We start from the raw sequence: 112,624 nt of genomic DNA, 5'->3' as shown, positions 1-112,624 counted from the left end.
AGTATCACGGCCAACAGCAATGCACTGGCGAACGCGGTAGAGATGCCCCAGTTCATGGTCTCGCTGATGCCGAACTCGATGTACTGCGCCACCATCACGGTCTTGCCCCCGCCCAGCAGGGCTGGCGTGATGAAGAACCCCAGGCAGAAGATGAACACCAGCACCGCGGCCGCGAGGACGCCAGGCAGCGATAGCGGCAGGTACACCCGCAGGAAGGTCCGTACCGGGCCTGCCCCCAAGGCACGCGAGGCGGCCATCAACGAAGCGTCAATGCCCAGCATAGTGGTAAGCATGGGCAGCACGGCATAGGGCACCATGTAATGCACCATTCCGATCAACACGCCGGTCTCGTTGCGCAGCAAGGCCAGCGGCTGGTCGACCAGGCCCAGCGCCATCAGCGTGGCATTGACCACGCCTTCGCGCGATAGCAGCAGCACCCAGGCAAAGGCCCGTACCAGCACCGACAGCCAGAACGGAACCAGCAGCCCGATGACCATCCAGCTACGCACGTGCTGCGGCACGTTCGCCATGACGTAGGCCACCACATAGCCCAGCACCAGGGCAATGAGCGTCGTCCACACGCAAATGCGCAGCGTGGTCGCCATGATCTTGCGATACAGCGGCTCGGTGAACAACGCGGCGTAGTTCCCCAGCCCGACTGTGGGTTCGGTGAAGCTGATCGCCAGGATGCGCAGCACCGGCAGCAGGAACAGGCAGCCGACCAGCACGACCACCGGAACTACCAACACCGCAGGCAAGGATCGACGCATGTTCAGCCTCCTTCGGGCAGGTCGGCGGCCCAGGCCGCATCAGGTGAGCGATAGATCGTGCGGCCGCCCACCAGCGTGGCCTGCACGGCCGTGCCGCGAATTTGCTCGGCATCGATCGCGTAAAGATCGCGGTCGAGCACGATCAGGTCGGCCAACCGGCCAGGCGCCAGTGTGCCCTTGGTCGCCGCCTGGTTCTCGGCGACGGCGGGGTTGACGGTATAGCAACGCATGGCCGCGTCGATGGGAATCGCCTGGCTGGCGTTGATCGCCGCGCCCGAGGCCGTCTTGCGCGTCACCATGGCCGCCATGCCCAGGAAGGGGTTGCGCTCGCACACCGGCGCATCGGAATGCCCGCACACCAGCACGCCTTGCGCCAGCATGCTGCGATGCGGCCAGAACCAGGGTATGTCGGCATCGGGGCGATTGCGCAAATAGGCGTCGCCCAGGTTGTACAGAAAACCCGAGGCCGACGAATCGATCACGCCCAGCCGGGCCATGCGGTCCTGGATATCTGGCGGCGCGCAGCAACAATGCTCGATACGCGGGCGGACAGCCTTGGGATATTGGGTCAGCCCCCGCTCGAAAGCGTCGAGCGCGAAGTCGATGCCGCGGTCGCCGTTGCCTGTCGCGGCCACCTGCAGGCCGGCGCCCATTACCCGCGCGACCTTGGCGGCCAGCTCTTCGGCACTGAAATTCAAGTCGCCGCGATTGGCCGGCGCGCCATCTTCGCCCTCTTGCCCGGTGTACGGGGCATAGTAGGCCGCCGTCCGCCCGCTGGTGCTGCCATCCGAGCCGTATTCCACGCCCAGCAAGTGCAGCCCGGCATCGCCATGGCCGAAGCGCATACCGGCCTCGATGGTTTCGTCGATCAAGTCGAGATCGCGGCCGTTGAGCATCATGCCGACCCGCACCGGCAAGGCACGCTCGGCATGCAGGCGCCGATAGGCCTGGGCCGCCAGGCGGCTGGTCAGCGCATTGTGCACGCTGGTGATGCCCAGGCGCGCCATGTCGCGGAAGATCGCGGGATAACCTTGCAGATAGTCGTCGATACGGTCGCTGGCCGCGATCAGGGCCGTGAACGCAAAGACGCCGCGGCCGTGCGCCATGCCGGATGCGTCGTCCAGGCAATGGGCCGGGACCGCAGCGGTACTGGCGCGCAGGCGCGCCAGGGCCGCTGCATTGGCGATGCCAACCTGCGCATCGCGGCGCAACAGGAATACCGGACGATCTGGCGCCGCGGCATCAAGCGCCTGGCGTGCCGGATAGCCGCCGGTATCGCGCTCATCGAACCGGAAGCCCAGGTACCAGGCCTCGCGCGGCGCGCGGCGGTCGAACGCGGCGATGCGGCCCAGCAGGCTGCCAGGGCCCGCCAGGCCCTGAGAAAGATCATCCCACCGTCCTGCCTTGACCGCCTGGCCGTCCGGATGGCAATGGCTGTCGTTGATGCCCGGCATGGCGAAGGCGCCGCACAGATGCACCTTGGCGGTACCTGGCCCAGCCAGTGCCAGGCAATCGGCGTCGGTGCCTGCCGCCACGATACGCCCATCGCGTATCGCCACGGCCGGGACGATGCCCAGCACGGCATCCAGGGTTGCGATCCGCCCGCCATGCAGCACGATTTCAACGTATTCACTCATGCCGCTTCAACCCGTAATCACCTTGACGTACTCGTTGTAGATGCGGTCCTGGTTATCGCCGTGCCAGATGTAATCGGCCACCACCTGGCGCGCGAAATTCTCGTCGTCGGTAGGGTTGTCGCGGCGCAATTCGGCCGGCACCAGCGCATTGGCGGCGGGGTTGGCGGGCCCATTGCCCATGAGGCGCAGCAGTTCGAGCTGGCTTTCGGGCGACTGCGTCGACGCGATGAAATCGAACACCTTGCGTCCGGCCGGATTGCCCTTGGGCACCAGCCAGCCGGCGGGGATCAGGACGCCCTGATTCCAGGTGAAATCGATGCGCGAGCCCGGTTCGCGACGCATGACCACGGCGCGCGTATGCCATACCAGCCCCATGGTCGCCTCGCCCTGGCGCAGCAACTGCTGGCTTTCGGCACCCGTCTTCCAGAAGATGGCGTTGTCCTTGATCTCAGAGATTTTCGCCAGCGCGCGCTTTTCGTCAATGGGATAGAGCTTGGCGGCATCGGCCGGCACGCCGTCGGCCATCAGGGCGGCCTCGAGCGTGGCCAGGACACGGTCCGGCAAAATGCGCGTACCGGGGAAATCCTCGGTGTTCCAGAAATCGGCCCAGGTACTCGGCGTGCGGCCGCCAAACGCCTGCTTGTCGTAGGCCAGCACGAAGCTATAGATGAAATGCGAGATGCCGTATTCGCTACTGAATCCGGGCCGGACCTTGTTGCGGTCGACCACCTGATAGTCGATGGGTTCCAGATAGCCGCGCTTGCCCAGCGAATGGGCGGCCGCGAGATTGGCATCGCAAACGTCCCAGACGACGTTCTTCGATTCGACCATGGTGCGGATCTTGCCGAACGACGGGCCGGTGCCGTCGAACTCGACCCGCGTGCCGGTGGCGCGCTCGAACGGCTTGCCCCACACGGTGGGCTGGTGCTTGATGGCGTCTCCGCCCCAGTTGCACACCACGATGCGCGACGTATCGGCACGCGCACCGCCCATCGGGGCCAGCGCGGCCAGACCAGCCGCCCCCAGCAGTCCAAGCAGTTGGCGCCGGCGCGCTGACGACAACGAGGGATCGGCCAGCGCGCGCTGTGCCGCGTCAACCAGGCAAGGGTCCTGCACCAGCATCTTCATGGTTTGCTCCTGAGGGGACTCACAAGGAGCGGCCATGATGACGAGGCCATTTCTTTCATGCAATATATGACTTTTGCATCTATCCGTACTTCCCCTAGGGTCGGTACAACCTGATCGCCGGCCATCCCCGATGGCTCTTCACGACATGAGTATGCGCCCCCAACTCGGCCTGACCCATTCCACCGAATTATGCGAGCCAAGCTTCGCCCAGCTTGGCGTGTTCCATGCCGTGATGGTGACCGGTTCGGTATCGCGGGCCGCGAAACTGCTGGGCATGACACAATCCGGTGCCAGCCGCATGTTGCGCCAACTGGAAACCGACATCGGCCTGCGTTTGTTCGAACGCGCCCACCAGCGCCTGATACCGACCCCGCATGCGAGGCAACTGCAAGACAGCGTCGAGCGGCTGCACGGCGCCTACGGCATGGTGCAGCGCCTGATCGGCAGCCTGGTCGATCCGGACCGGGGCAAGGTCACTGTGGCGGCCATTCCCACGCAAGCCACGTCGTTCATGCCGTTGGCCATCAAGCGTTTGCGCGAACGCTACCCGGGCATCACGGTCACCATGGAAATTCTGGCCAACCAGCCCGTGGTCGATCGCGTGCAGGCCGGCCAGGCCGATTTCGGCCTGGTGCACGACCTGACGCCGTCTGCCGATACACAAAATGAAGACCTGGGTACGCAACACGTCATTTGCGTCGCACCGCGCGGGCATCGCTACGCCAGCCTGCCCCACGTGACGGCGCACGACCTGGCGGCCGAGACATTCCTGTCGTACGGCCCGCAGACCAACTTCGGGTGCCTGATCGAGAACGCCTTTTCCGAAGAGGGCGTGCGCATGCCGGTATCGGTCGAGGTCACCTCATCGTCGGCGCTGTTATCGCTGATAAGCGCCGGCGTGGGCGTCGGCCTGGTCGAACCGGCCGCGGTCATGCCGTTCGCGCTGGATCAGTTCGTCATCAAGCCGTTTCGCCCCACCGTGCCCATCCGGTCGCGCATCGTACGCTCGCGCATGCGGCCGCTGACGCTCCACGCCGAGCTGCTGTTGGAAGAATACCGGGCGGTGGTCGGCGCACAGCAACCCGGTTATTTCACGGCCTGAGGCCCGCGATCAAATAAGCGCCTCGATCAAGAACGGTCCCTTGCGCGCCAATCCCGCCTGCATTGCCTTGGTGAACGCCTCGACCGTATCGACGCGTACCGCCTCGACCCCCATGCCGGCGGCCAGGCTGACCCAGTCCAGGCTGGGCTCTTGCAGATCGAGCATGCGGCGGGCGTTGCGACCCGGTTCCAGCACGCCCACGTTCTTCATCTCGCCGTGCAGGGTCGCATAGGAACGGTTGGCCAGGATGATGGTCAGGCAATCGAGCTGTTCGCGCGCCTGGGTCCACAGGGCCTGCACGGTGTACATGCCGCTGCCGTCGGCTTGCAGGGTGATGACCTTGCGGTCGGGGCAGGCCACGGCCGCCCCGGTGGCCAGCGGCAGGCCGATGCCGATGGCGCCGCCCGTCAATTGCAGCCAGTCGTGCGGCGCCGAGGTAGCGCTGATGGCGGGAAACTCGCGCCCTTGCGTGACCGACTCATCGCAGACGATGGCGTTTTCCGGCAGCAGGCGGGCGGTGATGATGTTGACCGCCGTGCCCGTCAGCGCACCCGAGCGCGGCATCTCGGCCGACGACGCCACCGGCAGCAGGCCGGGCGCGTTGGCGGCGATGCCCAGTTCGTCGGCCAGCCATTGCAGGGCCTGCAGCAGGTCTTGCTCGGGCGTGGCCAGCACGATGGGCGCCTGCTCTTGCGGCGCCAGCAAGCTGGGCTTGCCCGGATAGGCAAAGAAGGCCACCGGTGCGCTGGCACCCACCAGAATCAGTTGGCTCACGTCTTTCAGCAGGGCCACGGCCTGGTCCACCGGATAGGGCACGCGCGTCACCGGGGTGCGATTGGCGCCGCGCTCGGTGCGGCGGTTCGAGGTGGGCGACAGCAGGCGCACGCCGGTAGCCCGCGCAATGCGCCCGGCCACGGACAGGGCCGGCTCGCGCAGCGCCATGCCGCCCAGCATCAGAGCCGCGCCCTGGCCGGCGCGGATGGCCTGCGCCGCGGCGCGCACGGCGTCGTGGGTGGTCTGCGGCGGCGCGGCCAGCGCTGCCACGGGCGGCGCCGGAGTATCGGCGGGCAATTCGCCCCAGGCCGCATCGGCCGGCAGGATCAGGGTGGCGATGTTGCCCGGGGCCTGGCGCGCCACGCGCACCGCTTCAGCCGCGTCGACCGCCAGGTCGCCGGCGGCCAGCGTGCGGCGCACCCAGTGCGACATGGGACGTGCCACGCCTTCCACGTCGCTGGTCAGCGGCGCATCGTATTGCACGTGGTAGGTGGCGTGATCGCCCACCACGTTCACCATGGGCGTGCGCGCGCGCTTGGCGTTGTGCAGGTTGGCCAGGCCATTGCCCAGCCCCGGCCCCAGGTGCAGCAGCGTGGCCGCGGGCTTGTCGGCCATGCGCGCATAGCCGTCGGCCGCGCCGGTGACCACGCCCTCGAACAGCCCCAGCACGCAGCGCATGCGCGGCTTGCGATCCAGAGCCGCCACGAAGTGCATTTCGGACGTGCCGGGGTTGGCAAAACAAACGTCCACATCGTTGGCAAGCAGGGTATCGCAAAGGCTATCGGCGCCGTTCATGGTGTTTCCGTAAAGCAGGGTTGCAAAAACGCGGCCGGCCGGCCGCGCGTCGGTAAGGCATCATAGGAAGGGAACCCGCCAGTGGGTAGGTCCATTCCGGGCCCCAAGGATAGAACCATTACCGGGCTGGCGCCAAGCCGGCGGGCAATTCGTTGCCAGCGGGTCGCGCGCATGAAGTTCGGTCACCGAACACAAAAACAGGCGCGGTTCTCGAAGGCGGCGGCCAACGCGCGCATACTTTTCCCGCGACACGGTTCGCTCACAAGACCAACCGGCAGATCCGGGGGCAAGCGCGGTCCAGCGCCGCCTGTTCCGGCTCATGCCCAACAGCCGGAGACAAACCCATGCCCGTTCCCTTTTCCCGCACGCGTGTCCGGCCCGCCCGGCGCGCTGCCCTGGCCGCCCTGCTAGCGGCCACGTTGGCCAGCGCCCTGCCCGGCGCAGCTGCCCACGCCGCCGACGCCTGGCCCGCCAAGCCCATCAAGGTCATCGTGCCCTACACCCCGGGCGGCGCCACCGACACCGTGACCCGCATCGTCATGGACAAGCTGTCGGCTCGGCTGGGCCAGAACATCATCATCGAGAACCGGCCGGGCGCCAACAGCACGCTGGGTTCGGCCATCGCAGCCAAGGCCGCGCCCGATGGCTACACATTCCTCAGCATACTGCCCGCTTATGTGATCAACACCCACCTGTACAAGCTGTCGTATTCGCCGTCGCAGCTGGAACCGGTCGTGCACATGGCCGACCTGCCGCTGTTCCTGTTCGTCAGCAAAGACCTGCCCGTCAACAGCGTGGCCGAACTGGTCGACTACGGACGCAAGCACCCCGACACGCTGACGTATGCATCCAGCGGCACGGGGTCCAGCGCCCACTTGACCGGCGCCGATTTCGCGCTGCAGGCCAAGCTGAAGATGACGCACGTGGCCTACAAGGGCAGCGCCCCCATCCTGACCGATCTGCTGGCCGGCCGGGTATCGATGGTGTTCGACCCGGTGCTGGTGCCCATGCAGTACGTCAAGCAAGACAAGCTGAAAGTGCTGGCATTTACCGGCAAGAAGCGCTGGCCCAGCGAGCCCGACGTGCCCACCATGGAAGAAGCCGGCTTCCCGGGCTTCGTGACCGGCTCGTGGGCCGGGTTGCTGGCTCCCACCGGTACGCCCAAGCCCGTCATCGAGCGCATGGCCCGCGAAATCAGCGCCATCGTGCACGAACCCGATGTCACGCAGAAATTCGTGGATGCCGGCTTCCTGCCCACCGGCAGCACGCCGGCCGAATTCGCCGAACTGATGCGCACCGATTCCGATCGCTACGCGCAGATCATCAAGGAAGCCCACATCACCGTGAACTGACTCCAGGCGCGCACCATGATCGATAAATTCGTCGCCTCGGCCACCGAGGCGGTCGCCGGCATCCACGACGGGGCCACGCTGCTGATCGGCGGATTCGGCGGGGCCGGCATGCCCACCGACCTGATCGGCGCCCTGATCGAGCAGGGTGCGCGCGAACTCACGGTCGTCAACAACAACGCCGGCAACCACGAAACCGGCCTGGCGGCGCTGATCAAGGCCGGACGCGTGCGCAAGATGATCTGCTCGTTTCCCAAGGCATCGCATTCCTGGGTATTCGACGACCTGTACCGGCGCGGCCAGATCGAACTCGAGTGCGTGCCGCAAGGCACCATCGCCGAACGCCTGCGCGCCGCGGGGGCCGGACTGGGCGGCTTCTACACGCCCACCGCCTACGGCACGGAACTGGCGGCCGGCAAGGAAACCCGCGAAATCAACGGGCGCCATTATGTATTCGAGCATCCCCTGCACGGCGACTTCGCCCTGGTGCAGGCCGACCGCGCCGACCGCTGGGGCAACCTGACCTACCGCATGAGCGCGCGCAATTTCGGGCCGGTGATGTGCATGGCGGCGGCCACCACCATCGTGCAGGTGCGCCAGCGCGCCGAGCTGGGCGAGCTGCCGCCCGAAGCCATCGTGACGCCAGGCATTTTCGTGCACCGGTTGGCCGTCGTGGCCAACCCCGGTTTTTCCAGTTGAACGGCCATGAGCACGCCCCCCAGCTTCCAGCCCCTGACCCGCGAGCAACTGGCGCGGCGTGTGGCGCATGACATTCCCGAGGGCAGCTACGTCAACCTGGGCATCGGCATGCCGGTGCTGATCGCCGCCCACCTGCCCCCAGGCCGCGACATCGTGCTGCATAGCGAGAATGGCATCCTGGGCATGGGCCCGCCGCCCGCGCCCGAAGCCGCCGACCGCGACCTGATCAACGCCGGCAAGCAGCCCGTGACGCTGCTGCCGGGCGGCGCATTCTTTCATCACGCCGATTCATTCGCCATGATGCGTGGCGGGCACCTGGACATCTGCGTGATGGGCGGCATGCAAGTGTCGGCTGCCGGCGACCTGGCCAACTGGTCGCTGGGCCGCGCCGGCGAACCGCCCGCCGTGGGCGGCGCCATGGACCTGGCAGTGGGCGCGCGGCGCGTGTACATCATGATGGAACACAACGCCAAGGACGGCACGCCCAAGATCGTGCAGCGCTGCACCTTGCCCCTGACCGGCGCGGGCGTGGTCAGCCGCGTCTATACCGACCTGGCGGTGATCGACGTCACGCCCGCCGGGCTGGTGGTTCGCGATATGATCAACGGCCTCACCCTGCAAACGCTGCAGTCGCGCACCGGAGCGCCGCTGCGCGCCGCCTGATGCGCAATCCGCCGCCCCCGCCCGATTACGCCGCGCCGCTGCCCGCCGACGAGCACCCCGACCGCTTTCGCGGCGACCCGGACTTCATGTTGACGCTGTCGCGCGGCCTGCGCGTGATCCGCGCCTTCGGCGAACGACGCTACCCGCAAACCGCCGCCGACCTGAGCCGGCGCGCGGGCCTGCCGCGCGCCGTCACCCAGCGCTGCCTGCATACCCTGATCCGCCTGGGCTTTGCCGAGCAGCAGGGCCGCCACTACGTGCTGACGCCGCTGATCCTGAGCCTGGGCCACGCGTATTTCTCGTCCACGCCGTTCGTCTCGCTGGCGCAGCCGGTGCTGCAAGAGCTGAGCGCCACCGTGAACGAAACCTGCGCGCTGGCCATCATGGAAAGCAACGAAGTCCTGTACCTGGCGCGCTCGGAAGTGCACCGCATCCTGGCCACCACGCTGGGCCTGGGCAGCCGCTTGCCGGCGTATTGCACCACCATCGGGCGCGTCATGCTCGCGCAACTGCCGCCCGCCGCGCTGGACCGCTATTTCGACTCCGTGGAACTGGCGCCCTACACCGAGTTCACCGAGACTTCGCCGGCACGCCTGCGCGAGATCATCGCTCGCGTGCGCGATCAAGGCTACGCAGTGGTGGACCAGGAAATCGAATTGAACGTGCGCGCCATTGCCGTTCCCGTGCGCGCCGCCAGCGGCCGGGCCTGCGGCGGCTTGAACGTCAGCGTGAAATCGCCGCGCGTGCCGCTGGCGCGGCTGACCAGCGAATTCCTGGCCCCCATGCAGGCCGCCGCCGACAGGCTCGGCCAGTTCCTGGTGCTGTAAAGCCACGGCGGGGGGCGGCCGTCGATAGCGGCACCATACGTGCTAAGTACCCGGCAACCCACCCGTATCCAGGCTGAATGCCGCCGCCGCCCGCCCGATGCGGTCATTGACCGCCCGCCAGGCATCCCCCCCCGGAGGCTCTTGCACCAAGATACGTGCATAGCCCCCGCCGTCGAGCGTACGCAACATCGCGTACAAGGCTTGCGCATAGCGGCCCGGGTCATCGGGCACCTGGTGCCAGCCCACTCGCGCATCCAGCGCGGCCGGCGCAGCGCCGAATGCCACCACCGCCACGCGGCCGGTGGGCAGGCCGTGGCCGCTGACGGCCTCGGCCAGGCGCTGCGGCGGCACCAACTCCAGCGGGGTATGCGGGGCGTAGTGGGCCTTCAGCGTACCCGAGGCGCGCGGCGCGGCGGCGTCGGGCATGCCCACCGCCACGCCCAGCACGGCCTCGACCTGGGCGGGCGTGACATGGCCGGGACGCAGCAGCACTGGCCCCACCCCCTGCCCCAGCCGCGACAGATCGATGATGGTGGACTCGATGCCCACCTGCGCCGGCCCGCCATCCAGCACCGGCATGCCTTGCGCGACTTCTTGCGGGAATTCGCCGCGCACGTGCTCGGCATGGGTGGGCGACACTTGCCCGAATTTGTTGGCCGATGGCGCGGCCAACCCGCCATGCCCGCCGGGCTTGCCGGCCGCGAAGGCGCGCAGCAGCGCCTGCGCCACGGGATGCGAGGGACAGCGCAGGCCGATGCTGTCTTGCCCGCCGCTGACCGCCGCCCCCACGTGCGGCGCGCGCGGCAGGATCAGCGTCAGCGGGCCGGGCCAGAATGCATCGATCAGGCGCTGCGCCTGTTCCGGGACATGGCTGGCCCAATAGCCCAGGTCGGCCTGCGGCGCCAGGTGCACGATGACAGGATGGTTCGAAGGCCGGCCCTTGGCCGCGTAGATGCGCGCCACGGCCTGCGGGTTCTCGGCATCGGCACCCAGGCCGTAGACGGTTTCAGTGGGAAACGCCACCAGTTCGCCGGCCAGCAACCGCTGGGCGGCACTGGCGATGGCGGCAGCATCGGGCAAAGCGTGCGACGGCGTGGACATCGGGTTCATTCGGGTGCGGCCATGCCCAGCGCCACCGCGACGCGCGCGGCATCGGCGCGCGCCTGCTGCAGCGTGGCAGCCACCACGGTAACGTGGCCCATCTTGCGGCCCCGCCGGGGATCGTGCTTGCCATACAAATGCAGCTTGGCCGACGGCACGGCCAGGGCCCCGGCCCAATCGGGTTCGCGCGGCGACGTGGCGCCCGGCTCGAACCAGATATCGCCCAGGATGTTGAGCATCACGGCCGGCGCCAGCAGCGCCGTGCTGCCCAGCGGCAAGCCGGCCATCGCACGCGCCTGTTGCTCAAACTGGCTGGTGACACAGGCATCCAGCGTGTAGTGGCCGCTGTTGTGCGGACGCGGCGCGATCTCGTTGACCACCACGCTGCCGTCGGTCAGCACGAAGAACTCCACGCACAGCACACCGTGATAGCCCAGCCCGCGCGCAATGGCGCGCGCCGCGTCGGTCGCCTGCGCCTGCCGCTGCGCATGGGCGGCATCGCCCTCGGTACCCGCCACGGTGGACACCGCCAGGATGCCGTCGCGATGCAAGTTGCGCGCCACCGGGAACACCACGTCGGCACCATCGAAGCCGCGCGCCAGCACGACCGAGATTTCGTAGTCCAGCGGCATCAGGGCTTCCAGCACGCAGGCCACGCCGCCGAATTCGGCATAGGCGGCCAGCGCGTCTTCGCGTGTGGCCACGCGTGCCTGGCCCTTGCCGTCGTAGCCCAGGCGCGCCACCTTCAGAATGCCGGGGAACAGGCCGGCCGGCGCGTCTTGCAGATCTTGCGCGGCGCGGATGGCAGCGTGCGGCGCCACCGGGATGCCCTGCCCGGCAATAAAGGCTTTTTCGGCAATGCGGTCCTGCACGATGGCCACCGCGTCGGCTGCCGGGCTGACCCGGCATTGCGCGGCCAGCGCACGCAGGCTGTCGGCCGGCACGTTCTCGAACTCGGTGGTCACGGCGCGGCACAGCTGCGCCAACTGGCTCAGGCCGGCCGCGTCATCGTAGGCCGCCTGGATGTGGCGGTCGGCCACCATGGCGGCCGGGCCGTCGGCGGCCGGGTCGAGCACGGCCACGCGATAGCCCAGGCTTTGCGCGGCATGGCAAAACATGCGGCCCAGTTGGCCGCCGCCCAGCAAGCCCAGCCAGCTGCCGGGCGCGATCGTGAAGGAATCAGTAGATGAAGTCATACGGATGGCGCGGCCGATGGCGGACGCGTGGCAAGGTCAGGGCTGCGGGGGAACGACCATGTTGCGGGCCGCTTCGGTCTGGCGGGCGCGAAACGCCACCAGTTGGCGATGCAGCGCATCGTCGGTAACGGCCAGCGTGGCGATGACATGCAGCGCCGCATTGGCCGCGCCTGCCTCGCCAATGGCGAAGGTGGCCACCGGCACGCCCTTGGGCATCTGCACGATGGACAGCAGCGAGTCTTCGCCGCGCAGGTATCTGGACGGCACGGGCACGCCGAACACCGGTACTTCGGTCAGGGCGGCCATCATGCCGGGCAAGTGGGCCGCGCCCCCCGCCCCGGCGATGATGCCGCGCAGGCCCCGCGAGCGCGCGGCGGCGCCGTAGTCGGCCATGTCCTGCGGCATGCGGTGGGCCGAAATGACGCGGGTTTCATGCGGCACGCCAAATTCTTCCAGCATGGCCACGGCGTGTTTCATGATGTCCCAGTCGCTGGAAGAACCCATGATCACGCCCACCACAGGAGTGGCTGGCGCGGATGCTGAGGAAGTAGTCGTCATGGCAGAGTCGGCAAGACAGAAGGCGGGGCGGGCAGCGCGCAATTGGCGCGGCTGGCGGAAAACCCGATATTTTACCCGCCTCGGCCACGAGCCGGCCCGGCGTGCCTACGAACCGCTGCCGGCAGGCGGCGCGGCGGGCACCGCGATGCTGCCCGGGCATTCGCCCAACCCGCATTCCAGCGACGTAGCCGCCACATTGGCCAGGATAGCCAGCAAGAACAGCCCCATGATGACCAGGGCTGGCAACGCAACGGGTTTTTTCAGGGCGTTATCGCCCCATTTGCGGTCTGCCGCCAGCATCAGCACGCAGAACACCAGCAGCGTGCAGAACGCCAGGAACGACCAGGAATACACATGCATGCCCAGCAGCGGCGGACCGCCGGGCAGCGCGCCCGGCCCGGCCTGCGCCAGCAACTGGTTGCCGGCCGCCACCAACCCGCCCAGCGATGCCGCGACCACCATGGCGTAATGCAGCGGCGAGGGCCCCAGCCGGATATTCAGCAGCAACCCGATGCCGGCCATCACGAACGCCGCCCGCTGCAACAGGCACAGCGGGCACGGCGCGGCATCGAACAGCAACTGCCAGGCAAGCGCTACATACAGCAGGATGCTGATGCCAAGCAATGCCAGCGTATTGATGATGCGCGAACCCCGGGCGGGGTTCAGCGAGAAGATCACGCTCATTCGGGCCGGCCCCTACAGGGCCAGTATGAAGGGCTCGGCCAGGTGCAGCCGCGCGCCGGCCACGAACATCAGCAACGTGGCCAGCCACAGCGTGAAGCACGGGCGACGCTTGCCAAGCATGCCGTACCACACCGCCAAGGCGCTGGTCAGAAAGGGCAACATCATGATCATGCGATCGATCCTCCGGAGGTCGATCGTTACGATACGAAATATTGCGTTGCGCTGGCGGGCAAACAAGGCGGCTAAACCGCCCTATTTCGTGCAATTGGCGGCGGCGGGCGCAGGCCCGGCCAGCCTCGGCCCTTCCTCAGGCCATCAGGCGGTCAAGCGCCTCGCGGTACTTGGCGGCGGTCTTCTGCAGCACGTCTTGCGGCAGGCGCGGGGCCGGCGGGGTCTTGTCCCAAGTCTGGGTTTCCAGCCAGTCGCGCACGAACTGCTTGTCGAACGACGGGGGGCTGATGCCCACGCGATAGCCGTCGGCCGGCCAGAAACGCGACGAATCCGGCGTCAGCACCTCGTCCATCAAGTACAGGGTGCCGTCGTCATCCAGGCCGAATTCGAACTTGGTATCGGCAATGATGATGCCCTTGGTGGCCGCGAACTGAGCGGCTTCGGCGTACAGGCGCAAGGTGACGTCGCGGATGCGCTCGGCCATGTCCTGGCCCACTTCGTTGACCACGTGGGCGAAATCGACGTTTTCGTCATGCATGCCGAATTCGGCCTTGGCCGCCGGCGTGAAAATGGGTTCGGGCAGCTTGCTGGCCTGCTGCAGTCCGGCGGGCAACTGGATGCCGCACAACGAACCGGTAGCCTGGTAGTCTTTCCAGCCCGAGCCGATCAGGTAGCCGCGCGCCACGGCCTCGACCAGGATGGGCTGCAGGCGCTTGACCACGACGGCACGGCCCCGCACCTGGTCGAGTTCGTCGGGCGCCACCACGTCTTCGGGCTGCACGCCGGTGGAATGGTTGGGCAGAATATGCGCCAGCTTGCTCAGCCAGAACTCGGTCAGTTCGGTCAGCACCTGGCCCTTGCCCGGGATCGGGTCGTCGAGAATGACGTCGAACGCGGAAATACGATCGGTGGCGACGATCAGCAGTTTGTCGTCGCCCACGGCGTACATGTCGCGCACTTTGCCGCGACCCAGTAGCGGCAGGGACTTGATGCTGGATTGATGCAGGGCGGAAGTCACGAATCGGCCTATGGCAAAAATGAGCATAGATTACTGCAAATGCCGCGGCCGCGTCGGTGCGGGGACTGCATCAGTGCAAATTCGAACCGTCGTTTCCAGAGGCAAAACCAGGCGATGTCCGGTCTCATTGTGAGACACTGGCCAGCCTTGCCGTCCAGGGCGTGGGGCCGGGCGAGTCGACCGGCGGGGCAGCCTGCGCAGCAGGCCGAGGGCGCCTGCATGCGCCCGAGCCCGACGGGCTTCGCCCGGCCCCACGCCCTGGACGGCAAGGCGATCCAAGAACGCAAACAAAGCCCCCCACAACAGCACCGAGTCGACCGCCAGCTATACCCTGCCAGCCCGCCCAGGAGCCACCGCATGCCCGCACCACCTGCTTTTTCTCCCTTGACCGGCGGCTGCCAATGCGGCGCCGTGCGCTACACGATCACGGCCGAACCCATGACGGCAGCCACCTGCCATTGCCGCGACTGCCAGTACGCCAGCGGCGGCGCCCCGGCCCATGCATTGCTGCTGGCGCCCGATGCCCTTCGGGTGCTGCGGGGCCAGGCGCGCGAACACGCCTACCAGGGCGACTCTGGCAACACGGTGGTACGCAGTTTTTGTGCCGATTGCGGCACGCCGCTGTTCGGGCGCACCGAAGGTGCGGGGTACGTCATCGTAAAAGCGGGGTCGCTGGACGACCCCGATGTGTTCCACCCGCGCTTGGCGCTATGGACCGATTCGGCGCCGGCATGGCACCGCAGCGATCCGGCCGTGCCCAGCTACGGACGCAACGCCCCGGGCTGACGCGCCGGCGGCCGGCGCGGCCCGCACGGGGCCGCGCCGCAAGCCTGCCGCAGGCTTATTGCACGACCTGGGCCAGCTTGCCCGTGGCGTACTGCTGCGCCATGTCGGTCAGCGGCAGCGGCTTGATCTTGCTGGCGTTGCCGGCGGTGCCGAACTGGGTGTAGCGCTGCACGCAAATCGCCTTGGCGGCGGCGCGGGCGGGCTTCAGGTATTCGCGCGGGTCGAACTTGCCGGGATTCTCGGCGAAGAAACGGCGGATGGCGCCGGTCATGGCCAGGCGGATATCGGTATCGATATTGACCTTGCGCACGCCGAACTTGATGGCTTCCTGGATTTCTTCCACGGGCACGCCATAGGTTTCTTTCATGTCGCCGCCAAATTCGCGGATCTCGGCCAGCAGTTCCTGCGGCACGCTGGAGCTGCCGTGCATCACCAGGTGGGTGTTGGGCAGGCGGGTGTGGATTTCCTTGATACGCGCGATCGACAGGATGTCGCCGGTGGGCTTGCGACTGAACTTGTAGGCGCCGTGGCTGGTGCCGATGGCGATGGCCAGGGCGTCGAGCTGGGTCTTGCGTACGAAGTCGGCGGCCTGCTCGGGGTCGGTCAGCAGTTGCTCGCGGGTCATGGTGCCTTCGGCGCCATGGCCGTCTTCCTTGTCGCCCATCATGGTTTCCAGCGAACCCAGGCAACCCAGTTCGCCTTCGACGGTAACGCCCACCTTGTGGGCCATGTCGACGACCTTCTTGGTGACTTCGACGTTGTAGTCGTATTCGGCGATGCTCTTGCCGTCTTCTTTCAGCGAGCCGTCCATCATGACGCTGGAGAAGCCCAGGTCGATGGCGCCCTGACAAACCTTGGGCGACTGGCCGTGATCTTGGTGCATGACCACCGGAATGTGGGGATAGGACTCCACCGCGGCCTGGATCAGGTACTTCAGGAAGCCTTCGCCCGCATATTTGCGCGCGCCGGCCGAGGCCTGCATGATCACCGGGCTGTCGGTTTCAGCAGCGGCTTCCATGATGGCCTGAACCTGCTCCAGGTTGTTGACGTTGAACGCGGGAATGCCGTAACCGTGCTCGGCGGCGTGGTCGAGCAACTGGCGCATGGAAACTAGGGCCATGGGGTGGTCCTCCTGAATGGCAATGGAACGATGGGTTGGAGCCTTGCTGAATAGCGGGATTTTAGCCGGGATTGGGATGGGCTCCCGGGTGGCCAATGTCACGGAAGGTGTCAGCGCGCACCCACGCACCGCAGCGCCGGCGGCCTGGGCCGGTGGTGCCACCCGCCGTGCGCAGGCGCCATCCGGCGCCTGCGCCGCCTTGCGCGGTTAGCCGAGGCCGCTATTCAAGCCATTGATTTGCATGAATAACTTTGTTTCGAGTCGCGGCCCCGGCCGGTGCTCAATCGTTGACCGAACAGCCTATCGGCTCGCCTGCGTCGAACTCGACGTCATAGGTGTGTTCGGCATCCCACGGCACGGTGAACCACATTTCGTAGCCCTCGCCGGTTTCGTCGAACAGCCACAGGGCGCGCAATACCGCGCAGCCGGCCATGGCCTTGGCGGTTTCCTCGGGCAACCACTGCGTCGGATCGATGCCCTGTTTCAGCCATTGCTCGGGCGAATAGTGGTCGAGCAGGGAATCGGCGGCAGCCAGGACTTGTTCGTCGAGCCTGGCCAACAAGTCGCGCACCACGCGCGATGCCGCCGGGCTGGGCTCTTCGCCGTCGGTTTGCACCATGACATGGATGGGCGAGCGGCCCGGGCCGGCCGGCACGTTCTCGGCCGCCCACAGATCAGGGGCTTCGAGATCTTGCGTGAAATTCAGATTTGCCATGATGCAGCCCTCCGGCCATGAAGCGCCGGCCCGTTGCACGGACTGGCAGATGCAGCCCATTTAACCAGAAGGCCGGCGACGGGCGCCAGCCCTGCCGGCCGCAGCCCCCCGCGCGTGCCTTCAGGCCGCCACGGCCTCGCGCGCCGGCTGGCGCGAAGCGGCGTGATAGTGGGCGGCGAACACCAGCCTCCCCCCCGACCAGGCGTGGCTGACCAGCGGCAACTGCCCCACCAGGGCCACCGCCACCAGGTCGGCGCGCCGGCCTGCCGCAATGCGGCCGCGATCGCCCAGGCCGCACGCATCGGCCGGGTTGGCCGTGACCAGCGCCACGGCCTGCGACAGCGTCAGATCGCTTTGCGCCGCCACCGCAAACGCTGCAGCGATCAGGGTGGACGGCTGGTAGTCCGAGCACAGGCAACTGGCCACGCCCGCGCGCACGGCGTCGATGGCGCGCATCGAACCGCTCTGGCTCTGGCCACGCAGCACGTTCGGCGCGCCCAGGATAGTGGGCAGGCCGCAAGACACCGCCGCCGTGGCCGTATCCAGGTTGATGGGAAACTCGCTCATCGACACGCCCAGGTTGCGCATGGTGGCGATGCGCTGCACCGAATCGTCGTCGTGGCTGGCGGTGGGCACGCCCAGGCGGCGCGCATGCTCCAGCAGGGTCTCGACCCGCAGCGCGGCGCCGTCGCGGGCCTGCAGCTTGGCGCGCGCGGCGTCCTCGGCCTCGTCGCGGCTCATAGCGTGGTTGCCCATCATGTACTGCAGATAGGCTTCCAGGGTCTTGAACTGGCCCTGCCCCGGCGAATGATCCATGACCGACAGCAAGTCCACCACGCCCTCGTCCAGCAAGGCCTGCAACACCGGCATGGCGCTCGCGTCGGTGATCTCGTAGCGGCAGTGCACGCGGTTGTCCACCAGGCTGTGGGCGCGGAAAGCGTGCAGCGTGCGCGCCACCTGCGAGGCGGTCTGGTTATTGCGCACGCCCCACTCATTGTTGGCGAACGACAGGGCGTGGAATGGCGTGGTGATGCCGGCCGCCGCATTGCGCCGGTCGACCTGGGCCACCGCGAAATCCAGCGGGAACAGCACGCGCGAACGCGGCTCGGCTTCTTTCTCGATGGCGTCGCAATGCAGGTCGATCAGGCCGGGCAGCAGCGTCTGGCCTTCCAGGTCGACCACCTGCGCGGCGCGTACGCCGTCAGGCTCGATGGCGGCGATGACGCCATCTTCGATCAGGATGGCGCTGTCGGACAGCACCATGTCGGGCAGCACGATGCGGGCATGGGTCAGGTACAGGGCAGACATGGCTACTCCAGGACGCCGGCCGCCACGGCCGGCTGGATGGGCAGGATGCGCGTGGCGACCTCGTCACGCACGGCTTCGTCGTGGAAGATGCCGACCAGGCAGCGGCCCGCGGCCACGGCTTCGCGGATCAGCGCCACCACCACGGCGCGGTTGTCGGCGTCCAGCGATGCGGTGGGTTCGTCCAGCAGCAGTACGGGATGGCCGCCGATGAAGCCGCGCGCGATATTCACGCGCTGCTGCTCGCCGCCCGAAAACGTGGCGGGCGGCAGGCTCCAGAGGCGCTGCGGCACATTCAGGCGCGCGAGCAGCTCGGCCGCCTGTTCGCGCGCGGCCGCGGCGTCCTGGCCGCGTTCGCGCAAGGGTTCGGCCACCACGTCCAGGGTGCTGACGCGCGGGATCACCCGCAAGAACTGGCTGACATAGCCGATGACATCGCGCCGCAAGCGCAGAATGTGCTGCTCGGGCGCGCCGGTCAGTTCCACCCAGGCATCGCCGTCGCGCACGCGGATGCTGCCCGCGGTGGCCAGGTAGTTGCCGTAAAGACAACGCAGCAAGGTACTCTTGCCGGTGCCCGACGGGCCGGCCAGCACCAGGCAGTCGCCGGGGCCGGCGTCGAAATCCACATCGCGCAACACCGGCAGGCGGATGCCGCGCTGGTTATGCAGGGTGAACATCTTGCCCAGGCCGCGCACCTGGATCAGGGAAGTAGAGGCATTCATGGGGATTCAACTCTGCAAGATGGAAGACACCAGCAACTGCGTATAAGGATGCTGCGGGTCGTCCAGGATCTGGTCGGTCAGGCCGCTTTCCACCACCCGCCCGTCGCGCATCACCAGCGTGCGATGCGCCAGCAGCCGCGCCACGGCCAGGTCGTGCGTGACCACGATGGCAGCCAGCTTCAAGTCGGCCACCAACTGGCGCAGCAGGTCCAGCAGGCGCGCCTGCACCGACACGTCCAGCGACGCGGTGGGCTCGTCCATGAACACCATGCGCGGATGCGTGACCAGGTTGCGGGCGATCTGCAGGCGCTGCTGCATGCCGCCCGAAAATGCCGCCGGCGCGTCATCCAGCCGGCCGACGTCGATTTCCATCTTCTGCAGCCAGTTGCCCGCCGCGTGGCGCAAGTCGCCATAGTGGCGCTGGCCCACCGCCATCAGGCGTTCGGCGATGTTGGCCCCGGCGCTGACCTGCATGCGCAGCCCATCGCGCGCGTTCTGGCGCACAAAGCCCCAGTCGGTGCGCGCCAGCAGCCGCAGGTGGGCGGCCGACAGCGATGCCAGGTCGACGAAGCCGCGGTCGCGCGTGTCGTACCAGACGCTGCCCGCCTCGGGCTGCGCCTGCCACGACACCGCCTGCAGCAGCGTGCTCTTGCCCGAACCGGATTCGCCCACCACGCACAGCACTTCGCCGGGATGCAGGTCGAAACTGATATCGCGGCAGCCGTGCACGCCGTCCCAGGTGCAGGTCATGTCGCGCACTGAAAGCAGGGCTGGGCTGCTCATGCTGCGGCCTCCACGGTGGCGGCCGCGCCGGTGTGGCCGGCGGCCTGGCGATCGGCGCAGTATTCGGTATCCGAGCACACGAAGCGGCGCGTGCCCTGGTCGTCCAGGATGATCTCGTCCAGGTAGCTGTGGCGCGACCCGCACAGATCGCAACACTGGTCCCACTGCTCGACGCGGAACGGATGGTCTTCGAAGTCCAGGCTTTTCACCTGCGTATAGGGCGGCACCGCATAGACACGCTTCTCGCGGCCGGCACCGAACAGCATCAGCGCCGGGTTGCCGTCCAGCTTGGGGTTGTCGAATTTCGGAATGGGCGACGGACGCATCATGTAGCGGCCGTTGACGATGACCGGATAGTCGTAGGTCGTGGCAATGTGTCCATGCTGCGCGATGTCTTCGTACAGCTTCACATGCATGCCGCCGTACTCGGCCAGCGCGTGCATGGTGCGGGTCTCGGTCTCGCTGGGTTCCAGCCAGCGCAGCGGCTCGGGTATCGGTACCTGGTAGACCATGATCTGCCCTTCGCGCAGCGGCGTCTCGGGAATGCGGTGGCGCGTCTGCACGATGGAGGCTTCACGCGTGGACTCGGTCGTGCGCACGCCGGTGACACGGCCAAAGAAACGACGGATATTGATGGCGTTGGTGGTGTCGTCCGAACCCTGGTCGATCACCTTCAGCACATCGGCCGTGCCAATGATGGCGGCGGTCACCTGGATGCCGCCCGTGCCCCAGCCATAGGGCAGCGGCATCTCGCGGCTGCCGAACGGCACCTGGTAGCCGGGTATGGCCACCGCCTTCAGCAAGGCGCGGCGCAGCATGCGCTTGGTGGACTCATCCAGGTACGCGAAGTTGTAGTGGTCGTCGCGCGCGACCGTGGCATAAGCGGAACTCATGACGACAGGGCCTCGTCGGCAATGGCGGCAGGCGCCGCGCTGGGGGCCGCGCTGGGCGCGGCGGAAGATGGGGCGGCGGCAACCTGCGGCCGGGCGGCGTCCTGCTCCTGGCGCAGCCGGCGCAGCAGTTCCAGGTTGGCCTGGAAGTCCACGTAGTGCGGCAGCTTCAAATGCTGCACGAAACCCGAGGCCTCGACGTTGTCGCTGTGATACAGCACGAACTCATGGTCGTTGGCCGGCGCATCGCCGGCCTCGCCCAGGTCGTGCGCCTTCAGGGCACGATCGACCAGCGCCATCGACATGGCCTTGCGTTCGCCATAGCCGAATGTCAGCCCGTAGCCACGCGTGAACTTGGGCGGCTCGTGCCCATTGCCGGCGAACTGGCTGACCATCTGGCATTCGGTCAACTCGATCTCGCCTACCACGGCGGCAAAGCCCAGTTCTTCGATGAACATCTCCACTTCCAGCGCCCCGTAGCGGATTTCGGCGGCGAACGGATGCGTATTGCCGTAGCCGCGTTGCGTCGAATACCCCATCGACAACAAGAAGCCTTCATCGGCGCGGGCCAGGTTCTGCAGGCGCGCATCGCGCCCGGCCGGAAAGGCCAGCGGCTGGCGCGTCAGGTCGAACGGCGCCGGGTCGTCCGGCGGCATGGCCTCGCGGTCGATCAGGTCGTCGTGTTGCAGCAGGTCGGTCACGCGCGGCATGGATGCGGGCAAGGGCTGCGTGGCCGGCGCCAGCGGCGCGGCGGGTTCGGCGGGATCTTCCAGCGAGAAGTCCAGCAGCCGCTGCGTGTAGTCGTACGTGGGGCCCAGTATCTGCCCGCCCGGCACGTCCTTGAATGTCGACGAAATGCGCCGCGACAGGCGCATGCGCGCCGTGTCCGCCGGCTGCGTATAGCCGAACCGCGGCAGCGTGCTGCGGTAGGCCCGCAGCAGGAACACCGCCTCGATCACATCGCCGGCGGCCTGCTTGATCGCCAGCGCGGCCAGTTGCGGGTCGTACAGCGCCCCTTCGGCCATGACGCGCGACACGGCCAGCGGCATCTGCTGCCGGATCTGCGCCAGCGTCAACTCGGGCACAGCCGTATCGCCGCGCCGATAGGCATCCAGCATGCGGTAAGAATTCAGGATGGCGCGTTCGCCACCTTTGACGGCCACGTACATGTCAGCCCTCCGCGATAGTCGTGCGGGGCAACCCGCACAGCCGGTGGCCCTGGATCAGGAACACGTCCACGCCCAGGGGAAATAGGTGGTGGTTGGCCCGCCATTGCGTCCAGAACCCGTCGGGCAAGCCGGCCGCGTGCAGCACGCGCTGCGTGGCGATGCCGGGCCCGGCCAGCGTCACTGCGGCGCCCCTGTCCAGGGACTCGACTTCCAGCAATAGCGTGGTGGACGTATCCGGATACGAGGGGTCGCCGGGATGGCAACGGCTGAGTTCGGGTGCCGCATGACCAGCCGGCACCGCGGCAAAGCGCGCCTGCGAGGGGTCGTCCACCAGCGGGCAGCCGCAATGAAAGCGCAGGAAGTGGCGCACGGCTTCGGGCACGCCGGCAGGCAGCCATACCGGCGCGTCGACGTCGGCCAGCGCCAGCAGCATGGCCGTCATGCCGGGCGACAGGCCTGGCGGCACACCGCAATCGGCGGCGAGATCCTGGATGCTGCCCGGATGCGCCAAGGCTTGCAGCGCGGCGCGGAAGGTCTGCTGCGACTGCATTACCGCATCGGCAAACCCGGCCGCCGGCGGCACGTCGAATGGAGTTATCTGCCCAGGAATCATGTCAGTGCCTCATCGCGCGTGGCGCGGCCAGAGCGGGGACGCCGCGGAGCCGGCTTTGCCGGTCCGCCAGCGTCGCCCCCTTGAGGGGGAAGCGCGCAGCGCTTCGGGGGTGGGTTTTCATCTCAGTCTTCTCCCCGCACCATCGTGAAAAATTCGACTTGTGTCTGCGCGGCCACGCGCGCCTGATGCCGTGCGCGTTCGGCCTGCGCCTGCGCCAGGGGCGCAATCACACCGGCCTGGATGCGGTCATGCCACTCGTCGCGCTGCAGCAGCGCATCGAGCACGGCGGCATGCTCGGCGTGGCGCCGCGCGCGTCCGGGCACATAGCCCACGCCCATCGTGCCGCTTTCCAGCGTGACGGCACAGCGGGTAATGCTCATTTCACCCAGGTTGAACTGCGCGCCGGTGCCGCCGCTACGCGCCCGCACCATCGCCATGCCGCTTTCCGGCGGGCGCAACGCGCTGTGGGCCGGCAATGGCCCCAGGGCCTGTATTGCCTGGTCCAGCACGGCCGGCTCGGCCAGCGCCAGTACCCGCATCCACGCTGCGCGCCGGGCGTACGCATCGGTGCGATCAGAAGCTATAGTCTGCATGTATTCCTCTAAACGTCTAGACGACTAGATTTAGTAAACACACGGCCAGTAAAACATCGCGGCATGAAGCTTTCGTGACAGCGTGGCATTACGTCCCGCCTGCGCCACATCGGCGCGCGACTGGTGCACAATCATGGCCGTCTAACATGAAGATGCCATTACGGAACGGATTACCACCATGGTCGAAAGAGGATCGGGCGTCGCGGTTTGGCGGCAAATAGGCGAATTGCTGGCCGACGACATCCGCAACAAGCTCTATGCAGCGGGCGAGCAGTTGCCGCCCGAACCCGAACTGGCCGCCAAGTTCTCGGTGAACCGGCACACCATACGCCGCGCCATGGGCGAACTGGAACAAAGCGGCCTGGTGCGCATCGAACAGGGCCGCGGCACCTTCGTGCAAGAGCACGCCATCGATTACGCCATCGGCAAGCGCACGCGTTTTTCCGAGAACCTGCGCAGCCAGGGCATGCTGGGCTATATCGACGTACTCGGCAGCCAAAGCGTGCGTGCGGCGGAAATCGCCCGCCAGCTCGGCCTGAGCCGCTCGGCCGGGCTGTTGCGGGTGCAATCGCTAGGCAAGACCGAAAACCGCTGTGTCGACGTATCCGAACACTACCTGGACGAAAAGCGCTTTCCCGATTTCGCCGACAACCTGCGCAAGCTGCGTTCGATCTCGCGCACTTACGTGCACTACGGCATTGCCGACTACACGCGCAAGTGGTCGCGCATCACGGCCGCGCTGCCCACGCCGGAAGTGGCCCGCCTGCTCGGCCAGCCCAAGACCCGGCCCATCCTGAACGTGGAATCCCTGAACGTCGACCGCGACGGCGCCCCCCTGCAGTACAGCGTGACCCGCTTCGTGGGCGACTGGGTCCAGTTGGTGGTGGCCGACGAAAGCGCCTGAGCAGGCGTCCGAACCCACTCGGGCGGGCGTACGAAATCGTCTAGACATCCAGTTGTCATAGAGCACCGGTAAGGTGCCGGCATGAACCCCGATCCTTCTTCTCTTGCCACGCTGGCCGGCATTGCCGGGCGCCGCGTGTTGACGCCCGCCGGGCTGGCCGCCGGCCAGCTGGCTTTTCGCGATGGCCGTATCGGCGACGCCGGTACCGCGCCCACGCCAGGCGCCGCCTGGCTGGACGCCGGCGACCTGCTTGTGCTGCCAGGCATCATAGACCTGCATGGCGACGCTTTCGAGCGTGCCGTCATGCCGCGCCCGGGCGTGACCTTCCCCTACGACGCGGCCTTGCACGATGTCGATCGCCAGCTATTGGCCAACGGCATCACCACCGAGTTCCATGGCGTCACCCTGTCATGGGAAGGCGGCCTGCGCGGCGAGCCGTATGCCCAGCGCATGTTCGATGCGCTGGCCCGCATGCGCCAGGCGCTGGGCGCGCGGCATCATGTGCACCTGCGCTTCGAAACCCACCACGTGGGCGGGGTCGACATCGCCCAGCAATGGATACGTGCTGGCCAGGTGCAGTTCCTGGCCCTGAACGACCACCTGCCCTCGATGGCACGCCGCCTGGGCGATGACCGCAAACTGCTGCAGTATGCCGATCGCGCCGAGTGCGACCTGGATACGTTCCAGGCCCGCATCCGCCAGGCCATGGCGGCCGCCGACGATGTGGGCGACGCCATGCGCGAACTGACGCGCAGCGCGCGCGATGCCGGGCTGGCCGTTGCCTCGCACGACGACCCCGACGCATCGACCCGCCGCTATTACCACCAGTTGGGTTGCGGCGTGGCCGAATTCCCGCTGACGCCCGATGCGGCCCGCGTCGCGCGCGACCTGGGCAACGCCATCGTGTTCGGCGCGCCAAACGTCGTGCGGGGCGGCAGCCATACCAACGCGCCCAATGCCACCGAGATGGTGCGCGCCGGGCTATGCGACGTGCTGACCTCCGACTACTACTACCCTGCCCCGCTGGCGGCCGCATTGCGGCTGGCCGACCAGGGCATCGTGCCCCTGGCGCAGGCCTGGCGCCTGGTGTCGGCCAATCCGGCGCGCGCCGCCGGCCTGGCCGACCGCGGCACCCTGGCCGCGGGGCAGGCGGCCGATGCCATCGTGGTCGACGACAGCCTGCCCGGCGTGCCGCGCGTGTGCGCCGCGATTGTCGGCGGCGTGCTGCGGCATGCCACCCGCAGCTTCGAAACCCACCAAGCTCAGCGCATCGCCGCGTAGTGTCCTCATGTCGCAAGCCTATCGCTATGCACTGTACCTGGCGCCCGTAGGCGCCTGGCGCGAACTGGGCCAACGCTGGCTGGGCCGCTGCGCGGACACAGGCGCCACCCTGTTTCGCCCGGCGGGCACCGACGCCCGGCAAGATGCGTGGACCCAGGCGCCGCGCCGCTACGGCCTGCACGCCACGTTGAAGCCGCCGTTCCGCTTGCGCCCGGGCACCCGGGCGGCGGACCTGGACCAGGCCGTGCGCGCCCTGGCAAAGGGTCGTGACGCGTTCGGCATACCCCTGCGCCGCGAACCGTTGCGCGGCTTCCTGGCCTGGTGCATCGACGATGCGCGCGCATCGCGCCGCATGAATGCGCTGGCCGACGCGGCTGTCGCCGAACTGGACACCTTCCGCGCCCCGCCCTCGGCCTCCGAGCTGGCGCGCCGCGCACCCCGGTCGCTCAGCCCGGCACAGCGCCAGATGCTGGAACGCTGGGGCTACCCCTACGTCTTCGATACCTACACTTTCCATATCACCCTGACGGGCCAGCTCGATGCCAGCGGCCTGGCCGCGGCCGACACCCGGCTCGAGGCGCTGGGCAGTCCGGCATTGCAGGCGCCCATGCCGGTGCATGCAATCAGCCTGTACGTAGAACCGGAGGCCGGCGCCGACTTCATCGTGGCGCGCCACTATGGTTTCGACGGCACCTGCCGCGACGGCGCCGGCGCGCGTTTCGTGGCTGGCGGGGCATCATGAACATGGATATCGCACCCTGTGCCCCCAATGGCGTGCGGCCCGGACACGGCGACAAGCTGATATACCTGATGGGTGCGTCGGGCAGCGGCAAAGACACTTTGCTGCGGCACGTGCGCGCAAACCTGAAGCCGGACGAACCTGTGCTGGTCGCCCACCGCTACATCACCCGCCCCAGCGGCACCGACGAGGCGTCGGTATGTCTATCGGTGGCCGAGTTTGAACACCGTGCGGCCATGGGCTGCTTCGCTCTGCATTGGGCAAGCCATGGGTTGCGCTATGGGATCGGGGTCGAGATCGATGCCTGGCTCGCGGGCGGCGCGGTCGTCATCATCAATGGGTCCCGTGCTCACCTGGCCGCCGCTTATACGCGCTATCCCGGCCTGGCGGCCGTGGAGATCCGGGTTGCGCCCGAGGTGCTGGCCCGGCGCCTGGCCCACCGCGGCCGCGAGACACCGACACAGATCAGCGCCCGGCTGCAGCGCGCTTCGTGGTCTTTCGACCTGCCCGCCCAGCATCCCGTCACGCGCCTGGCCAATGACGGCCCTCCCGAAGGCGCTGCCCGGCAACTGCTGGCGGTAGTGCGGGACAGGCTGGCCGCCTGATACGCGGCCGGCTGCGCGATTTCCCACTGCGGGGATAGTTGACCAAGGGCCGATTGCCCCTCTAAAATGAATTCAATTTGAATTCATTTATGCACACCACATGGCACAGCAGACCGACCAGGTCCTCGACGGACCCGCACGGGCCTATCAGTTCATACGCGAACAAATCCTTACCCGCGCCTACTTGCCAGGACAGCGCCTGCGAGGCCAGGAAATCGCCCAGGCCATTGGCATCAGCCGCACGCCCATCCGTGAAGCGCTTGGGCTGTTAGAGGAAAACGGCCTGGTGCACAAGACAGACTGGGGGTTCGTGGTGCGGGCCCTGACGCTTGCCGACGTGGAAGACCTGTTCAAAGTTCGGGAAGTCCTGGAACTCGAGGCCGCCCGGGAAGCCCGGTTGCGCGTGGACGACGAATGGATAGGCGCGCTGCGGGCCATTCTGGAACGCGCGCAAGCACAGCTTGAAAGCGGCCACGGAATTGAATCGATCCGCACTTCGCGAGCCATCCATATGAGCATCGCCCAGCGATGCGGCAACAAGTACCTGCTGAAGATGCTCAAGAGCATCGACGACCAGGTGCAGATGGTGGGCGCGGCCCTCGTCCAGAAGTATCCGCAGCGTAGTGCTGAAGTCCTGGCGGAAAACCGCGCGATCGTGCAGGCGTTTGAACGCGGCGATGGCGCCGCCATCACCTCTGCCATCCGCTCGCATATCCGCAAGAGCCTGCGCCTGCACCTGTCGAACCGGGAAGGCCTGCTGTCGGGCTGATCCTGTTCGCATACGCCGCCCAAGAGCCGGCGATGCCGTTCCCGCATTACCAACCAAAGGAGAGAAAGACATGAAGTTCTTGCGACTGCTTGCGCTGGGCGCATTCTGTTTGTGCAATGCCGCCATGGCGGCGGGCTTTCCGGACAAGCCGATAAAGCTGGTCGTGCCCTTGGCGCCCGGCGGCTCGACCGACATGGTGGCGCGCATGCTCGGGGAAAAAATGGGCCAGGCGCTGGGCCAGCCCGTCATCATCGAGAACCGGGCAGGCGCGGGCGGCTCGATCGGATCGGACTACGTTGCCAAATCCGCGCCCGACGGCTATTCGCTGTTGATGGGCACCATCGGCACGCTAGCCGTCACGCCCAGCCTGTACAAGTCCCTGCCCTACGATTCCGATGCGGCTTTCGCCCCGATCTCGCTCACCACCGGCGCCCAATTCGTCTTGGTAGCCAATCCGGCCGTGCAGGCCAGAACAGTGGGCGAACTGATGCAGCTGATCAAGGACAACCCCGGCAAGCTCAACTACGGCTCGGCGGGCAATGGCAGCACGCCACACCTGGGCATGGAACTGCTGCAGCAAATGACCGGCACCCAGATCACGCATGTGCCGTACCGGGGCAGCGGCCCGATGATCTCGGCGCTGCTTGGAGGAGAAGTGCAGATCGGCATGCCGGATCTGCCGTCGGCGCTGCCGCACATCAAGGCCGGCAAGCTGGTGGCGCTGGGGGTCACCAGCACCCAGCGCGCCGCCACCGCGCCGGACATCCCCACCATGGATGAAAGCGGAGTCAAGGGCTTCGACGTGGTCTCGTGGCTGGGGATCCTTGCCCCCGCCGGCACCCCGCAAGCCATCATCGACACGCTCAACAAGGCCGCGACCGATGCGCTGCGAAGCACGGAAATGCGGAACCGGCTGGCCGAAAGCGATATCTCGGTCTACGCAACTCCCCCTGGTGAGTTCGCTGCTTACATCAAGTCCGAACGCAGCAAATGGGACCACATCGTCACGCTTTCCGGCGCGACGATCAATTGAACAGACGGCAACACGCCGCCGAGGAGAACCGTTATGAACAAAGCGATCACCATCCCCAGTCCACTGGCCTCGCCAGCAGTCCGGCAAGCCGCGTTGCGCCCGCGGCGCCTGAGCCCGGTCGATGACGAAAGCGCCTGGACCGCCGACACTTTTCGCTCGGATGACTGGATCCGGCATTTATCCGATACGCACTTGCGCGAGATCGACGGCGCCATCGCCAAGCTGGTGCGCCGCGGACGCGCCCTGGAAACGGTGACCCGGCACGATTTCGAAGCGCCGGCGTTCGCGACGTTCTTGCAGGAATTCATCCACCGCGACATCGGCCGCCGCGGCTTCGGCATGCTGCGGGGCTTTCCGTCGGATAAGTATTCCTGCGAGGAAATCGAAATGTTCTTCTGGGGCATGGGCACCCTGATGGGCAAGTGCGTGTCCCAGAATGCCGATGGCGATCGCCTGGGCCATGTACGCGATCAAGGGCGGGACTACGACGCCCTGAACGTGCGGGGCTACCAGACGCAGGCGCACCTGCCCTTTCATTGCGACCCGTCGGATGTGGTCGGCCTGTTCTGCCTGAACAAGGCACGCGCGGGCGGCCTGAGTTCGGTCGTGAGCGGCATCTCCATGTACAACGTGCTGCTGCGGGAAAAGCCGCAATACCTGGACCTGCTGTATCGCGGCTTTCTCTATGACCGCAGAGGCGAAGAAACCGAATACCAGGCCCCCATCAGCGACTTCGTGCCGGCGTACAGCTACCTGGACGGCGACCTCAGCATCCGCTATGTGCGCAAGTCGATGGAAACGGCCCAGCAGAAGCTTCAAGTACCGTTCACCGATGAAGAACGCGAGGTGCTGGACTATATGGAAGACCTGTCGCGCCGCGAAGACCTGGTCTATTCGATGATGCTCGAGCCCGGCGACATGCAGTTCTGCAACAACTATCTGGTGCTGCATTCGCGCACGCAGTACGAAGACCACGAAAAACCGGAAGACAAACGCCACATGCTGCGCCTTTGGGTGCAGATTCCCGATATTCGAAAGCTGGCGCCCGAGTTCATCGAGCTTCACGCCGGCAGCGGCTGGAGCCGCCGCGAAGGCATTCCCGCCCGCAACGCCCCCATGCCGATCCTGGCTGAAGCAGCCCGATCCCTGGAAGGAGCCACGACGTGAAGGTTGTGAGATACGGCGACCCAGGTCGCGAAAAACCCGGCGTGCTGGATGCGCGGGGAACCATCCGGGACCTCAGCGCGCATATTCCCGATATCAATGGGACAGTGCTCGCCTCGCAGGCATGGCAGTCATTGGCAGCGCTCGACATCGATGCGTTGCCGACCGTGCCGCCCGGCGTTCGCTACGGCCCTCCGGTGGGCCAAGTGGGCAAGATCGTCTGCGTGGGCCTGAACTATTCGGACCATGCGCAGGAGTCCGGCGCCCCCGTGCCGACCGAGCCCGTCTTGTTCATGAAGCCCGCCTCGAGCATTTGCGGGCCTTATGACAATGTGGAAATCCCGCGCGGCTCGACCAAGACCGACTGGGAAGTCGAACTGGGCCTGGTGATAGGCCGGCGCGCGAAATACGTCGAATCCGCTGACGCCCTGCAGTACCTGGCCGGCTACTGCATCGTCAACGACGTGTCCGAACGGGAATTCCAGCTTGAACGGCAGGGCCAGTGGGACAAGGGAAAAGGCCACGACACCTTTGCCCCGATCGGCCCGTGGCTGGTTACCCCCGGCGAGATTGCCGATGCGGGCCGGCTGTCGCTCTGGCTGGAAGTCAATGGCAAACGGTTCCAGGACGGCAGCACCGAAAACCTGGTTTTCGGCGTTGCCCACTTGATCTCGTATATTTCGCGCTTCATGACACTCGAGCCTGGCGACATTGTGTCTACCGGCACGCCGGCTGGCGTGGGGCTGGGACAGAAGCCGCCGCTTTACCTGAAACCCGGCGACGAGATGGTGCTGGGGATTGAAGGCCTGGGCAGCCAGCGGCAGCGGTGCGTGCCAGCCAGCGCCTAGTATTCCGGCGGCCGAATCGGGCCTCATCGGTGTCGGGCACGCAAGCATCCCGGCACCGATGCAGGCCCTAGATCAACGCGCGCCGAATCCGCGCCGACAGCAGGTCGATCACCACGACGAAGGCCACGATGATGATCATCACGGCGCAGGTCTCGGCGTATTGGAAGCTGCGGATGATCTCCCACAGCACCGTGCCGATACCGCCCGCGCCCACGATGCCCACCACCGAGGCCGAACGCACATTCGATTCGAACCGGTACAGCGAGAACGAGATCCACAGCGGCAGCACCTGCGGGATCACCCCGTAGACCACTTCTTCCACGGCGTTGGCCCCCGTGGCCCGCACACCTTCGACGGGCCGCGGGTCGATTGCCTCGACAGCCTCGGAGAACAGCTTGGCCAGCACCCCGGTGGTGTGCACCCACAGTGCCAGCACCCCGGCGAACGGCCCCAATCCCACCGCCACGATAAACAGCATGGCGAAGACCATTTCGTTGATGGCCCGGCAGGCGTCCATCAAGCGGCGCATCGGCTGGTATACCCAGGCCGGCACGATATTGGCCGAGCACAGCAGGCCGAACGGCACGGCCAGCGCAATCGCCAGGAACGTGCCCCAGATGGCGATCTGCACCGTCACCAGCATTTCGTCCAGGTACATGCGCCAGTCGCGGAAGTTCGGCGGGAAGAAATCAGCCGCGTAGGTAGCCATGTTGCCGGATTCGGTCACCAGGTCCCACGGGCGCATGTCGGCGCCGCGCCACGACAACATCAGCAACGCCAACACCACGCCCCACACCAGCAAGACCGGCAGGGAAGATCGCGCCGCGGCGGGATGGCGGGCAGGCGGAAGAACAGCGCTCATGGGGGAAAATCCGTGATGGGGCAGGGAAATACGCGCCGGCCCCCGGGATGCGGGCCGGCGCAGCGGCTTACTGCGGCTTGGCGGCCAGCTTGTCCAGCTCGGCCAACTGGCGGTCCAGCTCGGCCAGCTTCTGCTTCTTGTCGGCCTCACTCAGGGTGGTGTTGGTTTCCACGCCGATCTTCTGCTTGGCCAGTTCCATCTGGCGAATCGGCACCAGCTGGGCATTGCTGGAAGCGCGGAAGCCCTTGTAGGTCAGGCCGGCCAGGATTTTCTGCTGGCGTTCGGCGTCGGGGCCCGTGCCGTAGTTCACGAAGAACTCCTGGATGCGCTTCTTCGTTTCGGCCGGCACGTCGCCGCGCACCACCATCGGGTCGGCCGGGATCAGCGGCGACTTCCACAGGATGCGCACCGACTCGGCGGCGTCCTTGCCGGTATTGACGCGATAGCGTTCCAGCATTTCGGTATTGTTGATGGCCACGTCCACCTGCTTGTTGATCACCGACAGCAGGTTGCTTTCATGGTTCGAGGCGCGCACCGTCTTGAAGAACGTCTTGGGCTCGATGCGATGCGCGCCCCACAGGAAGTAGCCCGGCACCAGCGTGCCCGAGGTCGAATTGGGATCGCCCGCGCCGTAGCTCAGTTGCTTGCCGTTCTTCAGCACGTCTTCCAGCGTCTGCAGGTTGCTGTCTTTGTTGACCAGCAGCACCGACCAATAGCCGGGGTTGCCGTCCTTGTCGATCACCGAGGCGAACACTTCGCCCTGGGCGCGGTCCACGGCTTCCATGGCCGACTTGTTGCCGAACCAGCCCAGTTGCACCTTGTTGAAGCGCATGCCTTCGATGATGCCGGCGTAGTCGGAAGCGAAGAAGGGCTTGACCGGCACGCCCACGGCCTTGCTCAGGTCGTCGATCAGCGGCTGCCAGGCCTGCTTCAGGTTGGTGGACGACTCCGTGGAAATGATGCCGAAGTTCAGCGGCTTGCCGTCTTGCGCCCAAGCGGCGGAAGACAGCGCGGTGGCAACGGCCAGGGCACAAAAGGTTCTGCGTAGCATAAGAGGAAACTCCGTCAGGGAATGAGGTTGAAGCTCAAGCCGCGGCGGCCAGCGGCCGCGGTGCGATCAGGGGCGGCTGTATGGTGCGCACGCCGTCTTGCGGCAGCAATTCGGCGATATCGGCGCCATACAGGTCGCGCAGCATGGTCTCGGTCAGTTCGGCGGCGGGGCCGTCGTACACCACCCGGCCGTGGCGCAGGGCGACCACGCGCGGGCAGTAGCGCAGCGCCACATCGACCTGGTGCAGCGACACCACCACCGCCACTTTGCGGCTGCGGTTGATGTGCGCCAGCGTGTCCATCACACGGCGCGACGATTCCGGGTCCAGCGAGGCAATCGGTTCGTCGGCCAGGATTACCCGGGCGTTCTGCACCAGCGTGCGGGCGATGGCCGCGCGCTGCTGTTGCCCGCCCGACAGCGTCGAGGCGCGCTGAAATGCATAGTCGTCTATACCAACCTGGGCCAAGGCATCCAGCCCGACCTGGACTTCGGCGCGCCGGAAATAGCGCAGCATGCTGCGCCACAGCGGCACGCGCGGCAGCATGCCGGTCAGCACATTGGTGATGACCGGCAGGCGGCCCACCAGGTTGAATTGCTGGAATACAAAGCCGATGCCGGCGCGCGCCGAACGTACGCCCGCGCTGATGCGGCCATCGCGCTGGATGGCGTGGCCGTTGACCGTGACGCTGCTGCTGCCCGGGTCGCCCGCGATAAAGCCGGCCAGATGGCGCAGCAACGTCGATTTGCCCGAACCCGATGCGCCCAGCAGCGCCACCATTTCGCCCGGCGCCACCGTCAGACTGACATCGTCCAGCGCCTTCGCACCGGCGCGAAACGTCTTGCTGAGGCCGCGGACCTCGATTGCGTTGGTCATGATGGATCCCCTTGTCGAACCATGAGCCGCATTCTGTGGACCAGGGGTGACAGGGTGATGACCGGCGGGTTCCGCCCCACGCGCGGCGACCGGCGACGCCCGGATGTCCTGCAACGAAACCGTCATGAACCGGACGGGCGGCGCGCCGGTATATATTGGGGTTTTCGCTGACCCCGGAGCAGACATGCTGAGAGGTTCCTGCCTGTGCAGCCGCGTGGCCTACGAGATCTCGGGCCCGCTGACCCAGGCGTTGAATTGCCATTGCGCGATGTGCCGCAAGGCCCATGGCGCCGCCTTCCGTACGCGCGCCACCGTCCAGTCGAAAGATTTCTCCTGGACGCGCGGCGAAAACCAGGTCACCTGGTACAGCTCGTCACCCGGCAACTACCGGGGTTTCTGCGGCGCCTGCGGCACCCCCCTGCTGTCGCGCTTCGACCACGCGCCCGAAACCTACGGCCTGCCCCTGGGAGCCCTGGACGACAACCCCGGCATCAAGGCCGCCTGCCACGTGCATGTGGCCAACAAGGCCCCCTGGTACGACATTACCGACGACCTGCCGCAGTACCCGCACGCGGGGCCAGACCACCGGTAAGCCCGCCGGCGTGGCAGCCTTGCCAAGGGGTCAGGCGAAGTCGGAGGCCTCGTACAGCGGCCGGATCTCGATTTCGCTGGGCCCGGGCATGGGATTGGGGCACCGCCTCACCCATTGCACGGCTTCGTCCATATCTTTCACCTGCCATAGCCAGAAGCCCGCCACCAACTCGCGGGTTTCGGCGAACGGCCCGTCGGTGACATGGCGCTGCGTCCCATCGAAAGCCACCCGCTTGCCCTGGGACGAGGGGCGCAGGCCGTCGGCGTTGAGCATCACACCGGCCTTGACCAGGGCTTCGTTGTACTGACCCATCGCCTGCAGCAGTTCGGCCGTGGGCATGTCGCCCACCTCGCTCTCCTGCGTCGCCTTCACTATTACCATTACACGCATGGCCGTTCTCCCTGGGGTTCATGAAGAGGCCCGATCGGCCCTTCCTGTAGCCACGACGGGCGAATCTGGGCGAAATCGACACAAGATCCGGGCAAAAACCCCGAAATTCGGGAAAACCCTGGTCAACTATGCGCGATTGGAGTAATATCTTCAGTTGTTCCGTGCATAAGTTTTGCTCTATAAGCGTTTTGCTCTATAAGCACGGCCCTGCCTGCTTCTTCCGGTGTTGCGCCTAGCGTAACGCTGCGACCAAGCTGCGCCCAGCGCGCATATCGCCCCAGCGGCGTGAGTACCCGCCCCAGGTTCCGTCAGGTTCCCCGGCCGAGTACCCATACACCAGCCGGGACGTTTTACGTTCCACCGCTGGCCCAAGCCCGCTTGGGTCCCGCGCATGCCGCCTGCGGGCGGCGCGTGCGCCGTGCCACGGCGCACGGGCGCATCGACCAAGGAGATTCATACATGGCAAAAGAAGAACTGATCGAACTCGATGGCATCGTTGACGAAGTACTGCCCGACAGCCGCTACCGCGTCACCCTGGACAACGGCATCGAAGTGGGCGCCTACGCCTCCGGCCGTATCCGCAAGCACCGTATCCGCATCCTGGCTGGCGATCGCGTCACCCTGGAAATGTCGCCCTACGACCTGACCAAGGGTCGCATCAATTTCCGTCACAAAGACGAACGCGCGCCCAGCATGTCGCGCCCCCCGCAACGCCGCCGCTAAACGCCGCATGGCCTGGCGTGGCCCGTATGTCGCTTGTCATGGATACGATCGAATCGCCCCAGGCCGCTGCCCAGCGCGTCGCCCACGCCCAGCGTACCGTTGAACAGGGCGAAGAGGGTCTGCGCCTGCTGCAGCAATCGCGTGCGGCTTTCATCCATAGCCTGCGCGCCACCGGCCTGGCCTACGCCCAGGCCTGCATCAAGTACGACAACTGCCTGGACGAGCAGCGCCGCCTGCACCAGGAAGCCATACACGAACTGCAATTCGCCGAACGGCGCTACCAGCTCTTGGCACTATCGGCCACCGGCGCCTGACGCGCTCTCGCGCCATGGCGCTCAAGGGCGCGTGACCGCGCCGATGAAAATGGCGGGGTCCACCCGCGCATCGTTCAAGCTGACGTTCCAGTGCAAGTGCGGCCCGGTCGCGCGGCCCGTGCTGCCCACTTTGCCCACCACGGCGCCGCGCGCCACCTCGTCGCCCACCTTCACGTCCACGGCCGACAAATGGCAGAACATGCTGATGAAGCCCTGGCCGTGGTCGACGAACACCGTGTTGCCATTGAAGAAGAAATTGCCTACCACCACCACGCGGCCCGCCGCGGGCGCCTTGATCGGCGTACCGGCCGGCACGGCGAAATCCAGGCCGGAATGGGGGTTGCGTTCTTGCCCATTGAAAAAGCGGCGCAGGCCGAACGGGCTGGACAGGCGGCCATCGACGGGACGGTCGAGCATGACGTTGCTGGGGGTGACGCCCTCGCGAAAAGCGCGATACGCGGCCAGTTGCTCATCGAGTTCGCGTTCGATGCGCTTGAGGTCATCGGGGTTGGGCGTCACCTGCCGGCGGTTCTTCAGCTTGATGTGCTGAGCGGCGTATTCCTTGGTGCCCACCTGGAACGAGACCGGCGCAGCGCCCTGCACCTGCAGCGTATGGCTGCCGGGCGACGTGCCCAGCGCAATCCCCACCACGGCAATCCATTGCCCATCGCTGTCGCGAATGACCATGACCCGGCGACCGTCGTAACTGGCCTGGGGCGCCTGGCTGGCAGCGCCCAGCGCCACCACCGCCACGCCGCCGGGCACCGGCACGTCGAGCTTGCGGCTGATATAGCCTTGCGCGTGGGCCACCGCGCCAGCGCAGGCCGCGGCCAGCAAGGCAAGCTGCCCGGCCAGGCGGGCCAGCCGCGCACGCAGGGGTCGCCGGTTTACATGCACAGGTTGGCGGCCTCTGCCAGCGCGGTGCTGTAGCGCGCAATGCGCGTGGACAGGCGCACGTCGGTCTTGCCTTTCCAGGTCGTGGCGGTCAGCACGGCTTCGACGCCCATCGTGCCCGGCACGATCAGTTCATAGCCGTTGCGCACCGACTGCCGCTGGGCGGTCGTGCCCGTGCCTTGCCAGGCCGAGTCCACGCAGTTGACGTATTGCTCGGCGGTACGCGCCGTAGAGCCGAAGAACACCGGCTCGCGCTCGCGTATATCTTTGACGTTGGCGCAACCCGCCAGCACGCCGGCCAGGGCCAGCGCCACGATGCATCGCAAATTCATGTAGGAATTTTCCTGAGTACAAACGAAAAGGCCCGGGCAACTATAACGCAACGCGGCGTCAGGCCGCGGGCTTGCGCTGCGCCGACTTGGGCCGGAAAGCCTTGACCACGGCCTCGTGCGTCTCGGCGTAGGGTCCGCCGATCAGGTCGATGCAATAAGGCACGGCGGCGAACACGCCCTGCACCGCAACGCCGCCGGCGTCATCGCGCAACCCTTCCAGGGTTTCGCGGATGGCCTTGGGCTGGCCGGGCAGATTGATGATCAGCGCGGCATGGCCGGCCGTCTCGCGAATGACCGCCACCTGGCGAGACAAAATGGCGGTGGGCACGAACTTCAGGCTGACCTGACGCATCTGTTCGCCGAAACCCGGCATTTCCTTGGTGGCCACGGCCAGCGTGGCCTCGGGCGTGACGTCGCGGCGCGCCGGGCCGGTGCCGCCGGTAGTCAGCACCAGATCGCAGCCGCAAGCATCCACCAGCTCGACCAGCGCCGCCGAAATGGCCGGGGCCTCGTCGGGCACCAGCCGCTCGACCGCCTGCCAGGACGACGACAGCGCCGTGCCCAGCCAGTCGTGCAGCGCCGGCAGGCCCTGGTCTTGATACACGCCGGACGACGCGCGGTCGGAAATGGACACCAACCCCACGATCAGGTCGTCGGGATGGCGGCGGGCAACGGGCTGCGCGGAAGTGGTCATGGCGTGGTGGCGAATTGGGAAAAATTCGATGCTATCGCATTACGGGGAAGGAGGTTTGTTGCTTTGCTGTTTGCGTTCTTGGGTCGCCTTGCCGTTCTGGGCGGGGGGCCGGGCGGCATGGGACCGGACGGGACCATAACTCGAACCACGACTCCCGCCTTGACACCAGGCCATCCGACCTCCGTCACAAATCTGCAATAATCTGGCCTACTGCTCACCCCTCCCCCGTCGCTTCCCCCTCCCCATGTTCCATCTCTTTTCCGGCCTGGATTTCTGGATCGGCGTCAGTCTGGTCCTGGCCCTGGCCTTCGTGCTGGCCTTCGAATTCATCAACGGCTTTCACGACACAGCCAACGCCGTCGCCACCGTCATCTACACCAAGGCCATGCCACCGCACCTGGCGGTGATCATGTCGGGCATTTTCAACTTCCTGGGCGTACTGCTGGGCGGCGTGGGCGTGGCCTACGCCATCGTGCACCTGCTGCCGGTCGAACTGCTCATCAATGTCGACACCGGCCAGGGCCTGGCGATGGTGTTCGCCATGCTGACCGCGGCCATCGCCTGGAACCTGGGCACCTGGTATTTCGGCATCCCGGCATCCAGTTCGCACACGCTGATCGGTTCCATCCTGGGGGTGGGCCTGGCCAATGCGATCTTGACCGACCTGCCGCTGGGCGACGGCGTCAACTGGAACAAGGCCATCGACATCGGCCTGTCGCTGGTGATCTCGCCCCTGGCGGGCTGCCTGGCGGCCGGCTGCCTGTTGCTGCTGTTCAAGCGCTGGTGGCCGATATCCAAAATGCACAAGACGCCGGAACAGCGCCGCGAAATCGACTCCAAAAAACACCCGCCGTTCTGGAACCGCCTGGTGCTGGTGCTGTCGGCCATGGGCGTCAGTTTCGTGCATGGTTCGAACGACGGCCAGAAGGGCATAGGCCTGATCATGCTGGTACTGATCGGCATCGTGCCCGCGCAATTCGTGCTCAACGAAACCAGCACCACCTACCAGATCGACCGCACGCGCGACGCGGCCACGCACCTGGCCGCCTTCTACCATCGCAACCAGGCCACCCTGGACGACTACCTGGCGCTGTCCAAAAGCCGCAACAGCAGCAGCGACCTGCCCGAGCAATTCCGCTGCCATCCGCAACTGACGCTGGCCACCATCGACGCCTTGCTGGAAGATTTGCGCGGCGTCACGCACTACGCCGAACTGCCGCCCGCCCAGCGTGTCGATATCCGCCGCTACCTGCTGTGCCTGGACGACACGGCCAAGAAAGTCGCCAGCCTCGACGGCCTGCAAGATCGCGACCGCGCCGACCTGAGCCGGCTGCGCGCCGACCTGACCGCCACCACCGAATACGCGCCGCTATGGGTGATCGTGGCGGTGGCCCTGGCGCTGGGCACCGGCACCATGGTGGGCTGGCGCCGAGTCGTGCTGACCGTGGGCGAGAAAATCGGCAAGCAAGGCATGACCTACGCGCAAGGCATGGCCGCGCAATTGACGGCGGTGGCCGCCATAGGCATGGCCAACGTATTCAGCCTGCCCGTGTCCACCACACACGTGCTGTCCTCAGGCGTGGCCGGCACCATGATCGCCAACAAAAGCGGCTTGCATCACGGCACCGTGCGCACCATTTTGCTGGCCTGGGTGCTGACGCTGCCGGCATCCATGCTGCTGGCGGCATTGCTGTTCTGGCTGGGCGTCAGCATCACCGGGTAACTACTGGCGCGGCGGGGGCAATCAGGCCACGCCCCCCGCCAGCCCCAGCAGCACCCCATACACCGCCACCCCCACGATCACCGCCACGCCCGCGTTGCCCAGGCGGCGCGCCGCCAGCGCGGTGGCCAGCAGGCCGCCGGCGTAGGGCAGCAGTTGCGGCCAGCCATGCAGGGCCATGACATCGGGCACGATGACCGCGGCGGCGATGCCCGCCAATAGCGCCGGCCCCAGCGCCGCCAGCGACGAGCCCTCGGCCAGGCGCCGCAACAGCCGGCTGCGCGCCGACAGCAGGAATGGCAGCGCGCGCGTCAGATAGGTGATGACCGCCATGGCGATCACCGCGCCCCAGAATTCCAGCCCGCCGCCCGTCATGGCGCCCTGCCCGGCCGCTTGCAGGCGCAGCCCGCCACGGCCGCCGCCAGAATCGCCAAAGTCGTATGGCCGGCCGCCGCAAACGCCACGCCCACCGCCAGCGCCGCCATGACGGGCCAGCGCAGCGCGCGGGTCGTGGCCTGGCAAACCAGCGCCAGAAACAGGGCCGGCAAGGCAAAACGCATCACTTGCGACAGCATCGGGTAATGGCGTTCCAGTCCATCGCCCGCATAGACCCCCACGGCCGTCCCGGCAATCCAGGTCAGCCATGCGCCCAGGCCCAGCAGTGTCATCCAGCGATTGCGATGTGCCGGTGCCACTTGTTCAATGCGATTGAATGCGGTGGCAAATACTTCGTCAGTCAGCAGGAAGGCGATTTTCAGGCGTGGGCGCAGCCGCTGGGGCAAGAAGCGCGACAGCAGCGGCCCATACAGCAAGTGCCGCGCGTTAAGCAGCGAACACAGCGCCACCACCCACAACCACGGCGTGCCGGCCTTGATGGATGCCAACAGCAGAAACTGGCTGGCGCCGGCATACACCAGCATCGAGATCAACACCACTTGCAGCGGCGACAACCCCGTGGCCAGCCCTGCAATACCGAAAGTGACCGCCACGGGAAAATACCCGATCATGACGGGCAGGCAAGCCCGCAGGCCCGCCAGGCCGGCCCCGCCAGGCAAGGCCAGGTGCGGTGCCGGGGCAGATGGACGACTCATGGGTGACTCCCTGCAATGGCTTTGCCGGCAGTGTACCTAGTGGCAAGGCCCCACGGCGCGGCATAATAGCAACCGCCCCCAATCATCGGGCCGCCGCGCGGCGGCCCCCCCCCCGAAACGGAACCCATCGTGCTGGATATCATCGACGCCGACTTCAACGATTCTGCCCACGGCGACATGGTCGTGGCGCTGCTGGACGAATACGCCCGCAGCCCCATGGGCGGCAGCCAAGCCCTGTCCGACTACGTGCGCGCCAACCTCATCGCCGAACTGGCCCGCCGCCCCACGGCGGGCGCGCTGCTGGCGCTGCACGATGGGGCGCCGGCCGGGCTGGCCATCTACTTCGAAGGGTTTTCCTCTTTCGCCTGCAAGCCGCTGTTGAACCTGCACGATTTCATGGTCTCGGAACGCTACCGGCGCCAGGGAATCGCCCAGCGCCTGCTGCAGGCGCTGGACGCCGCGGCCGCGCGCCGGGGCTGTTGCAAGATCACCCTGGAAGTACTGCAGGGCAACGAGCCCGCCAAGGCGCTGTACCGCAAGATCGGCTACCAGGGCTACGAACTGGCGGGCGATGCCGGCCAGGCCATGTTCTGGCAAAAGAAGCTGGCCGCCTGACGAGACCCCGACATGAACCTGCGCGACATCCCCTTTGGCACCACCGATTGGCAAACGGTCGAGCCCACTGAACATCCCGGCGATACGGGCACTGCCTATTGGCGCACCCGCCAGTTCGGCGACATCCGCGTGCGCATGGTCGAATATTCGGCCGGCTACCTGGCCGACCACTGGTGCAGCAAGGGCCACATCCTGCTGTGCCTGGAAGGCGAACTGCACACCGAACTGGAAGACGGACGCCGCTTCGTCCTGACACCGGGCATGAGCTACCAGGTGGCCGACCAGGCCGAGGCCCATCGATCGTCCACCGCCATCGGTGCACGCCTGTTCATTGTGGACTGAGCGCGACACGCACGGCACGCCCGGGTGTGCCGCGGTAACGCGATTGCGGTACGCTGTAGCATGCCCGCGAAGGCGGCCATGCCCGCCTCTGCCTGTGTCGTTACCCTGCCCTTGCCCGGAGACCCGCCTTGCCTGCGCCGCTTGCCTCGCCGCTTACGCTTTATGTCGATGCGCTGCTGCTCAGCCCCTACGCCATGGCGGCTTACGTCGCGCTATCTGAAAAAGGCCTGCCCGTGGAACTGCGGCTGGTCGACCTGCAGGCCGGCGAGCAGCGCATGCGGCCCTACGCCAACCGCGCGCCCACGTGCCGCGTGCCTGCCCTGGCGCACGACGCCTTCCACCTGACCGAATCCAGCGCCATCATCGAATATCTGGAAGATGTCTTTGCGGCACCCGACTACCCCGCCCTGTACCCCTCGGCGCCGCAGCAACGGGCCCGCGCGCGCCAGATCCAGGCCTGGCTGCGCAGCGACCTGGCCGCACTGCGCCAGGAACGCCCCACCGAAGTCGTCTTCCACGATGCGCAGGGCGCCCCCCTGGGCGATACCGCCCAGGCGGCGGCCGCCAAACTGGTACGCGTGGCCCAGGCCTTGCTGCCCGAAGGCCGGCCGCAACTGTTCGACGCCTGGTGCATCGCCGACACCGAACTGGCCCTGATGCTGCGCCGCCTGGCAGGCCCCGCCGACGACTTGCCCGACAACCTGCGCGCCTACGCCGACGCACAATGGCAGCGCCCGGCCGTGCAGACCTGGCTGCAATTCAACCAGGACGCGCGCGCCTGATACCGCGCAGGTGCCTGCGCGGCAAGGCCGCCGCGCCATCGCCGCGCCACGCCGATCGAGGCCTCGATGACCATGCGGGCCGCATCGGCGTTGAATCCTGGACGAAGCGCCACGGTTGCCAAAGCTATAATGTTTCAATGCGCAAGCCGCGACAGCCTCCTCTTCAATAATGAAGAAATTCTTCAACCCCTTCCCGAAATATCTCCAGTTGCGCGAAATCCTGCGTAAACGGATGCAATCCGGTTACGAGGTGGGCGATCGCCTGCCCACCGAAGACGCTCTGTGCAAAGAATTTGCGGTCTCACGGGAAACCGTGAGGGAAGCGTTGCGATCTTTCGAAGATGAGGGCGTCATCGTGCGCCGCCAGGGCCAGGGAACCTTTCTTGCCCGTCGCTTCGAAGAAAGAGGAGAACAGCGTCTCACGGGCATGAGCGAAGACTATACGGCTCTCAAGCTCAATACCACGTCCAAACTCATCAAGTCCGGCATCGTGGCCTTGCCGGAAATCAGCAGGCTGATCGAGTCGAACTCGGATGAAGTATTCGTAGTCAAGCGGGTACGCTTTTTCGAGCAAAGCCCGCTGGCGCTGCACTATGCGTACTTCACGCCCGACATCGGCGACACAATCAAGCACGTGGACTTCGAAGTGGTCTCGATTCTGAATTTGATCGAGACAGAACTGAAGATTCCCTTTTTTGAAGAAAAGCAACGTATCGAAGCGCTGATTGCGTCTCCGGAACTCTCGGAACTGCTCGACATTTCCGTGGGCGCGCCGGTGCTCTTCTTGTCACGGTTCTTCCGGATGCAAGACAACACCCCTCTGGTGTTGTTCCATTCTTACTACCGCGCCGACCGCTACTATTACAGCCTGAATATTGCCGACCTGCCCCGGTCAAAAACCCGCAAGGCCGCCAGCCCGCCACGCGCAAGCAAGGCAAAACCGGCGCGCAAAGCCGCAGGCGCTTCGTAGCCAAACCCCGTCAGTAAATCCACGCCACGTTCCTCCCGCGTGGCGCGATGCTTCACGACGATCGCCCGATTGTTTGCATAGTTGTATGGTTGCCCGTACAATCAAACAAATATTTAGTGCGTCCCGTTCGGGGTGTACGAGTTCCAGACAAGGAGAGAGGCAGTGAGTAACGTTCCTCAGGCGACGGCGGCGGCGGGCAAGGACCGCTTCGGCAATCCGATCGATACAACCGTCTCGTATGCGCGCGGCCAGATACTGCGCAGCAACGCCGATGAAGTGATCCGGCAGCGAAGAACATACGAAATTGCACGCCAACGCCACGCGGCGCTGGGCGACGGGTCGCTGTTCAACCTCACCGGCCTGATCCGGGGCTTCCGATTTAAATCGGGCGACCCGGCAAAGCTGCATTCCTACACCGACTTTGGCGCGATCGACACCAACGAGATCGTTCCGTCCGGGCTGGCATTCATGGGCGGCGAACCCGCATCGCATGACGCGCTGCTCTGCAACCGCGTAAGCGCTGCCGCCTTGTCGACGATGCTGGCGTTGCTCAAGCCCGGCCAGGTCGTCCATTCGGTGGTGGCCGCCGACAGATGCCACCCCTCTATCAAGAACTCCGTGGCTGCCGCCGGCGCGAAATTCTGCGAGTTCGTAGGGCCCGCTGCCTTTGAGGCGGCGCTTCGGCAAGGGGCCGGCGAGCCGGCCATGGTCGTGATCACTACCATTTCCCCGTCCAAGCACCATATGCCCGAGAAGGATGTGCGGGCAGCCATTGCCACGGCCAGGCGCGTTGGCGCCCTTGTCGTTCTCGACGACGCCCACATGGCAGCGCGCCTGTCCCTTTATGGCGAAACGCCGCCGCTGGCGATGGGTGCCGATATCGCGTTCTGGTCCCTGGATAAACACCTGACAGGTCCGCGCTCGGGCATGCTCGCAGGGCACCGCGAGCTCGTCGCGAAGATCCGCACCACGGCCTTCATGTTCGGGCTCGAGGCGCAGATCGGCTCGATCGTCGCGGGCCTGAACGCCATGACCGACTTCGACCCCTCGCCCATACGAGAGGCGGCGGCGTTCTCCGAACAGGTCATGAGCGAACTGCAGCCCATCCTTAAGGGCCGTGCCTATCGCGCGGGCGCCGGTATCGCCATTTCGGGTGAAGACCTCTTGGAAATCGCCTGCCAGGAAAGCGGCGCATCGCGTTGCGACCTGGTGCCGATCGAAGCGACCGCCGCCGCCGCGATGGCGCTTCTGCAAAACACTGGCGCCATCACGATTCCCGTTTCGGGAATGCCGGGTTCAGCGTGCGTCTATCGGCTGATGATGTATCCCGACGGCCAACGATTGGGAGCCCAGGCGATTGTCGAAGGAACCCGCCAGGCGATTTCCACTGTGGCGGGCATGCTCACGGATATCGATGCGGCACGTGGCTTGATCATGGGGCGATAAGGTCCCGAGAGCTGCATAACTAGTCTATTTCACAGGGGAAACACAACTATGAGACTTCGTTGCCTATTGCCTGGATTGACGCTGGCGCTGGCGTCTTCGGCGGCCTTGCTTGCATCCGCTGCTTCTTTTGCGCAGGAAGGCTGGCCCGCCAAGCCGATCCGGCTCATCATCCCGTTTGCCACGGGCGGAAGCAATGACGTGATCGGCCGGCGCATCGCGCTGGACTTGTCGCAGCGCCTGGGCCAACCCATCGTCGTCGAGAATCGTGGCGGCGGCGGGGGCACGATCGGTGCGCAAGCAGTCGCCACGGCGCCGGCTGACGGATACACCCTGCTGTTCATGTCGAGCTCGCTGGCGACGTCCGCCGCGGTACAGAAGACGCCCTACGACCCCGTCCGGGCATTTGATCCTGTCTCGCGTGTCGCGGCAGCCCCCTTTGTTCTCGTTACCCGGTCTGATCTTCCAGTGAAGACGTTTCCGGAATTCGTTGAGTACGCCAAGGCGAATCCCGGAAAGCTGAACTACGGCAGCGCGGGGTTGGGCGACAACAGCCAGCTGGCCACCGAGTTGTTGAACGACCTTGCCGGCATTCGTACGACAGCGGTCAATTACAAAGGCACGGGCCCGGCCCTGCTCGACCTGGTGGCCGGCAGAATCGACCTGACGATCACCTCGATTGCGTCGATCCGGGGAACGGTCGCCGATACACTGCCCAAAATTGCGTTTACCGGCGCACAGCGCGACGCGGAATTCCCCGACATTCCCACCATTTCCGAGTCGGGCCTGGACTACGTCGTCGAGCTCTGGTGGGGCGTATTCGCCCCCGCGGGAACCCCGGCGCCTATCCGGGACCGCCTCAACCAGGAGATCGCGGCAGTCGTGAAGGACCAGGGGTTCGCCACATTCTTGAAGTCCGCGGGCGCCATTCCCTCACCGTCGACCTCGGAAGAGCTGCGGGCCGACGTGGCCGGGGATATTGCCCGGTGGTCGGAAACGGCAGCGAAGGCAGGGTTGAAGACAAACTGAGCAGCTGGGCAGTGCGGGGCCCCGGCCGGGCTGCCGGGTGCAAGGGCGGTTGCAGAGCGGTCCGGCCGGTCGCCAAAAAGTGCAATGTTGCATTGCAACATCGATTGCGCTGTAATGGACCCTGATCTTCTTGTCCTGACCCCGGAAGGGCGGCCTGTGTTGCCCTTCCATCGACCGGAGCCCGCCGTGGCCGCACCCGCCAATGCTCGCAGTGCAGCTTTCGCCCTGCCTGCCAACCCCTGGACCGCCGCGTATGAGTATGCCGTCGACACGCTGCAGCGCAGCGTGCTGTATGCGGATGTCATGCGCCAGCGCGGCAACCAGTACCACAGCCACATGGCCAAGCGCGCGCCCAACGTGCTGAGCATGGAATCCGAACTGGTGCTGGACGGCCGCGAATTTGCTCGCCCGGTCAACTACGGGCTCTTGCGCATCCTGCCGCCGCCCGACGTGGCGGTAGACCCCTTGAAGCGCCCCTTCCTGGTCGTGGACCCGCGTGCCGGCCATGGGCCCGGCATCGGTGGCTTCAAGCCCGCGAGCGAAATCGGCGTGGCGGTACGTGCCGGCCACCCCTGCTATTTCGCGTCGTTCCTGCCGCAGCCCACCGCCACGCAGACGGTGGAAGACGTGATGCGCGCCGAGGCGCGCTTCCTGGAAGAAATCATCGCCCGGCATCCCGACTCCGAAGGCAAGCCGGTGGTGGTGGGCAATTGCCAGGCCGGCTGGCAGATCATGATGACGGCGGCGATGCGGCCCGAACTGTTCGGCCCCATTATCGTGGCCGGCGCACCGCTGTCGTATTGGGCCGGCTGGCGCGGCATGAATCCCATGCGCTACAGCGGCGGACTGACCGGCGGCAGCTGGCTGACCGAACTGACCAGCGACCTGGGCCACGGCCACTTCGACGGCGCCTGGCTGGTGCAGAACTTTGAAAACCTGAACCCCGCCAACACGCTCTGGGGCAAGCAGTACAACCTGTACTCGAACGTGGACACCGAGGCCTCGCGCTACCTGAGCTTCGAAAAATGGTGGGGCGGCCATGTGTTCCTGAATGCGCCGGAAATCCAGTACATCGTCGACAACCTGTTCATCGGCAACCGGCTGGCCACGGCCGGACTGGTCACGTCCGACGGCATCCGCATCGACCTGCGCAATATCCGCTCGCCCATCATCGTGTTCTGTTCCAAGGGCGACAACATCACCCCGCCGCCGCAGGCACTGGGCTGGATTCCCGACCTGTACCAGAACGATGCCGAAGTGGTGGCGCATGGCCAGACCATCGTCTATGCCGTGCACGAAAGCATCGGCCACCTGGGCATCTTCGTATCGGGCAGCGTGGCCCGTAAAGAACACCAGGAATTCACTGCCAACATCGACCTGATCGACGTGCTGCCTGCCGGCATCTACCAGGCCGAGATCGCCGACAAGACGCCCGACACGCTCAATGCCGACCTGGCGCCGGGCGACTACGTGCTGTCGTTCGCGCGGCGCAAGGTGGACGACGTGCGCGCCATCGTGGCGCGCAACGAAGAAGACGACCGCCGCTTTGCCGCCGTGGCACGCATATCCGACATCAACCTGGGCCTGTACCGCAGCTTCCTGCAGCCCTGGATACGCGCGGCGGTAACGCCTCAGTCGGCCGAATGGCTGCAGCGCATGCATCCGCTGCGCCTGCCCTACGAACTGATCTCGGACCGCAACCCGTGGGTCGCCCCCGTGGCGCAGGTAGCCGCCCAGGCACGCCTGCAACGCCAGCAGGCAGCGCCGGACAACCCCTACGCCATCCTGGAACGCATGGTGTCCAACACCATCGATACCAGCCTGAACATGTGGCAGGAACTGCGCGACGCGGCTGGCGAGCAGCTGTTCATGAACATCTATGGCTCGCCCCTGGTGCAGGACTGGGCCGGCCTGGGCGCCAAGGCAGACGCGCCGCGCAAGCACCCCGGCGTGTCGCCCGAGCATCGCCATTTCATGGAAGGGCGCGCCGACGAGCTGCGGGCGCTGATGGACCAGGGCGGCGTGCGCGAAGCCGCCATGCGCCTGCTGCTGTATGTGTCCAGCGCCGAAGGCAGCATCGACGAGCGCAGCTTCGCCATGCTGCGCAAGATGCGCGCCGACGCCGATTCGGGCCTGGCCCTGCAGGAATTCAAGAACGTGGCGCGCGACCAAGCCTTGATGATGCGGCTGGATGGCGAAGCGGCCTTGCAGGCCATGCCCACCCTGCTGGAACAGGCCTCGGCAGCCGAGATCCGCGATGCATTCGGCACGATGCGGCATGTACTGGAAGCCACCGGACCGCTGAACGAACGGGCGCGCGCCTGCCTGCAAGAAATGGAACAGATCTTCCGCACCGCCGCGCAGCGGGCGCTGGCGCGCGAAAAGAAAGCCAGTGCCGGCAAAGGCAAGGGCAAGGGCGCCAGCACGAGCCAAGGCACCAGCAAGAGCACCCGCGCGAGCAAGCCCGCGGCCGCCCGCAAGACCGCGCCGCGGCGCCGTTCAGCGGCAGCCACGCGCACCGGCGAATAAGGCACGAATCCGCAACCGTCCGGTCGGCCTGCCCGGCCGACCGGACCGCTTACTCGAAGGGGAGCCTGGCACCATGATGACCCGCGCCGAAGTCACCGAACTAGTCGTCACCCAGAAGCTGAAGAAGGGCCTGAAATGGCCTGATATCGCCGAAGTGCTGGGCCGCAGCAAAGAATGGACCGCGGCCGCGCTATTGGGCCAGATGACGCTGACCGCCGAGCAGGCCCAGGCCGCCGGCAAGCTGCTGGACCTGCCCGAAGACGCCGTGCTGCAGTTGCAGGTCACGCCGTACAAGGGTTCGCTGCCGACCGCGGTTCCCACCGACCCGCTGATCTACCGGTTCTATGAGCTGGTCAACGTCTATGGCACCACGTTCAAGTCGCTGATCCACGAGGAATTCGGCGACGGCATCATGAGCGCCATCGACTTCAAGATGGACCTGGCACGCGAAAACGACCCGGCCGGCGACCGCGTGCGCATCGTCATGAGCGGCAAATTCCTGCCATACAAAGCGTACTGAACGCCGCCCCGACTGGCGCACCCGGCGTGCGCTATCCGCCTTGACCCGGCAGGCCGGGTTTCATTCGATGGTGATGTTTGCCTCGCGGATGACCTTGCCCCAGCGGCTGATCTCGGACACGGCAAGCTGCCCAAGCTCGTCTGGCGTGGACGGCGCGGCCATGGCCCCCTGCAGCGCAATCGTGTTCTTGACTTCCGGCTCGTTCAGCAGGTCCACCACGTCACGATTGATCTTCGCGACGATTTCCGGCGGGGTTCCCATCCGGGTGAACAATCCCCACCACGAGGTCACGGTGTAGTCCTTGACCCCGCTTTCAAGCATGGTGGGCACCTGGGGAAGTTCCGGCGACCGTTCGGGCGAGGTCACGGCAAGCGCGCGCAGCTTGCCGGCCTTGATGTGCGCAATGGCCGCGGGCAGGTTGTCGATGGCCATCGGCACCATGCCGGACATCACGTCCAGCAGCGCCGCGTTGCTGCCTTTGTAGGCAACATGCGTGATGTTGGTGCCCGTCATCCTCTTGAAGAGTTCAGAAGACAGATGCGGCGAAGTGCCGGCGCCGGAACTGGCATAAAAAGCCTTGTCGGGATGGCTGCCTACGTAGGCCAGAAGCTCGGACACCGATTGGACGGGCAGCGCCGGATTCACGACCAGCACGTTTGCCACGGTGGCGATTTTCGAGATAGGCGCGAAGTCTTTGATGGGATCAAAGCCCAGGTTCTTGTACAGGCCGGGGTTGATGCCATGCGTATTGATCGAGCTCATGTACAGCGTGTAGCCATCCGGCGCCGCGCGCGAGGCCAGCTGCGCGCCGATGTTGCCACCTGCCCCGGGCCGGTTCTCGACCACAACGGGCTGCCCCCATTTCTTGCTGAGTCCGTTGGCCACCAGCCGCGTGAAAAAGTCCGAACTGCCCCCGGGGGGGAAAGAGACAATCATGGTGACTGGCTTGGACGGATAGGCCACCGCGTCCTGTGCGATGGCGCCAGTGGCCATCATGCACAGCGCCGCGCCCACCAGGCTGGCGGCCCGGCTCATGTTTCTGCAAACCTGCATGTAATTCCCCTGGTTGTGGTTAGTGCGTATCGATGAAGGTGGCCTGGCATGGGCCTGGGATCGCTGCGGCCTCATCGACCTGCGCGGCCATGGCCGCGCAGGTCCAATTATGCGTTACCCACCTAAGAATAATGTTGCTTCAGTTCTATGGCGAACGCGCAAGAATAGAATATTTTTTTATATGCAGTGAGGTTATAGGGTTATTACTTAGCCAATCCGGCAAAACAGCGCGATACCATGCTCTGGCAGCAAACCCCTTTATCCGGCGCGGGATATTCATCCAAGCCATTCGGTGACGATCATGGATGCCATTGACCGACAGATCATTTCGATCCTGCAAGACAACGCTGAAACCCCTATACAGGCCATTGCAGACAAGGTCAGCCTGTCGACGACCCCATGCTGGCGCCGCGTACAGAAGCTGAAGGAACTGGGCATCATCCGGAAACAGGTGGCGCTGTGCGACCCCACGAAGCTGAATGTCGGCGTCACGGTGTTCATTTCGGTGCGCACCAACCAGCATTCGCAGACCTGGCTGAACAAGTTCGCCAAGCACGTCGCGGACATTCCGGAAGTGATCGAGTTCTACCGCATGAGCGGAGACGTCGACTATCTGATCCGGGTGGTGGTGCCCGATATCGGCACCTACGATAGCGTCTACAAAAGACTGATCAGCATCGCCGACCTGCACGATGTCAGCTCTTCGTTCGCCATGGAGCAGATCAAGTACACGACCGCCCTGCCCGTAAGCTATAGCGACTGACAGGCCGTCGGCCTGCTTATGCCGCCGTCACGACGCGATTGACGTGGGTCGCGACGCGTGAGCCCTCGACACCGTAGACATGCACCGAAATAGCGGTGCCGGCGCCGGCATTGCGCAGCCGGTGTATCTGGTCCAGGCCGGCGTGGCTGGCGGCGGTTTCGCCGGGCAGCTTGCTGACCTTTCCCTGGTATCGGGCGCAGCCCGCATGCCCGTCCCAGGCGAAATGCTCTTCCTCTATTTCACCTGACAGTACCTTGTACGAACACCATGTGTAATGCCCATGGATGGGGGAAAGCTGGCCCGCTCTCCAGACCAGGGCCACGACCGTGAACAAGCCCATGGGATCGGCATACAGCACATGACGCGTGTAGTGTTCGGCGCAGCCGTGCCGCTGTTCAGGATCGAGCAATTCCGCCAGCGCCACGTCGGCCCGCAATATCTCGGCCACCGCTTGGGGCAGGCGGTCGGGCGGCGCATGATCGACGGCATGCTGTATCGCCCCCACCCAACGAGGCAATGCGGGAAATTGATCGCGCCTGGTCTCGACGCGGGTACTGGTAAGCATGGGCCTGGCCTCTGTAGAGTAATAGGTCCATGCTACGCGCTGGCTCGTGGAAAAATAGCGCGATATTTTCCCTCAAACCAGGCATTGAGAGCATAAAATTTCAATCTTCGCCGCACAGAAGAAATTTTCGATGCCCTATTCCGCGTAGACGCGATAGTGCCTTTGGCCGTGCCGCTGTCTTTATGCCGTCAGGCGCTTTCGGCAATGTGCAGAAGCGCCTTCCGGTCGATTTTATTGGTGGCTGCAAGCGGCAGCGTATCGACAAAATATACGCGCCTGGGATGCTGGTAGGCGGGTGCGCTGGCCAGCACGAAATCCTTGACCTGTTGCTCGGTCAGCGACGCACCGGTATGCCGCACCACGAACGCAACCGGCTTGTGTCCTTTCAGTTCGTCGCGCACGGGTATCACGCAGGCCTGCATGACTTCCGGGATTCTGGCAATGACCTGCTCGACCTCGCCGGGGTAGATATTCTCGCCGCCGCAATTGAACATGTCGTCGACCCGGCCCACGAAGTAGTAGCACCCGTCGTTATTGCGCCGGAAAATATCGCCCGATTTATACCAGCCGTCGACCGTCAGCACTTCAGCAGTCTTGTCCGGCAGGTTCAGGTAGCCCTGCATGTTGGCCGGCGTCCGCATCCAGAGTTCGCCTTCCTGGGCATCGCGGCCCTGGCCGTCCACCAACCGGACCTCGACGCCAGGTAGCGGCCAGCCCAGCCCGCCATCGCGCGGCAAGCTGCGCCCCGGCACCGGCCCGAAAACAATAGGCCCCGCCTCGGTCGTGCCATAACCACCGGCCAATGACGCGTTCGGAAATGCCTCTTGCACCGTTTCGTACAGTTTGGCCGAGGCCGCCGCCGAGCCCATCCGGACATAATGGACCCGGGAAGTATCGATGGCCTGCAGCGCCTCTTGTTCCTTGATCACCATGGCCATCATGGTGGGCACGGAAGTCACCCAGGTGACGCCATGACGCCCGATGGCCTGGATGAACTGCCGTGCGTCGAATTGCGGCAGCAGCACGACGCTGGCATGGCCCGCCAAGGCAAACTTGACGGACGCCAGCGCATTCATGTGGAACAGCGGCGCGGCCACGATAAAGCGTTCGTCCAGGAACGAAGCACGCGTGGCAAGGCGCGATCGCAGCGTCCACAACTGGCCCTGGTGCGACAACTGCACGCCCTTGGGCCGGCCCGTAGAACCAGACGTGTACAGGATCATGGCGCACTCATTTTCTTCGGGCGCCACGGTGGCGAACGGCCCGGGATCCAGGAAGGCATCCCATGCGGCATCGTCGAGCCGCTGCGCCGGTATTCCGGCCGGCAGCAAGGCCTGCCGCTGCGCATCGACGAAGACGAGCCTGGCCTGGCAATCGGACAGTATCAGCGCCAGCGTATCGCCGGCCAGCTTGTAGTTGATGGGAACCGCGACAAAGCCCGCCCGCATGATCGCCAGATAGGCAATGACGTACTCTGCGCGGTTCAGGCTCATCAGGGCGACCGTGTCGCCACGCACCAGGCCGCGCTTGCACAGGCCGCGCGCGCATGCATCGGCAAGCCGATCGATGTCGCGATGGGTGTAGACGCGCGGATTGTCGAAGTCGAAGCAATCGATCATCGCAACAGCATCTGCCGACAGGTTCTCATCCAGCAGCTTGCCGAGGTTCACCAACATATGCTCACCTATCTCATTGCACCTTGCGGGAAGCCCATGCGGCATGGGCTTCCCGGTGTTGAACTGGTCAGCCCGTGACGGGCACATAGGTGCCCCGTCCGATGGCAACCAGCTTCCCGTCAGCGGACATGACGTCGATGTCGACCACGGCTGCGCTGCGCCCCGCTTTGCGCACGACCGCCACGCCTTCGCAGTACGGCCCCATTGCCGGGCGCAAATAATCCACCCGCAGATTCATGGTGGGCACGCCGCCACCGACCAGCATGCCGATCGCGAAATCGCCCACGACGTCGATCAGTGCCGCGATGGCTCCGCCGTGGAATTGCCCCGAGCCGGCCGCGCCCCGTTCCAGGCTGGCCTGCAAGGGCATGCGCACCGCAAAGCGCGATGCCTCGTGATCGACTTCGAGTATTTCGAGATTCATTCCTCGAATGAACTGCGAACGGTTGAAAATGGCTTCGATGCCCGCACGGTCGAGTTTCTTGGTATCAGTATTGCTCACGGTTTCACCATGATCTTGCCGAACACGCGGCGGTCTTCCAATTGCCGGAACGCATCGTTGATATCCGCCAGCGCATAGGTTTTGTCGATGACAGGCTTCAGCTTGCCTTGGCGCACCTGTTCAAGCAGATTGATCAATTCGTCACGCATCCAGCCGTTCGAACCCAGTATCTGCAGTTCATAGCTCCAGACAAAGCGCAGGTCTTCCTTGGGGTCGTAGCCCGCGGTGGCGCCGCAGGTCAGGATTCGTCCGCCCCGGTGCAGGGTACGCAGCGACTTCACCCAGGTATCGCCGCCGGTGAAGTTTACGACGACATCTACGCCTTTCTCGGCCAGCCGGCGGTGCGGCTTGCCAAAATTCGTGAATATCCACTTCATGAAGTCATCCTGCTTGTAATCGAGCAGGTGGTCGGCCCCCAGGTCTTTCAGGCGGGCCAGCTTGTCGGGGCTGGATGCCGCCGCAATGACCTCGGCCCCGGCAAGCTTGGCGAGCTGCACGCAGCAAGTGCCCACGCCCCCCGATGCGCCCAGGATCAGCACCCGCTCTCCGGCGCGGATCTTGCCTATGGTTACCATCATGCGCCAGGCGGTGCCGTACGCCACCGGCAGCGCAGCGGCGGTTTCATAGCTGACGTCGTCGGGCAACGCGACCAGATGGTGGTCCGGCACCGCGCAGTATTGCGCCAGCCCGCCGTGGCGCGCTTCGCCGATGACCCCGCCGAAGGTCTTGCGGTCCGAGGGATCGATCATGACGCGATCGCCGATCTTCCAGCCGCCTTCTACGTCCTGGCCCACTTCGACGATTTCACCGGCGAAATCCAGTCCCATGATGATGGGCATCGGAACCGTGATGCCGGGCATGCCATTGCGGGTGAACACGTCGTGATAGTTCAACGTGGCGGCGTGGACCTTGACGATGACCTCGCCCGGCTGGGCAACGGGGTCCGGAAAATCGGTTTCGTATTTGATACTGTCGGGACCGCCATGCTCATAGATTACTGCTGCTTTCATTACCTTCTCTCCCTGGCTTGTAGATCATTCTGACTGCACGAATTGCAGCGCGCCATGGCCAGCCTGCGATGGATGCACCCAAAGAGAAGGCGCCCCGGTATCCAGCGTGGGCCCCCCATGGGTCTCGATGCCGCGCTCTGACAAATACGCTTGCAGCGTATCCAGGCAATCGACCGCGATGCATGCCGCCGAGACGCGGTGCACGGCATCGTCCTGCACCGGACAATAGTCGCGCATCGCCCCGGCATCCATGAACCAGAAGGCGCCGCGCTTGAGTGCGAACCGGTAGGCATCGCCATGGCGGGCGGGCTTGCCCAATATGGGTTCGAACCGCGCCAGCGAGGCGGGAACATCGTCCGAACAGAAATACATCGCCGCCAGCGCGTTCGCGCCGTTCGGATGCTGCAGCAGGTGCGGCTGCCAGAGCACATCGCGCGTGCCGTGTTCGATGACGATGAAGCGGGCTTCCGGATAAGCCTGGACGTCGAGGTTGATGTTGCGGAACCGGGCTCGCCGCACCTGCTCGTCGCGCGCGCCGAACGGCGCGTCGCGCTCGAGGGTCAGCGGCGCGGGGGCAACCACCTGCGCGGCCTGCAGCTGCGCATAGGCCTCGTCTGCCGAAGGGCAATCCATGGCAACGATGTGCAGGCCCTGGTATTTCTCGAGCATTTTCTTGGCCGTGCTGTGCAGGCTGGCATCGACCAGGCCCAGCAGCTCAAAGTAGCCATTGCGAAACATCGCGCAATGATTGCCGGATCCCCATGGCACGACCGGCCCGCCGGGCGTCAGCGCGCCGGCATGCATGCTGCGTGACGACAAGCGAAACCCCAGCCGCTCGAACGCCTGGCGTGCGGCCTCCAGGTCGCGGATCACCAGTGCGGCATGATCGAGGCTCAAGTCCGGTACTTGCATTTATCTTCCCCCAGGTATTTTCGGTTCAACACCACGTCTCGGCGAACCGTTATGGTACGCGGCTCCAGCCGGAATCCCATACCCCGGAACACTCAAAAATCGAACCCAAAAGAAAAATAATTCTATATTTTTCGATGAATCGAGCATCTGAATCCGGTGATTTTGAAAATGATGGTTATTCTATCTTCCCGGCGAATTCGCCGGGGTTGCAGTGCACAGGCAGCCGGGACGTGGCGGCGCGGCCTGGATGCATTCGGCCGGTGCCCGCAAAGAAAAATGCCAGGCACCACAGGTACCTGGCATTTCGGCGACTTGCCCCACCCACCGGCCGGGATCAGTCGGCGCGCTCTTGCAGGATGGCAACCGCGGGCAGCGATTTGCCTTCCAGGAATTCCAGGAACGCGCCGCCCCCGGTGGAGATATAGCCTACCTTGTCGGTGATGCCGTACTTGGCAATGGCCGCCAGGGTATCGCCGCCGCCCGCGATCGAGAAGGCAGGCGATTCGGCGATGGCCTTGGCCAGCACTTCGGTGCCATGCGAGAACGCGTCGAACTCGAATACGCCCACCGGGCCATTCCAGACGATGGTGCCCGCCTGCTGCAGAATGCCGGCCAGCCGCTGCGCGGTCTGCGGACCGATGTCGAGGATGAGGTCGTCGTCGGCCACGGCATCGGCCGCCTTGACGGTGGCCTGGGCTTCGGCGGAAAACGACTTTGCGCACACCACGTCGGTGGGAATGGGCACGTCGGCGCCGCGCTGCTTCATGATGTCGATCACGGTGCGTGCCTGCTCGACCTGGTCGGCTTCGGCCAGCGACTTGCCGATGGGCAAGCCGGCGGCCAGCATGAAGGTGTTGGCGATACCGCCCCCCACCACCAGCTGGTCGACCTTATCGGCCAGCGACTGCAGGATGGACAGCTTGGTCGACACTTTCGAGCCGCCCACGATGGCCACCAGCGGCCGCTTGGGGTCGTGCAGCGCGCGGCCCAGGGCCTGCAACTCGGCTTCGAGCAACGGGCCGGCGCAGGCCACCGGCGCATAGCGCGCGATACCGTGCGTGGTGGCCTCGGCGCGATGAGCCGTGCCGAAGGCATCGTTGACGTAGACATCGCACAACGCCGCCATCTTGCGCGACAGCGTTTCGTCGTTCTTTTTCTCGCCCGGGTTGACGCGGCAGTTTTCCAGCAGCACTACCTGGCCCGGATCGACGTTGACGCCGTCGACCCAGTCCTTGACCAGTTGCACGGGCATGCCCAGCAACTGCGACAGGCGCCGGCCCACCAGATCGAGCGAGTCGGCGTCGGTCAGGGTGCCTTCGGTGGGACGGCCCAGGTGCGAAGTCACCATGACCGCGGCGCCGCCATCGAGCGCCAGGCGGATACCCGGCACCGATGCGCGGATGCGGGTGTCTTCGCTGATCTGGCCGGCGTCGTCGAACGGCACGTTCAGGTCGGCGCGTATGAATACGCGCTTGCCGTGCAGCGCGCCGGCCTTGGCCAGCGCGGACAGGGTATTAACCTTGGCCATACCGCTTACTTGGCCGACATCAGCGCGACGGTGGTGTCGAGCATGCGGTTCGAGAAGCCCCATTCGTTGTCGTACCACGACGACACCTTGACCAGCTTGCCCGATACCTTGGTCAGCGTGGAATCGAAGGTGCTGGAAGCGGGGTTGTGGTTGAAGTCGACCGACACCAGGGGTTCGGTGTTGTAGTCCAGGATGCCCTTGAGTTCGCCTTCGGAGGCGGCCTTCAAGATGCCGTTGACTTCTTCGACGGTAGTGTCGCGCTTGGCCACGAACGACAGGTCGACGATGGACACGTTGATGGTGGGCACGCGAATGGCAAAGCCGTCGAGCTTGCCGTTCAGTTCGGGCAGCACCAGGCCCACCGCGGCGGCGGCGCCGGTCTTGGTGGGGATCATGCTCATGGTGGCCGAACGGGCGCGGCGCAGGTCTTCGTGGTAGACGTCGGTCAGGACCTGGTCGTTGGTGTAGGCGTGCACCGTGGTCATCAGGCCGCTTTCCAGGCCCAGCTTGTCGTGCAGGGGCTTGACCAGCGGGGCCAGGCAGTTGGTGGTGCACGATGCGTTCGAGATGACCGTGTCGGACGCCTTCAGCACGCCGTGGTTGACGCCGTACACGATGGTGGCGTCGACATCCTTGCCGCCGGGGGCCGAGATGATGACTTTCTTGGCGCCGCCCTTCAGGTGCGCGCCGGCCTTTTCTTTCGAGGTGAAGAAACCGGTGCATTCGAGCACCACGTCGACCTTCAGTTCGCCCCAGGGCAGTTCGGCCGGGTTGCGGTTGGCCAGCACGCGGATCTTGTCGCCATTGACCACCATGTAGTCGCCATCGACCGTGACCGTGCCGGGGAACTTGCCGTGAGCGGTGTCAAAGCGCGTAAGGTGCGCGTTGGTCTTGGGATCGCCCAGATCGTTGATGGCCACGATTTCGATATCGTGCTTCTTGCCGGCTTCGTAGTGGGCACGCAGGATGTTGCGACCGATGCGGCCGTATCCGTTGATGGCGACGCGAATAGTCATGACTAGAGCTCCTTTTACAAAACTTGCTTGACGGCCTCGGCCACCTTGTCGGCGGTCAGTCCGAAGAACTTGAACAAAGCCCCGGCGGGCGCGGATTCGCCATAGCGGTCGATGCCGACCACGGCGCCCTCGAGCCCCACGTACTTGTGCCACAGCCCGGTGGTGCCCGCCTCGACGGCCACGCGCGGCAGGCCTTGCGGCAGCACGGCGCGCTTCCAGTCGGCGTCCTGGCGGTCGAACACATCGGTGCTGGGCATGGAGACCACGCGTACGGCGATGCCCTGCCCGGCCAGTTGCTCTTGCGCGGCCAGGGCGATGGCGACCTCGGAGCCCGTGGCGATGATAACGGCACGCGCGCCTTCGGCGTCTCGCAGAACGTAACCACCGCGGACAATCGCTTTCAGGGTATCGGCATCGCGCGGCACGAAAGGCAGGTTCTGGCGCGACAGCAGCAGCGCGGTGGGACCGCCCTCGTGCACGTCCATGCCGATGCTGGCCGGGCGCGACACGGCCACGCCCCAGGCCACCGCGGTTTCGGCGGTGTCGCACGGGCGCCAGACCGACAGGTTGGGAATCAGGCGCAGGCTGGAGGCATGTTCGATGGACTGGTGGGTGGGGCCGTCTTCGCCCAGGCCGATGGAGTCGTGGGTGAAGACATGCACCACGCGCTGCTTCATCAGCGAAGCCATGCGGATGGCATTGCGCGAGTAGTCGGAGAACGTGAGGAAAGTGCCGCCGAACGGCAGGTAGCCGCCATGCAGGGCAATGCCGTTCATGATGGCGGCCATGCCGAATTCGCGCACGCCATAGTTGATATGGCGCCCGAACTGGATGCCTTGTTCGCCTGCGCGCACCGGCGCCACGCCCTTCCAGTCGGTGTAGTTCGAGCCGGTAAGGTCGGCCGAGCCGCCCAATAGTTCGGGCAGCGCCTGGGCCAGGGCCGCGATGGCGAACTGCGAGGCCTTGCGGGTGGCCACGGTTTCGGCTTTCTGGTCGGTGGCCTGGATGAACGCTTGCAGCGTGGCGGCGAAATCGGCCGGCAGCTCGCCCTTCATGCGACGGCTGAACTCGGCGGCTTCGGCGGGATACCGGGCGGCGTAGGCGTCGAAGTGCTGTTGCCAGGCCGACTGGGCCAAGGCGCCCGCCGGGCGGGAATCCCAGGCTTCGCGCACGGCCTGGGGAAGTTCGAACGGCGCGGCCGTCCAGCCCAGCGCCACGCGGGTGGCGGCGATTTCTTCGGCACCCAGCGGCGCGCCGTGCACGTTGTGGGTGCCGGCCATGTTGGGCGAGCCCTTGCCGATGATGGTGCGGCAGACGATCAGGGTGGGTTTCGCCGACTGCGCGCGCGCCTGGCGGATGGCGGCGTCGACGGCGGCCACGTCATGGCCGTCCACGGCGCGGATGACGTTCCAGCCATAACCTTCGAAACGGGTGGCGGTGTCGTCGCCGAACCAGTGCTCGACGTGGCCATCGATGGAAATGCCGTTGTCGTCGTACAGCACCACCAGCTTGGACAGCTTCAGCGTGCCCGCCAGCGAGCAGGCCTCGTGCGAGATGCCTTCCATCAGGCAGCCGTCGCCGGTGAACGCGTAGGTGTAGTGGTCGACGATGGGCAGGCCCGGCTTGTTGAATTCGGCCGCCAGCAGCGCCTCGGCCAGCGCCATGCCGACCGCGTTGGCCAGGCCCTGGCCCAGCGGGCCGGTGGTGGTCTCGACGCCCGGGGTGATGCCCACTTCAGGATGGCCGGGAGTGCGCGAATGCAACTGGCGGAACCGCTTGAGTTCTTCGAGGGGCAGGTCGTAGCCGCTGAGGTGCAACAGCGCGTAGATCAGCATCGAGCCGTGTCCGTTGGACAGCACGAAGCGGTCGCGGTTGGCCCAGGCAGGGTCGGCCGGATTGTGGCGCAGGTGGCCCAGCCACAGCGCCTGGGCGATTTCCGCCATGCCCATCGGTGCGCCGGGATGCCCCGAATTCGCTTGTTGGACGGCGTCCATTGCAAGGACGCGGATGGCATCCGCCAGGGCTAGGGGTTGGGCGGTGGGTAGGCTCATGCGGAAATTGGCTCGTAGGCTCTGGCGCACCCTAAAACGGGGCCAGGTTGGAGGGGTTGCGTAGCTCATGATTTTAGCATCCGGGGCAGGCCCGGGTCCGGCCATTGCGCCCGCCCGCGCCCAGGGTGCAGACGGGATGGTAGGCTACGCAGCTTGACCGCTTACCGGCCCCTGCCGCCCTACTGTCCGCCCATCATGCCCCTGCCGCGTTTTTTCTGCGACACAGCGCTGTCCGCCGACGCTCGACTGCCCTTGCCGCCCCCCCTGGCGCACCACGCCGTGCGCGTGCTGCGCCTGCGCGCGGGCGCCGCCATCGTGCTGTTCGATGGCACGGGCGGCGAGTACCCCGCCACCCTGGAGATCGACGGCAAGAACGCCTGGGCCCAATTGGGCGCCTTCGATCCGCGCGAGGCCGAGCTGGCCGGATGCCTCACATTGGTGCAGGGCCTGCCGTCCGGCGACAAGATGGACTGGGTGGTGGAAAAAGCGGCCGAGCTGGGTGCCGGCCGGATTGCGCCGATCGCGGCGCAGCGCAGCGTGCTGCAGCTCAGTGGCGCGCGCCTGGAAAAACGCGTGACGCATTGGTCGCGTATTGCGCAGGCGGCTTCCGAGCAGTGCGGCCGCAACCGCTTGATGACCGTGGACACCCCTATCGACCTGCGCACCTGGCTGGACCAGCCGGCTGCCGGGCTGCGGCTGCTGTGCCACCCGGAAGCCGGGCCAGGCCTGGCCGACGCACTGGCGGCGCAGCCGGGGCTGCGGCAGCTTAGCCTGCTGGTGGGACCCGAAGGCGGTTGGTCTGACGCCGAACTGGCGCTGGCCGCCGAGCGCGGCGTGCAGGCGGTGCGCTACGGGCCGCGCGTGCTGCGCACCGAAACCGCGGGGCTGGCATTGATGGCGGCGGCCACGGCCTTGCTGGGGTGGTAGCGGGCCGATGCTGCCGGGGGCCGGCCCTTTTGGAAGAAGACTAGCCCAGGCCTTCGCCGTAGCGCGCAGCCGCGACACCGGGTTCCGGGTCGGGGTGCTTGCCGGCGTGTTCGATCACGAAGGTGAACACGCGGCCGTTTTCGCGTGCGAATTCGGCCGCGTCGGTACATACGGTTTCGATCTGGGCGGCATCGTCTGCCAAGGCAGGATCACCCGAATGCAGCTTGTACAGCCAGAGCACCACGCCGATTTTCTGGTCGAGAACAGTGTCGCACAGGCAATCGTAGAGCGCATCGAGGTTGCCGCCGAAATACTCGGGAAAATCGACTGCCTTGGCAATGGCACGCAGCACCGCCGAACGGCTGCGCGCCCGATCGCAATCGGCCACCAGCAAGGCCAGCCCGAGTTCGCGCGCAGCCTCGACCACGGCTTCTTTCTGCAAACCGTCATGATCGATCGCGCCGCCGCGGCTGAGTTGGCGCTGCAGCGTAGACTGGCCATTTCGCGTCATGCGTGGCCCTCCTTGAAAAAGCCAATCACTTCTTCGATACGCCGCATCGTATCGGCATAACCCAGTTCAATCAATCGTCGGGTGTAAGCACTTTCGAACAGCAGATATGACATCAGCGCACCGCCACCCGAGCGGTCTGGGTCGGACGATACACCGAGTACGCGAAAAAGGGTACGGGCCTCGACAGGCATTTCTTTCAAGTAGTCGAGCGCGAGCAAATCCAGCGACTGGCTGGGCGTGAGCGTCAGGACGTTCACCCGCCGGACACTGCTGCCCGTTGCGGGGTCGTAGGTGGAGTGGGTGACCAGGTCGTTGATGCGCTCCAGGCGTTCGATATCCATCGACAGGCCGTCCAGGAATATGCTGGACAGCACATGGCCGCCCACCTGCGCCAGCGAGGGATAGGGTGGTGCCTGTTCGCGCTTTTCGGGGTGGGTGTCGTCGCGGTAGCCGGTACCGATGACCAATATCCGATCGGCACCCAGGTGGATGGCCGGGCTGATGGGGGCAAGCTGCCGCATCGAGCCGTCGCCGCACCACTCCGTCTGCCCGTGCACCTGTACCGCCTGGGCCGGGAACACGAACGGAATCGACGACGAGGCCATCAGGTGCTCGACGCCCAGCCGCGTGGGTATCGCGCGCCGCAGCGAACGGCGCCAGGGCTCGATGGTGTGGTTGGACTGGTAGAACGTCAGGTGCTCGCCGCTGGTGAACCCCGAGGCCGTGATGGCCAGCGACGACAGCGCGCCCTGCTGCAGGTTGGCCTGCAAGCGGTCGAAATCGAGCACGCGCGTCAGCAGGTCGGCCAGCGGGCGGTTGTCCAGCAGCGACTGGGGCCGCTTGCGGGCCAGGCCCGAGAACATCCAGCCCAGGGCCAGCAGGCCCAGCCAGCGCACCCCCGTCTTGATCAGCCCGGGCGCATCGGCCCGGTAGACCATGCCTGTGCCCAGCGATTCCCACAGCCGGCGGATGCGCCGTGCGGCCAGGTGCGGGCGGTCGGCTCGGCAGGCCAGGGCCGCGGCGTTGATGGCGCCGGCCGAGGTGCCGCAAATGATGGGAAAAGGATTGCGAAAGTCCGGCTGCGCCGCCGGATCCAGGATCTGGAAAATGGCGCCCAGCACGCCGACCTGGTAGGCGGCGCGCGCGCCGCCTCCGGTCAGCACCAGCCCCGTGACGGGGCCGGGCTGGGCACTATCTCGGAACGTTGGCATCGACGACGACCAGGGCGGTCATGTTCACGATGCGGCGGACAGTGGAACTGGAGGTCAGGATTTGTACCGGCGCGTTGACGCCCAGCAGGAACGGACCTACCGCCACATTGCCGCCGGCGGCGGTCTTGAGCAGGTTGTAGGCGATGTTGCCCGAATCGACGTTGGGGCAGACCAGCAGGTTGGCCTCGCCCTTCAGGGTCGACGACGGCAGGATGCGCAGGCGCAGCGCCTCGTCCAGCGCGCAGTCGCCATGCATTTCGCCGTCGATCTCGATCTCGGGGGCTGCGGCGCGCACCAGTTCCAGGGCCTCGCGCATCTTGGCGCCCGACGACGAACTGCCGGTACCGAAATTCGAGCGCGACAGCAACGCCACCTTGGGCGCCAGGTTCAGGCGCGTCATTTGCTCGGCGGCGGCGATCGTGAATTCGGCGATCTGCTCGGCGGTGGGCTCGTCATTGACGTGCGTGTCGACCAGTGCCACCGTGCGCTCGTTGAGCAGCAGCACGTTCATGGCGGCATAGACCTTGGCGCCGGGCCGCTTGCCGATGACCTGGTCGATGAAGCGCAGGTGTTCGGCGTAGGCGCTGACGGTGCCGCAGATCATGCTGTCGGCATCGCCCAGGTGCAACATCATGGCGCCGATCAGGGTCAGGCGGCGGCGCATTTCAACGCGGGCCATTTCCTTGGTGATGCCGCGCCGGCACATCATTTCCCAGTACGTGGTCCAGTAGCGGTGGAAACGCTCGTCATATTCGGGGTTGGTGACCTCGACATCTTCGCCCAGGCGCAGGCGCAGGCCGTATTTCTCGATGCGGGCGGCCAGCACGGCCGGGCGGCCCACCAGGATGGGCTTGGCCAGGCCTTCGTCGACCACCACCTGCACGGCCCGCAGCACGCGCTCGTCTTCGCCTTCGGTGAACACCACGCGCGCCTTGCCGCCGTCGCGCACGAGGCTCTTGGCCGCCGAGTACAGCGGCTTCATGAAAGCGCCCGAGTGGTACACGAACTGCTGCAGTTGCTCGGTATAGGCTTCCAGGTCGGCCAGCGGCCGGGTCGCCACGCCGCCATCCATGGCGGCCTTGGCCACGGCCGGGGCGATGCGGGTGATCAGGCGCGGGTCGAACGGCTTGGGGATCAGGTATTCGGGTCCGAAACTGATGTCATAGGTGCCATAGGCGGCCGCCACGACTTCGTTCTGCTCTTCCTGGGCCAGCTTGGCAATGGCATAGACCGCCGCCATTTCCATCTCGCGGGTGATGGTGGTGGCGCCCACGTCGAGCGCGCCGCGGAAGATGTACGGGAAGCACAGGACGTTGTTGACCTGGTTCGGGTAGTCGGAGCGGCCGGTGGCCATGACCACGTCGTCGCGCACGGCGTGCGCGTCTTCGGGCAGGATCTCGGGATTGGGATTGGCCAGGGCCAGGATGACCGGACGCTTGGCCATGCCCGCCACCATCTCGGGCTTGAGCACGCCGCCGGCCGACAGGCCCAGGAATACATCGGCCCCCTGGATGACCTCGGCCAGCTTGCGCATGTCGGTCTTTTGCGCGAAGCGCGCCTTGTCGGGGTCCATCAGGGTGGTGCGGCCTTCGTAGACCACGCCCTCGATGTCGGTGACCCAGATGTTTTCCACCGGCACGCCCAGGTCCACGATCAGGTCCAGGCAGGCCAGCGCCGCGGCGCCCGCGCCCGAAGTCACCACCTTGACCTTGTCGAGCGGCTTGTCCACCACTTTCAGGCCGTTGATGAAGGCGGCCGACACACAGATGGCAGTGCCGTGCTGGTCATCGTGGAACACCGGGATTTTCATGCGCTCGCGCAGCTTGCGCTCGACCGTGAAGCACTCGGGCGCCTTGATGTCTTCAAGGTTGATGCCGCCGAAGGTGGGTTCCAGGCCGGCAATGATCTCGACCAGCTTGTCGGGATCGGTTTCGTTGATCTCGATGTCGAACACGTCCAGCCCGGCGAACTTCTTGAACAGCACGGCCTTGCCTTCCATGACCGGCTTGGAGGCCAGCGCGCCGATGTTGCCCAGGCCCAGCACGGCCGTGCCGTTGGTGATCACCCCGACCAGGTTGCCGCGTGCCGTGTAGCGCACCGCGTTGACCGGATCCTTGACGATCTCTTCGCAAGCCGCGGCCACGCCCGGCGAATAGGCCAGCGCCAGATCTCGCTGGTTGGACAGCTGCTTGGTCGGGGTGACAGAGATTTTGCCGGGGCGGCCGGACTCGTGATATTCAAGCGCGGCTTTGCGAAAGTTGTCGTCCATAAGGCTCGGCTACTCGGGTTGGTACACGAAAGTGGGGGATTCTAGCTTAGCGAGGCGGTTATCTTACTCCCGCCTTACTTATAGCCCGGGACAGCCAGGCGCGGTACTCAGGGTGCATACAGGTCCAGCGAATCGAAGGCGTCTTTCATGCGCACTTCCAGCCGGCGCGCCGGCCCGGCCAATTCGGCTGGCACGTCCTTGGCGGCCGGCACGCCTGCCGGCGCCCTGCCCGGCGCCAGCAAGACGCCTTCCACCCAGGCCAGCGCGCCGCCATGGCCCAGCAGCAACTGCGCCAGGTTCACGTCGGCGGGCGGTTCGGGCAGCAAGGCGTCCAGCCGGAAACGGCACGGCCAGCCGGCCTGTTGGCGGCAGGCCGTCGCATCGGCCGAGGCGGACACCTGGAACAGGGCCGGCACCAGCCGTTGCACGGTAGCCGAGCGCAGGGGGCGCAGGTCGCTATGGCCGAACGCCCCCAGGGTTTCGGCCGTGCCATCGGACAGCAGCACGTCTACCGCCACGATGCCGCTATCCGACGTGGCGCCCGGCCGCCAGGCGTGGGCCTCGGCCAGCCACACGGCCAGGGTGGTGTCGGCGGGAGCATCGTTGAACTGCGCCAGCCCCGCATCGGCCAGATCGCCCAGCCGGCAGCCCGGCCCGGCGTGCCATTGCCCGGCCTGGGGCCCTGGGACCCGTCCCGCCAGCAGGGAGGGATCGACCTGCAGTACCGCGCGGCCGGCCCAGGCATCGGTATCGCCCGTGCCGTCGAGCAACAGCGCCACGCCGTATTCCACACACAGGGCGCGCGCATGCCGCACATCTTCGGCGCGGGCCGGCACCAGGCGCGCGCGGCCCGGCGGGCCCGCGTCCAGTTCCAGGACCTGCCCTTGCGCGGCACGCTCCAGGCGCTGGCGAAAAGTGTCCCACGGCGTGCGAGGCAAGCGCCGGCCGAACAAAAATGCGCGCCGCGATGGCTGCATCTACAATTCCTTTTTCGTTTCGAGAATCATCATGCTGCGCCTTGCTTCCCGCGCCCGGGACTTCCTGACCTTCCACGTTGTCGAACTCTTCAAAGAAGCGCAGGCGCTGCAAGCGGCGGGCCGGGACATCATCAGCCTGGGTATCGGCGAACCGGACTTTACCGCGCCCCCGCAGGTCGTGGAAGCACTGGAACGCGCGGCACAGGCCGGGCTAAGCGGCTACAGCGCCCCGGCCGGCCTGGCCGGCCTGCGCGAAGCCATTGCCCGATTCTACGCAACCGAATTCGGGGCCACGATCGATCCGGCGCGGGTCATCGTCACCTCAGGCGCTTCGGGCGCGCTGTCGCTGGCGTGCGCGGCCCTCGTCGACCCGGGCGCCGAAGTCTTGATGCCCGACCCGTCTTATCCGGCCAACAGCAATTTCATCCTGGCCGCCGGCGGCCGCCCGCGCCTGATCCCCAGCAGCGCCGCGCAGCGCTTCCAGTTATCGGCGCAAGACGTGCGCGAGCACTGGACCCCGGCCACGCGCGGGGTGCTGGTGGCCTCGCCCAGCAACCCCACCGGCACCTCTATCGCACGCGACGAACTGGCGGCCCTGCTGCACGCGGTACGCGAACGCCAAGGCTTCGCCATCGTCGACGAAATCTACCTGGGCCTGAGCTACGAAGGCCAGCCGCGTTCGGCCCTGACGCTGGACGACGACATCATCGTCATCAACAGCTTCTCGAAGTATTTCCACATGACCGGCTGGCGATTGGGCTGGATGATCGTGCCGCAACGGCTGGCCGGCCCCATCGAGAAAATGGCAGCCAGCCTGGCCATCTGCGCGCCCACCCTGGCGCAACACGCCGCACTGGCCTGCTTCGCGCCCGACACGCTGAAAATCTACGAACACCGCCGCGATGCCTTCAAGCAGCGCCGCGACTACCTGCTGCCCGAATTCGAGCGGCTGGGCCTGCACGTGCCGGTCAAGCCCGATGGCGCCTTCTACATCTACGCCGACATCGCCGCATTGGGCATGGATAGCGCCACCCTGTCGCATCGCTTGCTGCACGAAGCCGGCGTTGCGGCAGTACCGGGGTTGGACTTTGGGCCGGCGCATGGGGATCACACATTGCGGGTGTCGTACGCCACGGGGTTGGATCGGTTGGAGGAGGCTGTGCGTAGGATTGGGAGGGTGCTGTGAGCGGGCTGGTTTTGCGTTGTTCTGTTCTTCTGGCGTCGGCGCGAGGCGGCGTGCATTGATTCAATACATTGCGCCGCTGGGACCAGTGGAGTTCATGCCGCCGCCCGAATGGCCAAGGCGGTCACGCCACCCGCTACGATGCCAGTAGAAACAGATGCATTGCAGAACAGCTCAAGAAGCCCCAAGCAGGAACCCAGGTCACTCACGCGCCAACGCAATCCCTGCGGCCAGCGCCAAACGCCGACGCTCGGCCTGCACTTTGGCCCCGTACCCGCCATCGCTTGGGCCAGTCGCCCCCACGTAGCAGGCCAGCCCGCCGTCGACCGAGCCGCGCCGGTCGATGCAGTCGCGCAGGATGATGGTGCCGACGCGGATGTTGGCGATGGGGTCCAGCGGGTTGTTCATGCCGTCGCCCAGTTTGTCGAATTTGTCTTGGTGCACGCGCGTCATGACTTGCATCAAGCCTTGCGCGCCCACCGAGCTTTCGGCAAACGGGTTGTAGCGCGATTCAATGGCGATCACCGCCAGCAGCAGCAGCGGATCCAGTTCTTTTTCGCGCGCGACTTTATATACCGTATTGACGAGCACCGACGTCGCGTCGTACGCCACACGGTACTTACGCGAGATATAGTTGCGCAGTGCCTCGACCTGCGGTCCGGACACGGTGCTGCGCACCTTCCTCTTCGGCGGCGCGGGCGGCAAGTCGCTGCGCAGCGGGCCCAGGAAGCCGGTGGCATTGCTGGGGGCAGCCGGAATCGCCATGGCTACCGCGGAAGGGGTGTCATAGACGGGGTCGTATGCCGATTCATAGGAACCGGACGGCACGGATGTAGGCGCTAGGGCGGTCAACAAGGCTTTGTGCACCTGCAGGGCCTGGTCGCGCAAACCAGGCAAGGCGAAGCCCATGCTTACAGTGACGATCACTGCAATACCCAGATAGGTACAGCAGATACGCAGCCACTCGGCAAGATGGTGGTGCACTCCTTGGGCGGTCTGGCGGAACAGACCTGCCACTGACGCATCGGGCATGGGGACCTCCTGCGTTTAAGAGAGGACTGGATGTTAACCTCTGTTCAACCCCAAAAATGTAACGAATTGACCGGGATCTGTAGTGAAATACCGCGACCTTAGAGACTTTTTGCAGCAGTTGGAGCTACGCGGCGAACTCAAGCGTATCGCCGCGCCGATTTCCACACATTTGGAAATGACCGAGATTTCCGATCGCGTGCTGCGCGCCCAGGGGCCTGCCCTGCTGTTCGAGCATGCCATGCACAACGGCACGCGCGCGGCCATGCCGGTACTGGCCAACCTGTTCGGCACCCCGCGACGGGTGGCCTGGGGCATGGGGGCCGACGATGTCAGCGCCCTGCGCGACACCGGCGAGCTGCTGGCATCGCTGCGCGAGCCCGAGGCGCCGCGGGGCTTGCGCGATGCGCTGAGCAAAGTGGCCATGCTGAAATCGGCACTGTGGGACATGAGTCCCAAGCGGGTCCGCAGCCCGGCTTGCCAGGAAATCGTATGGGAAGGCGCCGATGTGGACCTGGCGCGCCTGCCCCTCCAGACCTGCTGGCCGGGCGACGTGGCGCCGCTTCTGACCTGGGGGCTGGTCATTACGCGCGGACCGGCCGCGCGCCGGCAGAACCTGGGCATCTATCGCCAGCAACCCATCGCGCCGAACAAGCTGATCATGCGCTGGCTGTCGCACCGCGGCGGCGCGCTGGACTTTCGCGAGCATGCCCGCGCGCATCCGGGTACGCCCTTCCCGGTGGCGGTGGCGCTGGGCGCCGACCCCGCCACCATCCTGGGGGCCGTCACACCGGTGCCCGATAGCTTGTCCGAATACCAGTTCGCCGGCCTGCTGCGCGGCTCGCGCACCGAAGTCGCGCAAGCGCTGGGCAGCGAGCTTTCGGTGCCGGCCTGGGCCGAGATCGTGCTGGAAGGCCATCTGCTGCCGGCCAGCGATCCGCGCACCGTGGCGCCGGTCGTGCCCGAAGGCGCGCCGCCGCCGCCCGATAGCGGCTACGAAATGGCGCTGGAAGGACCTTACGGCGATCACACCGGCTACTACAACGAACAAGACTGGTTCCCGGTGTTCACGGTAGATCGCATCACCATGCGGCGCAAGCCTGTCTATCACTCCACCTATACCGGCAAGCCCCCCGACGAGCCAGCCGTGCTGGGGGTGGCGCTGAATGAAGTGTTCGTGCCGCTGCTGCGCCGGCAGTTGCCCGAGATCGTCGATTTCTATTTGCCGCCCGAAGGCTGCAGCTACCGGCTGGCGGTAGTGTCGATCCGCAAGCAATACGCCGGCCACGCCAAGCGCGTGATGTTCGGCCTGTGGAGCGTGCTGCGCCAGTTCATGTACACGAAGTTCATCGTGGTGGTCGATGAAGATATCGACCCGCGTAACTGGACTGAAGTCGTGTGGGCCCTCACGACCCGCATGGATCCGGTGCGCGATACGGTGCTGGTGGAACGCACGCCCATCGACTATCTGGACTTCGCGTCGCCGGTCTCGGGCCTGGGCGGCAAGATGGGCATGGACGCCACCAACAAGTGGCCGGGTGAGACCGACCGCGAATGGGGCCGGCCCATTGCCATGGATGCCGCCGTCAAGCAGCGGGTGGACGCAATATGGGGCGAACTGGGCTTGTAGTCAGCGCGCCGGCGGGGTTGGATCGGCCTGGCGCGAATCGCGCCAGGCCTTGAACACCTGCCAGCCCAGCAAGGCGCCGCCACCCAGGCGCAGCAGGCGCGAGCGCTTGCCGCGGCCCATGATCAAGGCCGACACCGTGGAACTGATGAAGGGATAGCGGCGCGCCAGCGCCACGCCCTGCCATACCAGGTTGGACAGATTGCCCCGGGCCAACCCTGGCAGCCAGCGCTTGACCAGGTTGCGGGGTTCCAGCGAACGGCCGGCCGAGGCAATATCTTGCGCCAGCGATTCGCGTTCGAGGGCGGCGCGGGCGCGCAGCAGTTCGATGCGCACTGCGCGGTCGACGGCGGGAGACGGTCTGGCCATGGTTTAGCCCTCGTCGCGCCGGCGGTCGGCCTGGGCGTCTTGTTCGGCCTGCGCGGCGCGCACGTTGTCGAGCAGGTCGGCGTCGCGGCCCAGTTCTTCAAAGGTGGCCGAAAACGGCACCGGCCCCGATACCAGTTCGCGGCGCACCACCAGCAACAACCCCAAGCCGATCACGGCGTACAACGCAGCCAGCAAGCTCAGGGCCAGGTAGCGGTTTTCGGTCGGCCAGAATGCCACCGCGATGGTGACGCTGAATACCAGCACGGCCAGGGTCAGGAACAGCAAGGCGGCGAACGCCATGCCCAGCAACTTGATCAGCCGCGCCTTTTCTTCGGCGGCTTCCAAGGCGAACAATTCCAGGCGGGTACGCAGCAGCCCGACCAGGCTGCCCGCCACACCGAATACCGATCTGCGCAGGCCCATGGGCAAGAGCGGGCCGGCCGCCTGACGGCCGGCCCCGCGCTTTAACGGCGGGAAATCAGCAGGCCGAGCAGCAGGCCGGTCACGCCCGCGATGCCGATGGCTTGCCAGGGATTGTCGTGCACGTAGTCGTCGGTGGCGCGCGCCGCCTTGCGGCCGCGTTCCAGCACGGCGTCCTGGGCGTCGTACAACGCTTCACGAGTGCGCTTGAGCGAGGCCATGGCGCGGTCGCGCAGTTCGGTGGCCTTGTCGCCGGAACTGGATGCGGCTTCGCGCAACAGGTTTTCTGCATCGTTCAGGCTGCTTTTGACGCTGTCGATGAGTTTTTCTTTTGCAACTTCCTCGGATCGTCGGGTGGTCATAGAGGCTCCTGTTGATGTGTCAGTGACGGGTCCATCATACCAGTCGGCCACGGCAAATCGCCGTGCCGCTTGCTACGGACTGCTACCTGATCTGGGTAATCTCGACGGCCGACTTCACGCCGGCCTGGTCGATGTCCTGGCGCATGACCAGATTCACCTCGGGGCAATACCAGTCGGTGACGGTGGTGTTCATGCCGGGAATGGGCAGCGTGAGGCCCTGGAACGTGGCCTGGGTGGGATCGGTATTACGCGTGTAGCGGATCGGCCAGCATGACTGGCGGCCCAACGCGGTATCCAGCGACTGCCTGGCGTCCACGGTTTTTTCGCCAATGCGCACCACCGTGGTGGGTTGCCCGCCAACCGGGGCGTCTTTGCCGATATTCAGGCGATAGGTCGCACCGGGCATGCGCTGGCCCTGCTCGATCTTGCCGTCGTAGGCAAACAGGCCCAGCATGCGCAGGTCGAACTGGCCACCGGCGTCGGGCTTTTCGCCGGCCTTGGCATAACGTACGAATTCCGCCTTGCCGTTCTTGATGGTCATCAAATAATCAAGCTTGGACTTGCCGGCCGGCAGCCCGGCATAGCTGAAGCTGGCCGTGCCCTGCACGCGGGCGCGGCAGTTGGCCGAATCGGTCTTGGTCACGTCGGCGAAGCTGAGGTCGGCGCCCAGGCTCAGGTTGCCGGAACCGGTCAGTTGCACCGCGCCGCCGTCATGCATGAAGCGCGCGTCGCACACGCCTGCCAGCGCCTGGGCCGACAAGCCTGCCGCCCCCACCAGGAAAAGATAAGAAAAAAAGCGTGCCGCCACCGGGTACTCCTAGAAGCTCAAAAAAAGCCATGCACGCGGGCATGGCTTTTCGATACTACACCGGTTGATAGCCTGGCGGCCGGCGCGAGGCGGGCCGGCGCGGGCGTTGGAAACAGCAGATGGAAACAGCAGACACGCAAATATATATGAATAAATATTTTGTTTTATTTTGTATAAAATCGCATTTCCCTGATTCTTGGTCTGTGAGTTCTCATGTCGTTCTTGTCATGGTGCTTTTCCGCATTGCCGCGCCGGGCCTTCTGCTGGGCCGTGCTGGCCGGCGCGGCCACTTTGGCCGGCTGCGCGAATGTTCCCAACACTATCCCGGTTACCTATTCACCGTCGTCAGTACTGAGCGCCGAGGGCAGCGTCGAGGTGGGGGCGTTCAACTACGACCCGAACAAGATCGAAGACGGCGCGCCGGCCCCGGTTTCCAAGAATGACCGCTACGTCAACGCCGGCCTGTCCTCTTCGCAGCAAGCCAGCGGCGGTTCACCGGGCAGCTACCAGCCCGCCAGGATCGAGCCCAACCAGATCCGCAACACGGCCATGGGCAGCATCCTGCTGGAAAAAGACATCAAGGACCTGGTGCGCGATGCCACCTTCGCCGAACTGCGCTTCATGGGCGTCAAGGTCAACGGCACCGCGCAGGCAACCCGCCTGACCGGCGACATCCAGGAATTCCTGATCGACGACCTGGGCTATTCGGTGGACTGGACCCTGCGCGTTGCCTACCTGGTGGCCGACAAGGCCAGCGGCAAGCCGGTGTACCAGGCCACCAAGGAAATCAAGCGCCGCACCACCAAGTTCGCCAACTTCTTCGGCGCGCTCAACGACACGATCCGCCTGAACATCGAAGAGCTGGTGAAAGATCCCGCCTTCCTGGCGGCCGTCAGGCAGCCGTAGCCGGGGCCGGTATTGCCAGGTGTCAGGCTCCGCAGGTGCCTGACACTATGCGATTGAGGCAGTCGTTGCACACTTTGGTGTCAGGCACCTGCGGAGCCTGACACCTGGCTAGTAACGGACGTCAGGCGCCCGCACCTGCCACGCTTACGGCATGCAGCGCGGCCAGGCGGCGCACTTCCGGCATGCACGAGCCACAGCCGGACCCGCAGCCCAGGCGGGCCTTCAGGCCCTCGGCATCCAGGCCGGCTTCTGCGCCGGCACGGATGGCCTGGTCGGTAACGCCCACACAAGCGCACACGGTACGCGCCCGCGGCGCGACCTGCGTACGCCCCATCAGCAGCATGGCCAGGCTGGCCGGCGCATCGCCCCCTTCGGCCCAGGCCAGCAAGCCATCGTGCGCCCGCACGTCGCCCGCCAACAGGAAGGCGGCCGGTCCGCCATCAACCAGGCGCAGGCGCCGCAACACCCCGCGCGATGCGTCGTCGAAAGCCGCGTCGGGACGTTCCAGCCCCAGCGCCTGCGCCAGCGCATCCACCACATGCGCCGGCGGCGCCGAGTCGGCCGCCACGCGCAGCCGCACGCCCGGGCCTGCCGCGCAGGGCAGCAGCGCCGCATAGTCAAAGCGCCGCAGCCATGGCGCCAGTTGCGCGCGCAGCAGCGCGGCATCGCCGGCCAGCCACCCCATGGCCTGCCACGGCAGGCGTGCCGGCGCCACGGCCACGGCCGCGTGCTTCAATTCCGGTTGGCGCGAAACGGGGTCGCACGACGGATTGGTCAGTGCATTCACGCCCAGGCCCGCCATGAAAGCGCTGCCCCAGTGCATGGGCAGGAACGCGTGGCCGGGCTTGAGCGTGTCATCGGGACGCACCGGCAGCACGATGGCCCCGCGCCGCGAACGCACGCGCGCCAGCGCGCCGGGCGTGAGCTTCAGGCGTTCCAGATCGAGGGGATGCACCGACAGCCAAGGCTCTTCCACATGGCGCGTCAGCGCCGGGGCCAGGCTGGTGCGCGCCAGCGTATGCCAGTGGTCGCGCAGCCGGCCGGTGGTCAGCCGCAAGGGATACTGCGCCGACACCGCTTCGGCCACAGGCGTGTAGCCAGTATCGAAGAAGCGCGCGCGGCCATCGGCGGTGGCAAACCGCCCGTCGGTGTACAAGCGCGGCGTGGCTGCCTGGCCGCGGTATGGCCACTGCACCGGCCCTTGGCGTTCCAGCACGGCATAATCCACCGCGCTGTAGTCCAGGTCGCGCCCGGCGGTCAGGCGGGCGTGTTCGGCAAACACGGCGCTTTCGTCCGCGTAGTCGAACAAGGCGGCCTTGGCGGGTGCCACCAGCCGGGCCAGGCGCTGCGCCACGCTGGCGGCCAGTTGCCAGTCGGGCCGGGCATCGCCGGGCGGCGCGATGGCCGCGCGCACGCGGCTGATGCGGCGCTCGGAATTAGTGGCGGTGCCGGACTTTTCCGGCCAGGTGGCCGCCGGCAGCACCAGGTCGGCATAAGCCAGGGTCTCGGTGCCGGCGTAGGCTTCCTGCACGATGACGAATTCGGCCTTTTGCAGCGCGGCGCGCACCCGCGCCTGGTCGGGCAGCGACTGGGCCGGGTTGGTGGCCGCGATCCACAACACCTTGATGCGCCCTTCCAGCACCGCGTCGAACATTTCCAGCGCGGGCTTGCCGGGCGTGGCGGGCAGGCTGTCCACTCCCCATAGCGCGGCCACTTCCTGGCGGTGCGCGGGCGTGGCCGGATCGCGGTGGCCCGGCAGCAGCGTGGCCATGCCGCCGGCCTCGCGTCCGCCCATGGCATTGGGCTGGCCGGTCAGCGAGAACGGCCCCGTGCCGGGTCGGCCGATCTGGCCCGTGGCCAGGTGCAGGTTGATCAGCGCTCCGTTCTTGGCGGTGCCGCTGCTGGACTGGTTCAAGCCCATGGTGTAGAGCGACAGGGCGGCGCCCGCCTGGCCGAACCAGCGCGCCGCCTGCACGATGTCGGCCGCCGGCACGCCGCAGACGTCTTGCGCCGCGCGCGGCGTGAATTCGTGCACGCGTGCCTTCAGCGCGTCGAAGCCGGACGTATGCGCCGCCATGTAGGCCGGGTCGACCAGCCCTTCCCACACCATGACATTGAGCATGGCATGGAACAGCGCCACGTCGGTGCCGGGCATGATGGGCAGGTGCAGGTCGGCCAGCGCGGCCGTGTCGGTGCGGCGCGGGTCCACCACCACGATCTTCGTATCGGGGCGCGCAGCCTTGGCCGCTTCCAGCCGGCGAAACAGCACCGGATGCGCATAAGCCATGTTGGCCCCGGCGATCAGCACGGTGTCGGCCAGCTCGAGGTCGTCGTAGCAGGCGGGCGGCGCATCGGCGCCCAGGGTCAGCTTGTAGCCCGACACCGCGCTGGACATGCACAGCCGCGAATTGGTGTCGATATTGTTGGTGCCCACCAGCGCGCGCGCCAGCTTGTTGAAGACCGCGTAGTCTTCGGTCAGCAACTGGCCCGACAGATAGAAGCCCACCGCATCCGGGCCATGCATGCCGATGGCGGTGGCCAGTTTGCCGGCCGCCAGGTCCAGCGCATCGGACAGCGCCACCGGCACGCGTTCGCGGCCGCGCTCGGGGCGCCATTCGGCCCGTAGCACCCGCGCCGCGTCGTCACGCACCGTATCGGCCAGCGCCAACCCCTTGCTGCACAGCTTGCCGCGGTTGGACGGGTGGTCGGCATCGCCCGCCACCGCCACCACCCGGTCGTCGCGCACCGTCACGCGCACACCGCAGCCGGTACCGCAATAACAGCACACCGAGGCCACCGTGCGTTCGTGCGCAGCGCTTCGGGGGTGGGCCTTCATTCCAAGCCCAGGTACACCGCACTGCCATCGACCTTGACCGGCAGGGTCTGCACGCAACCTTCGTCGGGCGCCTGGGCCTGGCCGCTGGCCAGGTCCATCACCCAGCCGTGCAGCGGGCAGGCCACCGAGCGGCCATGCACCAACCCGGCCGACAGCGGACCGCCCTTGTGCGGGCAGCGATCGACCACTGCAAAGACCTGGTCGTCGCTGGTGCGGAAGATGGCCACGTTGTCCTGGCCCGGGCGCTGCACCACGCGCGCGCCCAGCGGCGGAATCTCGTTGATATGGCAGATGCTGCGCCATTGGCAGGTAGCGGCTTGCGACATGGTCGGTCTCATACGGTCAATGATTGGAATTCGCGGGCGGCGGGGGCGGTTTCGCGGCGCGCTTCCCACGGGTCGGTCTCGAACGACAGGGCGAACTTCAGGCGCGCGTAGAGTTCGGCGCGGTTGGCGGCGTCCTCGACCACGCGGACCTTGGCGTGCTCCAGGCCCACGCGCGCCAGGTAGTGCACGGTGCGTTCCAGGTAGAAGGCTTCTTCGCGGTAAAGCTGCAGGAACGCGCCGCTGTATTCCAGCACTTCTTCGGCGGTCTTGACCTTGGCGAAGAACTGCGCCACTTCGGTCTTGATGCCGCCATTGCCGCCGACATACAGTTCCCAGCCCGAGTCCACCGCGATGATGCCCACGTCCTTGATGCCCGATTCGGCGCAGTTGCGCGGGCAGCCCGACACCGCCAGCTTGACCTTGTGCGGGCTCCACATGCCCACCAGGTCTTTTTCCAGCGCAATGCCCATGGCGGTGGAATCCTGCGTGCCGAAGCGGCAGAATTCGCTGCCCACGCAAGTCTTCACGGTGCGCAGGCTTTTGCCATAGGCATGACCCGAAGGCATGTCCAGGTCGGCCCACACCTTGGGCAGGTCCTCTTTCTTCACGCCCAGCAGGTCGATGCGCTGGCCGCCGGTTACTTTGACCAGCGGAATCGCGTATTTGTCGGCCACGTCGGCAATGCGGCGCAATTCGGACGGGTTGGTCACGCCTCCCCACATGCGCGGCACCACCGAATACGTGCCGTCTTTCTGGATATTGGCGTGCATGCGTTCGTTGGCCAGGCGCGACTGGCCGTCGTCGCGCGCCTCGCCGGGCCAGGTGGACAACAGGTAGTAGTTCAAGGCCGGTCGGCAGGTGGCGCAGCCATCGGGCGTGCGCCAGTCCATGAAATGCATGGCGGCCGGGATAGTGACCAGGTGATGCTCGCGGATGGCCTTGCGCACTTCGCCATGTGTCAGGTCGGTGCAGCCGCACAGGGCCTTCTCGGATTTCGGCTTGACGTCGGCCGCACCACCCACGCAGTTGATCAGGATCTGCTCTACCAGGCCGCTGCAAGACCCGCAGGAACTAGCGGCCTTGGTGTGTTTCTTTACCTCATCGACCGTGAACAGGCCTTTGTCGCGGATGGCCTTGACGATGGCGCCCTTGCATACGCCATTGCAGCCGCACACTTCGGCGCTGTCGGCCATGCCGATGGCGCGGTTCTCGCCGGCATGGCCGGTGTCGCCGCCGATGGCGCTTTCGCCGAACATCAGTTGGTCGCGCAGCTCGTCGATGCGCTTGCCCTCGCGGATCAGCCGGAAGTACCAGGCGCCGTCACCCGTATCGCCATACAGGCAGGCACCGACCAGCTTGTCGTCTCTCAATACCAGTTTCTTGTAGACCCCGCCCACCGGGTCGGCCAGGGTGATTTCTTCGGTGCCCTGCCCGCCCAGGAAGTCTCCGGCCGAAAATACGTCGATGCCAGTCACTTTCAGCTTGGTCGAGGTCACGCTGCCTTCATAGCGGCCGATGCCATGCAGCGCCAAGTGATTGGCGGCCACCTTGGCCTGCTCGAACAGCGGCGCCACCAGGCCGTAGGCGGTGCCGCGGTGGCTGACGCATTCGCCCACGGCATAGATCAGGGGGTCGTAGGTCTGCAGCGTGTCGCTGACCACCACGCCCCGGTTCACGTACAGGCCGCAGCTTTCCGCCAGGTCGGTGTTGGGCCGGATACCCACCGCCATCACCACCAGGTCGGCGTCGACTTCCTCGCCATTGGCAAAGCGCACCGCGCGCACGCGGCCCTGTTCACTGCCCAGCAATGCCTCGGTCTGGCGCGGCATCAGGAACTTCAGGCCCCGCGCTTCCAGGCTGCGCTGCAGCAGCAGCGCGGCCTGCGGATCGAGCTGGCGGTCGAGCAGCCCCGAGCCCAGGTGCACCACCGATACCTCCATGCCGCGCGCCGCCAGGCCGCTGGCGGCTTCCAGGCCCAGCAGGCCGCCGCCGATCACCACCGCGTGCTTGTGCGTGCGGGCCGCCTCGATCATCAGGTTCACGTCGCGAATGTCGCGGAAGGTCACCACGCCGTCCAGGTCATTGCCGGGAATCGGCAGGATGAACGGGTTCGACCCGGTGGCCAGCAGCAGCCGGTCGTAGGGCACTTCGCTGCCGTCTTCGCCGACGACGATGCGGCGCGCGCGATTGATGCGCGCCACCTTGCAGTTCATGCGCAAGTCGATGCCATTGGACCGGTACCAGTCCACATCGTTGAGCACGATGTCCTGCAAAGTCTGCTCGCCGGTCAGCACCGGCGACAGCAGGATGCGGTTGTAGTTGGGATAGGGCTCCGAGCCGAATACGGTGATGTCGTACAGGTCGGGGGCCAGCTTCAGCAGTTCTTCCAGCGTGCGCACGCCGGCCATGCCGTTGCCCACCATCACCAGCTTCAGTTTCTTTTCCATGATGTCTCTCGTCTTGCTTGTGGGCCGCGCCTCAGGCGTCGGCGGCTTCCATGACTTCGGCGGCTTCGCGGGGCGCGGCTGCCCGGGCCTGCGCCGGATTGCCGTGGCGCCGGTGCAGGAAATCGACCACCGCGGCGCGGCAGGCCAGGTAATCGGGATGGCTGGCCAGCGCCACGCGATCGCGGGGGCGCGGCAATGGCACCGCCAGCACCTGTCCGATGGTGGCCGCCGGGCCGTTGGTCAGCATGACGATGCGGTCCGACAGCAGCACCGCCTCATCCACATCGTGGGTCACCATGATGGTGGTGCTTCGCGTGGCGGCCACGATCTTCAGCAGTTCGTCCTGCAAGTGCGCGCGGGTCAACGCATCCAGGGCGCCGAAGGGTTCGTCCATCAACAACACCTGGGGCTCGATGGCCAGGGCCCGCGCGATACCCACGCGCTGCTTCATGCCGCCCGAAATCTCGCCCGGCAGTTTCTCGCTGGCATGCGACAGCCCCACCAGCGCCAGCGCCGCATGGGTGCGTTCGGCCAGTTGGGCCTTGCCTTCGCGCGCGCCGAACACGCGCTGAACCGCCAGGTGCACATTCTGGAAACAGCTCAGCCAGGGCAGCAGCGAGTGGTTCTGGAACACCACGGCGCGATCCGGGCCGGGGCCGGTGATCTCGCGCTCGGCGCACAGCAGCACGCCCTCGGTGGGGCGGGCCAGGCCCGCCACCAGGTTCAACAACGTGGACTTGCCGCAGCCCGAATGTCCGATCAGCGAGACGAACTCGCCTTGCGCCACGGTCAGGTCGATATCGCGCAGCGCGACAAAGCTGCCGCGCGGCGTCACGAAGGTCTGGCCGACACGCTCGATGCGCACGAATTTCTGCATGGCTCTACTCCTCGGTATAGGCGAAGCGGCGGGCCAGCCGCACCAACGCGGTTTCCAGCACCAGGCCCACGATGCCGATCACAAAAATGGCAACGACGATGTGCTCGACTTTCAGGTTGTTCCATTCGTCCCACAGCCAGAAGCCGATGCCGGTGCCGCCGGTCAGCATTTCGGCGGCCACGATCACCAGCCAGGCGGTGCCGATCGACAGCCGCACGCCGGTCAGGATGTGCGGCAACACCGATGGCAGCAGCACCTTGGTCACCACTTGCCATTCCGACAGGTTCAGCACGCGGGCCACGTTCAGATAGTCTTGCGGCACACGTGCCACGCCGGCCGCGGTGTTGATCACCATGGGCCAGATCGAGCAGATGAAAATCGCCCAGATGGCGGCCGGGTCGGCGCCACGGAACAGCAGCAGGCCCAACGGCAGCCAGGCCAGCGGCGATACCGGCCGCAGCAGGCTGACGATGGGCGCGAACATGGCGTGGGCCGCGGCGTAGCGCCCCATCACGAAGCCGGCCGGAATGCCCACCAGCGCGGCCATCCCGAAACCGATCGCCACTCGCCGCAGCGACGCCAGCACGTTCCAGCCTATGCCCTGGTCGTTGGGACCGTTGTCGTAGAAGGGGTCGGCAAACAGCGCGCGGGCCGCTTCCCAGGTAGCACCCGGCGTGGGGATGTCCGGAATCCACATGGCGATGGCCTGCCATACCAGCACGAACAAGGCAAAACCCGCCGCCGGCCCGATGACGGCACGCAGCGCCGCATCGGCGGCCGCGCGCCAGGCCATATGGCGCGACGGAGAAGAAGACAGCAAAGTGGTGGGCATGGCATGCGCTCCGTCAGCTCTTGATCTTGAAACCGTCGGCATAAGCGGCCGGGTCGCTGCCGTCCCAGCGCACGCCGTCCATCAGCGTGGATGCGCGCGATTCGCTGGCCGGCAACGGCGCCCCGGCGGCGGCGGCGGCCTGCTTGTAGACGTCGATGCGGTTGATAGAGCGCGCCACGCCCAGATAGTCGGGGTGGGTCTTCAACAGCCCCCAGCGCTTGTGCTGCGTCAGGAACCACATGCCATCGCTCAGGTACGGAAAACACGCCGCGCCATCGGCATAGAAGCGCATCGGATGCGCGTCATCCCAGGTCTTGCCCAGGCCATCGGCATAGCGGCCCAGCATGCGGTCGACGATCGCATCGGCGGCGGTGTTCACATAGGACTTCGCCGCGATGGTCTCGGCCGTCTTGCGGCGGTTTTCCGGCGAGGCATCGATCCACTTGCCCGCCTCGATCACCGCCGCCGTGACGGCGCGCGCGGTATGCGGATGCGCCGCCACGAAGTCGGAGGTGGTGCCCAGCACTTTTTCGGGATGGTCGGCCCAGATCTGCTGGGTCGTCGCGGCGGTAAAGCCGATGCGATCCATGATGGCGCGCGCCCCCCAGGGCTCGCCCACGCAGAAGCCGTCCATGTTGCCCACGCGCATATTGGCCACCATCTGCGGCGGCGGCACGGTGATGACGCGGGCCTCGCGCATCGGGTCGATGCCGTTCGCGGCCAGCCAGTAGTACAGCCACATGGCATGCGTGCCGGTCGGGAAAGTCTGGGCATAGGTGTAGACGCGCTGCTCGGCCTGCATGTGCTTGCGCAGCGATTCGCCGTCGGTCACGCCGGCTTCGCGCAGCTTGGCCGACAGGCTGATGGCCTGGCCGTTCTGGTTCAGGCCCATCAGCACTGCCATGTCTTTCTGCGGGCCGCCGATACCCAGGTGCACGCCATACACCAGGCCGTACAGCACATGGGCGAAATCCAGCTCGCCATTGATCAGCTTGTCACGCACGCCGGCCCACGAAGCTTCCTTGGACGGCACGATCTTCACGCCGTACTTCTGGTCGATGCCCAGCACCGAGGCCATGACCACCGAGGCGCAATCGGTCAACGGAATGAAGCCGATGCGCACTTCGGACTTCTCGGGCGCATCGCTGCCGGCCGCCCAGGCGCCGGCACGCACCAGCGGATCGACCAGGCCCAATAGCCCCGCCCCAGCCACGGCCTTGACGGTAGTGCCCAGCCACTCGCGGCGCTGCGCGTTGGTCGGATCGATGTTGCGAGGCGTGCCGGGCATTTGCGAGTTCCATAAAAAAAGCGTTCCACACCGTCCAGGCGGTTTGCCTGGAGCTACGTAGAACGCCGTTGTTCATCCATCAGGCCGCTGCAAGCGGCGGGCAACCGCCGTTGGCTGCCCATTCCATCAAGCAAACATCATGCCAATCGCTCTTGCCCGCGGCGGGCGGACAAGGCGGCCCCACGACGGTCCAAGTTGGTGCGCGCATGCATTGCGCAGTGCACCATTTGCGTGCCAGGCGCCCTGCCCACGGGCGCTGGGCGGGCCCGGTGGCCCCACCCCGCCCGGCCGCGCCAATGGCATGGATATTGCTCTTTCAGGTTGAAGAGGAGTCACCATGCTGAAGGTCATGCTTCTGAACGACGGAGACGGGCGCGCGGCGGCCTTGCGGCAGACCCTGGCCGCGGCTGGCGTGCAGGTGGTCGCCGAGCGGGCCGCCGGCATGGACCTGGCCGAGGCCATCACCCAGCTGGCGCCGGACGTGGTGCTGATCGATGCCGACGCACCCGCCCGCGACACGCTGGAAGATGTCTGTGTGGCCAGCGAGTTCAGCGCCCGGCCGGTGGTGATGTTCACCGACGACGGCAACCGCGACACCATCCGGGCGGCGCTGCAGGCAGGCGTGGCCGCCTATGTGGTGGGGGCCGTCCCGCCCGAGCGCATCCAGCCCCTGTTGACGGTGGCCATCGAGCGCGGTGCCGTGGAACGGGCGCGCCGCGTCGAGCTGGCCGAAGCGCGCCAACGCCTGGCCGACCGGCAGGCCGTGGAAAAAGCCAAGGGGCTGTTGATGCGGTTGCGCGGCGTGTCCGAGGAACAGGCGCATCGCCTGTTGCGCGAACGCGCCATGCAAAGCCAGCGCCGCCTGGGCGATGTGGCGCGCGACGTGGTGGACATGGCGCAATGGCTGAAGAGCTGAAGTGGCACCTCCCCTCAAGGAGGCGACGCTGGCGGACCGGCGGAGCCGGCTCCGTGGCGTCCCCGGTGGAGCTACGCCTGTTTTATGCGACGCGCGTGGCGCCATGGGGGCCGACATCGCTTAATCACTTATCGCTATATCAATCCAATAAATCAAAAGTTGTAGGGATGTAAGGCTGTCCCTATGATCGACTGACGTATCGCGGGTTCGTCCCGCCTGGCTGATTTTCATGAAGCTTTTCCCCCTATTTGCCGACTTGCAGGGCCGCCGCGTACTGGTCGTGGGCGGCGGCGAGGTCGCCGCGCGCAAAGTGCAGCTGCTGCTGGAAGCCTCGGCCGACGTGCACGTGGGCGCCCCCGAACTGGTGCCCGAATTGGCCCAGCTGGCCGCGCAGGGCCGCATCCAGGCCCTGGCAGGCGAGTTCCGCCCCGAATGGCTGGACGGCGCCTGGCTGGCCGTGGCGGCCACCGACGACCGCGCGGTCAATGCGGCCGTCTCGCAGGCCGCGCAAGCGCGGCGCGTCTTCAGCAACGTGGTCGATGATGCCGAACTGTCGTCGTTCCAGGTGCCATCCATCGTCGACCGCTCGCCGCTGATCGTGGCCATCTCGTCTTCGGGGGTGGCGCCCGTGCTGGCGCGCCGGCTGCGCGAACGGGTCGAATCGCTGTTCGACCATTCGCTGGGCGCGCTGGCTGCGCTGGCCGCACGTTATCGTCCGCGGATCCGCGAGCGCCGGCCCGACCTGAAACAACGCCGCCGTTTCTACGACTGGCTGCTGGACGGCCCGGTGGCGGGCCTGCTGCGACAACAGCAGCCGGCCGAAGCCGAACGCGTGCTGGAAGCAGCGCTGCAGGCGCCGCAGGATGCCGGCCAGGGCAGCGTGGTGCTGGTGGGTGCCGGGCCGGGCGACCCCGGCCTGCTTACCCTGAAGGCGCTGCGGGCCCTGAACGAAGCCGATGTCATCCTGTACGACCGCCTGGTCAGCCCGGCGGTACTGGCGCTGGCGCGCCGCGATGCCGACCGCGAATCGGTGGGCAAGCGCCTCGGCGAAGACCACGACGCCACCCAGGCGCGCATCCACGCGCTGATGGTCGAGCACGCGCGCGCCGGCCGGCGCGTGGTTCGCCTGAAAGGCGGCGATGCCTTTATTTTCGGGCGCGGCGGCGAAGAACTGGAATACTTGCGCGCCCACCAGGTGCGCTATGAAGTGGTGCCCGGCATCACCGCCGCGCTGGCCTGTGCGGCCTATGCCGGCATTCCGCTGACGCATCGCGAACACGCGCAATCGGTCCGGCTGGTTACTGCCCACTGCCGCGAAGACGAAGACTCGCTGGACTGGACCGGGCTGGCGCGCGAACACCAGACGCTGGCCTTCTATATGGGCGTGGGGCAATTGGAAACGCTGTCGGCCCGCCTGATCAGGCATGGCCGCTCGGAGGCCACGCCGTTTGCCCTGATCGAGAATGGCAGCCGGCCCGAACAGCGGGTCGTCAGCGGGCAGTTGGCCGACCTGGCCGATGTGGCGCGCAGCCACGATGTACGGGCCCCGGCATTGCTGATCGTGGGCGAAGTGGCGGGCCTGGCGCGCCAGCTTCACTGGTTCGGCACGCACCTGGCCGGCCGGCGCGAGACGCTGGCCGCCTGATCGGCCGGGCGGCGTTCATTCCGCCGTCTGCTTGGTGCCGAAGATGCGGTCGCCGGCATCGCCCAGGCCCGGCATGATGTAGCCATGCTCGTTCAAGCCATCGTCGATGGACGCCGTGTAGATATGCACATCGGGATGGCGGTCGAGCACGGCCTGGATGCCCACCGGGGCCGCCACCAGCACCAGCGCGCGGATCTCGCGGCAGCCGGCCCGCTTGAGCATGTCGATGGTGGCCAGCATCGAGCCGCCGGTGGCCAGCATGGGGTCGACGATCAGCGCCAGGCGCTGGTCCAGTTCGCCCACCAGGCGTTCCAGGTAGGTGTGCGCCTGCAGTGTTTCTTCGTTGCGGGCCACGCCCACCACGCTGACCTTGGCGCCCGGGATCAGGCTGAGCACGCCGTCCAGCATGCCGATGCCGGCGCGCAGGATGGGCACCACCGTCACTTTCTTGCCGGCGATTTTCTCGACCGTAACCGTACCGCACCAGCCTTCGACCGTGGACTGGGCCAATGGCAGGTCTTTCGAGGCTTCGTAGGTGAGCAGCGCGCCGACTTCCTGGGATAGTTCGCGAAAGCTCTTGGTGCTGAGGTCGGCGCGGCGCATGATGCCGAGCTTGTGGCGTATCAGCGGATGGCGGATTTCATGCACGGGCATGTGCGGCGGTCTCCAGGAAACAAATAGGCATGCATCGGCGCGCCAGACAGCGCAATCGTAAACCGTTTGAGGGCGGCGCGGCTTACTGGCTGGCCAGCCAGGCGATCAGCGCATCGTCGAATGCCCGCACCGCGGCCGCGTTGGGATCGTTGACGATGCTGACCATCACGTAGCGCTTGCCGCTGGCACCCAGCACATAGCCGGCCACCGCACGCACATCGCGCAGCGAACCGGTCTTCAGGTGGGCCATGCCGACGGTTTCGTCGCCCTTCAGGCGTCGCCGCATGGTGCCATCGACCCCGGCGATCGACAGGGACGACAGGAACTCGGGCATCAGCGGCGTATGCCAGGCCAGTGTCAGCATCGACGCCAGGCTTTCGGCCGACACCCGCGCATCGCGCGACAGGCCGGCACCGTTGTCCATGACCAGTTCGGGCATGTGCAGGCCCTGCCCGGCCAGCACGGCCTTGGCCACGGCCTCGCTGCTTTCCGTATTGGCGGGCCGGCGGCCGCGTTCGGCACCCAAGGTCAGCAGCAGCGTGCGCGCCATGACATTGTTGCTGCGCTTGTTGATCTGGCGGATGGCCTCGCCCAGCGGCGGCGACTCGTGCGTGGCCAGCACCACCGCGTCGGCGGGCACCATGCCGGCACGGATCTTGCCGGTGAACGTGCCGCCCAGCTCGCGCCACAGCAGGCGGAACAGGGCTTCGGCGAACTCGGGCTGCGGCAGCGCCAGCCGGTACAGGCTGAATTCGCCGCAGGAACCGGCCACCGTGCCGCCCAGGCGGATCGACACGCCCTGCTGGGTCAGCACGGGATCGGTAGTGACCACGGGCGGGCCCGGGCAGCGGATCTCGCTCCAATTGACCTGGCCCTCGATGCGCAGGCCCGGCAAGGGTGGATCGATGATGGGCACCCACTTCTGCGCCGCCGGATCGGGCGTGAACAACAGCCGCAGCGCGCCGAAACCCACCATCAGGGCGTCGGGGCTGGCGTTGTAGGCGCGGTCGGGGGCCCCATCGAAGGCGCCGGGATCGGTTGCCACCTGGCCGAAGATGCTGCGATCGACCACCAGGTCGCCGATTTTCTTCACGCCGCGCAGGCGCAATTCGCGCAGCAGCGCCCAAAGGTCTTGCATCAGCAGGTAGGGATCGCCGCCGGCACGCAGGTACAGCGGCCCTGGCAAGGCGCCATGCAGGTCGGGCCGCGCGCCCGGTTCGGTCAGGAACTCGGTGCGCCAGACATAGTTGGGCCCCAGCTCGGACAAGGCCGACCAGGTGGTGACCATCTTCATGACCGAGGCGGGATTGCGCGGCTCGGTGGCGTTGATGGCCACCATGCGCCGGCCGCCCAGTTCCTGCACTACCAGCGACAGCGACGAGCCCGGCAGGCCCGCGGCTTTCCAGGCGCGCGTCAACTCGTCGGGCAGGCCTTGCGCCTGGGCAGCCATGGCCGCGCCCAGCAGCGCCCAGGCCGCCAACCATTGCTTGAATCGTCCGCCCCGCCTGTCTGCCCGTACCGCCATGCCGCATCCGCCACGCTGCTGTTGCCGTCGAAGACGCAAGCATACAGAACCTGGCGGGCCTGCGGATGGCGGCGGACCCCCGCGGTCCGGGCCGCTTACAATACCGGGTTGTCCGCGCCCGCCCGCTGGCGGCGTTTTCCTGGCGCCCCTACTTGAATTGCCTCGCGTGTCCTCGCCCTTTACCGTTTCCGACTTCGACTACACCCTGCCGCCCGAGCTCATTGCCCAGACCCCTGCGGCACAGCGCGGCGGCAGCCGCCTGCTGCACCTGGACGGCGCCGGCGCCCTGCACGACCGCCAGTTCCCCGACCTGGCCGGCCTGCTGCGGCCCGGCGACTTGCTGGTGTTCAACGACACCCGGGTCATCAAGGCCCGGCTGACCGGCCACAAGGCCTCGGGCGGCAAAGTCGAAGTGTTGGTTGAACGCATCATCGAACCCGACCGTGCGCTGGCCCACGTGCGCGCCAGCAAGTCGCCCGGCCCGGGCACCACGCTGCACCTGGCCGGCGCCTTCGAGGCCACCGTGCTGGGCCGCGCCGGCGAACTGTTCGACCTGCGCTTTCCGGCGCCGGTGCTCGACCTGCTGGACGCCCATGGCGCCACGCCCCTGCCGCCCTACATCACCCACGCCGCCGACGCCACCGACGAGTCCCGCTACCAGACCGTCTACGCGCGCGAACCGGGTGCGGTGGCCGCCCCCACCGCCGGCCTGCATTTCGACCAGGCCATGCTGGAACGGGTGGCCGAACTGGACGCGGAACGCGCCTTCGTCACCCTGCACGTCGGCGCCGGCACCTTCCAGCCGGTGCGGGTGGACAACCTGGCCGAGCACATCATGCACGCCGAGTGGTACACGGTGGGCCAGCCTGTCATCGACGCCATTGCCCGCACGCGCGCCCGCGGCGGCCGGGTGATCGCCGTGGGTACCACCAGTGTGCGCGCCCTGGAATCGGCGGCCGCCCAGAACCCCAACGGCCCGCAAGCCCCGCTGGCGCCGGTGCAGGGCGACACGCAGTTGTTCATCACCCCCGGCTACCGCTACCAGGTGGTGGACGCGCTGGTGACCAACTTCCATTTGCCGCAATCCACCCTGCTGATGCTGGTGTCGGCCCTGGCCGGCATCGAACCCATCCGCCGCGCCTACGCGCACGCCGTCGCCCAACGCTACCGCTTCTTCAGCTATGGCGACGCCATGTTCATCGAATCGCCCGCCCCCTGACCATGACCGGACTGAACTTCGAACTCCTGGCCACCGACGGCGGCGCCCGTCGCGGCCGCATCACGCTGAACCACGGCGTGGTCGAGACCCCCATCTTCATGCCCGTGGGCACGTACGGCAGCGTCAAGGCCATGCTGCCGCACGAACTGCAGGAAATCGGCGCGCAGATCGTGCTGGGCAACACTTTCCATTTGTGGCTGCGGCCCGGCACCGACATCCTGGACCGCCACGGCGGGCTGCACGGCTTCATGCAATGGGACAAGCCCATCCTGACCGACTCGGGCGGCTTCCAGGTGTTCAGCCTGCAAGGCATGCGCAAGATCACCGAAGAAGGCGTGAAGTTCGCCTCGCCCATCGACGGCGCCCGGCTGTTCCTGACGCCCGAAGAATCCATGCGCATCCAGCGTTCGCTGAATTCGGACATCGTCATGGTGTTCGACGAATGCACTCCCTACCAGATCGATGGCCGCCCCGCCACGGCCGAAGAAGCCGCCCGCTCGATGCGCATGTCGCTGCGCTGGGCGCGCCGCTCGCGCGAAGAATTCGACCGGCTGGGCAACCCGAACGCGCTGTTCGGCATCGTGCAGGGCGGCATGTACGAATCGCTGCGCGACGAATCGCTGGCCGGCCTGGCCGACATCGGATTCCATGGCTACGCCATCGGCGGCCTGTCGGTGGGCGAGCCCAAAGAAGACATGATGCGCATCCTGGCCCACGTGGCCCCGCGCCTGCCTGCCCACGCGCCGCGCTACCTGATGGGCGTGGGCACGCCCGAAGACCTGGTCGAGGGCGTGGCGCGCGGGGTCGACATGTTCGACTGCGTCATGCCCACCCGCAATGCCCGCAACGGCTGGCTGTTCACGCGCTACGGCGACCTGAAGATCCGCAACGCCAAATACCGCGACGACACCCGGCCGCTGGACCCAAGCTGCGCCTGCCATACGTGCGCGCACTTTTCGCGCGCTTACCTGCACCACCTGCAGCGCGCCAACGAGATCACCGGCGCGCGGCTGAACACGCTGCACAACCTGCATTTCTACCTGGCGATCATGGCCGAGATGCGCGAGGCCATCGCTGCCGGCACCTTCGATGCCTGGCGGGCCCGGTTCGCCACCGACCGCAAACGCGGCATCGGATAGTGGTTTTTTGCATAGGGTGCAGTCCCGTGGCGCTGGGGCAGGCGGTGGCGGCGTGTCGGGCGGCGGGGCAGCCTGCGCAGCAGGCCGAGGGCGCCGGCATGCGCCCGAGCCCGACGCACGTTCGCCGCCACCGCCTGCCCCAGCGCCGCGGGACGGGGCCAGTACGACAAACCATCCCCTGCCCCCATTTCGCCCACCGCCAACAACATCCGCCCCTCGGGGCTTCCCCCCCCGCATAACCTAGCTACAATAGTCGGCTTGCCCTGTCCAAGGCTCGCGCGGGGACGGGTGCAGAAGCCATAATTTTCCATAACCTGACCGAACAACCCCATTCAGGAGATTCTCATGTCCACTATCGACACCGCCGGCATCGTCCTGGCCCAGGCCGCCGAAGGCGGCGCCAGCACGCTGATGGGCATGCTGCCCATCGTGCTGATGTTCGTGATCCTCTATTTCCTGATGATCCGTCCGCAGATGAAGCGCCAGAAAGAACACCGCAACCTGGTCGCGAACCTGGCCAAGGGTGACGAAGTCATGACCGCCGGCGGCATCCTGGGCAAGGTTTCCAAGGTAACCGACAGCTACATTACCGTCGAAATCGCCCAGCAGGTCGACAAGCCGGTCGAAGTGCTGATGCAGAAGACCTCGGTATCCACCGTGCTGCCCAAGGGAACCATCAAGGACCTGTAAGCGTCTTATCCGGCCCCCGCCACGGGGGCCTTTTCCCGCCTACCACGCATGAAAACTCGCCGCCAATGAACCGCTATCCCCTCTGGAAGTACATTACGGTGCTGGTCGCGGTCGTTATCGGCCTGCTTTACACCCTGCCCAATTTCTACGGCGAATCCCCCGCCGTCCAGGTATCCAGCGCCAAGGCTACCGTCAAGGTCGATAACGCCACGCTGAACCGTGTCGAACAGATTCTGGCGGCCGGCAACCTGCCCGCCACCAATGTGTACTACGAACAGAACGGCACGCTGGGCACCGTCCGCGCCCGCTTCCCGTCCACCGACGTGCAATTGCAGGCGCGCGACCTGCTCGAACGGTCGCTCAACACCGTTGCCGACGACCCGCAATACACCGTGGCCCTGAACCTGCTGCCCGCTTCGCCGCCCTGGATGCGCGCGCTGGGCTGGTTCGAGCCCAAGCCCATGTACCTGGGTCTGGACCTGCGCGGCGGCGTGCACTTCCTGCTGCAAGTCGACATGCAGGGCGCCCTGACCGCCCGCTACGATTCGCTGGCGGCCGACGTGCGCACCGTTCTGCGCGATGAAAAAGTCCCCAGCCGCGGAGTCGAGCGCGCCGGTACCTCGGTGGTGGCCACCTTTGCCAGCGCCGACGAACGCGACCGTGCCCACTCCACGCTGCGCAGCCGCCTGCCCGACCTGCAGTTCACCGAAAGCGAAGACGCCGGCCGCCCCGCCCTGGTGGGCATGCTGAGCCCGGCCGCCGTCACGCGCGTGCAAGATTCCGCGCTGAAGCAAAACATCAACACCCTGCACAACCGCATCAACGAGCTGGGCGTGGCCGAACCGGTCATCCAGCAGCAAGGAACCGACCGTATCGTCGTGCAATTGCCCGGCGTGCAAGACGTGGCCAAGGCCAAGGAACTGCTGGGCCGTACCGCCACGCTTGAAATCCGCATGGTCGACGATTCCCCGGCGGCCCAGTCGGCCATGGCCGGCGGCACCGTGCCCTTCGGCCTGGAACGCTACACCGACCGCGACGGCGGCCCCATCCTGGTGCGCCGCCAGGTCATCCTGACCGGCGAGAACCTGCAAGACGCCCAACCGGGCCGCGATTCGCAAACGCAGCAGGCCGCCGTGCACCTGACGCTCGACAGCAAGGGCGCGCGCATCTTCCGCGACGTCACCCGCGACAACGTCGGCAAGCGCATGGCCATCCTGCTGTTCGAGAACGGCAAGGGCGAAGTCGTGACCGCACCGGTCATTCGCAGCGAAATCGCCGGCGGGCAGGTGCAGATCTCGGGCAGCATGAGCGCCGAAGAGGCCGCCGATACCGCGCTGCTGCTGCGCGCCGGCGCGCTGGCCGCCCCCATGTCCATCATCGAGGAACGCACCATCGGCCCCAGCCTGGGGGCCGACAACATCGCCAAGGGCTTCCATTCCACGCTGTACGGCTTCCTGGCCATCGCGGTGTTCATCATCCTGTACTATCACTTGTTCGGGGTGTTCTCCACCATCGGCCTGTCGATGAACGTGCTGCTGCTGCTGGCGCTGTTGTCCATGCTGCAGGCCACGCTGACACTGCCGGGCATTGCCGCCATTGCGCTGACGCTGGGCATGGCCATCGACTCGAACGTGCTCATCAACGAGCGCATCCGTGAAGAACTGCGCAACGGCGCCTCGCCGCAGCAGGCCATCCACCACGGCTTCGAGCGCGCCTGGGGCACCATCCTCGACTCCAACCTGACCACGCTCATCGTCGGCCTGGCCTTGCTGGCCTTCGGCTCGGGTCCCATCCGCGGCTTTGCCGTGGTGCACTGCCTGGGCATCGTCACCTCGATGTTCACCTCGGTGGTGGGCGTCCGGGCGCTGGCCAACCTGTGGTACGGCCGCAAGAAGAAACTCGCCCGGATTTCCATCGGCACCATCTGGAAACCCAAGGCAAACTGACCCTGCCGGGCGGCGTGTCCGCCCGGCATCGATAAGAAGCAAGGCGAAACATGGAATTTTTCCGCATCCATCGCACCATCCCGTTCATGCGCCATGCGCTGGTGCTGAACATCATCAGCCTGGTCACGTTCGTGCTGGCGGTGTTCTTCATCATCACGCGCGGCTTTCACCTGTCGATCGAATTCACAGGTGGCACGGTCATGGAAGTCAACTACGCCCAGACCGCGCAACTGGAAAGCGTGCGCGGCGCGGTAACCAAGCTGGGCTATTCCGACTTCCAGGTGCAGAATTTCGGCACCTCGCACGACGTCATGATCCGGCTGCCGCTGACCGAAGGCCAGACCTCGGCCGCGCAAAGCGAAACCGTCATGGAAGCGCTGAAAGAGGCCGACCCGTCGGTGCAGTTGCGCCGCGTCGAATTCGTCGGCCCGCAGATTGGCCAGGAACTGCTGCACAACGGCCTGATGGCGCTGCTGTTCGTGGTGATCGGCATCATGGTCTACCTGGGCGTGCGCTTCGAATGGAAGTTCGCGGTGGCGGGCGTCATCGCCAACCTGCACGACGTGGTCATCATCCTGGGCTTCTTCGCGTTCTTCCAGTGGGAATTCTCGCTGTCGGTGCTGGCGGGGGTGCTGGCGGTGCTGGGCTACTCGGTGAACGAGTCCGTGGTCATCATGGACCGGATCCGCGAGAACTTCCGCAAGTACCGCAAGGCCAGCGTCCAAGAGGTCATCAACAGCGCCATCACGCAGACCATCTCGCGCACCATCATCACCCACGGCTCGACCCAGATGATGGTGCTGGCCATGCTGTTCTTCGGCGGCCCGTCGCTGCACTACTTCGCGCTGGCGCTCACCATCGGCATCTGGTTCGGCATCTACTCGTCGGTATTCGTGGCCGCCGCCCTGGCCATGTGGATGGGGGTCAAGCGCGAGGACCTCGTCAAGCCGGTCAAGAAAGAAGGCGATCCGGAAATCGTTTGAAGAGTCGGGCCCTCCGGACGTCGAGGCGGAGCGGCCCGGAAGCGGCGGGTGCGCCTCGATTCGCTGCAGCCAAGGCCGCTATCGGAAACCGCCCTCGGCAAGCGGGCCGAGGATGACTGGATGTCCTGGTGTAACATCCGCCCATCCCTCCAGCCTTGGCCATGGGCGCCTCCCCCGCATTCTGGTTTCGCTTTCCCTTTATGCAACTCGGCTCACTTCCTCAATTCGCCACGCTGCCTGAGCAAATTGCCAAAGCGATTGCGGACGGGATCATGAAAAATGAAATCGAGCCCGGTGCCAATCTGCGTGAAATCCCCCTGGCCGAACTCTTCGGCGTAAGCCGCAGCAGCGTCCGCGAAGCCCTGCGCATTCTCGAGCGGGATGGAGTCGTGTCAATACGTCCCCGCCACGGCGCCAAAGTGACGGAACTCAGCGCTGAAGAAATGGCAGAGATCTATCAAATCCGCGCCGCGTTGCTGGGCGTCGCATTCGAGTTGTTCGCCGCTCAGGCGGTTGAAGAAAACTTGAAATTTCTAAAAGAGACGCTCGCCAGGATAAAAACCATCGCGGCAACTGATGAGCAGTCCGCCGCCCTGCTCCATGCCGAACTGTCGGCAAGCATGGCCACCTATATCTGCGCGCGCGGCGGAAACAAGAAGTTGGCGGTGCTCTTGAACCAGATGTCGCTGCAGATAGCGCGCTACACCAAGTTTGGCTTGTCGTCTGCGTCTCGCCGGAAGCAGTCGATTAAAAACTGGGAAACAGCGCTGGACGCGTTCGCGCGGCAACATGGCGCCGACTCAAACCGGGCAGGCAGCCAAATGGTGAGGGATAATCTCACCTATGCCCAAAGCGTACTGAAATCCACTCGACCATAATTGTCGACAACCTTTCCGTAGGCCTGTCAGCGCAGTGTCTTCGGCACAATTCAACCATTGTCATACGGCTCTTTTCTCTATACACTTAATTGTCGACAATCAGACATAAAACAAAAATGGAGAGCGCAATGGTTTCGAACGAAGACGTATATCGCTACGAAGCAAGCGGGATCACCGTCAAGAAGCTCGCCGACCACGTGGGCGCGGAAGTCGATGGCGTCGATCTTTCCATCCCCGTCAGCGCAGAGGTAGCCAGAGACATCAAAGACGCGTGGGAACGGCATGGGGTGGTGGTCTTTCGCAATCAAGACCTGCCCCCAACCGCCCACCGGGACTTCAGCGCCCATTTCGGCCCCCTGGTAGGACACGTGCTTAGCCGATTCAATATGGCCGATTGCCCCGAGGTCACGATCATTTCCAACGTGGTCGATGAAAAAGGGGAAAAGATCGGAGCGGATCGCGCCGGCATGCTGTGGCATTCGGACATGTCTTTCGTCAAGCGTCCCAGCATGGGATCGCTGCTTTATTGCGTCGAGTGCCCCCCGGTGGGCGCAGACACACAATTTGCCAGCATGCATGCCGCCTATGACGCGCTGCCGCCCGAAGAGCAGCAGCGCCTGGCCACCCGGCAGGGCGTGCATGATTACGCTTGGCATTACCGGACTTACCTGGCGCACCGCGCCCAGCTGACGGCCGAGGAAGAAGCCAGGACGCCGCCTGTCACGCACCCCGTCATCCGCACGCATCCCGGCACGGGCAGGCAGGCGCTATACGTGGGCGAAGGGCTGACCCGCACGATAGCCGGCATGGACGAGGACGCAGGCCGCAAGCTGGTGGTGGAGCTCAGCGACTTTGCCACGCAGCCGCAATTCGTCTATTCCCATAAATGGCGGCCGGGCGACCTCGTTTTCTGGGACAACCGCTCGACCATGCATCGCGCGACGGAATTCGACGACCGTTACCGGCGGCTCATGCGCCGCACGACGATCCTGGGTGACGAGCCCTTTTACCGCGCAGCCTGAAGCAGCCGCCGCCATAGGCCGGCGCAACCGGCTCGGGCACTATAAAAATGGAGACACGCATGAAGCGCAGAAACTTCGTCGCCGTCCTGGCTGCAATGGCGGCAACAGGCATTGTCGGGCCGGCGCGCGCTCAACCGGCGCGCTGGCCCGACAAGCCGGTAAAAATGATTGTGCCGTTCCCCGCAGGAGGCGCAACCGACATAATCGCCCGCATACTCGCCGAAAAACTGACGCAGGAATTCGGCCAGACCTTCGTGGTGGAGAACCGGGCGGGCGCCTCGGGCCTGATTGGACAGGCCGCTGCGGCACGCGCGGTGCCGGACGGCTATACGGTGCTGCTGACGGGCAATGGGCCTCATGCCATCAACCCAAGCCTGTTCGAGCCCATGCCCTACGATCCGTTGCAGGATTTCGCGCAGATTTCGTTGACGTCGGTATTGCCCTTGATTCTGAACGTCCATCCTTCGGTGCCGGCCAAGACCTTGCCTGAATTTGTCGAATGGATCAAGGAAAATCCCGGCAAATTCAACTATGCCTCGCCAGGTATCGGGTCTCCTCCAAACTTGACGATGGAGCTTTTCAAGAGCCAGAACGGACTCGATATCGTGCACGTACCCTACAAAGGCAGCAGTGCCGCGATTACCGACTTGATCGGCGGACAGGTATCAGTGATGTTCGACAACGCGTTGGCGTCGTTCCAGCATATCAAGAGCGGAAAAATCCGGGCAATCGGCGTCGGCGCCGGCCAACGCCTTGCTTCGCTGCCTCAGGTTCCCACCTTCAAGGAAGCGGGCTATCCGGACTTCGAGGCCTATACGTGGACTGCCCTGGTAGCCCCTGCCGGCGTGCCTGCGGAAGTGGTCGACCGGTTGGCCGACGCAACCGCCAAGGTGCTCACGGCGCCGGACGTACAGGCAAGCCTTTCCGCGCAAGGCGCGATCGCCGCCAGTTCGACACCGGCGGAACTGGAAGAGCGAACGCGCACGGAAATCGCCCGGTGGTCGAAGGTCATCGAGCTTGCCCACATCGCCCGTATCAAGCTTTAGCGCACCGGCGTTCTCTGCCTTTATCGCCGGCGCCTACGCTCACGCCATCTACTGCAAGACCAGGAAAACATGAAATTACTACGCTACGGCTGCAAGGGTTCCGAAAAACCGGGCGTGCTCGATTCCACCGGCACCATCCGCGACTTGAGCGGCGTGATGCCGGATTTGACCGCCTGCCGGCTTGGACCCGAATCGCTGCAAGCCCTGCGCGCGCTCGATCCGGCGGCACTGCCCGCCATACGTGAAGACGTACGCCTGGGCAAACCCTATGCGGGCATGGGAAAGTTCATCTGTGTCGGGCTGAACTATAGCGACCACGCGGAAGAATCGGGCCAGCCCGTCCCGAAAGAACCGATCATCTTCGCCAAATGGAACAGTTGCGCCCAAGGCCCCAATGATCCCATCGTTCTACCGCGTGATTCGCGCAAAACGGATTGGGAAGTGGAGCTCGGCGTGGTAATCGGGAAAAAAGCCAGGTATATCGAACCCAGCGAAGCGCCTGGCCACATTGCCGGGTATTGCGTTGTCAACGACGTCTCGGAACGCGAGTACCAGCTCGAACGGGGCGGACAATGGGATCGGGGCAAGGGGTGCGACACTTTCGGGCCGATCGGGCCTTGGCTGGTCAGCGCCGACGAAGTGCCGGATCCGCAATCGCTCGGCCTCTGGCTGGAAGTGAACGGCAAGCGCTATCAGGCCGGCAGCACCAAGAAAATGGTGTTTGATGTGAATTTCCTGGTCAGCTACATCAGCCGCTTCACCACGCTGGAGCCTGGCGACCTGATCTCCACCGGAACCCCGCCAGGCGTTGGAATGGGCCAGAAGCCTTGTGTTTATCTGCGCGACGGCGACGTCGTTGCGCTTGGCATTGACGGGCTGGGAGAACAACGGCAAACCGTCTATGCCTGGAACGCCTCGTTGCTGGACTAAGGGCCCATCCACTCTCAAAGAGCCACGCACGGCCGCGACGCATGACAGGCCCTGGGCCGGTCAAGCCTGCGTTTCCCTGCGCATGGCTACCACCATGTCGTAAAGCAAGCGCGCCACCGGACTCAACTCGCGTCCGCGCCGATGGATCAGCCCGATCTTGCGGCTGACTACCGGGTCGGTCAGCGCCACGCTGGCCAGGGCGGTGTGCCCGACCGGCGGCATCGCCAATTGCGGCACGACACCAACCCCCAGGCCGGCCTCGACCATGCTGACCAGGGCTGGCACGTGCTGCACTTCGCAGAACCAGCGTGGCCGGTCGGGGCTGTGGGCCAGGGCCTGGTCGATCAGAAAGCGGTTGCCGCTGCCCTGCGCCAGGCTGATGTACTCGCAGTCCGCCAGATCGCGCCAGGCCAGCTTGCGCCGCTGCGCCAAGGGGTGGTCGGTGCGCAGCGCCACCACGAACGGTTCTTCCAGCAGGGGCTGGAATTCGATGTCGGCGTCCTGCGTGCCGATGTAGGTCAGGCCGAAATCGGCATCGCCACCCGCCACGGCTGTCAGCGCCACCGACGAAGACTCATCGATCAGGCGGATGCGGATGCGCGGGTACTGCCGGTGATATTCGCGAATGACCGCCGGCAGGAAATACGCCACGGCCGACGGCACGCATGCGACGGTTACCTGCCCCGACATGCGTTCGGCCACGTCCTGGATGCCGACCAGCGCGCTTTCCAGTTCATTGAGCACATTGCGCGCGCGGGGCACGAAACCGCGGCCTATGGTGGTGAGCTCGACCTTGCGCGTGGTGCGCGTAAACAGTTGCACTCCCAGCGCCTGCTCCAGTTTGTCGGCACGCCGCGACAGGGCCGACTGCGACAGGTGCAGCACCTCTGAGGCGGCGCGAAAACTGCCCAGGTCGGCAACCGCCAGGAAGGCGCGCAAATCGGCCAGGTCGAATTTCATGCGTTTTCGTCAAAAATCCATCGAATATTTGCACTTTACTGGATATTCGAGCTTGCGCATCATCACGCCTCATCGAGCCCGCACGTTGCAGGGCCCAGAACAGAGGTAGACAAGCCATGAACCCGATCCACCGATTTCTGTGCTGGCGCGCCGCACCGGCCCTGGCCTTGGCCAGCCTGGCCGTGCTGGCCGGCAGCCCGGCCGCGGCCGCCGCGGACGAATGGTCGCCGCAGCGCCCGGTGCGCCTGCTGGTGCCCTATGGGCCGGGCGGCAGTTCGGATGTGATCGCCCGCGCCATGGCGGCCGAGATGTCGCGCACCCTGGGCCAGCAAGTCATCGTCGAGAACAAGGGCGGCGGCCAGGGTGTCATCGCCACCATGGAAGCGGCGCGCGCCGAGCCGGACGGCTACACCCTGTTGCTGGGCCACGTGGGCACGCTGGCGGTCAACCCTGCCATGATGCCCAACCTGCCCTACGACCCCCAGCGCGATTTCGCCCCCATCGCCCTGCTGGCCAAAGTGCCCATGATCTTCGCCGTGGGCAAGAATGTGCCCGCCACCGACCTGGCCTCGTTCGTGGCGCTGGCCAAATCCAAGCCCGGCGTCCTGAACTATGGCTCGGCCGGCAATGGCAGCGCCGGCCACCTGGCATTCGAAATGCTGAAGACGGCCACCGGCATCGATGTCATGCATGTGCCCTACAAAGGCACGGGCGCGCAGACCACCGACCTGCTGGCCGGCAACATCGACGCCGCGTCGGCCGGCACCCCCGGCCTGTTGCCGCACGCGCAAGCCGGCAAGGTACGCATCATCGCCGTCGGTTCGGCGCGGCGCCTGCCGGTGCTGCCCGACGTGCCGACCGTGGCCGAGCAAGGCTACCCCGGCTTCGAAAGCTCGCAATGGTTCGGCCTGCTGGCCCCGGCCGGCACGCCCGCGCCCGTCATCGCGCGGTTTCAGAAAGACGCCCTGGCGGCCCTGCAATCGCAATCGGTCAGCGAACGCCTGGCGCATGACTCCAGCGAACCCGTCGGACTCGGGCCGCAAGCATTCGCCGACTTCATCCAGGCCGAAGGCCAGCGCTGGGGCGAGGTCGTGCGCCGCGCCAAGCTGCGCACCGAATAGCGCCCGCCATTTCCCTCGACAGGACATCGATTCCGCATGAACGCATCCCTGACTTCCCCGCCCGTTTTTTCCGAAGCCGAACTGCTGGACCTGGGCACGCGGGCCTTCACCGGCCTGGGCTTGCCGCCTGACGACGCCGCCGACGTGGCGCGCGTGCTGGTGCAGGCGGACCTGTTCGGACTCAGCACCCATGGCCTGAGCCGCGTCGAGTCTTATGGCGAACGCCTGCTGGTGGGCGGCATCCAGGCCAGGGCCCGCGTCACCGTGCAAAGCCCGGCGCCGGCGCTGCGCCTGGTCGATGGCGACAACGGGGTGGGGCCGCTGGTCGGCATGCACGCCTTGCGTGCCGCCATGGAGGCGGCCAAGGCTTGCGGCGTGGGCGTGGCGTTTGCCCGGCAAAGCAACCACTTCGGCCCCATCTCGCCATACAGCTTGATCGCGGCCCAAGCAGGTTTTGCAAGCATCATCGGCAGCAACGCCACCACCACCATTGCACCCTGGGGCGGCAGCGACGCGCGGCTGGGCAACAGCCCGCTGGGCTTCGGCGTACCCAACCCCGACGGCGCGCCGTTTCTGCTGGACATGGCCATGAGCGTGGTGGCGCGCGCCAAGATCCGCAACGCGCTCAAGCGCGGCAGCGCCATTCCCGACACCTGGGCCACCGGCCGCGACGGGCGGCCCACCACCGACGCGGCCGCCGCGCTCGACGGTTTCCTGCTGCCCATCGGCGGACACAAGGGATATGGCCTGGCGTTGATGGTGGACCTGTTCGCCGGCCTGCTCTCGAATGCCGCCTACCTGACCCACGTGAAATCGTGGGTGGATGCTCCTGACGAGCCGCAGAACCTGGGGCATTTTTTCATTTTGATCGACACCGCGCGGCTGGGGTCGGCGGCATGGCTGGCCGAGCGCATGTCCGACTTCGCGGCCATCCTGCATGCCAGCCCGGCCACCGATGCCGACCGGCCGGTCATCGTGCCGGGAGAAATCGAGCTGGCCAACATGGCGCGCCAGCGGCGCGACGGCATCGCGGTCGATCCGGCCGTGCTGGCGCTGCTGCAGCGCCATGCAGGCCAGGCGTGACGATGGCGGCTTGAAAAAAACCTCTGCCCCAGAAGCGCCATCCGAAAAGCGCCGCCCCACGACAACAGGAGACAACGTCATGAAACGCATCTACACCCTGGCCCTTGCCTGCCTGCTGGCCACGGGCTGCCTGTCCGCCCAGGCAGGCACCTATCCCGACCGGCCGATCCGCATGGTGGTGCCCTATGTGGCCGGCGGCGCCGCCGACATCACGGCGCGCGTCATCGCGCAGAAGATGTCGGCGGGCATGGGCGTGCCGGTTGTCGTGGAAAACAAGCCCGGCGCCAACGGCATGATAGGCACCGACCTGGTGGCCAAGGCCGCGCCCGACGGCTATACCCTGTTGCTGGACGCCAGCGGTCCGCTGGTGGTCAACCCGTCGCTGTACAAGTCGGTGCCCTACGATCCCCTGGCCGACCTGGCACCCATCAGCCAGATCGCCAGCTACCAATACGCCCTGGTCGTGCCGAGCGCATCGCCCATCCACAGCATGGACGACCTGGTCGCCATGGCACGCGCCAAGCCCGGCGAGCTGACCTACGGATCGGCCGGCATCGGCGCCGGCGGCCACCTGGCGGGTGAGCTGCTGGCCATGATGACAAGCACCCAACTGACGCACGTGCCCTACAAGGGCAACGCCCAGGCACTGGCAGACATCCTGGGCGGGCAGTTGTCGTTCACCTTCGACACCATCGTCACGGCCACGCCGCACATCGCGGCCGGCAGGCTGCGCGCCTACGCCGTATCGGGCCCGCATCGCAGCAACGCGCTGCCAGACGTACCCACGCTGGCCGAACTGGGCTACAAGGGGTTCGACGTCACGCAGTTCCAGGGCTTGCTGGCCCCGGCCGGCACGCCCGCGGACATCATCGCGCGCCTGCACCAGGAAGTGGTCAAGGCCGCGCGCCAGCCCGACGTGGTGCGTAAACTGGCCGACGAGGGCGGCAACGAAATCGTGGCCGGCACCCCCGCAGCCTTTGCCGCCTTGCTGCGCAGCGACCTGCAGCGCTACCGCCAACTGCTGCGGCAAGCCAACGTGCATCCGGAGTAAACCCATGCTGAAGCTCGACGTACTGATACAAGGCTATCCGGGCCGCGCCATCTGCCATGGCGGCCTGGGCTGGAGCACCACCACCCTGCTGCGTGGCGACGGCGCCCACATCCTGGTCGATGTCGGGGCGTTCGGCGTGCGGCACCTGCTGGGCCGCCAACTGCACGACCTGGGCGTGGCGCCGGAAGACATTACCGATGTGGTGCTGACGCATGCCCACTACGACCACGCGGTGAATTTCACTTTGTTCCCCAATGCCACGGTATGGATCGGCGATCGCGAACTGGCCTGGGCCGCAGCGCAGCCGCCGGGGTTCAACCCGCTGCCGGAACTGTACGTGCGCGAACTGGCCGCGTCGCCGCGCGTGCGGCGCCTGGCCGATGGACAGCAGTTCCTGCCGGGCTTCACCGCCATCGCCGCGCCGGGCCACACCCCCGGCCACCTGCTGTTCTACGTGACCGCCACCGAGCAGCCGGTGCTGTTCACCGGCGATGCCGCCAAGAACCGCGCCGAGCTGATGTCCCGCAGCGCCAACGACACCTACGATGCCCAGGTCAGCCGCGCCAGCCTGGACCTGATCTGGCAGTGGTGGCGCCGCGTGCCGGGTACGCTGCTGGTGCCGGGGCACGACGTGTGCATGCAGCTCGATGCCGCCGGCCAACCCGTCTATATGGCCGAACGCCGGGCAGCGCTGAACGCCTGGTTCGGCGATACTCTTGAACCTACCCTCATCGACCTGTGCTGCGCGGGCCAGACCGCCCGCTACAGCGCCTGACCCACCAGGAACAAGCATGACCATCGACCCCAAGATCATCGCAGCCTTCACGCCCACCGGCCGGCTGCGCGCCTCCATCAACCTGGGCAACCCCATCCTGGCCGGCCGCGACCCGGCCTCCGGCGAACCCGCGGGCGTATCGATCGACCTGGCCCGCGCGTTCGCCGAGCGCCTGGGCGTCGAACTGGAACTGGTCGTGTGGGACAGCGCCGGCAAATCGGTCGATGCCGTCACGGCAGAGCAGGCCGACATCGGTTTCTTCGCCATCGACCCGCTGCGCGGCGCCGGCATCTCGTTCACCGATGCCTACGTACTGATCGAAGGCGCCTACCTGGTGCGCGCAGACTCGCCCCTGCGCGAGCGCGACGCCGTCGACCGCGCAGGCATCAGCGTCATGGTCGGCAAAGGCAGTGCCTACGACCTGTACCTGACCCGCGAACTCAAGCAGGCGCAAATCCTGCGCGCACCCACCTCGCCGGCGGTGGTCGACACCTTCCTGGCCGAAAACGCCGACGTGGCGGCCGGGGTCAAGCAGCAACTGGAAGCCGACATGGGGCGTATTCCCGGGCTGCGCATGCTGCCAGGCAGCTTCATGACCATCCGCCAGGCCATGGGGGTGCCCAAGGGCCGTGGCGATGCGGCGGCGGGGGTGCTAAATGCGTTCGTGGAGGATATGAAGGCGGGCGGGTTCGTGGCGGATGCTTTGCGGCGGCACAATATTCAGGGGGCGGCTGTGGCTTCGCCTGCTGCCCGGTGATGTGTTTTTCTTCTGGCGTCTGCGCGGGTTGGCGCGAATGCCGCGGCGCCTCGGACCTTACGAGCCCCGCCTCCACCGCCAGGGCGCCCGCAACATCCAGCGGTAATGCTCGCCCAGGATGTAAGGCGCCAAATAGTGCGCCACCATGATCCCGATGAAGGCCGCGGCGGTCACATCGGACAGGAAGTGATCGCGGTTGATCACGCGGCTGACGGCCACCACGGCGGCCACCAGCAGCAGCGGCAAGCGCCAGCGCGGCGCGATCTGGCCCAGGACGGCCGCCACGGCGAAAGCGGTCAGGGTGTGGCTGGACGGGAACGAATCGTACGGATCGCCGGCAAAGGGCACGCCCAGGCCATGCCAGCCCTGTTCGAGCAAGACCTCGGGCCGCGCGCGCGACACCAGTTTCTTCAGCAGCAGCGTGATCAGGCCGCCGATGCTCATGGTGGCCAGCAGCAACATGCTGTAGCGCGCCAGGCGTTCAAAGCCGGCCCGCACCGGGCAGGTCCAGCCGCGTTGCATGCCCTGCAACGACAACACGTATACCAGCAGGCCCGCGAAAATGTAGCCTCCGCTGTCGCCCAGGTCGCCGATCTGCTCGAAGACCTCGTTGACCCCGTCGGGCATGTAGCGCTCGATGGCCTGCGTCAAGGGCAGGTCGACCCAGCGGCTCATCATCAGCAGCACCAGGGCGAAGCACGCGGTCAGCACCACGCCGCGAAACGGCCGGGGGGGAATGGCTGCCATGGCAAGCGGCGTAACGGGCAAGGGGTTGGAAGGCAGACCGCGGTGTAGTGTCATGGGGCCGTAGGAAATAAGGGACGATGTATCCCGCGCCCGCGCCAGGGCACGATCGCGCGGCTGACATCGTATACGCCAAATGCGTCCATACCAAGACTCTGTTTGCATCCACGCGTTAAAATCGGCGTTTTCCCCTCCTATTCGCCCCCGGGATCTACACCCGTCACGGCGCACGCCATGCAAGAAACCCCTATCAAGCGCGCCGGCGCCCCTGCCGCCGCGCCCGCCACCGCAGCCACCTCGGCAGCGACCCGCAAGCTGTACATCCGTACGTTCGGCTGCCAGATGAACGAGTATGACTCGGACAAAATGGTCGACGTCCTGCGCGGCGACCAAGGCCTGGAACTGACCGACAACCCTGAAGACGCCGATGTCATCCTGTTCAACACCTGTTCGGTGCGTGAGAAGGCCCAGGAAAAGGTCTTCTCCGACCTGGGCCGCGTGCAGCACCTGAAAAAGCTCAACCCCAACCTGGTCATCGGGGTGGGCGGCTGTGTGGCCAGCCAGGAAGGCGAGGCCATCGTCAAGCGCGCGCCCTACGTCGACGTGGTATTCGGCCCGCAAACGCTGCACCGCCTGCCCGAGCTCATCAGCCGGCGCCGCGCCTCGGGTGCCTCGCAGGTCGACATCAGCTTTCCCGAGATCGAGAAATTCGATGCCATGCCCCCGCCGCGCGTCGACGGCGCCACGGCGTTCGTGTCCATCATGGAAGGCTGCAGCAAGTACTGCAGCTTCTGTGTGGTGCCCTACACGCGCGGCGAAGAAGTCTCGCGCCCGTTCGACGACGTGCTGGTCGAAGTGGCCGACCTGGCCGACCAGGGCGTCAAGGAAGTGACCCTGCTGGGCCAGAACGTCAACGCCTATCGCGGCCCCCTGGGCGATACCGGCGACATCGCCGACTTCGCCACGCTGCTCGAATACGTGCACGAAATCCCGGGCATCGAGCGCATCCGGTACACCACGTCGCACCCCAAGGAAATGACCCAGCGCATGGTCGACGCCTACGCCAACCTGCCCAAGCTGGTGTCATTCCTGCACCTGCCGGTGCAGGCTGGCAGCGACCGCGTGCTGGCCGCCATGAAGCGCGGCTACACCACGCTGGAATTCAAGTCGGTGGTGCGGCGCCTGCGCGCGGCGCGCCCTGGCCTGACGCTGTCGTCCGATTTCATCGTGGGCTTTCCCGGCGAAACCGAAGAAGATTTCCAGAAAACCCTGAAGCTGATCGAAGACGTGGGCTTCGACACGTCATTCTCGTTCGTCTATTCGCGCCGCCCCGGCACGCCGGCGGCCGACCTGGCCGACGACACGCCGCAAGACCTCAAGCTGCGCCGCCTGCAGCAGTTGCAGGCCCTGATCAACCGGCAGGCCGCCGACATCGCCCAGGCCATGGTCGGCACGCGCCAGCGCCTGCTGGTCGAAGGTCCGTCGCGGCGCGACCCCAACGAACTGATGGGCCGCACCGAGAACAACCGTATCGTCAACTTTCCCGCCCCGGCGCGGCTGATCGGGCAAATGGTCGACGTGACCATCACCGAGGCCTACCCCAATTCGCTGCGCGCCCGCGTGGCGGACGTCGACGGCCCAGCACAAGGCAACGCATGACCGCATCCCGCAGCCGTTCCCGCCGTACCATGCCCACCATCATCAACCTGGAAGGCGACAACACCCACCTGGCCAACTTGTGCGGCCCGCTGGACGAAAACCTGCGCCAATTGGCCGATGGCATGGGCGTCACCCTGGCGCGGCGGGGCAACCGCGTCACGCTGGAAGGCGAACGCTCCGAACTGGCCGGCCGGGCCCTGCGGCGCTTTCACGAGCAAGCCGTGCACCGTGCCCTGTCGGTCGACGACATCCAGCTTGGCCTGGTGGAAATGGGCGTGGGCCGGATCGACGCCGCCCCCGCCGACCCGCGCGGCATCGATCCGGCCACCTTGCCGGCGGCCGAGGGCAACGGCGAAGACGGCATCGTGCTGCGCACGCGGCGCAGCGACCTGCGCCCACGCACGCCGCGCCAGCACGATTACCTGACCAACATCCTCAAGCACGACATCACCTTCGGTATCGGGCCAGCCGGTACCGGCAAGACCTGGCTGGCGGTGGCATGCGCCATCGACGCCATGGAACGCGATTCGGTGCAGCGCCTGGTGCTGACGCGCCCCGCAGTCGAGGCCGGCGAACGCCTGGGCTTCCTGCCCGGCGACCTGGCGCAGAAGGTCGACCCTTACCTGCGACCGCTGTACGACGCCCTGTACGACCTGATGGGCTTCGACAAGGTGCAGCGCCTGTTCGAGAAGCAGACCATCGAGATCGCGCCGCTGGCCTACATGCGCGGGCGTACCCTGAACCACGCTTTCGTGATCCTGGACGAAGCCCAGAACACCACGCCGGAACAAATGAAAATGTTCCTGACCCGCATCGGCTTCGGCAGCAAGGCGGTCATTACCGGCGACCCCTCGCAAGTCGACCTGCCGCGCGGCCAGCAAAGCGGCCTGGCGCATGCGGTGGGCGTGCTCGAAGACGTACAGGGCATCGCCACCACGCGCTTCACCAGCCGCGACGTGGTGCGCCACCCGCTGGTGGCCCGCATCGTCGATGCCTACGACCGGGCCGCCGCCGAAGATGAGTCCTGAGCTGTCGCTGTCGGTGCAATACGGCGTGGCCGAGCCGCGCCTGCCCCGCTGGCGGCTGCGCCGCTGGGCGCGCCGCGCGCTCGACGGCGCCGCGCGCGACGGCCTGGCCGATTGCGCGCGCGCCGAGCTCAGCCTGCGGCTGGTGGGCCAGGCCGAAGGGCGGCGCCTGAACCATTCCTATCGTGCCCGCGACTACGCCACCAACGTCCTGACCTTCGAATACGGCACCGACCCGCTGGGCACGGCGCGCGGCGATATCGTCATCTGCATGCCCGTGCTGGCGCGCGAGGCCCGCGAACAGGGCAAGGCGCTGCTCGACCACGCCGCCCACCTGACGGTGCATGGCGTGCTGCATGCGCTGGGCTACGACCACATCAAGGCGCGCGACGCGCGCCGCATGGAAGCCCTGGAAACCGCCATCCTGGCCGGCATGCGCATCGCCGATCCCTACGCCTGACCCCTCTCGCACAGGGGCCTGGAAGGCCAGCCGTAACAATTCGCAGCCGATATTCGGTTATGCTGGGCTTTCCATAACTTGTCCGCCCGGACGATGCCTGACCCTTACCCTGCCAACGACGCGACCCCTGCGCGCGCCCAGAAACCCGCCACCAAATCCCTGCTAGACCGCATCCTGGCCCTCGTACGGCGAGAACCCGAGGACCGCGAAGGCATCAAGGCCGTCCTGGACGCTGCCCACGACCGCAACCTGCTCGACGTCGAATCCTACGGCATGATCAAGGGCGCGCTGGCTATGTCCGAACGCAGCGTCGCCGACATCATGGTGCCGCGCTCGCGCATGGACCTGCTCGATGTCGCACAGCCCCTGCCCCAGCAACTGGCCTTCATCATCGAGACCGCGCACTCGCGCTTTCCGGTATACGAAGACGACCGCGACAACATCATCGGCATCCTGCTGGCCAAAGACCTGCTGCGCGGCATGCTCGAGCCCGGCATCGAACTGCGCGCGCTGATCCGCCCGGCGGTGTTCATTCCCGAAGCCAAGCGCCTGAACGTGCTGCTGCGCGACTTCCGCGCCAGCCATAACCACCTGGCTATCGTCATCGACGAGCATGGCGGCATATCCGGGCTGGTAACCATGGAAGACGTGCTGGAACAGATCGTCGGCGACATCGAAGATGAATTCGACGACGACGAAGAGCAAAGCATCTTTCCCGAAGGCGACAACCAGTGGCGCCTGATGGCCAGCACCGAGATCAGCCACTTCAACGACACCTTCGCCACCGACCTGCCCGACGATGAATACGACAGCGTGGGCGGCTGGCTGGGCGGCCAGCTGGGGCGCATCCCGCGGCGCGGCGACAGTGCCTCGCACGGCCATTTGCTGATCGAAGTGATTCGCGCCGATGCGCGCCGCGCGCTGTGGCTGCGCGCCAAGCGCACGCCTTCGCCGGCCACGCCCGATTCCGACCTGACCTCGTCCGGTTCATGAGCCGCGGCCGCACCTCGCGCTGGGCTGCCCTCGGCCTAGTGGCCGCGGGCGCGGCCCACGCCCTGACCTTCGCCCCCGGCCCCCTGCCCGCCTGGGCCCTGGCGCTGGTACAAGTCATGGCCCTGGCCTGCGTCGCGCACGCCACCCTGCAAGCGCCCAGCCTGCGTCGGGCGCTGCTGCGCGGCTGGCTGTTCAACTTCGCCAGCTACTCACTGGGCCTGTACTGGATCTTCATCAGCCTGCACCGCTATGGCGGCCTGGCCGCGCCGCTGGCCGTGGCCGGCGTGCTGGCGCTGTCGGCCTTCCTGGCACTGTTCCCGGCGGCCGCCTGCGTGCTGGCGCGCTGGTTGTGCCGGCCCCCCGCCATGGGCGACCCCGACCTGGCGCCCGCGCGCCGCCTGCTGGTGGCCGCCATGGCCTGGGCCGCGGCCTGGGCGCTGCTGGAATGGCTGCGCGCCACCGTGCTGACCGGCTTCCCGTGGCTGAACATCGGCTATGCCCACGTCGACAGCCCGCTGGCAGGCTGGGCACCCGTGCTGGGCGTGCACGGCATGGCCCTGCTGGCCGCGTTCGCGGCGGCCGCGCTGGCCGGCCTGTGGCATGCCGTGCGCATCGGCGGCCACGCCCGGCGGCCCGACGCCAGGCGCGGGCTGGCCTGCGCGCTGGCCCTGCTGCTGGCCGCCATTGGCTGGCCGCTGCGCGGCATCGCCTGGTCGCAGCCCAGCGGTGAACCCTTGCAGGTGCGGCTGGTGCAAGGCAACGTCGAACAATCGCAGAAATTCGATCCTGCCCTGATGGAACTGGGGCTGCGCAGGCACCTGGAACTGAGCACCCTGCCGGCGCCTCCGGCCGATCTGATCATCCTGCCCGAAACCGTGCTGCCGGTCTTCCAGGACCAGCTCGACCCGCGCGTCTGGGAAGCCTGGCGCACCGTCGCCGCGCGCAACCAGGCCACCATCGCCATGGGCGTGCCGCTGCGCAGTGCGGGTACCGACGGGCGCACGCGCTACACCAACAGCGTCATCGGCTTTGACGCCGCCACACCGCTGCAACAACTGCGCAGCGGCGCTACCAGCCTGCGCTACGACAAGCACCACCTGGTGCCCTGGGGCGAATACGTGCCGCCGGGCTTTCGCTGGTTCGTCGACATGCTCAGCATCCCGCTGGGCGATTTCGACCGCGGCGAACGCCGCCAGGCGCCGTTCCACGTCCGCGACCAGTACGTGGCGTTCAACATCTGCTACGAAGACCTGTTCGGCATCGAGCTGCTGCCCGCGCTGCGGCCCGGCCCCAACGGCGAACCCGGCGCCACCATCCTGGCCAACGTCAGCAACCTGGGCTGGTTCGGCGACACCTGGGCGCTGCGCCAGCACCTGCAGATCGGCCGGCTGCGCACCCTGGAGACCGCCCGCCCGATGCTGGCCGCCACCAATACCGGCATCACCGCCGCCATCGACGCCCACGGCCGCGTCGCCGCGCAGTTGCCGGCCCACCAGGCAGGCATCCTGCCGGTGTCGGTGCAAGGCATGGCGGGCCTGACGCCCTATGCGCGTTTCGGCGATACGCCAGTATTGGCACTGGTCGCACTTGCCCTGGTTGCGGCCGCGGCACTGGGCCGGCGCAGGCCGCGCCCCTAGTTTTCAAGGCGTCAGCGGCTTTTTCCGAGCCAACTTGCACGCCAAAAAAAACTCGTGCATAATCTCGTTTCTTCGCCAACGGCACTAAACAAAACCCGCAAAAAACGGCCTAAAAACCGGCAAATGCAGGCAGTGTTTCAGGGATACGGGGGTATAGCTCAGCTGGGAGAGCGCTTGCATGGCATGCAAGAGGTCAGCGGTTCGATCCCGCTTACCTCCACCAGTCGAAAGCGAAGCCGTAGTAAAAATTCAGTACAGCAAGTCCAAGTCCCCTTCGTCTAGAGGCCTAGGACATCACCCTTTCACGGTGAGTACAGGGGTTCGAATCCCCTAGGGGACGCCAGTTTTTCTGGCAAGCAGTAAGCCGCTGCGGAGCGGTAGTTCAGTTGGTTAGAATACCGGCCTGTCACGCCGGGGGTCGCGGGTTCGAGTCCCGTCCGCTCCGCCAAATAAATCAATGACTTAGCAAGTTTCTGATGTAACGGGAACTCGTTATGTTTCAAAGCCTGGAATATCGTCCGGTATTCCTCGTCAAATCCAGCCCCAATTTCCTGTCGGAAACCGTCTCATTGGGTCGCTGAAAATTCCCTCGTAGTCACCGCATCCGGCCCAAACATCCAGGCACAATGCCGCCTGTGTTCGTGGCCAGAACTGACGCATATGTGAGCGCATAACGCATTGCGCAAAGCGCCATGCATAATGGGCAATGCGCTCTGCACACATTATTCCTTGATCGGAAAGACGTAGAGCCAGCCTCGAGAGGCCGCAGAGGCGGGATTATGAAGACATGGAAGAAAACGAGCTTACTCGCATGATTTTCGCGGAGCTAGATTATCCGGGGACCTATTCCGATTTCCATCCCGAGCTGGTGGCCTTCATCGCACAACATTTTTCCCAGGTACGGTCAGGGCTTCAAGGGGATTCATGGATTTGGGTCATGGACGACGGCGAGAAGGTGACAATCGATACCTTCTCGTCAATGACGCACCAAGTCAAATCCTGCACCGCCGGGCCACACGTTCAAAAGGTTATCGACGCGCTCCAGCTCAAATACAAAGTGCATGTCTATGACAAGCCCGCACAGGATTGGGACTGAAGATATTGAGGCTGAAGAGGATAGCGAGGACGACACTACGCGGCGCGTACGTCGGCAACGCTTCAGAGCAATCACCCTCAGCGGCACAATAGCCGCCTGTCACACCGTGCAATCAACGTGCCGCGATGCGTGTCGCTTCGATTGCTGCGGCGAAAGCCTTGGCCCTGAAGCATTTGATCTTCACAATTCCGGTGTCGGTTCGGATTTCGATGACGTCGGTAATCAAGCCTCGATGAACCGCAACATTGCTGATGTTCGCCAACGATACGCTGATCTCCAGATCTTCCGGGGCAGCATGCAGCGCCTGGTTCATGCTGTTCGGGGCAAAGCTGAGCGTTGAGGTCGTCAGTACGGCTTTGCCCCCGACCCACAGCCCCCCCTGCTTGCGGCGACCGGCATCAATCTGACGAGAGATTGCCTTCGGCAACAGGCTGGAATCCCCTCGCCGACCGTTGCCGGCCAGGTCTTCCGACACTCTCGCATTGGCGAAAAATGCGTTGGCGAGGCGGTTGTCAACGATGTCGGACAAGGCGAACTCCCGTAGAAAATCAGCGCCATGATAGTTTGTTTTTCGGACCCAATGAACTGTTGGAGAGGTCTTTCCATCGGCGAGCTTTCAAGACTTCCTCGCCATTGACCAGCCAGTGTCGAAATAGCTTTTCTCCCGGCTTCGAGTCACTTGAACATGCGCCAACACGCTTCATATGCGTGAGAAAGCGGCCCCGAGCTTGCAGAATATCGTCTTGGGTCGTGAGGGCGTCAGTACGGATCTCTGCTTAGTCCAGCGTGGCGCCCGACTGCTTGACGATGCCGGCCCATTTTTCGTTTTCCTGGCCGATGAAGGCGGCGAACTCCTTGGGCGCCATGATCATGGGATCCGACCCGATCTCGACGAGCTTGGCCCGCAGATCGGGGTTTTCCAGCACTTGGCGCACCGCCGCGGCGATCTTCTGCACGATGTCGTCGGGCATGCCGGCCGGTCCCAGAATGCCGTACCAGATCGACACGTCATAGCCCGGCACGCCGGCCTGCGCGATGGTGGGCACGCCCGGGAACAGGGGCGACGCCTTGGTGCCCGATACCCCCAGCGGACGCACTTTCCCGGCCTTGGCGAATTCGACGTGGCTGGGAATATTGTCGATCATCATGTCGATCCGGCCGCCGATCAGGTCGGTCACGGCCGGCGCGGATCCCTTGTAGGGAACGTGGGTCAGCTGGATACCGGTCAGCGACTCCAGCATGACGCCGGCCAGGTGGCTGGAGCTGCCAACGCCGGACGATCCGTAGGTGTACTTGCCGGGGCTGGCCTTGGCGAGCGCTATCAGTTCTTGCACCGATTTGGCGGGCACATCCGGATTCACCACCAGCACATTGGCCGACTCGCCCACCGGCGCAATGGGCGTGAAGTCGTCGGTGCTGTAGCGCAGGTTCTTGTACAGGTGGGGGTTGATGACCAGCGCACCCGTCGTGGTGAAGAACAGCGTGTAGCCGTCCGGCTTGGCATTGGCCACCGCCTGGGCGCCGATCGATCCGGCCGCGCCGGCGCGGTTCTCGACCACAGTGTTCACGCCCAGGATGGGACTGATGGCGCCCGCGATCAGGCGCGCGGTGGCGTCGGTGCCACCGCCGGAAGGAAAAGGCACGATCAGCGTGATCGGTTTCTCGGGATAGGCAGCATGGGCCGCGGTGCCGACGACCAGCGCCAGGCTCGCGAACAGCCGCAAGAAGGTCTTGAATATGAACATGTGGAATTCCCCTTTTTTGTCAGTCGATATTGGGTAGTTGGGTCAACAAATCCGCCGCGATCTCGTCGCGCTTCTGGAACCGGCGAGCGTGCTCGACGACGCCCGAGGGGGGACGCGCGTGCTGGTAACCTCGCCGCGTCACGCCTATCCCCAGCGATTTAAGATCGGCCATCGCTTCGGCCATCTTCAGGTTGGCGCTCAGGCCGTCTATGATCGGCGCCTCGTCGATGCGGGTCAGGCCCGCGCGTACGATGGCTTCGCTTAGATACAGCTGGCCCGGGATGATGGCTTCGGCCCCGTCTTCGATGGCCCGGCGCGCCGCCCGCGTGAAGGCGCTCACGATCTTCTCGCCTTCCGTCAGCCCGCGGCTGACCTGCTCGAAGTCGGCATCCACCACGACCGTGGGCAGCGCGCGCGAGGCCAGCCCCAGGCGCTGGATGCGCAAATCCATCATCTGGTCGAAACCCTTCTCGAAAACCAGCACCGCGAAACGGGTCGACAGGCAGCAGGCGAAATGCATCGCCGACTCGCCATAGCCCACCACGGGAATGTCCACCAGGGCGCGAGCCTGCTCCAGCCCTGGATCCTGGACGGAACCGATGGCGAACACGTCGTAGCCCTCGGCCTCGGCGCGCAGCGCGTTGTCCAGGATGAATTGCTCGGTCATGGCGGCCATGTAGGGATACTTGAGCACCTCCGAAGGCGCGTTGCTGCCGTAGATCCCGGCAGGCATGCCCACGAAGTCCACCTCGACGCCGGGGCGCGAGATAGCCGCGGCGCGGGCCTGCATGCCAGAGAAATAGGCCGGCGTGCGACCCATTTCGATCAGGCTTTGGAACAGTATTTTCATGATGCCTCCGTGAGTGCCCGCGCCTGCATGGCCCGCACCGTCTCCGGCCAGGGGCGGCCCAAAAGCGGGCTGTGTCCCTCGATCACCCGTGCGGCCACTTCGGCCAGCCCCGGGAAAGTTTCGCTCGTCAATTGCCGTATCTTGTCCATGAGCTCGTCGGGTGCGAAGGGCCGGTCAGCGCCGCCACGGGCCGACAGGCATTCGCCGGCCAGCGACGAGCCGTCCGTGAACCGGATTTCCACCCGCGCCGGACGATCGTTGGGCGCGGGTGGAATGGGTTCCGGCCAGGGCGCCATGGTCACGCGCTCGCGCAATGCCTGCATGGCCGAGTCGGCGACCGTGCCGCTGTGGAAGGCAGTGGCTCCCCCCTGCCCGGCGAGCAACGCCGCCGCGATGGCATGCGCCATCGAGAACTTGGCCGACAGCGTGTTGTGCGGCCGGGCGTTTTGCAACGGCAGGGCCAGCTCGTGGGTCAGCACATGGATACCGGCCACGTTGTCCACGCCCTTTTCCCATACCATCACGCGGATATCCAGGGCCGCCTCGACAGCAGCGTGCAGGTGCTGGCAGCAGGCGTACATCTTGGTATAGCCCCGCGTCACTGCCCAGGACTCGCCCAGGCCCTCCGTCAGGGCCTCGGGCCGGAAGCCGCCGCGCAGCACGGTGCAGTAGACATCGTAAATGCCGCCAGGCGAGCCGGCGATGCCGGCGGCCGCCCAATCGACCACGTTCATGCCCGAGCGCGCGCCTGCCGCCGCCCACACGTTGCGCACCAGGGCCCCAAGGGCCAGGTGATTGCGCGGCGCGGGCGTGATCAATGTGACGGCGGCGCTCGCCGCGTCCATCAACTGCGATGCCGTCAGGCGGCGGTGCAGGGACACGGCCATCGCCGCGCCCAGGGCGGCGAAACGGCCATGCGATTGCATCACGGCGGGCTGCTGCGGGAAGGCCTGTGCCACCCGCGTGATGAGCTCATAGGCGACCGCCAGCGTCGCGATCATCGTGTCCATCGACGTGCCATCCGCTTCGGCGCTGGCCAGCAGGGCCGGCAATACGTACAGGCCGGCATGGCATGGCGTGGTGCGGTAGCCTTCGTCCAGCTCCAGCCAGTTGGCGGAAACGGCGTTCACCACGGCCGCCGTCTCTGGATCGGCCTTCGTACCGGGCTGGCAGAACACGGTGGATACGCTGCCGCGGCTCGACTGCATCAGCACGGGATACAGGCGCTGGAATTCCGGCTCGTGCCAGGCGCCGGCCATGGCGGAGATGTCGTCGAAGAGGATTTGCCTGGCCCGCCGCCTGGCGTCGGCCGGGATCTCGTCCGGCCGCACGGCGACGGCCCAGGAAAACAGTCGCTGCAGTCCCTGCTCGCAGGCCAGGCGGTCCTGGTCGGTGTGCGGCGATGCGGTGCGGAGTGATGACATGCGAGGCTCCAACGTTAAGCAGCGAGCAGCGAGGCGGCAGCATGATCGCCCGCGATGAGTCCCAGGCCGTAGGCGCTGAGCAAGCCGTTGCC

113 protein-coding genes, 3 tRNA genes and 1 pseudogene (2 of these 117 running past the window's edge) are annotated in these 112,624 nt (G+C 66.1%); 56 read left to right on the top strand and 61 right to left on the bottom strand.

All coding sequences use genetic code 11. From position 1 onward, the window contains the following. The 3 genes in view from KW845_RS14550 to KW845_RS14540 are tightly spaced (at most 6 nt apart) and all read right to left on the bottom strand, a layout consistent with a single transcriptional unit that may run on beyond the window. Positions 1-770: the 5' portion of an ABC transporter permease gene (locus tag KW845_RS14550; protein WP_218369915.1), read on the bottom strand. Its footprint begins 58 nt before the window's first position; 770 of the gene's 828 nt are visible here — the first part of the coding sequence; the start codon lies at positions 768-770; the stop codon falls past the left edge of the window. A 2-nt stretch (positions 771-772) separates the two neighbouring features. Beyond that, entirely contained in the window at positions 773-2,407 is a 1,635-nt protein-coding gene (locus tag KW845_RS14545) for an amidohydrolase (protein ID WP_218369914.1), read from the bottom strand. Between the two features lie 6 nt (positions 2,408-2,413). After that, positions 2,414-3,535, bottom strand: coding sequence for an ABC transporter substrate-binding protein (locus KW845_RS14540; RefSeq protein ID WP_218369913.1), 1,122 nt, complete (start codon positions 3,533-3,535; stop codon positions 2,414-2,416). 145 nt (positions 3,536-3,680) lie between these two features. On the opposite strand from KW845_RS14540, the gene KW845_RS14535 reads away from it, so the two are divergent. Further along, positions 3,681-4,637 (top strand): LysR substrate-binding domain-containing protein, encoded by a 957-nt coding sequence (locus tag KW845_RS14535; RefSeq protein ID WP_255592611.1) that lies wholly within the window; start codon positions 3,681-3,683, stop codon positions 4,635-4,637. A 9-nt stretch (positions 4,638-4,646) separates the two neighbouring features. Here KW845_RS14535 and KW845_RS14530 read toward each other — a convergent pair whose 3' ends face one another. Then, positions 4,647-6,206: an acetolactate synthase large subunit gene (locus KW845_RS14530; protein WP_218369912.1), complete on the bottom strand. Its 1,560-nt coding sequence runs from the start codon at positions 6,204-6,206 to the stop codon at positions 4,647-4,649. A 344-nt stretch (positions 6,207-6,550) separates the two neighbouring features. Here KW845_RS14530 and KW845_RS14525 point away from each other — a divergent pair, with 344 nt between their 5' ends. The 4 genes from KW845_RS14525 to KW845_RS14510 are packed head-to-tail and all read left to right on the top strand — an operon-like array spanning position 6,551 to position 9,744. Then, the gene (locus KW845_RS14525; RefSeq protein WP_218369911.1) at positions 6,551-7,558 is read left to right on the top strand and encodes a tripartite tricarboxylate transporter substrate binding protein; all 1,008 of its coding nucleotides are present in this window, start codon (positions 6,551-6,553) and stop codon (positions 7,556-7,558) included. Between the two features lie 15 nt (positions 7,559-7,573). Further along, the gene (locus KW845_RS14520; RefSeq protein ID WP_218369910.1) at positions 7,574-8,254 is read left to right on the top strand and encodes a 3-oxoacid CoA-transferase subunit A; all 681 of its coding nucleotides are present in this window, start codon (positions 7,574-7,576) and stop codon (positions 8,252-8,254) included. 6 nt (positions 8,255-8,260) lie between these two features. After that, positions 8,261-8,917 (top strand): 3-oxoacid CoA-transferase subunit B, encoded by a 657-nt coding sequence (locus tag KW845_RS14515; RefSeq protein ID WP_218369909.1) that lies wholly within the window; start codon positions 8,261-8,263, stop codon positions 8,915-8,917. Then, positions 8,917-9,744, top strand: coding sequence for an IclR family transcriptional regulator C-terminal domain-containing protein (locus KW845_RS14510; protein ID WP_218369908.1), 828 nt, complete (start codon positions 8,917-8,919; stop codon positions 9,742-9,744). Before KW845_RS14515 ends, KW845_RS14510 begins: the two co-directional genes overlap by 1 nt. Before the next feature lie 42 nt (positions 9,745-9,786). Here KW845_RS14510 and KW845_RS14505 read toward each other — a convergent pair whose 3' ends face one another. The 6 genes from KW845_RS14505 to KW845_RS14480 all read right to left on the bottom strand — a co-directional run bounded on the left by KW845_RS14505 (position 9,787) and on the right by KW845_RS14480 (position 14,472). Then, complete coding sequence (locus tag KW845_RS14505; RefSeq protein ID WP_218370042.1) at positions 9,787-10,845, bottom strand: L-threonylcarbamoyladenylate synthase; 1,059 nt, start codon at positions 10,843-10,845, stop codon at positions 9,787-9,789. A gap of 5 nt (positions 10,846-10,850) precedes the next feature. Then, a complete protein-coding gene (locus KW845_RS14500) occupies positions 10,851-12,041 on the bottom strand; it encodes a 5-(carboxyamino)imidazole ribonucleotide synthase (protein WP_218369907.1) in 1,191 nt (396 codons plus the stop codon). A gap of 36 nt (positions 12,042-12,077) precedes the next feature. Beyond that, a complete protein-coding gene (gene purE / locus KW845_RS14495; RefSeq protein WP_218369906.1) occupies positions 12,078-12,599 on the bottom strand; it encodes a 5-(carboxyamino)imidazole ribonucleotide mutase in 522 nt (173 codons plus the stop codon). Between the two features lie 105 nt (positions 12,600-12,704). Then, positions 12,705-13,277 (bottom strand): disulfide bond formation protein B, encoded by a 573-nt coding sequence (locus tag KW845_RS14490; RefSeq protein ID WP_218370041.1) that lies wholly within the window; start codon positions 13,275-13,277, stop codon positions 12,705-12,707. Positions 13,278-13,295: 18 nt separating this feature from the next. Then, positions 13,296-13,454, bottom strand: coding sequence for a DUF5993 family protein (locus KW845_RS14485; protein ID WP_218369905.1), 159 nt, complete (start codon positions 13,452-13,454; stop codon positions 13,296-13,298). A gap of 136 nt (positions 13,455-13,590) precedes the next feature. Continuing rightward, the gene (locus KW845_RS14480) at positions 13,591-14,472 is read right to left on the bottom strand and encodes a phosphoribosylaminoimidazolesuccinocarboxamide synthase (RefSeq protein WP_218369904.1); all 882 of its coding nucleotides are present in this window, start codon (positions 14,470-14,472) and stop codon (positions 13,591-13,593) included. A gap of 357 nt (positions 14,473-14,829) precedes the next feature. Between KW845_RS14480 and KW845_RS14475 the strand changes: the two genes are divergently transcribed. After that, positions 14,830-15,258 (top strand): GFA family protein, encoded by a 429-nt coding sequence (locus KW845_RS14475; RefSeq protein ID WP_218369903.1) that lies wholly within the window; start codon positions 14,830-14,832, stop codon positions 15,256-15,258. Positions 15,259-15,313: 55 nt separating this feature from the next. On the opposite strand, the gene fba is transcribed toward KW845_RS14475, so the two are convergent. The 9 genes from fba to phnG all read right to left on the bottom strand — a co-directional run bounded on the left by fba (position 15,314) and on the right by phnG (position 23,168). Next, on the bottom strand, positions 15,314-16,378 hold the full coding sequence (fba, locus tag KW845_RS14470; RefSeq protein WP_218369902.1) for a class II fructose-bisphosphate aldolase: 1,065 nt from the start codon (positions 16,376-16,378) through the stop codon (positions 15,314-15,316). Positions 16,379-16,658: 280 nt separating this feature from the next. After that, the gene (locus tag KW845_RS14465; protein ID WP_218369901.1) at positions 16,659-17,093 is read right to left on the bottom strand and encodes a hypothetical protein; all 435 of its coding nucleotides are present in this window, start codon (positions 17,091-17,093) and stop codon (positions 16,659-16,661) included. 120 nt (positions 17,094-17,213) lie between these two features. Beyond that, positions 17,214-18,401 carry an alpha-D-ribose 1-methylphosphonate 5-triphosphate diphosphatase gene (locus tag KW845_RS14460; RefSeq protein WP_218369900.1) on the bottom strand — a complete coding sequence of 396 codons (1,188 nt, stop codon included), beginning with the start codon at positions 18,399-18,401 and terminating at the stop codon, positions 17,214-17,216. 2 nt (positions 18,402-18,403) lie between these two features. Then, positions 18,404-19,120: a phosphonate C-P lyase system protein PhnL gene (gene phnL, locus KW845_RS14455; protein ID WP_218369899.1), complete on the bottom strand. Its 717-nt coding sequence runs from the start codon at positions 19,118-19,120 to the stop codon at positions 18,404-18,406. A gap of 6 nt (positions 19,121-19,126) precedes the next feature. Then, positions 19,127-19,903 (bottom strand): phosphonate C-P lyase system protein PhnK, encoded by a 777-nt coding sequence (phnK, locus tag KW845_RS14450; RefSeq protein WP_218369898.1) that lies wholly within the window; start codon positions 19,901-19,903, stop codon positions 19,127-19,129. After that, positions 19,900-20,796 (bottom strand): alpha-D-ribose 1-methylphosphonate 5-phosphate C-P-lyase PhnJ, encoded by an 897-nt coding sequence (locus KW845_RS14445; protein ID WP_218369897.1) that lies wholly within the window; start codon positions 20,794-20,796, stop codon positions 19,900-19,902. The genes phnK and KW845_RS14445 overlap by 4 nt, the downstream gene beginning before the upstream one ends. Then, on the bottom strand, positions 20,793-21,962 hold the full coding sequence (locus KW845_RS14440) for a carbon-phosphorus lyase complex subunit PhnI (protein WP_218369896.1): 1,170 nt from the start codon (positions 21,960-21,962) through the stop codon (positions 20,793-20,795). The genes KW845_RS14445 and KW845_RS14440 overlap by 4 nt, the downstream gene beginning before the upstream one ends. 1 nt (position 21,963) lies before the next feature. Then, a complete protein-coding gene (phnH, locus tag KW845_RS14435; RefSeq protein ID WP_218369895.1) occupies positions 21,964-22,575 on the bottom strand; it encodes a phosphonate C-P lyase system protein PhnH in 612 nt (203 codons plus the stop codon). Between the two features lie 122 nt (positions 22,576-22,697). Beyond that, complete coding sequence (phnG, locus tag KW845_RS14430) at positions 22,698-23,168, bottom strand: phosphonate C-P lyase system protein PhnG (protein WP_218369894.1); 471 nt, start codon at positions 23,166-23,168, stop codon at positions 22,698-22,700. Positions 23,169-23,346: 178 nt separating this feature from the next. Here phnG and phnF point away from each other — a divergent pair, with 178 nt between their 5' ends. The 8 genes from phnF to KW845_RS14390 all read left to right on the top strand — a co-directional run bounded on the left by phnF (position 23,347) and on the right by KW845_RS14390 (position 30,511). Beyond that, complete coding sequence (gene phnF, locus KW845_RS14425) at positions 23,347-24,072, top strand: phosphonate metabolism transcriptional regulator PhnF (RefSeq protein WP_218369893.1); 726 nt, start codon at positions 23,347-23,349, stop codon at positions 24,070-24,072. Between the two features lie 81 nt (positions 24,073-24,153). Continuing rightward, positions 24,154-25,353, top strand: coding sequence for an alpha-D-ribose 1-methylphosphonate 5-triphosphate diphosphatase (locus tag KW845_RS14420; protein WP_218369892.1), 1,200 nt, complete (start codon positions 24,154-24,156; stop codon positions 25,351-25,353). Positions 25,354-25,360: 7 nt separating this feature from the next. Continuing rightward, positions 25,361-26,095 (top strand): DUF1045 domain-containing protein, encoded by a 735-nt coding sequence (locus KW845_RS14415; RefSeq protein ID WP_218369891.1) that lies wholly within the window; start codon positions 25,361-25,363, stop codon positions 26,093-26,095. After that, positions 26,092-26,697, top strand: coding sequence for a phosphonate metabolism protein/1,5-bisphosphokinase (PRPP-forming) PhnN (gene phnN / locus KW845_RS14410; protein WP_255592608.1), 606 nt, complete (start codon positions 26,092-26,094; stop codon positions 26,695-26,697). The genes KW845_RS14415 and phnN overlap by 4 nt, the downstream gene beginning before the upstream one ends. A gap of 100 nt (positions 26,698-26,797) precedes the next feature. After that, on the top strand, positions 26,798-27,466 hold the full coding sequence (locus KW845_RS14405; protein WP_218369890.1) for a GntR family transcriptional regulator: 669 nt from the start codon (positions 26,798-26,800) through the stop codon (positions 27,464-27,466). Positions 27,467-27,536: 70 nt separating this feature from the next. Further along, complete coding sequence (locus tag KW845_RS14400; RefSeq protein ID WP_218369889.1) at positions 27,537-28,499, top strand: tripartite tricarboxylate transporter substrate binding protein; 963 nt, start codon at positions 27,537-27,539, stop codon at positions 28,497-28,499. 33 nt (positions 28,500-28,532) lie between these two features. After that, positions 28,533-29,666 carry a TauD/TfdA family dioxygenase gene (locus KW845_RS14395; protein ID WP_218369888.1) on the top strand — a complete coding sequence of 378 codons (1,134 nt, stop codon included), beginning with the start codon at positions 28,533-28,535 and terminating at the stop codon, positions 29,664-29,666. Next, complete coding sequence (locus KW845_RS14390; RefSeq protein ID WP_218369887.1) at positions 29,663-30,511, top strand: fumarylacetoacetate hydrolase family protein; 849 nt, start codon at positions 29,663-29,665, stop codon at positions 30,509-30,511. The genes KW845_RS14395 and KW845_RS14390 overlap by 4 nt, the downstream gene beginning before the upstream one ends. Positions 30,512-30,578: 67 nt before the next feature. Here KW845_RS14390 and phnE read toward each other — a convergent pair whose 3' ends face one another. The 3 genes from phnE to phnC form a co-directional block, all read right to left on the bottom strand. Next, the gene (gene phnE, locus KW845_RS14385) at positions 30,579-31,373 is read right to left on the bottom strand and encodes a phosphonate ABC transporter, permease protein PhnE (RefSeq protein ID WP_218369886.1); all 795 of its coding nucleotides are present in this window, start codon (positions 31,371-31,373) and stop codon (positions 30,579-30,581) included. Between the two features lie 67 nt (positions 31,374-31,440). Then, positions 31,441-32,424, bottom strand: a complete 984-nt coding sequence (gene phnD / locus KW845_RS14380) for a phosphonate ABC transporter substrate-binding protein (RefSeq protein WP_218369885.1) — start codon at positions 32,422-32,424, stop codon at positions 31,441-31,443. 34 nt (positions 32,425-32,458) lie between these two features. Beyond that, complete coding sequence (gene phnC / locus KW845_RS14375; protein WP_218369884.1) at positions 32,459-33,298, bottom strand: phosphonate ABC transporter ATP-binding protein; 840 nt, start codon at positions 33,296-33,298, stop codon at positions 32,459-32,461. A gap of 184 nt (positions 33,299-33,482) precedes the next feature. Here phnC and KW845_RS14370 point away from each other — a divergent pair, with 184 nt between their 5' ends. After that, positions 33,483-33,890: a GFA family protein gene (locus KW845_RS14370; protein WP_218369883.1), complete on the top strand. Its 408-nt coding sequence runs from the start codon at positions 33,483-33,485 to the stop codon at positions 33,888-33,890. Positions 33,891-33,926: 36 nt separating this feature from the next. On the opposite strand, the pseudogene KW845_RS14365 reads toward KW845_RS14370, so the two are convergent. Further along, positions 33,927-34,280: pseudogene (locus KW845_RS14365) on the bottom strand (YciI family protein); the annotation flags it as partial. Positions 34,281-34,739: 459 nt separating this feature from the next. Between KW845_RS14365 and infA the strand changes: the two are divergent. Beyond that, complete coding sequence (gene infA / locus KW845_RS14360) at positions 34,740-35,003, top strand: translation initiation factor IF-1 (RefSeq protein WP_218369881.1); 264 nt, start codon at positions 34,740-34,742, stop codon at positions 35,001-35,003. Positions 35,004-35,041: 38 nt separating this feature from the next. Then, positions 35,042-35,317, top strand: coding sequence for a hypothetical protein (locus KW845_RS14355; protein WP_255592607.1), 276 nt, complete (start codon positions 35,042-35,044; stop codon positions 35,315-35,317). A 21-nt stretch (positions 35,318-35,338) separates the two neighbouring features. Here KW845_RS14355 and KW845_RS14350 read toward each other — a convergent pair whose 3' ends face one another. From KW845_RS14350 to mog, 3 genes are read right to left on the bottom strand one after another with little or no spacing between them, the layout of a single operon-like run. Continuing rightward, positions 35,339-36,214 carry a M23 family metallopeptidase gene (locus KW845_RS14350; RefSeq protein ID WP_218369879.1) on the bottom strand — a complete coding sequence of 292 codons (876 nt, stop codon included), beginning with the start codon at positions 36,212-36,214 and terminating at the stop codon, positions 35,339-35,341. Next, positions 36,205-36,543, bottom strand: a complete 339-nt coding sequence (locus KW845_RS14345) for a hypothetical protein (RefSeq protein ID WP_218369878.1) — start codon at positions 36,541-36,543, stop codon at positions 36,205-36,207. Before KW845_RS14345 ends, KW845_RS14350 begins: the two co-directional genes overlap by 10 nt. Before the next feature lie 58 nt (positions 36,544-36,601). Further along, a complete protein-coding gene (gene mog / locus KW845_RS14340) occupies positions 36,602-37,237 on the bottom strand; it encodes a molybdopterin adenylyltransferase (RefSeq protein ID WP_218369877.1) in 636 nt (211 codons plus the stop codon). Between the two features lie 244 nt (positions 37,238-37,481). Here mog and KW845_RS14335 point away from each other — a divergent pair, with 244 nt between their 5' ends. Further along, the gene (locus tag KW845_RS14335; RefSeq protein WP_218369876.1) at positions 37,482-38,960 is read left to right on the top strand and encodes an inorganic phosphate transporter; all 1,479 of its coding nucleotides are present in this window, start codon (positions 37,482-37,484) and stop codon (positions 38,958-38,960) included. Between the two features lie 21 nt (positions 38,961-38,981). Here KW845_RS14335 and KW845_RS14330 read toward each other — a convergent pair whose 3' ends face one another. Both KW845_RS14330 and KW845_RS14325 read right to left on the bottom strand, forming a co-directional pair. Further along, positions 38,982-39,332: an AzlD domain-containing protein gene (locus KW845_RS14330; RefSeq protein WP_218369875.1), complete on the bottom strand. Its 351-nt coding sequence runs from the start codon at positions 39,330-39,332 to the stop codon at positions 38,982-38,984. Then, entirely contained in the window at positions 39,329-40,048 is a 720-nt protein-coding gene (locus KW845_RS14325) for an AzlC family ABC transporter permease (protein ID WP_218369874.1), read from the bottom strand. The genes KW845_RS14330 and KW845_RS14325 overlap by 4 nt, the downstream gene beginning before the upstream one ends. A 129-nt stretch (positions 40,049-40,177) precedes the next feature. Here KW845_RS14325 and KW845_RS14320 point away from each other — a divergent pair, with 129 nt between their 5' ends. From KW845_RS14320 to cynS, 8 genes are all read left to right on the top strand, one after another. Then, positions 40,178-40,663, top strand: a complete 486-nt coding sequence (locus KW845_RS14320; RefSeq protein ID WP_218369873.1) for a GNAT family N-acetyltransferase — start codon at positions 40,178-40,180, stop codon at positions 40,661-40,663. Between the two features lie 12 nt (positions 40,664-40,675). Beyond that, a complete protein-coding gene (locus KW845_RS14315) occupies positions 40,676-41,005 on the top strand; it encodes a DHCW motif cupin fold protein (RefSeq protein ID WP_218369872.1) in 330 nt (109 codons plus the stop codon). A 128-nt stretch (positions 41,006-41,133) separates the two neighbouring features. Next, a complete protein-coding gene (yfcF, locus tag KW845_RS14310) occupies positions 41,134-41,787 on the top strand; it encodes a glutathione transferase (protein ID WP_218369871.1) in 654 nt (217 codons plus the stop codon). 169 nt (positions 41,788-41,956) lie between these two features. Next, positions 41,957-42,757: a GntR family transcriptional regulator gene (locus KW845_RS14305; protein WP_218369870.1), complete on the top strand. Its 801-nt coding sequence runs from the start codon at positions 41,957-41,959 to the stop codon at positions 42,755-42,757. Between the two features lie 132 nt (positions 42,758-42,889). After that, positions 42,890-44,203, top strand: a complete 1,314-nt coding sequence (locus KW845_RS14300) for a PLP-dependent transferase (RefSeq protein WP_218369869.1) — start codon at positions 42,890-42,892, stop codon at positions 44,201-44,203. Positions 44,204-44,251: 48 nt separating this feature from the next. Next, entirely contained in the window at positions 44,252-45,229 is a 978-nt protein-coding gene (locus KW845_RS14295; protein WP_218369868.1) for a tripartite tricarboxylate transporter substrate binding protein, read from the top strand. 186 nt (positions 45,230-45,415) lie between these two features. Further along, on the top strand, positions 45,416-47,758 hold the full coding sequence (locus KW845_RS14290) for a DUF3141 domain-containing protein (RefSeq protein ID WP_370628219.1): 2,343 nt from the start codon (positions 45,416-45,418) through the stop codon (positions 47,756-47,758). 76 nt (positions 47,759-47,834) lie between these two features. After that, on the top strand, positions 47,835-48,278 hold the full coding sequence (gene cynS / locus KW845_RS14285) for a cyanase (RefSeq protein WP_218370039.1): 444 nt from the start codon (positions 47,835-47,837) through the stop codon (positions 48,276-48,278). Between the two features lie 60 nt (positions 48,279-48,338). Here cynS and KW845_RS14280 read toward each other — a convergent pair whose 3' ends face one another. After that, complete coding sequence (locus tag KW845_RS14280) at positions 48,339-49,313, bottom strand: tripartite tricarboxylate transporter substrate binding protein (protein WP_255592606.1); 975 nt, start codon at positions 49,311-49,313, stop codon at positions 48,339-48,341. Between the two features lie 319 nt (positions 49,314-49,632). On the opposite strand from KW845_RS14280, the gene KW845_RS14275 reads away from it, so the two are divergent. Continuing rightward, positions 49,633-50,094 (top strand): Lrp/AsnC family transcriptional regulator, encoded by a 462-nt coding sequence (locus KW845_RS14275; RefSeq protein WP_218369865.1) that lies wholly within the window; start codon positions 49,633-49,635, stop codon positions 50,092-50,094. Between the two features lie 16 nt (positions 50,095-50,110). Here KW845_RS14275 and KW845_RS14270 read toward each other — a convergent pair whose 3' ends face one another. The 8 genes from KW845_RS14270 to tkt form a co-directional block, all read right to left on the bottom strand. Continuing rightward, complete coding sequence (locus tag KW845_RS14270) at positions 50,111-50,659, bottom strand: cysteine dioxygenase family protein (RefSeq protein ID WP_218369864.1); 549 nt, start codon at positions 50,657-50,659, stop codon at positions 50,111-50,113. Positions 50,660-50,847: 188 nt separating this feature from the next. Continuing rightward, positions 50,848-52,335, bottom strand: coding sequence for a class I adenylate-forming enzyme family protein (locus KW845_RS14265; RefSeq protein ID WP_218369863.1), 1,488 nt, complete (start codon positions 52,333-52,335; stop codon positions 50,848-50,850). A gap of 67 nt (positions 52,336-52,402) precedes the next feature. Next, positions 52,403-52,837 carry a PaaI family thioesterase gene (locus KW845_RS14260; RefSeq protein ID WP_370628218.1) on the bottom strand — a complete coding sequence of 145 codons (435 nt, stop codon included), beginning with the start codon at positions 52,835-52,837 and terminating at the stop codon, positions 52,403-52,405. Continuing rightward, positions 52,834-53,847: a zinc-binding dehydrogenase gene (locus KW845_RS14255; protein WP_218369862.1), complete on the bottom strand. Its 1,014-nt coding sequence runs from the start codon at positions 53,845-53,847 to the stop codon at positions 52,834-52,836. Before KW845_RS14255 ends, KW845_RS14260 begins: the two co-directional genes overlap by 4 nt. A gap of 24 nt (positions 53,848-53,871) precedes the next feature. Then, a complete protein-coding gene (locus KW845_RS14250) occupies positions 53,872-54,759 on the bottom strand; it encodes a VOC family protein (protein WP_218369861.1) in 888 nt (295 codons plus the stop codon). A gap of 334 nt (positions 54,760-55,093) precedes the next feature. After that, a complete protein-coding gene (locus KW845_RS14245; RefSeq protein WP_218369860.1) occupies positions 55,094-56,287 on the bottom strand; it encodes a phosphoglycerate kinase in 1,194 nt (397 codons plus the stop codon). A 5-nt stretch (positions 56,288-56,292) separates the two neighbouring features. Then, entirely contained in the window at positions 56,293-57,303 is a 1,011-nt protein-coding gene (gap, locus tag KW845_RS14240) for a type I glyceraldehyde-3-phosphate dehydrogenase (protein ID WP_218369859.1), read from the bottom strand. A gap of 14 nt (positions 57,304-57,317) precedes the next feature. After that, positions 57,318-59,354, bottom strand: coding sequence for a transketolase (gene tkt / locus KW845_RS14235; RefSeq protein ID WP_218369858.1), 2,037 nt, complete (start codon positions 59,352-59,354; stop codon positions 57,318-57,320). Positions 59,355-59,549: 195 nt separating this feature from the next. On the opposite strand from tkt, the gene KW845_RS14230 reads away from it, so the two are divergent. Further along, positions 59,550-60,281 carry a 16S rRNA (uracil(1498)-N(3))-methyltransferase gene (locus KW845_RS14230; RefSeq protein ID WP_218370037.1) on the top strand — a complete coding sequence of 244 codons (732 nt, stop codon included), beginning with the start codon at positions 59,550-59,552 and terminating at the stop codon, positions 60,279-60,281. 40 nt (positions 60,282-60,321) lie between these two features. Here the strand turns inward: KW845_RS14230 and KW845_RS14225 are convergent, their stop codons facing one another. From KW845_RS14225 to KW845_RS14210, 4 genes are all read right to left on the bottom strand, one after another. After that, a complete protein-coding gene (locus tag KW845_RS14225) occupies positions 60,322-60,792 on the bottom strand; it encodes a barstar family protein (protein WP_218369857.1) in 471 nt (156 codons plus the stop codon). Then, the gene (locus tag KW845_RS14220; RefSeq protein ID WP_218369856.1) at positions 60,789-62,003 is read right to left on the bottom strand and encodes a patatin-like phospholipase family protein; all 1,215 of its coding nucleotides are present in this window, start codon (positions 62,001-62,003) and stop codon (positions 60,789-60,791) included. Before KW845_RS14220 ends, KW845_RS14225 begins: the two co-directional genes overlap by 4 nt. Further along, positions 61,984-64,272 carry an NADP-dependent malic enzyme gene (locus KW845_RS14215; RefSeq protein WP_218369855.1) on the bottom strand — a complete coding sequence of 763 codons (2,289 nt, stop codon included), beginning with the start codon at positions 64,270-64,272 and terminating at the stop codon, positions 61,984-61,986. The genes KW845_RS14220 and KW845_RS14215 overlap by 20 nt, the downstream gene beginning before the upstream one ends. Before the next feature lie 107 nt (positions 64,273-64,379). Continuing rightward, on the bottom strand, positions 64,380-65,249 hold the full coding sequence (locus KW845_RS14210; RefSeq protein ID WP_255592605.1) for a hypothetical protein: 870 nt from the start codon (positions 65,247-65,249) through the stop codon (positions 64,380-64,382). 31 nt (positions 65,250-65,280) lie between these two features. Here KW845_RS14210 and KW845_RS14205 point away from each other — a divergent pair, with 31 nt between their 5' ends. Further along, positions 65,281-66,435 carry a pyridoxal phosphate-dependent aminotransferase gene (locus tag KW845_RS14205; protein WP_218369854.1) on the top strand — a complete coding sequence of 385 codons (1,155 nt, stop codon included), beginning with the start codon at positions 65,281-65,283 and terminating at the stop codon, positions 66,433-66,435. Positions 66,436-66,633: 198 nt separating this feature from the next. On the opposite strand, the gene KW845_RS14200 is transcribed toward KW845_RS14205, so the two are convergent. Beyond that, positions 66,634-67,464: a lytic transglycosylase domain-containing protein gene (locus KW845_RS14200; protein ID WP_218369853.1), complete on the bottom strand. Its 831-nt coding sequence runs from the start codon at positions 67,462-67,464 to the stop codon at positions 66,634-66,636. Between the two features lie 82 nt (positions 67,465-67,546). Here KW845_RS14200 and ubiD point away from each other — a divergent pair, with 82 nt between their 5' ends. Next, the gene (gene ubiD / locus KW845_RS14195; protein WP_218369852.1) at positions 67,547-69,091 is read left to right on the top strand and encodes a 4-hydroxy-3-polyprenylbenzoate decarboxylase; all 1,545 of its coding nucleotides are present in this window, start codon (positions 67,547-67,549) and stop codon (positions 69,089-69,091) included. Here the strand turns inward: ubiD and KW845_RS14190 are convergent, their stop codons facing one another. From KW845_RS14190 to KW845_RS14175, 4 genes are all read right to left on the bottom strand, one after another. Beyond that, entirely contained in the window at positions 69,092-69,457 is a 366-nt protein-coding gene (locus KW845_RS14190; RefSeq protein WP_218369851.1) for a hypothetical protein, read from the bottom strand. A 3-nt stretch (positions 69,458-69,460) separates the two neighbouring features. Continuing rightward, complete coding sequence (locus tag KW845_RS14185) at positions 69,461-69,880, bottom strand: phage holin family protein (protein WP_218369850.1); 420 nt, start codon at positions 69,878-69,880, stop codon at positions 69,461-69,463. 41 nt (positions 69,881-69,921) lie between these two features. Beyond that, complete coding sequence (locus tag KW845_RS14180) at positions 69,922-70,239, bottom strand: YqjD family protein (RefSeq protein ID WP_207408582.1); 318 nt, start codon at positions 70,237-70,239, stop codon at positions 69,922-69,924. An 82-nt stretch (positions 70,240-70,321) separates the two neighbouring features. Next, positions 70,322-71,047 carry a hypothetical protein gene (locus KW845_RS14175; RefSeq protein ID WP_370628217.1) on the bottom strand — a complete coding sequence of 242 codons (726 nt, stop codon included), beginning with the start codon at positions 71,045-71,047 and terminating at the stop codon, positions 70,322-70,324. A 213-nt stretch (positions 71,048-71,260) separates the two neighbouring features. Here KW845_RS14175 and KW845_RS14170 point away from each other — a divergent pair, with 213 nt between their 5' ends. Then, a complete protein-coding gene (locus tag KW845_RS14170; protein WP_255592603.1) occupies positions 71,261-71,953 on the top strand; it encodes a hypothetical protein in 693 nt (230 codons plus the stop codon). Positions 71,954-72,074: 121 nt separating this feature from the next. Here the strand turns inward: KW845_RS14170 and KW845_RS14165 are convergent, their stop codons facing one another. Genes KW845_RS14165 through KW845_RS14140 form a run of 6 tightly spaced genes read right to left on the bottom strand, consistent with a single transcriptional unit; the run spans position 72,075 to position 80,559 of the window. After that, the gene (locus KW845_RS14165; protein WP_218369849.1) at positions 72,075-74,789 is read right to left on the bottom strand and encodes a nitrate reductase; all 2,715 of its coding nucleotides are present in this window, start codon (positions 74,787-74,789) and stop codon (positions 72,075-72,077) included. Then, positions 74,786-75,115: a nitrite reductase small subunit NirD gene (gene nirD, locus KW845_RS14160; RefSeq protein ID WP_218369848.1), complete on the bottom strand. Its 330-nt coding sequence runs from the start codon at positions 75,113-75,115 to the stop codon at positions 74,786-74,788. The genes KW845_RS14165 and nirD overlap by 4 nt, the downstream gene beginning before the upstream one ends. An 8-nt stretch (positions 75,116-75,123) precedes the next feature. Continuing rightward, the gene (nirB, locus tag KW845_RS14155) at positions 75,124-77,562 is read right to left on the bottom strand and encodes a nitrite reductase large subunit NirB (protein ID WP_218369847.1); all 2,439 of its coding nucleotides are present in this window, start codon (positions 77,560-77,562) and stop codon (positions 75,124-75,126) included. 31 nt (positions 77,563-77,593) lie between these two features. Further along, positions 77,594-78,439 carry an ABC transporter ATP-binding protein gene (locus KW845_RS14150; protein WP_218369846.1) on the bottom strand — a complete coding sequence of 282 codons (846 nt, stop codon included), beginning with the start codon at positions 78,437-78,439 and terminating at the stop codon, positions 77,594-77,596. A gap of 4 nt (positions 78,440-78,443) precedes the next feature. Then, a complete protein-coding gene (gene ntrB / locus KW845_RS14145) occupies positions 78,444-79,232 on the bottom strand; it encodes a nitrate ABC transporter permease (protein WP_255592675.1) in 789 nt (262 codons plus the stop codon). A 52-nt stretch (positions 79,233-79,284) separates the two neighbouring features. Continuing rightward, entirely contained in the window at positions 79,285-80,559 is a 1,275-nt protein-coding gene (locus KW845_RS14140) for a CmpA/NrtA family ABC transporter substrate-binding protein (RefSeq protein ID WP_218369844.1), read from the bottom strand. Between the two features lie 337 nt (positions 80,560-80,896). Between KW845_RS14140 and KW845_RS14135 the strand changes: the two genes are divergently transcribed. Both KW845_RS14135 and cysG read left to right on the top strand, forming a co-directional pair. Then, a complete protein-coding gene (locus tag KW845_RS14135) occupies positions 80,897-81,475 on the top strand; it encodes an ANTAR domain-containing response regulator (protein ID WP_218369843.1) in 579 nt (192 codons plus the stop codon). A gap of 229 nt (positions 81,476-81,704) precedes the next feature. Further along, the gene (cysG, locus tag KW845_RS14130) at positions 81,705-83,120 is read left to right on the top strand and encodes a siroheme synthase CysG (RefSeq protein ID WP_218369842.1); all 1,416 of its coding nucleotides are present in this window, start codon (positions 81,705-81,707) and stop codon (positions 83,118-83,120) included. 15 nt (positions 83,121-83,135) lie between these two features. On the opposite strand, the gene upp is transcribed toward cysG, so the two are convergent. Both upp and dacB read right to left on the bottom strand, forming a co-directional pair. After that, positions 83,136-83,774: a uracil phosphoribosyltransferase gene (gene upp, locus KW845_RS14125; RefSeq protein ID WP_218369841.1), complete on the bottom strand. Its 639-nt coding sequence runs from the start codon at positions 83,772-83,774 to the stop codon at positions 83,136-83,138. A gap of 82 nt (positions 83,775-83,856) precedes the next feature. Beyond that, positions 83,857-85,299, bottom strand: coding sequence for a D-alanyl-D-alanine carboxypeptidase/D-alanyl-D-alanine-endopeptidase (dacB, locus tag KW845_RS14120; RefSeq protein WP_218369840.1), 1,443 nt, complete (start codon positions 85,297-85,299; stop codon positions 83,857-83,859). Between the two features lie 166 nt (positions 85,300-85,465). On the opposite strand from dacB, the gene queA reads away from it, so the two are divergent. The 9 genes from queA (at position 85,466) to KW845_RS14075 (ending at position 95,152) form a co-directional block, all read left to right on the top strand. Then, entirely contained in the window at positions 85,466-86,518 is a 1,053-nt protein-coding gene (queA, locus tag KW845_RS14115) for a tRNA preQ1(34) S-adenosylmethionine ribosyltransferase-isomerase QueA (RefSeq protein ID WP_218369839.1), read from the top strand. 2 nt (positions 86,519-86,520) lie between these two features. Further along, entirely contained in the window at positions 86,521-87,657 is a 1,137-nt protein-coding gene (gene tgt, locus KW845_RS14110) for a tRNA guanosine(34) transglycosylase Tgt (protein WP_218369838.1), read from the top strand. 345 nt (positions 87,658-88,002) lie between these two features. After that, a complete protein-coding gene (yajC, locus tag KW845_RS14105; protein WP_218369837.1) occupies positions 88,003-88,347 on the top strand; it encodes a preprotein translocase subunit YajC in 345 nt (114 codons plus the stop codon). A 65-nt stretch (positions 88,348-88,412) separates the two neighbouring features. After that, positions 88,413-90,293: a protein translocase subunit SecD gene (gene secD, locus KW845_RS14100; protein WP_218369836.1), complete on the top strand. Its 1,881-nt coding sequence runs from the start codon at positions 88,413-88,415 to the stop codon at positions 90,291-90,293. Between the two features lie 50 nt (positions 90,294-90,343). Beyond that, positions 90,344-91,276 carry a protein translocase subunit SecF gene (secF, locus tag KW845_RS14095; protein ID WP_218369835.1) on the top strand — a complete coding sequence of 311 codons (933 nt, stop codon included), beginning with the start codon at positions 90,344-90,346 and terminating at the stop codon, positions 91,274-91,276. A 161-nt stretch (positions 91,277-91,437) separates the two neighbouring features. Further along, the gene (locus KW845_RS14090; RefSeq protein ID WP_218369834.1) at positions 91,438-92,154 is read left to right on the top strand and encodes a GntR family transcriptional regulator; all 717 of its coding nucleotides are present in this window, start codon (positions 91,438-91,440) and stop codon (positions 92,152-92,154) included. A gap of 128 nt (positions 92,155-92,282) precedes the next feature. Continuing rightward, on the top strand, positions 92,283-93,176 hold the full coding sequence (locus KW845_RS14085; RefSeq protein WP_218369833.1) for a TauD/TfdA family dioxygenase: 894 nt from the start codon (positions 92,283-92,285) through the stop codon (positions 93,174-93,176). A gap of 59 nt (positions 93,177-93,235) precedes the next feature. After that, the gene (locus KW845_RS14080; RefSeq protein WP_218369832.1) at positions 93,236-94,222 is read left to right on the top strand and encodes a tripartite tricarboxylate transporter substrate binding protein; all 987 of its coding nucleotides are present in this window, start codon (positions 93,236-93,238) and stop codon (positions 94,220-94,222) included. A gap of 69 nt (positions 94,223-94,291) precedes the next feature. Next, on the top strand, positions 94,292-95,152 hold the full coding sequence (locus KW845_RS14075; RefSeq protein WP_218369831.1) for a fumarylacetoacetate hydrolase family protein: 861 nt from the start codon (positions 94,292-94,294) through the stop codon (positions 95,150-95,152). 60 nt (positions 95,153-95,212) lie between these two features. Here KW845_RS14075 and KW845_RS14070 read toward each other — a convergent pair whose 3' ends face one another. Then, positions 95,213-96,112, bottom strand: a complete 900-nt coding sequence (locus KW845_RS14070) for a LysR family transcriptional regulator (RefSeq protein ID WP_218369830.1) — start codon at positions 96,110-96,112, stop codon at positions 95,213-95,215. Between the two features lie 116 nt (positions 96,113-96,228). On the opposite strand from KW845_RS14070, the gene KW845_RS14065 reads away from it, so the two are divergent. The 5 genes from KW845_RS14065 to KW845_RS14045 all read left to right on the top strand — a co-directional run bounded on the left by KW845_RS14065 (position 96,229) and on the right by KW845_RS14045 (position 100,899). Beyond that, entirely contained in the window at positions 96,229-97,233 is a 1,005-nt protein-coding gene (locus KW845_RS14065) for a tripartite tricarboxylate transporter substrate binding protein (protein WP_218369829.1), read from the top strand. Between the two features lie 36 nt (positions 97,234-97,269). Beyond that, positions 97,270-98,316 (top strand): Ldh family oxidoreductase, encoded by a 1,047-nt coding sequence (locus KW845_RS14060; protein WP_218369828.1) that lies wholly within the window; start codon positions 97,270-97,272, stop codon positions 98,314-98,316. 79 nt (positions 98,317-98,395) lie between these two features. Further along, complete coding sequence (locus tag KW845_RS14055) at positions 98,396-99,367, top strand: tripartite tricarboxylate transporter substrate binding protein (protein WP_218369827.1); 972 nt, start codon at positions 98,396-98,398, stop codon at positions 99,365-99,367. Between the two features lie 4 nt (positions 99,368-99,371). Continuing rightward, on the top strand, positions 99,372-100,142 hold the full coding sequence (locus tag KW845_RS14050) for an MBL fold metallo-hydrolase (protein WP_218369826.1): 771 nt from the start codon (positions 99,372-99,374) through the stop codon (positions 100,140-100,142). Between the two features lie 16 nt (positions 100,143-100,158). Beyond that, positions 100,159-100,899 (top strand): ABC transporter substrate-binding protein, encoded by a 741-nt coding sequence (locus tag KW845_RS14045; RefSeq protein WP_218369825.1) that lies wholly within the window; start codon positions 100,159-100,161, stop codon positions 100,897-100,899. 57 nt (positions 100,900-100,956) lie between these two features. Here the strand turns inward: KW845_RS14045 and KW845_RS14040 are convergent, their stop codons facing one another. Further along, positions 100,957-101,646, bottom strand: coding sequence for a phosphatase PAP2 family protein (locus tag KW845_RS14040; protein ID WP_255592599.1), 690 nt, complete (start codon positions 101,644-101,646; stop codon positions 100,957-100,959). A 231-nt stretch (positions 101,647-101,877) separates the two neighbouring features. On the opposite strand from KW845_RS14040, the gene miaB reads away from it, so the two are divergent. The 9 genes from miaB (at position 101,878) to KW845_RS13995 (ending at position 108,513) form a co-directional block, all read left to right on the top strand. After that, positions 101,878-103,302 (top strand): tRNA (N6-isopentenyl adenosine(37)-C2)-methylthiotransferase MiaB, encoded by a 1,425-nt coding sequence (gene miaB, locus KW845_RS14035; protein ID WP_218369823.1) that lies wholly within the window; start codon positions 101,878-101,880, stop codon positions 103,300-103,302. Beyond that, positions 103,299-104,330: a PhoH family protein gene (locus KW845_RS14030; protein ID WP_218369822.1), complete on the top strand. Its 1,032-nt coding sequence runs from the start codon at positions 103,299-103,301 to the stop codon at positions 104,328-104,330. The genes miaB and KW845_RS14030 overlap by 4 nt, the downstream gene beginning before the upstream one ends. Continuing rightward, positions 104,320-104,787, top strand: a complete 468-nt coding sequence (ybeY, locus tag KW845_RS14025; RefSeq protein WP_218369821.1) for an rRNA maturation RNase YbeY — start codon at positions 104,320-104,322, stop codon at positions 104,785-104,787. The genes KW845_RS14030 and ybeY overlap by 11 nt, the downstream gene beginning before the upstream one ends. 93 nt (positions 104,788-104,880) lie before the next feature. Continuing rightward, positions 104,881-105,780 carry an HlyC/CorC family transporter gene (locus KW845_RS14020; protein ID WP_218369820.1) on the top strand — a complete coding sequence of 300 codons (900 nt, stop codon included), beginning with the start codon at positions 104,881-104,883 and terminating at the stop codon, positions 105,778-105,780. Continuing rightward, a complete protein-coding gene (gene lnt, locus KW845_RS14015) occupies positions 105,777-107,417 on the top strand; it encodes an apolipoprotein N-acyltransferase (RefSeq protein WP_218369819.1) in 1,641 nt (546 codons plus the stop codon). The genes KW845_RS14020 and lnt overlap by 4 nt, the downstream gene beginning before the upstream one ends. A gap of 147 nt (positions 107,418-107,564) precedes the next feature. Next, positions 107,565-107,640 (top strand) — tRNA-Ala (locus KW845_RS14010). 44 nt (positions 107,641-107,684) lie between these two features. Further along, positions 107,685-107,760, top strand: a tRNA-Glu gene (locus KW845_RS14005). A gap of 28 nt (positions 107,761-107,788) precedes the next feature. Further along, positions 107,789-107,865 (top strand) — tRNA-Asp (locus KW845_RS14000). 339 nt (positions 107,866-108,204) lie between these two features. Beyond that, positions 108,205-108,513, top strand: a complete 309-nt coding sequence (locus KW845_RS13995) for a hypothetical protein (protein ID WP_218369818.1) — start codon at positions 108,205-108,207, stop codon at positions 108,511-108,513. Positions 108,514-108,625: 112 nt separating this feature from the next. Here the strand turns inward: KW845_RS13995 and KW845_RS13990 are convergent, their stop codons facing one another. From KW845_RS13990 to KW845_RS13970, 5 genes are all read right to left on the bottom strand, one after another. Continuing rightward, a complete protein-coding gene (locus KW845_RS13990; RefSeq protein WP_218369817.1) occupies positions 108,626-109,042 on the bottom strand; it encodes a hypothetical protein in 417 nt (138 codons plus the stop codon). A 247-nt stretch (positions 109,043-109,289) separates the two neighbouring features. Then, entirely contained in the window at positions 109,290-110,258 is a 969-nt protein-coding gene (locus KW845_RS13985) for a tripartite tricarboxylate transporter substrate binding protein (protein ID WP_218369816.1), read from the bottom strand. A gap of 19 nt (positions 110,259-110,277) precedes the next feature. Then, positions 110,278-111,108 carry an aspartate/glutamate racemase family protein gene (locus tag KW845_RS13980; RefSeq protein ID WP_218369815.1) on the bottom strand — a complete coding sequence of 277 codons (831 nt, stop codon included), beginning with the start codon at positions 111,106-111,108 and terminating at the stop codon, positions 110,278-110,280. Continuing rightward, positions 111,105-112,532 carry an MmgE/PrpD family protein gene (locus tag KW845_RS13975; RefSeq protein ID WP_218369814.1) on the bottom strand — a complete coding sequence of 476 codons (1,428 nt, stop codon included), beginning with the start codon at positions 112,530-112,532 and terminating at the stop codon, positions 111,105-111,107. The genes KW845_RS13980 and KW845_RS13975 overlap by 4 nt, the downstream gene beginning before the upstream one ends. Before the next feature lie 14 nt (positions 112,533-112,546). After that, a protein-coding gene (locus KW845_RS13970) for an FAD-dependent oxidoreductase (protein WP_218369813.1) crosses the window boundary here: on the bottom strand, positions 112,547-112,624 show its final stretch. It continues 1,290 nt past the right edge of the window; only the last 78 of its 1,368 coding nucleotides appear in the window; its start codon lies beyond the right edge, outside the window; it ends in the stop codon at positions 112,547-112,549.

This window comes from Bordetella sp. BOR01, assembly GCF_019218885.1.
Classification (GTDB): Bacteria; Pseudomonadota; Gammaproteobacteria; order Burkholderiales; family Burkholderiaceae_B; genus Bordetella_A.
This window is presented reverse-complemented; position numbering and strand designations above follow the sequence as displayed.

Coding starts and splice junctions, on each gene's coding strand:
- KW845_RS14545 (WP_218369914.1), bottom strand. CDS start 2,407: ATGAGTGAATACGTTGAAATCGTGCTGCATGGCGGGCGGATCGCAACC.
- KW845_RS14540 (WP_218369913.1), bottom strand. CDS start 3,535: ATGAAGATGCTGGTGCAGGACCCTTGCCTGGTTGACGCGGCACAGCGC.
- KW845_RS14535 (WP_255592611.1), top strand. CDS start 3,681: ATGAGTATGCGCCCCCAACTCGGCCTGACCCATTCCACCGAATTATGC.
- KW845_RS14530 (WP_218369912.1), bottom strand. CDS start 6,206: ATGAACGGCGCCGATAGCCTTTGCGATACCCTGCTTGCCAACGATGTG.
- KW845_RS14525 (WP_218369911.1), top strand. CDS start 6,551: ATGCCCGTTCCCTTTTCCCGCACGCGTGTCCGGCCCGCCCGGCGCGCT.
- KW845_RS14520 (WP_218369910.1), top strand. CDS start 7,574: ATGATCGATAAATTCGTCGCCTCGGCCACCGAGGCGGTCGCCGGCATC.
- KW845_RS14515 (WP_218369909.1), top strand. CDS start 8,261: ATGAGCACGCCCCCCAGCTTCCAGCCCCTGACCCGCGAGCAACTGGCG.
- KW845_RS14510 (WP_218369908.1), top strand. CDS start 8,917: ATGCGCAATCCGCCGCCCCCGCCCGATTACGCCGCGCCGCTGCCCGCC.
- KW845_RS14505 (WP_218370042.1), bottom strand. CDS start 10,845: ATGTCCACGCCGTCGCACGCTTTGCCCGATGCTGCCGCCATCGCCAGT.
- KW845_RS14500 (WP_218369907.1), bottom strand. CDS start 12,041: ATGACTTCATCTACTGATTCCTTCACGATCGCGCCCGGCAGCTGGCTG.
- purE (WP_218369906.1), bottom strand. CDS start 12,599: ATGACGACTACTTCCTCAGCATCCGCGCCAGCCACTCCTGTGGTGGGC.
- KW845_RS14485 (WP_218369905.1), bottom strand. CDS start 13,454: ATGATCATGATGTTGCCCTTTCTGACCAGCGCCTTGGCGGTGTGGTAC.
- KW845_RS14475 (WP_218369903.1), top strand. CDS start 14,830: ATGCCCGCACCACCTGCTTTTTCTCCCTTGACCGGCGGCTGCCAATGC.
- fba (WP_218369902.1), bottom strand. CDS start 16,378: ATGGCCCTAGTTTCCATGCGCCAGTTGCTCGACCACGCCGCCGAGCAC.
- KW845_RS14465 (WP_218369901.1), bottom strand. CDS start 17,093: ATGGCAAATCTGAATTTCACGCAAGATCTCGAAGCCCCTGATCTGTGG.
- KW845_RS14460 (WP_218369900.1), bottom strand. CDS start 18,401: ATGTCTGCCCTGTACCTGACCCATGCCCGCATCGTGCTGCCCGACATG.
- phnL (WP_218369899.1), bottom strand. CDS start 19,120: ATGAATGCCTCTACTTCCCTGATCCAGGTGCGCGGCCTGGGCAAGATG.
- phnK (WP_218369898.1), bottom strand. CDS start 19,903: ATGAGCAGCCCAGCCCTGCTTTCAGTGCGCGACATGACCTGCACCTGG.
- KW845_RS14445 (WP_218369897.1), bottom strand. CDS start 20,796: ATGAGTTCCGCTTATGCCACGGTCGCGCGCGACGACCACTACAACTTC.
- KW845_RS14440 (WP_218369896.1), bottom strand. CDS start 21,962: ATGTACGTGGCCGTCAAAGGTGGCGAACGCGCCATCCTGAATTCTTAC.
- phnH (WP_218369895.1), bottom strand. CDS start 22,575: ATGATTCCTGGGCAGATAACTCCATTCGACGTGCCGCCGGCGGCCGGG.
- phnG (WP_218369894.1), bottom strand. CDS start 23,168: ATGCAGACTATAGCTTCTGATCGCACCGATGCGTACGCCCGGCGCGCA.
- phnF (WP_218369893.1), top strand. CDS start 23,347: ATGGTCGAAAGAGGATCGGGCGTCGCGGTTTGGCGGCAAATAGGCGAA.
- KW845_RS14420 (WP_218369892.1), top strand. CDS start 24,154: ATGAACCCCGATCCTTCTTCTCTTGCCACGCTGGCCGGCATTGCCGGG.
- KW845_RS14415 (WP_218369891.1), top strand. CDS start 25,361: ATGTCGCAAGCCTATCGCTATGCACTGTACCTGGCGCCCGTAGGCGCC.
- phnN (WP_255592608.1), top strand. CDS start 26,092: ATGAACATGGATATCGCACCCTGTGCCCCCAATGGCGTGCGGCCCGGA.
- KW845_RS14405 (WP_218369890.1), top strand. CDS start 26,798: ATGGCACAGCAGACCGACCAGGTCCTCGACGGACCCGCACGGGCCTAT.
- KW845_RS14400 (WP_218369889.1), top strand. CDS start 27,537: ATGAAGTTCTTGCGACTGCTTGCGCTGGGCGCATTCTGTTTGTGCAAT.
- KW845_RS14395 (WP_218369888.1), top strand. CDS start 28,533: ATGAACAAAGCGATCACCATCCCCAGTCCACTGGCCTCGCCAGCAGTC.
- phnE (WP_218369886.1), bottom strand. CDS start 31,373: ATGAGCGCTGTTCTTCCGCCTGCCCGCCATCCCGCCGCGGCGCGATCT.
- phnD (WP_218369885.1), bottom strand. CDS start 32,424: ATGCTACGCAGAACCTTTTGTGCCCTGGCCGTTGCCACCGCGCTGTCT.
- phnC (WP_218369884.1), bottom strand. CDS start 33,298: ATGACCAACGCAATCGAGGTCCGCGGCCTCAGCAAGACGTTTCGCGCC.
- KW845_RS14370 (WP_218369883.1), top strand. CDS start 33,483: ATGCTGAGAGGTTCCTGCCTGTGCAGCCGCGTGGCCTACGAGATCTCG.
- infA (WP_218369881.1), top strand. CDS start 34,740: ATGGCAAAAGAAGAACTGATCGAACTCGATGGCATCGTTGACGAAGTA.
- KW845_RS14355 (WP_255592607.1), top strand. CDS start 35,042: ATGGATACGATCGAATCGCCCCAGGCCGCTGCCCAGCGCGTCGCCCAC.
- KW845_RS14345 (WP_218369878.1), bottom strand. CDS start 36,543: ATGAATTTGCGATGCATCGTGGCGCTGGCCCTGGCCGGCGTGCTGGCG.
- mog (WP_218369877.1), bottom strand. CDS start 37,237: ATGACCACTTCCGCGCAGCCCGTTGCCCGCCGCCATCCCGACGACCTG.
- KW845_RS14335 (WP_218369876.1), top strand. CDS start 37,482: ATGTTCCATCTCTTTTCCGGCCTGGATTTCTGGATCGGCGTCAGTCTG.
- KW845_RS14330 (WP_218369875.1), bottom strand. CDS start 39,332: ATGACGGGCGGCGGGCTGGAATTCTGGGGCGCGGTGATCGCCATGGCG.
- KW845_RS14325 (WP_218369874.1), bottom strand. CDS start 40,048: ATGAGTCGTCCATCTGCCCCGGCACCGCACCTGGCCTTGCCTGGCGGG.
- KW845_RS14315 (WP_218369872.1), top strand. CDS start 40,676: ATGAACCTGCGCGACATCCCCTTTGGCACCACCGATTGGCAAACGGTC.
- KW845_RS14305 (WP_218369870.1), top strand. CDS start 41,957: ATGAAGAAATTCTTCAACCCCTTCCCGAAATATCTCCAGTTGCGCGAA.
- KW845_RS14295 (WP_218369868.1), top strand. CDS start 44,252: ATGAGACTTCGTTGCCTATTGCCTGGATTGACGCTGGCGCTGGCGTCT.
- cynS (WP_218370039.1), top strand. CDS start 47,835: ATGACCCGCGCCGAAGTCACCGAACTAGTCGTCACCCAGAAGCTGAAG.
- KW845_RS14280 (WP_255592606.1), bottom strand. CDS start 49,313: ATGAGCCGGGCCGCCAGCCTGGTGGGCGCGGCGCTGTGCATGATGGCC.
- KW845_RS14275 (WP_218369865.1), top strand. CDS start 49,633: ATGGATGCCATTGACCGACAGATCATTTCGATCCTGCAAGACAACGCT.
- KW845_RS14270 (WP_218369864.1), bottom strand. CDS start 50,659: ATGCTTACCAGTACCCGCGTCGAGACCAGGCGCGATCAATTTCCCGCA.
- KW845_RS14265 (WP_218369863.1), bottom strand. CDS start 52,335: ATGTTGGTGAACCTCGGCAAGCTGCTGGATGAGAACCTGTCGGCAGAT.
- KW845_RS14255 (WP_218369862.1), bottom strand. CDS start 53,847: ATGAAAGCAGCAGTAATCTATGAGCATGGCGGTCCCGACAGTATCAAA.
- KW845_RS14250 (WP_218369861.1), bottom strand. CDS start 54,759: ATGCAAGTACCGGACTTGAGCCTCGATCATGCCGCACTGGTGATCCGC.
- KW845_RS14245 (WP_218369860.1), bottom strand. CDS start 56,287: ATGGCCAAGGTTAATACCCTGTCCGCGCTGGCCAAGGCCGGCGCGCTG.
- gap (WP_218369859.1), bottom strand. CDS start 57,303: ATGACTATTCGCGTCGCCATCAACGGATACGGCCGCATCGGTCGCAAC.
- tkt (WP_218369858.1), bottom strand. CDS start 59,354: ATGAGCCTACCCACCGCCCAACCCCTAGCCCTGGCGGATGCCATCCGC.
- KW845_RS14230 (WP_218370037.1), top strand. CDS start 59,550: ATGCCCCTGCCGCGTTTTTTCTGCGACACAGCGCTGTCCGCCGACGCT.
- KW845_RS14225 (WP_218369857.1), bottom strand. CDS start 60,792: ATGACGCGAAATGGCCAGTCTACGCTGCAGCGCCAACTCAGCCGCGGC.
- KW845_RS14220 (WP_218369856.1), bottom strand. CDS start 62,003: ATGCCAACGTTCCGAGATAGTGCCCAGCCCGGCCCCGTCACGGGGCTG.
- KW845_RS14215 (WP_218369855.1), bottom strand. CDS start 64,272: ATGGACGACAACTTTCGCAAAGCCGCGCTTGAATATCACGAGTCCGGC.
- KW845_RS14210 (WP_255592605.1), bottom strand. CDS start 65,249: ATGCAGCCATCGCGGCGCGCATTTTTGTTCGGCCGGCGCTTGCCTCGC.
- KW845_RS14205 (WP_218369854.1), top strand. CDS start 65,281: ATGCTGCGCCTTGCTTCCCGCGCCCGGGACTTCCTGACCTTCCACGTT.
- KW845_RS14200 (WP_218369853.1), bottom strand. CDS start 67,464: ATGCCCGATGCGTCAGTGGCAGGTCTGTTCCGCCAGACCGCCCAAGGA.
- KW845_RS14190 (WP_218369851.1), bottom strand. CDS start 69,457: ATGGCCAGACCGTCTCCCGCCGTCGACCGCGCAGTGCGCATCGAACTG.
- KW845_RS14185 (WP_218369850.1), bottom strand. CDS start 69,880: ATGGGCCTGCGCAGATCGGTATTCGGTGTGGCGGGCAGCCTGGTCGGG.
- KW845_RS14180 (WP_207408582.1), bottom strand. CDS start 70,239: ATGACCACCCGACGATCCGAGGAAGTTGCAAAAGAAAAACTCATCGAC.
- KW845_RS14170 (WP_255592603.1), top strand. CDS start 71,261: ATGTCGTTCTTGTCATGGTGCTTTTCCGCATTGCCGCGCCGGGCCTTC.
- KW845_RS14165 (WP_218369849.1), bottom strand. CDS start 74,789: ATGAAGGCCCACCCCCGAAGCGCTGCGCACGAACGCACGGTGGCCTCG.
- nirD (WP_218369848.1), bottom strand. CDS start 75,115: ATGTCGCAAGCCGCTACCTGCCAATGGCGCAGCATCTGCCATATCAAC.
- nirB (WP_218369847.1), bottom strand. CDS start 77,562: ATGGAAAAGAAACTGAAGCTGGTGATGGTGGGCAACGGCATGGCCGGC.
- KW845_RS14150 (WP_218369846.1), bottom strand. CDS start 78,439: ATGCAGAAATTCGTGCGCATCGAGCGTGTCGGCCAGACCTTCGTGACG.
- ntrB (WP_255592675.1), bottom strand. CDS start 79,232: ATGGCCTGGCGCGCGGCCGCCGATGCGGCGCTGCGTGCCGTCATCGGG.
- KW845_RS14140 (WP_218369844.1), bottom strand. CDS start 80,559: ATGCCCGGCACGCCTCGCAACATCGATCCGACCAACGCGCAGCGCCGC.
- KW845_RS14135 (WP_218369843.1), top strand. CDS start 80,897: ATGCTGAAGGTCATGCTTCTGAACGACGGAGACGGGCGCGCGGCGGCC.
- cysG (WP_218369842.1), top strand. CDS start 81,705: ATGAAGCTTTTCCCCCTATTTGCCGACTTGCAGGGCCGCCGCGTACTG.
- upp (WP_218369841.1), bottom strand. CDS start 83,774: ATGCCCGTGCATGAAATCCGCCATCCGCTGATACGCCACAAGCTCGGC.
- dacB (WP_218369840.1), bottom strand. CDS start 85,299: ATGGCGGTACGGGCAGACAGGCGGGGCGGACGATTCAAGCAATGGTTG.
- tgt (WP_218369838.1), top strand. CDS start 86,521: ATGACCGGACTGAACTTCGAACTCCTGGCCACCGACGGCGGCGCCCGT.
- yajC (WP_218369837.1), top strand. CDS start 88,003: ATGTCCACTATCGACACCGCCGGCATCGTCCTGGCCCAGGCCGCCGAA.
- secD (WP_218369836.1), top strand. CDS start 88,413: ATGAACCGCTATCCCCTCTGGAAGTACATTACGGTGCTGGTCGCGGTC.
- secF (WP_218369835.1), top strand. CDS start 90,344: ATGGAATTTTTCCGCATCCATCGCACCATCCCGTTCATGCGCCATGCG.
- KW845_RS14090 (WP_218369834.1), top strand. CDS start 91,438: ATGGGCGCCTCCCCCGCATTCTGGTTTCGCTTTCCCTTTATGCAACTC.
- KW845_RS14085 (WP_218369833.1), top strand. CDS start 92,283: ATGGTTTCGAACGAAGACGTATATCGCTACGAAGCAAGCGGGATCACC.
- KW845_RS14080 (WP_218369832.1), top strand. CDS start 93,236: ATGAAGCGCAGAAACTTCGTCGCCGTCCTGGCTGCAATGGCGGCAACA.
- KW845_RS14075 (WP_218369831.1), top strand. CDS start 94,292: ATGAAATTACTACGCTACGGCTGCAAGGGTTCCGAAAAACCGGGCGTG.
- KW845_RS14070 (WP_218369830.1), bottom strand. CDS start 96,112: ATGAAATTCGACCTGGCCGATTTGCGCGCCTTCCTGGCGGTTGCCGAC.
- KW845_RS14065 (WP_218369829.1), top strand. CDS start 96,229: ATGAACCCGATCCACCGATTTCTGTGCTGGCGCGCCGCACCGGCCCTG.
- KW845_RS14060 (WP_218369828.1), top strand. CDS start 97,270: ATGAACGCATCCCTGACTTCCCCGCCCGTTTTTTCCGAAGCCGAACTG.
- KW845_RS14055 (WP_218369827.1), top strand. CDS start 98,396: ATGAAACGCATCTACACCCTGGCCCTTGCCTGCCTGCTGGCCACGGGC.
- KW845_RS14050 (WP_218369826.1), top strand. CDS start 99,372: ATGCTGAAGCTCGACGTACTGATACAAGGCTATCCGGGCCGCGCCATC.
- KW845_RS14045 (WP_218369825.1), top strand. CDS start 100,159: ATGACCATCGACCCCAAGATCATCGCAGCCTTCACGCCCACCGGCCGG.
- KW845_RS14040 (WP_255592599.1), bottom strand. CDS start 101,646: ATGGCAGCCATTCCCCCCCGGCCGTTTCGCGGCGTGGTGCTGACCGCG.
- miaB (WP_218369823.1), top strand. CDS start 101,878: ATGCAAGAAACCCCTATCAAGCGCGCCGGCGCCCCTGCCGCCGCGCCC.
- KW845_RS14030 (WP_218369822.1), top strand. CDS start 103,299: ATGACCGCATCCCGCAGCCGTTCCCGCCGTACCATGCCCACCATCATC.
- ybeY (WP_218369821.1), top strand. CDS start 104,320: ATGAGTCCTGAGCTGTCGCTGTCGGTGCAATACGGCGTGGCCGAGCCG.
- KW845_RS14020 (WP_218369820.1), top strand. CDS start 104,881: ATGCCTGACCCTTACCCTGCCAACGACGCGACCCCTGCGCGCGCCCAG.
- lnt (WP_218369819.1), top strand. CDS start 105,777: ATGAGCCGCGGCCGCACCTCGCGCTGGGCTGCCCTCGGCCTAGTGGCC.
- KW845_RS13995 (WP_218369818.1), top strand. CDS start 108,205: ATGGAAGAAAACGAGCTTACTCGCATGATTTTCGCGGAGCTAGATTAT.
- KW845_RS13985 (WP_218369816.1), bottom strand. CDS start 110,258: ATGTTCATATTCAAGACCTTCTTGCGGCTGTTCGCGAGCCTGGCGCTG.
- KW845_RS13980 (WP_218369815.1), bottom strand. CDS start 111,108: ATGAAAATACTGTTCCAAAGCCTGATCGAAATGGGTCGCACGCCGGCC.
- KW845_RS13975 (WP_218369814.1), bottom strand. CDS start 112,532: ATGTCATCACTCCGCACCGCATCGCCGCACACCGACCAGGACCGCCTG.